This window comes from Ammoniphilus sp. CFH 90114, from assembly GCF_004123195.1.
GTDB lineage: Bacteria > Bacillota > Bacilli > Aneurinibacillales > RAOX-1 > YIM-78166.
In genome coordinates this window covers 57672-173014 of the sequence record NZ_SDLI01000010.1, presented here as the reverse complement: position 1 = coordinate 173014, position 115343 = coordinate 57672, and the positions used below count along the sequence as shown (strand labels likewise).

At 41.9% G+C, this 115343-nt stretch carries 85 protein-coding genes and 2 riboswitches (1 of these 87 only partly in view); of the genes, 65 read left to right on the top strand and 20 right to left on the bottom strand.

The genetic code is table 11. The features are described 5' to 3' along the window. The first annotated feature begins 16 nt into the window (after nt 1–16). The 14 genes from EIZ39_RS20395 (at nt 17) to EIZ39_RS20330 (ending at nt 13001) form a co-directional block, all read left to right on the top strand. Nucleotides 17–1642, top strand: coding sequence for a helix-turn-helix domain-containing protein (locus tag EIZ39_RS20395; RefSeq protein ID WP_129202273.1), 1626 nt, complete (start codon nt 17–19; stop codon nt 1640–1642). Between the two features lie 91 nt (nt 1643–1733). Then, on the top strand, nt 1734–3185 hold the full coding sequence (locus EIZ39_RS20390; RefSeq protein ID WP_129202271.1) for an aldehyde dehydrogenase family protein: 1452 nt from the start codon (nt 1734–1736) through the stop codon (nt 3183–3185). A gap of 19 nt (nt 3186–3204) precedes the next feature. Beyond that, the gene (locus tag EIZ39_RS20385; RefSeq protein ID WP_129202269.1) at nt 3205–4104 is read left to right on the top strand and encodes an NAD(P)-dependent oxidoreductase; all 900 of its coding nucleotides are present in this window, start codon (nt 3205–3207) and stop codon (nt 4102–4104) included. 21 nt (nt 4105–4125) lie between these two features. Then, on the top strand, nt 4126–4938 hold the full coding sequence (locus EIZ39_RS20380; RefSeq protein ID WP_129202267.1) for a DUF3100 domain-containing protein: 813 nt from the start codon (nt 4126–4128) through the stop codon (nt 4936–4938). A 5-nt stretch (nt 4939–4943) separates the two neighbouring features. Continuing rightward, complete coding sequence (locus tag EIZ39_RS20375; RefSeq protein ID WP_129202265.1) at nt 4944–5396, top strand: hypothetical protein; 453 nt, start codon at nt 4944–4946, stop codon at nt 5394–5396. 683 nt (nt 5397–6079) lie between these two features. Continuing rightward, complete coding sequence (locus tag EIZ39_RS20370) at nt 6080–6340, top strand: hypothetical protein (RefSeq protein ID WP_129202263.1); 261 nt, start codon at nt 6080–6082, stop codon at nt 6338–6340. A gap of 65 nt (nt 6341–6405) precedes the next feature. Next, nucleotides 6406–7209: a LysM peptidoglycan-binding domain-containing protein gene (locus EIZ39_RS20365; protein ID WP_129202261.1), complete on the top strand. Its 804-nt coding sequence runs from the start codon at nt 6406–6408 to the stop codon at nt 7207–7209. Nucleotides 7210–7251: 42 nt separating this feature from the next. After that, the gene (locus EIZ39_RS20360) at nt 7252–8574 is read left to right on the top strand and encodes an aminotransferase class I/II-fold pyridoxal phosphate-dependent enzyme (RefSeq protein WP_240675888.1); all 1323 of its coding nucleotides are present in this window, start codon (nt 7252–7254) and stop codon (nt 8572–8574) included. A gap of 227 nt (nt 8575–8801) precedes the next feature. Beyond that, nucleotides 8802–9572, top strand: coding sequence for a YheC/YheD family protein (locus EIZ39_RS20355; protein ID WP_129202259.1), 771 nt, complete (start codon nt 8802–8804; stop codon nt 9570–9572). A gap of 144 nt (nt 9573–9716) precedes the next feature. Then, a riboswitch (cyclic di-GMP riboswitch) is annotated at nt 9717–9804 on the top strand. 31 nt (nt 9805–9835) lie between these two features. After that, nucleotides 9836–10021 (top strand): hypothetical protein, encoded by a 186-nt coding sequence (locus tag EIZ39_RS20350; protein ID WP_129202257.1) that lies wholly within the window; start codon nt 9836–9838, stop codon nt 10019–10021. 144 nt (nt 10022–10165) lie between these two features. Continuing rightward, on the top strand, nt 10166–10462 hold the full coding sequence (locus EIZ39_RS20345; RefSeq protein WP_129202256.1) for a hypothetical protein: 297 nt from the start codon (nt 10166–10168) through the stop codon (nt 10460–10462). Nucleotides 10463–10956: 494 nt separating this feature from the next. Further along, nucleotides 10957–12285, top strand: coding sequence for a sensor histidine kinase (locus tag EIZ39_RS20340; protein ID WP_164985202.1), 1329 nt, complete (start codon nt 10957–10959; stop codon nt 12283–12285). A gap of 27 nt (nt 12286–12312) precedes the next feature. Then, nucleotides 12313–12876: an accessory gene regulator ArgB-like protein gene (locus EIZ39_RS20335; RefSeq protein WP_129202252.1), complete on the top strand. Its 564-nt coding sequence runs from the start codon at nt 12313–12315 to the stop codon at nt 12874–12876. Further along, nucleotides 12870–13001, top strand: a complete 132-nt coding sequence (locus tag EIZ39_RS20330) for a cyclic lactone autoinducer peptide (protein WP_129202250.1) — start codon at nt 12870–12872, stop codon at nt 12999–13001. The genes EIZ39_RS20335 and EIZ39_RS20330 overlap by 7 nt, the downstream gene beginning before the upstream one ends. Nucleotides 13002–13190: 189 nt before the next feature. Here EIZ39_RS20330 and EIZ39_RS20325 read toward each other — a convergent pair whose 3' ends face one another. Continuing rightward, nucleotides 13191–13379 carry a hypothetical protein gene (locus EIZ39_RS20325; protein WP_129202248.1) on the bottom strand — a complete coding sequence of 63 codons (189 nt, stop codon included), beginning with the start codon at nt 13377–13379 and terminating at the stop codon, nt 13191–13193. Nucleotides 13380–13755: 376 nt separating this feature from the next. Between EIZ39_RS20325 and EIZ39_RS20320 the strand changes: the two genes are divergently transcribed. Next, nucleotides 13756–17697 carry an S-layer homology domain-containing protein gene (locus EIZ39_RS20320; protein ID WP_129202246.1) on the top strand — a complete coding sequence of 1314 codons (3942 nt, stop codon included), beginning with the start codon at nt 13756–13758 and terminating at the stop codon, nt 17695–17697. 249 nt (nt 17698–17946) lie between these two features. Next, nucleotides 17947–19266 carry a short-chain fatty acid transporter gene (locus EIZ39_RS20315; protein ID WP_129202244.1) on the top strand — a complete coding sequence of 440 codons (1320 nt, stop codon included), beginning with the start codon at nt 17947–17949 and terminating at the stop codon, nt 19264–19266. A 72-nt stretch (nt 19267–19338) separates the two neighbouring features. Here the strand turns inward: EIZ39_RS20315 and EIZ39_RS20310 are convergent, their stop codons facing one another. Continuing rightward, nucleotides 19339–20055, bottom strand: a complete 717-nt coding sequence (locus EIZ39_RS20310) for a Crp/Fnr family transcriptional regulator (RefSeq protein ID WP_129202242.1) — start codon at nt 20053–20055, stop codon at nt 19339–19341. A gap of 168 nt (nt 20056–20223) precedes the next feature. Between EIZ39_RS20310 and EIZ39_RS20305 the strand changes: the two genes are divergently transcribed. The 4 genes from EIZ39_RS20305 to EIZ39_RS20290 all read left to right on the top strand — a co-directional run bounded on the left by EIZ39_RS20305 (nt 20224) and on the right by EIZ39_RS20290 (nt 23548). Further along, nucleotides 20224–20994, top strand: coding sequence for an MBL fold metallo-hydrolase (locus EIZ39_RS20305; RefSeq protein WP_129202240.1), 771 nt, complete (start codon nt 20224–20226; stop codon nt 20992–20994). Nucleotides 20995–21064: 70 nt separating this feature from the next. Next, complete coding sequence (locus tag EIZ39_RS20300; protein ID WP_164985201.1) at nt 21065–22267, top strand: MFS transporter; 1203 nt, start codon at nt 21065–21067, stop codon at nt 22265–22267. 142 nt (nt 22268–22409) lie between these two features. Beyond that, nucleotides 22410–23153: an MBL fold metallo-hydrolase gene (locus EIZ39_RS20295; RefSeq protein ID WP_129202236.1), complete on the top strand. Its 744-nt coding sequence runs from the start codon at nt 22410–22412 to the stop codon at nt 23151–23153. 80 nt (nt 23154–23233) lie between these two features. Further along, nucleotides 23234–23548, top strand: coding sequence for an EthD family reductase (locus tag EIZ39_RS20290; RefSeq protein WP_129202234.1), 315 nt, complete (start codon nt 23234–23236; stop codon nt 23546–23548). Nucleotides 23549–24100: 552 nt separating this feature from the next. Here the strand turns inward: EIZ39_RS20290 and EIZ39_RS20285 are convergent. The 7 genes from EIZ39_RS20285 to EIZ39_RS27785 all read right to left on the bottom strand — a co-directional run bounded on the left by EIZ39_RS20285 (nt 24101) and on the right by EIZ39_RS27785 (nt 30426). Beyond that, entirely contained in the window at nt 24101–24247 is a 147-nt protein-coding gene (locus EIZ39_RS20285; protein ID WP_129202232.1) for a LysR family transcriptional regulator, read from the bottom strand. Between the two features lie 170 nt (nt 24248–24417). Then, nucleotides 24418–24939: a GGDEF domain-containing protein gene (locus EIZ39_RS20280; RefSeq protein ID WP_164985200.1), complete on the bottom strand. Its 522-nt coding sequence runs from the start codon at nt 24937–24939 to the stop codon at nt 24418–24420. 279 nt (nt 24940–25218) lie between these two features. After that, the gene (locus tag EIZ39_RS20275; protein ID WP_164985199.1) at nt 25219–26001 is read right to left on the bottom strand and encodes a sugar phosphate isomerase/epimerase family protein; all 783 of its coding nucleotides are present in this window, start codon (nt 25999–26001) and stop codon (nt 25219–25221) included. Nucleotides 26002–26014: 13 nt separating this feature from the next. Further along, entirely contained in the window at nt 26015–26785 is a 771-nt protein-coding gene (locus tag EIZ39_RS20270; protein WP_129202226.1) for an SDR family NAD(P)-dependent oxidoreductase, read from the bottom strand. 21 nt (nt 26786–26806) lie between these two features. Then, nucleotides 26807–27517, bottom strand: coding sequence for an SDR family oxidoreductase (locus EIZ39_RS20265; RefSeq protein WP_129202224.1), 711 nt, complete (start codon nt 27515–27517; stop codon nt 26807–26809). A gap of 18 nt (nt 27518–27535) precedes the next feature. Continuing rightward, nucleotides 27536–30049, bottom strand: coding sequence for an EAL domain-containing protein (locus EIZ39_RS20260; RefSeq protein ID WP_129202222.1), 2514 nt, complete (start codon nt 30047–30049; stop codon nt 27536–27538). A 296-nt stretch (nt 30050–30345) separates the two neighbouring features. Then, nucleotides 30346–30426: a helix-turn-helix domain-containing protein gene (locus EIZ39_RS27785; RefSeq protein ID WP_368666341.1), complete on the bottom strand. Its 81-nt coding sequence runs from the start codon at nt 30424–30426 to the stop codon at nt 30346–30348. A gap of 263 nt (nt 30427–30689) precedes the next feature. Between EIZ39_RS27785 and EIZ39_RS20250 the strand changes: the two genes are divergently transcribed. From EIZ39_RS20250 to EIZ39_RS20240, 3 genes are all read left to right on the top strand, one after another. Further along, nucleotides 30690–31274: a DUF1641 domain-containing protein gene (locus EIZ39_RS20250; protein WP_129202218.1), complete on the top strand. Its 585-nt coding sequence runs from the start codon at nt 30690–30692 to the stop codon at nt 31272–31274. 233 nt (nt 31275–31507) lie between these two features. After that, a complete protein-coding gene (locus EIZ39_RS20245; RefSeq protein ID WP_129202216.1) occupies nt 31508–31762 on the top strand; it encodes a stalk domain-containing protein in 255 nt (84 codons plus the stop codon). A gap of 54 nt (nt 31763–31816) precedes the next feature. Continuing rightward, on the top strand, nt 31817–32212 hold the full coding sequence (locus tag EIZ39_RS20240; RefSeq protein WP_129202214.1) for an NPCBM/NEW2 domain-containing protein: 396 nt from the start codon (nt 31817–31819) through the stop codon (nt 32210–32212). Between the two features lie 188 nt (nt 32213–32400). On the opposite strand, the gene EIZ39_RS20235 is transcribed toward EIZ39_RS20240, so the two are convergent. Then, a complete protein-coding gene (locus EIZ39_RS20235) occupies nt 32401–33300 on the bottom strand; it encodes a LysR family transcriptional regulator (protein WP_129202212.1) in 900 nt (299 codons plus the stop codon). Nucleotides 33301–33467: 167 nt separating this feature from the next. Between EIZ39_RS20235 and EIZ39_RS20230 the strand changes: the two genes are divergently transcribed. Then, entirely contained in the window at nt 33468–34742 is a 1275-nt protein-coding gene (locus tag EIZ39_RS20230; RefSeq protein WP_205668603.1) for an MFS transporter, read from the top strand. A gap of 54 nt (nt 34743–34796) precedes the next feature. On the opposite strand, the gene EIZ39_RS26790 is transcribed toward EIZ39_RS20230, so the two are convergent. From EIZ39_RS26790 to EIZ39_RS20200, 6 genes are all read right to left on the bottom strand, one after another. After that, the gene (locus EIZ39_RS26790) at nt 34797–36359 is read right to left on the bottom strand and encodes an ATP-binding protein (RefSeq protein WP_164985198.1); all 1563 of its coding nucleotides are present in this window, start codon (nt 36357–36359) and stop codon (nt 34797–34799) included. Continuing rightward, the gene (locus EIZ39_RS20220; RefSeq protein WP_129202208.1) at nt 36331–36726 is read right to left on the bottom strand and encodes an ATP-binding protein; all 396 of its coding nucleotides are present in this window, start codon (nt 36724–36726) and stop codon (nt 36331–36333) included. The genes EIZ39_RS26790 and EIZ39_RS20220 overlap by 29 nt, the downstream gene beginning before the upstream one ends. A 271-nt stretch (nt 36727–36997) precedes the next feature. Beyond that, on the bottom strand, nt 36998–38686 hold the full coding sequence (locus EIZ39_RS20215) for a methyl-accepting chemotaxis protein (protein ID WP_129202206.1): 1689 nt from the start codon (nt 38684–38686) through the stop codon (nt 36998–37000). Nucleotides 38687–38704: 18 nt separating this feature from the next. Then, on the bottom strand, nt 38705–39991 hold the full coding sequence (locus tag EIZ39_RS20210; protein WP_129202204.1) for a putative bifunctional diguanylate cyclase/phosphodiesterase: 1287 nt from the start codon (nt 39989–39991) through the stop codon (nt 38705–38707). A 165-nt stretch (nt 39992–40156) separates the two neighbouring features. Next, nucleotides 40157–42076: a PAS domain S-box protein gene (locus EIZ39_RS20205; protein WP_129202202.1), complete on the bottom strand. Its 1920-nt coding sequence runs from the start codon at nt 42074–42076 to the stop codon at nt 40157–40159. Between the two features lie 26 nt (nt 42077–42102). Continuing rightward, the gene (locus EIZ39_RS20200) at nt 42103–42732 is read right to left on the bottom strand and encodes a response regulator transcription factor (protein WP_129202200.1); all 630 of its coding nucleotides are present in this window, start codon (nt 42730–42732) and stop codon (nt 42103–42105) included. 263 nt (nt 42733–42995) lie between these two features. Between EIZ39_RS20200 and EIZ39_RS20195 the strand changes: the two genes are divergently transcribed. The 3 genes from EIZ39_RS20195 (at nt 42996) to EIZ39_RS20185 (ending at nt 47901) form a co-directional block, all read left to right on the top strand. Beyond that, nucleotides 42996–44216 carry a stalk domain-containing protein gene (locus tag EIZ39_RS20195; protein WP_205668602.1) on the top strand — a complete coding sequence of 407 codons (1221 nt, stop codon included), beginning with the start codon at nt 42996–42998 and terminating at the stop codon, nt 44214–44216. Between the two features lie 26 nt (nt 44217–44242). Then, nucleotides 44243–45886 (top strand): WG repeat-containing protein, encoded by a 1644-nt coding sequence (locus tag EIZ39_RS20190; protein ID WP_129202198.1) that lies wholly within the window; start codon nt 44243–44245, stop codon nt 45884–45886. A gap of 251 nt (nt 45887–46137) precedes the next feature. Further along, complete coding sequence (locus EIZ39_RS20185; RefSeq protein ID WP_129202196.1) at nt 46138–47901, top strand: methyl-accepting chemotaxis protein; 1764 nt, start codon at nt 46138–46140, stop codon at nt 47899–47901. Between the two features lie 55 nt (nt 47902–47956). Here EIZ39_RS20185 and EIZ39_RS20180 read toward each other — a convergent pair whose 3' ends face one another. Continuing rightward, nucleotides 47957–48643, bottom strand: coding sequence for a protein kinase family protein (locus EIZ39_RS20180; RefSeq protein ID WP_129202194.1), 687 nt, complete (start codon nt 48641–48643; stop codon nt 47957–47959). A gap of 184 nt (nt 48644–48827) precedes the next feature. Between EIZ39_RS20180 and EIZ39_RS20175 the strand changes: the two genes are divergently transcribed. The 4 genes from EIZ39_RS20175 (at nt 48828) to EIZ39_RS20160 (ending at nt 52370) form a co-directional block, all read left to right on the top strand. Further along, a complete protein-coding gene (locus EIZ39_RS20175; protein WP_129202192.1) occupies nt 48828–49967 on the top strand; it encodes a glycerate kinase in 1140 nt (379 codons plus the stop codon). A 4-nt stretch (nt 49968–49971) separates the two neighbouring features. Further along, complete coding sequence (locus EIZ39_RS20170) at nt 49972–50934, top strand: 2-hydroxyacid dehydrogenase (protein ID WP_129202190.1); 963 nt, start codon at nt 49972–49974, stop codon at nt 50932–50934. 116 nt (nt 50935–51050) lie between these two features. Then, nucleotides 51051–51806, top strand: a complete 756-nt coding sequence (locus EIZ39_RS20165) for an aromatic acid exporter family protein (RefSeq protein ID WP_129202188.1) — start codon at nt 51051–51053, stop codon at nt 51804–51806. Between the two features lie 90 nt (nt 51807–51896). After that, complete coding sequence (locus tag EIZ39_RS20160; RefSeq protein WP_240675887.1) at nt 51897–52370, top strand: Lrp/AsnC family transcriptional regulator; 474 nt, start codon at nt 51897–51899, stop codon at nt 52368–52370. Here the strand turns inward: EIZ39_RS20160 and EIZ39_RS20155 are convergent. Further along, nucleotides 52354–53319, bottom strand: coding sequence for an NERD domain-containing protein kinase family protein (locus EIZ39_RS20155; protein ID WP_164985197.1), 966 nt, complete (start codon nt 53317–53319; stop codon nt 52354–52356). The genes EIZ39_RS20160 and EIZ39_RS20155 overlap by 17 nt on opposite strands. Nucleotides 53320–53493: 174 nt before the next feature. Here EIZ39_RS20155 and EIZ39_RS20150 point away from each other — a divergent pair, with 174 nt between their 5' ends. Together EIZ39_RS20150 and EIZ39_RS20145 are read left to right on the top strand one after the other, a co-directional pair. After that, nucleotides 53494–54753, top strand: a complete 1260-nt coding sequence (locus EIZ39_RS20150; RefSeq protein WP_129202184.1) for a copper amine oxidase N-terminal domain-containing protein — start codon at nt 53494–53496, stop codon at nt 54751–54753. Nucleotides 54754–55447: 694 nt separating this feature from the next. Beyond that, nucleotides 55448–57790 (top strand): YcdB/YcdC domain-containing protein, encoded by a 2343-nt coding sequence (locus EIZ39_RS20145; protein WP_129202182.1) that lies wholly within the window; start codon nt 55448–55450, stop codon nt 57788–57790. Between the two features lie 132 nt (nt 57791–57922). Here EIZ39_RS20145 and EIZ39_RS26785 read toward each other — a convergent pair whose 3' ends face one another. Then, nucleotides 57923–58072, bottom strand: a complete 150-nt coding sequence (locus EIZ39_RS26785) for a hypothetical protein (RefSeq protein WP_164985196.1) — start codon at nt 58070–58072, stop codon at nt 57923–57925. Between the two features lie 59 nt (nt 58073–58131). Then, nucleotides 58132–58222, bottom strand: a riboswitch (cyclic di-GMP riboswitch). A gap of 431 nt (nt 58223–58653) precedes the next feature. On the opposite strand from EIZ39_RS26785, the gene EIZ39_RS20140 reads away from it, so the two are divergent. The 11 genes from EIZ39_RS20140 (at nt 58654) to EIZ39_RS20080 (ending at nt 86851) form a co-directional block, all read left to right on the top strand. Continuing rightward, on the top strand, nt 58654–68178 hold the full coding sequence (locus EIZ39_RS20140; protein ID WP_129202180.1) for a CFI-box-CTERM domain-containing protein: 9525 nt from the start codon (nt 58654–58656) through the stop codon (nt 68176–68178). A 414-nt stretch (nt 68179–68592) separates the two neighbouring features. Continuing rightward, nucleotides 68593–71100, top strand: a complete 2508-nt coding sequence (locus tag EIZ39_RS20135; protein WP_129202178.1) for an S-layer homology domain-containing protein — start codon at nt 68593–68595, stop codon at nt 71098–71100. Between the two features lie 115 nt (nt 71101–71215). After that, nucleotides 71216–78955 carry a chitobiase/beta-hexosaminidase C-terminal domain-containing protein gene (locus tag EIZ39_RS27380; protein ID WP_240675886.1) on the top strand — a complete coding sequence of 2580 codons (7740 nt, stop codon included), beginning with the start codon at nt 71216–71218 and terminating at the stop codon, nt 78953–78955. An 87-nt stretch (nt 78956–79042) separates the two neighbouring features. Then, entirely contained in the window at nt 79043–79975 is a 933-nt protein-coding gene (locus EIZ39_RS20115) for an SLAP domain-containing protein (protein ID WP_129202176.1), read from the top strand. A 108-nt stretch (nt 79976–80083) separates the two neighbouring features. Beyond that, a complete protein-coding gene (locus EIZ39_RS20110; RefSeq protein ID WP_164985195.1) occupies nt 80084–81910 on the top strand; it encodes an S-layer homology domain-containing protein in 1827 nt (608 codons plus the stop codon). Between the two features lie 81 nt (nt 81911–81991). Continuing rightward, nucleotides 81992–82879: a decaprenyl-phosphate phosphoribosyltransferase gene (locus EIZ39_RS20105; protein ID WP_129202172.1), complete on the top strand. Its 888-nt coding sequence runs from the start codon at nt 81992–81994 to the stop codon at nt 82877–82879. Nucleotides 82880–82890: 11 nt separating this feature from the next. Further along, nucleotides 82891–83847: a lysylphosphatidylglycerol synthase transmembrane domain-containing protein gene (locus EIZ39_RS20100; RefSeq protein WP_129202170.1), complete on the top strand. Its 957-nt coding sequence runs from the start codon at nt 82891–82893 to the stop codon at nt 83845–83847. Then, nucleotides 83844–84248: a divergent PAP2 family protein gene (locus EIZ39_RS20095; RefSeq protein WP_129202168.1), complete on the top strand. Its 405-nt coding sequence runs from the start codon at nt 83844–83846 to the stop codon at nt 84246–84248. The genes EIZ39_RS20100 and EIZ39_RS20095 overlap by 4 nt, the downstream gene beginning before the upstream one ends. Then, nucleotides 84245–85612 (top strand): FAD-binding oxidoreductase, encoded by a 1368-nt coding sequence (locus EIZ39_RS20090; RefSeq protein ID WP_129202166.1) that lies wholly within the window; start codon nt 84245–84247, stop codon nt 85610–85612. Before EIZ39_RS20095 ends, EIZ39_RS20090 begins: the two co-directional genes overlap by 4 nt. After that, nucleotides 85613–86347: an SDR family oxidoreductase gene (locus EIZ39_RS20085; RefSeq protein ID WP_129202164.1), complete on the top strand. Its 735-nt coding sequence runs from the start codon at nt 85613–85615 to the stop codon at nt 86345–86347. Between the two features lie 72 nt (nt 86348–86419). Further along, nucleotides 86420–86851: a hypothetical protein gene (locus EIZ39_RS20080; RefSeq protein WP_129202162.1), complete on the top strand. Its 432-nt coding sequence runs from the start codon at nt 86420–86422 to the stop codon at nt 86849–86851. A gap of 636 nt (nt 86852–87487) precedes the next feature. Here the strand turns inward: EIZ39_RS20080 and EIZ39_RS20075 are convergent. After that, nucleotides 87488–88840, bottom strand: coding sequence for a hypothetical protein (locus EIZ39_RS20075; protein ID WP_164985194.1), 1353 nt, complete (start codon nt 88838–88840; stop codon nt 87488–87490). A gap of 121 nt (nt 88841–88961) precedes the next feature. Between EIZ39_RS20075 and hfq the strand changes: the two genes are divergently transcribed. The 21 genes from hfq to EIZ39_RS19970 form a co-directional block, all read left to right on the top strand. Then, nucleotides 88962–89195 (top strand): RNA chaperone Hfq, encoded by a 234-nt coding sequence (hfq, locus tag EIZ39_RS20070; RefSeq protein ID WP_164985193.1) that lies wholly within the window; start codon nt 88962–88964, stop codon nt 89193–89195. A gap of 245 nt (nt 89196–89440) precedes the next feature. Beyond that, nucleotides 89441–89938: an Lrp/AsnC family transcriptional regulator gene (locus tag EIZ39_RS20065; protein WP_129202156.1), complete on the top strand. Its 498-nt coding sequence runs from the start codon at nt 89441–89443 to the stop codon at nt 89936–89938. Continuing rightward, entirely contained in the window at nt 89935–91095 is a 1161-nt protein-coding gene (locus tag EIZ39_RS20060; RefSeq protein ID WP_129202154.1) for an aminotransferase class I/II-fold pyridoxal phosphate-dependent enzyme, read from the top strand. Before EIZ39_RS20065 ends, EIZ39_RS20060 begins: the two co-directional genes overlap by 4 nt. Before the next feature lie 202 nt (nt 91096–91297). Continuing rightward, nucleotides 91298–92032 (top strand): WecB/TagA/CpsF family glycosyltransferase, encoded by a 735-nt coding sequence (locus EIZ39_RS20055; protein WP_129202152.1) that lies wholly within the window; start codon nt 91298–91300, stop codon nt 92030–92032. An 82-nt stretch (nt 92033–92114) separates the two neighbouring features. Further along, nucleotides 92115–93185 carry a glycosyltransferase family 4 protein gene (locus EIZ39_RS20050; RefSeq protein WP_129202305.1) on the top strand — a complete coding sequence of 357 codons (1071 nt, stop codon included), beginning with the start codon at nt 92115–92117 and terminating at the stop codon, nt 93183–93185. A gap of 216 nt (nt 93186–93401) precedes the next feature. Further along, a complete protein-coding gene (gene galU, locus EIZ39_RS20045) occupies nt 93402–94292 on the top strand; it encodes a UTP--glucose-1-phosphate uridylyltransferase GalU (protein ID WP_129202150.1) in 891 nt (296 codons plus the stop codon). Nucleotides 94293–94404: 112 nt separating this feature from the next. Further along, the gene (locus tag EIZ39_RS20040) at nt 94405–95202 is read left to right on the top strand and encodes an ABC transporter permease (protein WP_129202148.1); all 798 of its coding nucleotides are present in this window, start codon (nt 94405–94407) and stop codon (nt 95200–95202) included. 11 nt (nt 95203–95213) lie between these two features. Further along, complete coding sequence (locus EIZ39_RS20035) at nt 95214–95957, top strand: ABC transporter ATP-binding protein (protein ID WP_129202146.1); 744 nt, start codon at nt 95214–95216, stop codon at nt 95955–95957. 21 nt (nt 95958–95978) lie between these two features. Next, nucleotides 95979–99749, top strand: a complete 3771-nt coding sequence (locus EIZ39_RS20030; RefSeq protein WP_129202144.1) for a glycosyltransferase — start codon at nt 95979–95981, stop codon at nt 99747–99749. A 163-nt stretch (nt 99750–99912) separates the two neighbouring features. Then, a complete protein-coding gene (locus EIZ39_RS20025; protein ID WP_164985192.1) occupies nt 99913–101565 on the top strand; it encodes a polysaccharide pyruvyl transferase family protein in 1653 nt (550 codons plus the stop codon). A gap of 217 nt (nt 101566–101782) precedes the next feature. After that, nucleotides 101783–102736, top strand: coding sequence for a glycosyltransferase family 2 protein (locus EIZ39_RS20020; RefSeq protein WP_129202140.1), 954 nt, complete (start codon nt 101783–101785; stop codon nt 102734–102736). A gap of 24 nt (nt 102737–102760) precedes the next feature. Next, nucleotides 102761–103654, top strand: coding sequence for a glucose-1-phosphate thymidylyltransferase RfbA (rfbA, locus tag EIZ39_RS20015; RefSeq protein WP_129202138.1), 894 nt, complete (start codon nt 102761–102763; stop codon nt 103652–103654). Between the two features lie 8 nt (nt 103655–103662). Further along, nucleotides 103663–104208, top strand: a complete 546-nt coding sequence (gene rfbC, locus EIZ39_RS20010; protein WP_129202136.1) for a dTDP-4-dehydrorhamnose 3,5-epimerase — start codon at nt 103663–103665, stop codon at nt 104206–104208. A gap of 13 nt (nt 104209–104221) precedes the next feature. Further along, the gene (gene rfbB, locus EIZ39_RS20005; RefSeq protein WP_129202134.1) at nt 104222–105241 is read left to right on the top strand and encodes a dTDP-glucose 4,6-dehydratase; all 1020 of its coding nucleotides are present in this window, start codon (nt 104222–104224) and stop codon (nt 105239–105241) included. Further along, a complete protein-coding gene (gene rfbD, locus EIZ39_RS20000) occupies nt 105234–106100 on the top strand; it encodes a dTDP-4-dehydrorhamnose reductase (protein ID WP_129202132.1) in 867 nt (288 codons plus the stop codon). The genes rfbB and rfbD overlap by 8 nt, the downstream gene beginning before the upstream one ends. Before the next feature lie 97 nt (nt 106101–106197). Then, nucleotides 106198–107070: a glycosyltransferase family 2 protein gene (locus tag EIZ39_RS19995; protein WP_129202303.1), complete on the top strand. Its 873-nt coding sequence runs from the start codon at nt 106198–106200 to the stop codon at nt 107068–107070. Next, nucleotides 107064–108476, top strand: a complete 1413-nt coding sequence (locus tag EIZ39_RS19990) for an undecaprenyl-phosphate glucose phosphotransferase (protein WP_129202130.1) — start codon at nt 107064–107066, stop codon at nt 108474–108476. The genes EIZ39_RS19995 and EIZ39_RS19990 overlap by 7 nt, the downstream gene beginning before the upstream one ends. A gap of 486 nt (nt 108477–108962) precedes the next feature. Continuing rightward, on the top strand, nt 108963–111182 hold the full coding sequence (locus EIZ39_RS19985; RefSeq protein WP_129202128.1) for a copper amine oxidase N-terminal domain-containing protein: 2220 nt from the start codon (nt 108963–108965) through the stop codon (nt 111180–111182). A gap of 63 nt (nt 111183–111245) precedes the next feature. Continuing rightward, nucleotides 111246–112742: a stalk domain-containing protein gene (locus EIZ39_RS19980; RefSeq protein WP_129202126.1), complete on the top strand. Its 1497-nt coding sequence runs from the start codon at nt 111246–111248 to the stop codon at nt 112740–112742. Nucleotides 112743–113192: 450 nt separating this feature from the next. Further along, nucleotides 113193–115112: an O-antigen ligase family protein gene (locus EIZ39_RS19975; protein WP_164985191.1), complete on the top strand. Its 1920-nt coding sequence runs from the start codon at nt 113193–113195 to the stop codon at nt 115110–115112. Between the two features lie 113 nt (nt 115113–115225). Beyond that, nucleotides 115226–115343: the start of a hypothetical protein gene (locus EIZ39_RS19970; RefSeq protein WP_129202122.1), read on the top strand. 548 nt of this gene lie beyond the right edge of the window; only the first 118 of its 666 coding nucleotides appear in the window; its start codon is at nt 115226–115228; its stop codon lies beyond the right edge, outside the window.

The following is a 115343-nucleotide window of genomic DNA, read 5'->3' as shown; positions in this document are numbered from 1 at the left end:
GAGGAGGTTGACTCGATTGGCCATCCGAGCATTTACCAGTGATGAAAAAATACATAAACTCATGGAGATTAATAAGTTGTTGACCAAGTCTTTAGATTTAGAGGTTGTCCTGGAAACACTGGTGAAAGCGGCGGTTGATCTCATTGAGGTTTCTGACACGATCATTCTGTACCTGTATGATCCGGAGGATCAGGTTCTAAGAATGGCGGAAGGAGTAGGGATTGATAAGTCGATGATGCACCACATTGCCTTTCGTCCTGGGGAATCTCTGACTGGATACACCTTTACGGAGAAAAGGCCGATGCTCTATCCGATTCAGGAAGATATCCAAAAGAGGATGGCAACGATGGCCGAGCAAAATTATGCCCATTACTTGAAAGGCGTCTACGGGCGGCAGGTGAGAAGTGCTTTTTGTGTACCACTACTCTATCAGGAGAGATGCCTTGGCGTGCTGGCTGTAGATAACTTTGAGAATGAGGGCATCTTCACGGAAGACGATATGCGTATTATTGAAGTGGTTGCTGATCAGAGCGCCATTGCAATTGTGAATTCCAGGCTGGTGCAAGGTCTGAAGGAAAAGAATGCCCAGTTGACCAGCTCGCTGGAGACCCATCAGAAATTTACTCAGATTATTTTGGAAGGGGGCGGGATCGAACCGATTTTAACTCTGTTAGGCCGCATCTTGCAAGGCAAAGTGAGTTATATGGATGCAACGGAATTAGACGACCCTTATTTATTTCCTATTATTAGAGAAAAAGAACACTTTGGCTCCATCCGATTGCAAAGGCCAGTTGCATCCCTGTCTTCCATTGAACGAAGTGCCGTTGAACATGCGGGGACGGCTTTGACCCTCGATCGGTTGAAACAGAATGCGTTATATGAGAAGGAATTGCATCTAAGAGGGGAGTTATTTCATCAGTTAACGAAGGGTTCTTCCATTGGGCAGCTCAAGCAGATGGCTAGACAGCTGAAGTGGGACCCCAATGGGGAGCTTCAATGCATGGTTGTGGAAGGTCGGAAGGAATCTTTATGGAAGCCGGAAAATATTCGGGATAAAGAAACCTTTATCAGATCCATTGAGGCGATTAGTCGAGGAATCCATCCGAATAGTATGGTCTTTTCATTAGGCTATCAAATTGTCGTACTTGTCCCTTATGTAAAGGAAGATACCATGTATCAATTATATCAATCGGTTGATCGGAAATGGGGAAAGGCAAAGGACATCGTCTATGGCTTAGGAAGAAAAAGTTCACTTAGCCAAGTAGGGAACTCGTTTGAGGAAGCGTTGGAAGCTGCTCGGTACGCGAAAGTAAGAAATGACCACCATTTTGTTAGTTATTCGAAGCTTGGAGCGGAGCGCCTGTGGCAGAACCTGGATCCTACCTTACTAGAGCATTATATTGAAGACAAATTAGGGCCCTTGTTGACGGTCGGCGAGGAGTGCTACGAAACGCTAGCCATGTTAATGGAATGTAATAAAAACCACAAAGTCACGGCTCAGCGCCTGCATATCCATCAAAATACCCTTTATTACCGTTTGAAGAAAATAGAGCAGATCTTAGGCGTCTCGATTGACAACGAAGTAGAATGGTTGAATCTTGTTCTTGCCTACCAGATTTTCGTGTCTACCCACAAGAAATAGATTTAAATTTGGTGGGTGTACACATTTAAATATTATGTTTAGAAAATTTATAATGATCAAAAATATATTATTTAAAAGGAGGAGAAACACCATGCATACGACCTATAAGAATTACATTGGAGGACAGTGGATTCCAAGCGAATCAGGCGAAATCTATCCGAGCCTTAATCCGGCTAATGTAGAAGAAATTGTCGGTTATTTTCAAAAATCAAATGTTGAAGACGTCAAGCATGCTATCGCTACGGCTCGAGAGGCCTTTCCTCAGTGGTCCAAGACATCGGCTCCAGAGCGTGGAGAAATTCTCTTCAACCTGATTTATCATTTGGAAAATGAAAAGGAAGAATTAGCCCAAATCATTACCAAAGAAGTAGGCAAATCCTTGCGTGAAGCTCGTGGGGAAGTGAATAAGACGATTCAAGCGATGAAGCAGTTCAGTGGAGAAGCAACACGCTTAGCAGGGGAAACGGTGCCTTCGTATGATGCGGACATCTTCGCTTATACCGTTCGGGAGCCGCTTGGGGTGGTAGGGGTTATCGCACCTTATAATTTCCCTTTAGGAATTGGAATATGGAAAATTGCCCCGGCTCTCATTGCAGGGAATACCGTGGTTTTTAAACCGGCGAGCAATACTTCCCTTATCAGTGTAAAAATCGTAGAGCTGTTCGAAAAGTCGGGAGTTCCCGCCGGCGTTCTGAATATGATAACCGGTCCAGGTTCTGTTGTTGGTCGGGAATTCGGAATGAACCCGGAACTGAAGGCGGTTTCTTTCACTGGATCGACGGATGTTGGTGTAGAACTGGGTAAAGCCGTAACAGCACGCGGTGGAAGAATGCAGGCGGAGATGGGAGGGAAGAACCCAGCGATTATCTTGGAGGATGCGGATATCGATCAAGCAATAGAGAGCATTGTGGTTAGCGGATTTTTAGATAATGGCCAGCGCTGTACCGGAACCAGCCGTCTAATTGTGCTTAAGTCGATTGCTTCGGATGTCACTCGCAAGCTAGTAGCGAAAGCTCGAGCCCTCAAGATCGGAAACGGCTTGGAATCTGGAGTGGATAACGGTCCAGTCATTGATGAGAGCCAATTAAACACGTACTTGCATTATGTGAAAACAGCGATTGAAGAAGGAGCTTTGCTTGAATGCGGCGGGGAGCGTCTTGTGGATGGGGATAAAGCCAACGGTTATTTTGTCTCACCTACGGTATTTAGCAAGGTGACTCCGAATATGACTATATTTAAGGAAGAAATCTTTGGTCCGGTCATTGGCATTTTGGAAGTGGAGACCTACGAGGAAGCCATTGCACTCGCCAACGAAAATGAGTTTGGTCTATCCTCCACCATCTATACGAATGACTTGAAGAAGGCTTTCCACTTTGTCCGCAACATTCAATCTGGGGTCACGCATGTTAACCTGCCTTCTACGTATTTTGAGAACCAGTTCCCATTCGGCGGGAAGAAGGAATCGAGCATCGGCCCGCGGGAGCAAGGCAGCACGGCGCTTGATTTTTGGACAGAGATAAAGACGGTTTATATGAAGCCATAAGGGAAGGGAGGGAGCAGGATTGAAGAAAGTTGGGGTTATTGGCTGCGGGGCTATGGGCAGAGGAATGGTAAAAAACCTGATCCAACATGGCTATAAGGTTTATGTGTATGATGTGGATCCGTTGGGGGTCGAGTCGGCTGTTTCCTATGGTGCCTTGGCAGGTCATAGCGTTCCGTCCGTGGCAGAAGGGGTAGAGGTGCTGCTCACCTCACTTCCGACTCCATCTATTTTGGAAGAGACGATTCTTGGGGGATCGGGAGCTCTTCACGTGATGGGGAAGGGGAGCCTGATTCTGGATATGGGGACGACGGATGTGGAAACGACGCGTAAGCTCCATAAGGTGGCTGCTATGAATGATGTGGGCTTTTACGACTGTCCTGTCAGCGGGGGGCCTCAAGGGGCTGATCAGGGGACCCTTACCATTATGGTTGGGGGTGATAGGGAACGTTTTGACCAGGTAGATTCCGTCTTGCAAGCGATTGGTCAGGAGATTCTTTATATCGGAGAATCTGGTTCCGGCCAGGTGGTGAAGCTATGCAACAATATGGTTGTAGCCGGAATTAATTTGCTGTTAAGTGAAGCCTTCTTGACTGGGGTGAAGGCGGGGGTATCTGTCGACAGAATCGCGAATGTGATGGAAAAAGGATCGGGACAAAGCAAGGTGCTCTCCGTCTTTGGGCCTAATCTCATTCAAGGTTCGTATGACAATGTCATCTTTTTGCTGAGCCACATGGCAAAGGATGTTGACTTATATAGGCAACTGGCAAGACAAGGGGGGATCCCGAGCTTCATGAGTTCCGTCATCTCCCAGCTTTATGAATTAGCCAAGGTGCAGGGGAAAGGGGGCATGGATACGACAGCTGTAGGTCAGCTGCTTGAAGAGTTAGCCAAGCAGAAAATCGTTTCAAGGAATGAATGAAATCAGTAAGGAGGGATTTAAATGACGGAGCAACAAAAGAATCTTTGGAAAGATTGGCGTTTACATGGCATTGTTCTCATTATTGTTTTGTTTACCGAATGGATTGGCACGCATAAGTTTTCCTTGGGTCCTGGTGTCATTTTGCTACTTCCAATGCTCTATGCGATTCTGATCGGATTAGCCCTCTTCTTCACGCCGCTGATTAAGGAGAAGCAATCCGTTAATGCCGAGCCGCTGATTGTTTTGGGGGTAACCCTGCTCATCGCTAAAATTGGGGTGATCATTGGACCGTCTCTGCCTAAGGTCATTGCGGCTGGACCCGCATTGCTTTTGCAGGAATTCGGCAATCTGGGCACCATTCTATTGGCCCTCCCTGTCGCGGTCGCCTTGGGGCTCAAGCGCGAAGCTATCGGGATGACGCACTCCATTGCCCGTGAACCGAATGTGGGGTTGATCGTGGAGAAATATGGGTTTAACTCACCTGAAGGACGAGGGGTGATGGCGATCTATATTTTTGGTACGGTATTTGGAGCCGTGTTTATGGGATTGATTTCAGGGTTGCTCGCTACGATTACTCCTCTACATCCATTGTCTTTCGCCATGGCATCCGGTGTTGGAAGCGGAAGTATGATGGCAGCGGCCAGCGGCTCTCTCATTGCGGCTTTTCCAGATATGGAGAAGGATATTGTGGCTTTTGCAGGGGCAAGTAATCTCTTGTCTTTAACGACTGGCTTATACATGAGTATTTTTATAGGTCTACCTTTAACCGAGAAAATGTATCAATGGTTAACTAGAAATCGCAAGACGGATAGCAGCGAAAACTTGGAGGTGTAGGCCCAATGCTAAAAAATATTCAAGAATGGACTCTTGTGCTGATCATCTTTGGCATCACGGCGACATTAGGGAATTGGCTTGGCTATGACGTCCTGCCGTTAGAAGCATTACCCGGAATCATTGTCCTCATTCTGATCTGCCTTGCTGGACTTATCATCCAAAAGCTTCTTCCTTTTCAGGTGCCGAGCGTAGCGTATATAGGGATCATAGGAATTATCGTATCGATGCCATGGATGCCGGGTTCTGTACTAATTGATCAATGGACGACCAAGGTGAACATCCTGGCTCTTGCCACCCCGATCCTCGCTTACGCCGGGATTGCTATCGGGCGCTCTTGGGCCGATTTCAGGAAGTTAGGCTGGAAAAGCCTAGTGGTCGCCGTATGCGTATTTTTTGGTACTTTTCTTGGTTCCGCTATCATCGCTGAGATTATCTTGAGAATGCAGGGAATAATTTAGTTCTTCGGAACAGAGTTACCGGGCGCCCCTTTGGGGCGTTTTTTAGTGTGAAACCTTTCCAATAGCAGTCTCGTCTAAAGTTTAAAAGCATTACCGCATCAAATTGGAAAGGAGTTATTATGTTTGTTCGATGGAAGTCCAAAAAAGCAATTGATGATCGCCTAAGGTACGTACAGCTTAGGCTGGAAAAGCCTAGTGGTCGCCGTATGCGTATTTTTTGGTACTTTTCTTGGTTCCGCTATCATCGCTGAGATTATCTTGAGAATGCAGGGAATAATTTAGTTCTTCGGAACAGAGTTACCGGGCGCCCCTTTGGGGCGTTTTTTAGTGTGAAACCTTTCCAATAGCAGTCTCGTCTAAAGTTTAAAAGCATTACCGCATCAAATTGGAAAGGAGTTATTATGTTTGTTCGATGGAAGTCCAAAAAAGCAATTGATGATCGCCTAAGGTACGTACAGCTTAGGCTGGAAAAGCCTAGTGGTCGCCGTATGCGTATTTTTTGGTACTTTTCTTGGTTCCGCTATCATCGCTGAGATTATCTTGAGAATGCAGGGAATAATTTAGTTCTTCGGAACAGAGTTACCGGGCGCCCCTTTGGGGCGTTTTTTAGTGTGAAACCTTTCCAATAGCAGTCTCGTCTAAAGTTTAAAAGCATTACCGCATCAAATTGGAAAGGAGTTATTATGTTTGTTCGATGGAAGTCCAAAAAAGCAATTGATGATCGCCTAAGGTACGTACAGCTGGTGAGGACAACTTGGGAAACGGGCAAACCGCGTCAGAAGGTAGTAAAGCATTTAGGCAGTATTCGAGAAAGCAACATGGGGGACAAGCGTAGTCAACAAGAGTTTTGGTACAAGGTAAAGAGAAATCTTAGGGAGCTTGGCTTGGCTCAAGGTCAGAAGGAACAGTTTGAGGAGAAAATCTCAGAGACTGTTCCATACTAGAATCTCACTCCTCCTGCCTGGGTGCATATCATGATGGCAAAGACCCAAGGGAGAGTGGAAGTCACATGCCTATAGTGAAAGAAACCCATGTCTACTACACGGTTCAGCCTGGGGATACGTTATACTCCATTGCGGCGAGGTTGGGGAGTACGGTAGCAAGCATCCAAAGCGTGAACGTCCTGTATCCGCCCTTTACTGACCCGTATCTTATTTATCCTGGCTGGAAACTACTTGTTCCCGTTCCGGGGGAGCAACCTGTACGGACGATTTATATAACCGCTCCTGGAGATACGCTTTATCGGATTGCCCAGCGTTTCTCCGCCCATCCAGATCTGCTGTTGGGGATGAATCCGCAAATTCAGAATCCCAATCTGATCTTCGCTGGTCAGTCTCTATGGGTTCCGGGGTTTGTTTATCAAGTCGAATCAGGGGATACGTTGGCCAATATCGCAGGTAAATTTGGAATCCCTTTAAATCAATTATTGTATGCCAATGAAGGCCGCCCTGGATTCTCTCTTGATTTGCTTTATGCCGGTTACAGTCTAATCCTTCCTCTTCCGTCTTCACGAAATATTGTGGTAATACGTCCACTTCCGGAGGAAATTCTTCGCAGTGGGGAATCGATTGAGGGCTTGGCTCGTGTGTTTGAAGCGAACGTGCTCATGCAAGTGGAGGATGACAGCGGCGTCATCGTATCAAATGAAAGGTTCACGACAGCTTCAGCTGGGGCGCCGGCTTATGGGTACTTTAGCAGGAGCATTCCCTTCGACCGAACACCTAGTGTTGAATCCGGTAAGCTCTGGGTATACGCTCGCAGTGCCAATGACGGCAGCATCATCGATCTGGTGCAGGTGAAAGTGAGATTTTAAGTAAGGAAGGAAATAAGGTCTGCAGGGAGCAGACCTTTTATTGTGTTTGCTTGGATCAACAGTCTGGCAGTTGTGATCAACGGTTATTTGCAGTTTTGGTTCATATATTTGCAACCTTGGAAGGGATATTTGCAATCCATCGGCAATTGGTTGATTCCGGATCCTTCCAATTGGCTGGGGACAAATGGACACTTTCCTTCTACAATAGAACTAGAATCAAACTTAAGTGAGGAAGGTGGATGTGATATGAAGCTAAATGATTTTAAGTTAGAGGTTTACTTCAACAAGTATGAGTTTTCCGCACCTTATTTGCTAACCCAATCCGATTGTGAGTCGATGTCAATTCAAGAATTGCTGCATTTTGAGCCCGGTGTGGAAGAAAAGTTCTTGAACAGTTGGTTAGGGTACACCGAAGTTCAAGGGAATCCGGAGCTGCGTGCGGAAATTTCCAAGCTGTATACGAACGTGAAGGAAGATGGCATTTTAGTGCATGCGGGGGCACAAGAAGCGATTTTCAATTATATGAATGTGGTCCTGAATCCCGGAGATCATGTCGTTTGTCAATTTCCTGTCTACCAGTCTCTCTATGAGGTTGCGCCATCTATCGGATGTGAAGTGTCGACATGGGAGCTAAAGCAAGGGGAAAACGGCTGGGTCCTGGATATGGAGGAACTCAAACGTCTCATTCGGCCGAATACCAAGCTCATTGCTATCAATACGCCGAACAATCCAACCGGCTATGTCCTTAGCCTAGATGAAATGAAGGCCATTGTGGAAATTGCGAGGGAGAAGAATATCCATGTCTTCTGTGATGAGGTCTATAAGGGCCTTGAATATGATGGCAACCGTTTACCCTGGTTCTCTGACCTTTATGAAAATGCGGTATCGCTTGGTGTAATGTCCAAGGCCTACGGGCTCTCAGGCTTGCGGATTGGCTGGATTGCCACTCAAAATAAGGAAATTTACGACAAAATGACGCGGTTTAAGCATTACACTTCGATCTGCAGCAGTGCTCCGAGCGAATTTTTAACGATCGTGGCCCTGCGGCATGGGGACAAGATCCTCCAGCGGAATCTGGAGATTATAAAGGATAATCTAGCAGTAGCCGACCGTTTTTTTCAAAAGTACGATTCTTTATTTACCAATAACAAGCCGAGCGCGGGACCGATTGCTTTTCATAGAATCCATATTGATCAACCTACGGAAGGTTTTTGTGAGGATTTGATAGCGAAGAAAGGGGTCCTGCTATTGCCAGCAAACATCTACGACTATCCTGCAAGCTATATTCGAATGGGGTACGGCAGGAGGAACTTCCCCGAGTGCTTGGCTAAGTTTGAAGAATATCTCGTAGAGAATTTTGCCTAATGAAAACATTGGTGTTGAGTCGAAAGGCCGCATTGCCGACGGGACTAGCTCTGATCACGCTGTACGATGGAAAAAGAGAAGTTTACTCGTTATATTTGCAATTTTGGGAGTTATATTTGCAACCCGTCAGGATTTTCACCTTGTTATTTATGCCTACCGCCCACTCACCTTTGACCCGTTTTGAATAGGATGTGGGAAAGGCATGAACAAGGAGAGGATCAGGTCTAATGCCAACCAGAAGAGAAGTCTACATCCTCGATAAATGGGAAAAACAACGTGTCTTGTTAGAGGAACCTAAGATAAGTCATCATAGTCCGCAAACTTGTCTCTTCGATTGGAAGAAGCTTAAACAGTATTTAAACCAATATCAAGTTGTCTACATCAAGCCCGTCGTTGGAAGCGGAGGCCGCGGGATTATACGAATCAGCACGATAGGAGAAGAGCAATATCGGCTACAGGCGGGTACGCGCCAGAAGCATCTTCGGAGCTGGAAGCAGTTGAAAAGGAAACTAAAGGAGCGACTTAAGGATAAAGGGTCTTATATGATCCAACAGGGAGTTGATCTGCTCACCGTAGAAGGCCACCCAGTGGATTTCCGGATTCTACTTCTTAAGCCTAGAAGTAAGTGGAAGTACATGGGGGTAATGGGGAAACAAGCGGCGCCAGATAAAATGGTCACGAACCATGTACAGGGAGGCAAGGCCTTAACTCTAAGAAAGAGCCTTAAGAAAAGCAGCATGGACCAGAGATTGAATCACAAGCAGATGAAAAAGGGCATGAGGCGTTTGGCTCGAAATGTTTCGCAAGCCGTAAGCAGGCGATATCCGCATGTACGGGAACTCGGCCTTGATGTGGCCTTAGATAAGGAAGGGAAGCTCTGGGTGATCGAGGCGAATACGAAGCCAGCATTTAGGTTATTCCGTAAGCATCATGACAGAACTCTATATCCAAGAATCTCCCGGGAGATGCGATCGATACGAAGTCGGTATCGTTTTTGAATGAGCAGGCGTATTGCCTGCCTTTTCTTATTTTTGATCTAATTGACCTACTTTTAATAGGAAAAAATAGATCAAATTTACCACTAAGGAAAATGGTACCATATACGTATTGTTTAAGTTGCTAGTTTATCTTAAAATCAAAATATAGAGACAAGGCAAAACCATTGAAAAATGGTGACGCAAAACTACAGGGACTAAATTGATCCTATCAATATGTCAGCCAGTTGCCTCCTATTTCTTTAACAAATAGGGAGGAATATGAAATGTCTATAGACTTGGCCAATCAACCATTAAATTTTTTGCAGGCATTACAAACTTCAGACCCCGAGAAAATATTCTCTGCATTAATTAGTGTGATCCAATTGGATGAATACATAGAGGAACATACCAAGACTCAACGGGTTGAACAATTACGTAAAGCCTACGAAATGGCAAAAAATATTGCCTAAATACGTTTCTTCAAGATGGATCATGCTGCTGCATGTCCTTTTTTTTGAAGAAATTTGGGGTCATAATTATTTAAAACTTTTGACATAGAATGATTACATTTTTGCGGTATTTTAAATGAAAAGGCTCTCTAGCAGGAGGAAACCATGATTATAACCGGCCGCTCCAAAAAATTTGAGGAGGGAATACAAGGATTCAGGGAAAATCTTCATCTGGTCGCCAAACTATTGGGGGATAAAGCAGATTTAAATGAAACTTCAGTGATTACCATCCTTCTGCAAAAAGTTTATGAAGAACGGAAGCTCTTTCAAAGTGGGAAGGAACCAAGACAGTGTGAGATCAAAGTGAAGCCGAATGAAATTGGTTTTTACTCCGGCGGTGTCAACTTTGGATGGATTATCACGGTTGAAGGGGAGTATGAATTTTATTTAATGAGAAGTTAGGGTGTTCAAAACGAAAGGCCTGGTCCGTATCCATTTTGGGATATGGTTCAGGTCTTTTTACATACGTGGACACATCAGCTTTAGGGAGATGTGTAAAAGGGGGCGGGAGCAGAGCAAGCTATTAGAATTAAACATGGTATGGATTGGAAGCTGCTAATCTAGTCCAGCAGAATTGTTAGCTTCTTTTCGGCGCAAGGCTATTATTGTAGGGAGTATGGTATTCAACTTTTTGAAGCTCAAAGATGGAACTAGGTCCGTTCAATTAACATACTTTGGACGACATTGTTGAGCCATAGCGTGAGCTTACCAGATCATGTTGTTGATGCAAGCAAGGCCGTGGCTGTACCGGTTCAGGATGAAAGTTAATTACAGTTCCTGTGTCTAGTAAAAAAAAAGGGATTTTTGTCGACTTGTCGAATAATAAATTTTGGAAGAGGCAACTAAGAGAGGGTAAATTCCCTAATTTATTCCCTCACGGAATGGAGGACATACATTTGACGTTAACAACCTTAGTTGTGTATTCAATACCTGAGGCATTCGCCCTAGCTTGCTTGGGGCTGTTTACGACGAGAACGAAGTTGACTGAACGCCTCAAGTCAATTTTTATCTTTGCCGTTCTCTGGGCGCTGCAATGCTATTTTTGGTGGCATATTGACGAATTGGATGCTGTATTTCGCATGCTTATCCAACTCCCGATTCTCATTATTTTAGCGAAATTGGTTTTCAAAGAATTATCCTGGCTCATGTCTATCCTTTACTTTTTACTAGCGTACTTCATTATCGTACTCTCTGAGATTATAGGTTTGCACATATTGGGTATGTTGAACATTCCACTTGACGTCTTTTTTTCTACCGAATTCAATAAAGCGTTGTTTGGGCTGAAGAACTTCCTTATTATAGGGATCTGTTTCGTATTGAATCGAATGAATGTGCGGATGTTTACATCGATAGAATTGCTAGGTTTGCCTAACCAAGTGAAGCATCACATTATCTTCTTAACCATCGTGATTGCTCAATTGCTTCTTTTGTCCTTTCTCAATGTTTCCTTGGCACGATGGAATTTTATAGACGGTCAAGCCTTGATTACGATGATTTCAATATCTTCTGCTGTTCTTTTATTTTTATCTTTTTATTACGTTCATGTGGTCAGGAAGTCGATTAATCAAGAGTGGGAGAACCAGGCTTCTCAATTGCTTCAATCCAATATTACTCATCTATTTCTGGAACTTCGAACACAACGGCACGACTTCCAGAATCACCTTCAAACCATCCATGGCCTTCTATACCTCGATAAGTATAAAGAGGCGAAGAACTATATTAAAGAAATGGGCAGCGAGCTTCAAGCAGTGAATTCTTATATGTGCCGAAACCCGATCCTGACCAGTATTTTGTTTTCGAAAGGAAATCAATTCCGAGAGCAAGGAGTGGAATTGAAGGCTGTCCTCGAGAGTCATTTAGAAGAGACCTCTGTCTCTTCCGTTCACCTCATTCATATCATTGGCAATCTATTGGATAATGCCAAGGATGCCGTGTTATCGGTTGACGGTAGAAGTTCGCGTACCGTTGAGTTGGTAACGAAGAAGATGGGGAATGAAGTGCTTATCCAGGTGAAGAACCAGTATCCTGCGATTTCAAGCTCATTATTGGATAAAGTATTCGAAAAAGGATTCTCTACAAAAGGGACAGATGGTCTTGGTTTAACGATCGTGAAACAATATGTTGAACAAAACCAAGGCCGCATTCTAGTCCATAGCGACAACGAGAGAGGAACGGTATTTTCCGTGTATCTCCCGGTCGTGCAAGAAAGAGAGATGATCGTTTAACCTTATTTAGAAGGGAAGTCTGCCAGGATGATAGAAAAGTGGTCTTATCGTATTGCTGCTCACATTCATCAAAGGGTTCCGGAATCTTCTATACAAGTTTTGCAATTTTCTATCCTAGCTCTGACGAATATGCTGATTACTTTTGCCATTCTAGGAGCGGTTGGTATCGCGTTACAACACCTTCCGCTCTTATGGTTTTCCATAGCCTTTATCATTCTTCGCTTTCTCACAGGGGGGAGGCATCTCCATTCACATTGGGCCTGTACGGCTTTCACCTGTCTATTTTTTACTGTCCTGTCGTATATTGAGATTCCGGTCGCCTTCTGGTGGGTCGTGATCCTTATATCCTGTACCTGGATTCTTCGATATTCCCCCGTATTAGAGGACCATCAACCAAGAAAAACGGAATCGGTTTACAGAAAACTGAAGGTTATGGCCGTTTTATTCGTATGGCTCTGCATTCCACTAGCGTATTATATCCATCCATCCTTTCTTACAGGGGTCATGTTTCAATCCTTTCTTCTTACTCCGATAGGCGTTTTCATAATCAATCGCTTAAATCAACGACTGAAGGGAGGTGATGCATGGTGATTAGTTTTATTTATACTTATCTTGCTAGTTTCCTAGTGACGTTTGCTGAATTCGTTGTTTCCCCATTAAGTACAGCAACCATCTACTATCCCGAAGTTCCTGAAGAATTAAAGAAATCATCGTAAAGATGAAAAGAGGCTGTCGCAAAACTACTTTAGAAGTAGTTAGCGGCACCTCTTTTTTTAAGTAATTTTTTCAATTCACCGGTATTTCTTGCAACCTCAGAGTTCCGGCTAAGAATATATTCTTCCTTTGGTGCTTCCTTATAAGGGAGGTTTATAGAGGAGAGGAGCCGACTGGCAGTAAAGGAAGAATCAATTTGGCATCCTGGAAGTTGAAGACTTTGAATGATAGTCTAATTCCTTCTCACCGTGATAACCAGACGGATATTTTCTGAGGTCATCCTCCTCCCTCTGACGCTTGGGGTGATGGGGGAGGAGTAAGCGGAGAAGAGCTTCCAACTTTTTGATACGGATGGGTTCTTCTCTTTCCCTCTTTATCATAGAACAGACCTCCTATTTGGGGGATGATTAGGATTTCAATAAAGTGGGGAGAAATCCTTTTAAATAAGAGGGTGATCCATCCATAATCTTGCAAGTTCCACTCACAATCTTGCATCTACCACAAATATTAATAGGAGTTTGTCTGTGGTTATAGTATTGGAACGAATGTTTGTGATATATAACACAAAAAAATTGCAAACTGTTACATAGAAGTTAATACCATATACCTATATTCTATAAATTAGAGTTAAAGTTGGCAGCTTGATTGTGACAGAGAGTCTTTCATTCTCTATTACAATAGATTTTTCCATGTAGGAGGGGGAGAAGATTTACTAGAAAGGAAACTAGTTAATAAAAAAAAGAAAAGGAGCAACCCATGATTAGGTCATTAAAAAAGATTGTGTCACTTCTTCTTATTTTCTGTCTTATGTTAACCAACCAGCTTGTACCCGCTTCTGCGCAAACTGCAGAAGGATTTGTTGACACTCAACTGCACTGGGCTAAATCATCCATTCAGAAGTGGAATGAATTTGGTGTGGTGAGCGGTCATGGTGGGAAGTTTAGACCTAACGATCCAGTTACGCGGGCTGAATTCTCTGTTATGATCAACAATATTATGAAGTACGTGGAGAGAGGAACAAACTCCTTTACTGATCTAGATTCTTCTCAGTGGTATGCGGACGCCATGCTCAAGCTTAACCAAGCAGGAATCATGACGGGAGCACAAGGAAAGTTGCTTCCAAACCAATCGATTACCCGCCAGGAAGCTGCTGTTTTGTTGGCGAAGGCATTTAAGGTAGGGAAAGGAACGGCGGTCAGCGCTTTTCAAGATGAAGCAGAGATCGCGAATTGGGCAAAGAGTCCTGTTCACGCTCTTGCCGCCAAGAAGATCTTAACTGGCTTGCAAGATGGAAGCTTTAAACCGCGTTCTCCTTTAACTAGAGCAGAAGCGGTCACCCTCTTCAACAATGTTAGCCAGGAGCTCATCTCTAAGGCGGGTACATTTTCTAGGGATGTAACAGGAAATGTTGTAGTGAACACCAGAGATGCAGTTCTGAGGGATATGTCCATTTCTGGGGATCTCTACATCGCACAAGGGGTGGGAACGGGTGAAGTTACACTAGATAACGTAAAGATTGATGGGGATGTCTTTGTTTTTGGTGGAGGACAAAATTCCATTATCTTTAATAGTGTTACGGTTAGTGGAGCGCTTGTCGTCAACCACTATAATGGGAAGGTTCGCGTTCTTGCAACGGGGAACACCTCGGTATCCGTCACCCGATTGGAAACAGGAGCGTTATTGGTCACCAAGGAGCTTACCGGTGGAGGATTTGAAGTCGTCGAGATTCCGGCTAATGTCGTAGCGGGTCAGGAAATCATTCTTGATGGTAAATTTAATAAGGTCGTGAATCAATCTGCTGATCTTCAACTCACAGTAAATGGGGAAATTAATCAACTCGTTGCTGAAGGCAACACCAGCATTAAAGGCAATGCTAAAGTAAACCAAGTGACTGGGGCTAACAGCTCGAATGTCAAAGTTAATGATCAGGCTTTTCAGCCCTCTACTCCAGCCCCATCGGGAAGTAGCGGAAGTAGCGGCGGAAGTGGCGGTGGCGATGGTGGAGGCGAAACGACGGTCTCTGTAACGGGCGTCTCAATCTCGGAGAAGAGCATATCCCTGCAAGTGGGGGCAACAAAGCAACTTACAGCTGCAATTCAGCCGAATAATGCCACGAATAAGAACGTAACGTGGAAGGTGACAGATGGCAGCACGAATGTGGTCACGATAGATCAAAACGGCCTTGTCACTGCTGTTGCAGAAGGGACCAAAACAATTGAGGTTGTCACTGTAGACGGCAAGAAGTCCGACCAGGCTGTGGTGACGGTCACGAAGGCGGTGAGGCCTGCTCTGACAGTGTCTCTTTCCAAATTCGAAGGGGAAAAGATAGACCAATCCGTTGCTATTCCTGAGTCCATTATCTCAAACAGCAGCAAGGTAAACATTCAAGCCCTTCAGCCATCCTTGCTAAAGAAGAATCATAGCGATACGAAGATCATTGCGAGTGAGCCTTTGCAAGGATCTAAAGTTAATATTATTGTTACCTTAAAGGGGCAGGACGGTTTGCCGTTAGCAGATGCAACAGGCTTATCAGCAACCGTTACTGGTGCAACCTATGATACGGTGACAGAAGCCACTTATTCCTTTGTGCCGGATTTGGGCAAATATTTATCAGCTGATTATAAGTCAGGCAGCTTCGTCTATAGCCTAGACTTGATCGATCCAGAGAGCATCCAGCAGATGAATGTAACCTTGTCACATCCTCAGTATGCAGATACAAGCTTCTCTATCCAATATGTTCCAGCAGGAGTGGCCTATATCACAGGGATAGCAGAGATCAGCAGGGATTCTGCAGATGCTCTAAGCCTAAGAGCAGGGACAGTTATTTACGAAGGAACAGCAATGAACGACGTGCTGAACTATAGATGGTTAAGAGCTCCGAGCGAAAGTGGACCTTATACTTTCATTGAAGGCGCAACCAGCTCTGCTTACGAATTAACTTCACAGGATACAGGAAAATACATTCGAGTAATAGCAATCGCCGATCAAATTCATGTAGCAGGCTCAGTTGTAAGTGCGCCATTCGGACCTGCACAAGGACCTGTTGATGCCAATGATGTGTTCGCAGCCATTGAAGCGTCATTCTTAGGCAGCAATAAGGATAAAAACAATATTATTTCGAATCTAAATTTGATGACAAACTTGGCAGCTTTCCCGAACGTGACTATCTCCTGGACATCTAACAAACCGGAGTCTGTTACGCAAGAGGGGGTTGTCACTAGAAGCCAAGGGAATGACCAATTTGCTGATCTGACAGCTACGCTTTCTGGAGGGATAACAGGGACGAAGACCTATTCGCTCATTATTAGAGCGCAGGGTACAGATCATGTGGATATTGAAGGGTTTGTTGATCCTTACTTTTTAGAGGGATATCCAAAGGCTTATGTAAAAGATGGAAACATATGGGTTCAATTTAAGCTGCAGGAAGCAGCAGAAGTCTTCATGGTCGTCAACTCGATGAATGGTCGTAGAGAGTCGAGTGTGAAGTCCGTTATGCAAGGACATGCAGGAAAAGATGATGGTGTAGTCTGGGTAGACGAATGGCCTTACTTTAAGGTAGACGATGCCTCGCAGTTATACGAATTCGATACCCAAGTTCATTTAAGGAACTATAATCCTAGCAGAGTCGAGTTTGTTATCCGGGATACGAGCAAGGATTATCTGTCACCGAATGTAACCACTGTTGTATTTGATCAAGAAACGGCAGAGGCTCTTGACACCCATCCGCCCTATATTCAAGGGGCGTTCATAAACAAAGCTTTAGACACCATTTATATGTACTATGATGAGAATCTTGATGTAGATAGTGTGCCTAGTACAACTGACTTCCGGTTGAATGTGGGAACGATCGAGAATGTGGCTTTATTCAACTACGAGGGATCGGGTCATTCTGATTCTTATGTCAAGCTCGGAGTCAGCGGTATAGCGGATGGACAGCAGAATAATTTAAGTCTTTCCTACACGGGAACGGCTATCCGGGACACTTCGGATGCCAGAAATCCATCGGGGAGCTTGTCCTCACAAGGTGTGAATCTGAGCCAAACTACGATTAAGAGTGCCACCATCAGTTCGGATCGGAAGTCCATGATCGTTCAATTAGATGGCTGGAACCCTAGGGATAACCAGGTGAAGACATCGGAACTAATCACGGTGCAGGTGGATGGACAAGGAGAGTACACTCCTGAGTCCGTTAAATACAGCTATAGTACAAGATCGATGGGATTCACCTTGCTATTTGATTCCGCATTGCCTGCTGGAAAAGTAACAGCTAAAGCGAAAACGACGGGTATTAGGAACTGGGCAATGGATCCTTACCCGGATGAACTGGTGTCAGGTGAAGCAGTTGCCATCCCAGCTCCCGGTACGCCTGTGGCCGCTTACTCGCAAAGCACAGGACAACTTACGTTAACCTTCGCACAAGGGTTTAAGTTTTACTCTTCCAACAGTGCGGCAGGTCTCGTATTGAAGGTAGACGGTGTCAGTTACGCTCTTAGAGGGTTCATTACTCAGTCGCATAACAATATTCTAACCATTAATTTGAATGAGACCTACACTAGGCACGTTAAACAGGCGGCAGATGCAGGTTCTTCACTTGAGATCATGTATGAAAAGGTTAATGGAGATGATCGCCACCAGCTGTCGGATACAGCCGGTGCCTTGCTTCCAGATTTCGATTATCTAACTGTAACGAAGCAATGATAAGAAAGAGCCCGATTCACTCCCTGTCAGCGGAGTGGGTCAGGTTCTTTTTTTGCGTTTAGTTTGTTTTAAAAGAGAAATTGGCACAATATTTGCTTTAAAAGAAGTGGGGACAAATATAAATAAAAGAAGGACCTGGAAATAGAAAGATTGAGTCCCCTAGTTGATATCAGAGAGGAGGGAAGGTGCAAAAAATTCTTTAAACTGTGCCAAAAAATGGGCAAATAAGTCAGTGAGGAGGAGAAAATAATGTTATCAAGAGCCGCTGATGTTTTATCGAACGGTGTACGAAGATATTTGCCGGATGCCTTTGTCATTGCGGTAGCTATGACATTGTTTGTCATGGTCATAGGGTTGATCATGAACATCAATCAGCCTATGATGATTTTTAAGTCATGGGGAGATGGATTCTGGAAGTACTTAGCTTTTACGATGCAAATGGTTTTGGTCTTGATGACTGGGATGGTGCTTGCAGCAGTTCCTTTTATTAAGAGAGGATTAGAAGCGCTTGCCTCTTGGCCGAAGACTCCAAGACAGGCGTATGTGATGACGTTCCTGGTTTCTGCTTTAGCCTACTATATCAACTGGGGATTAGCGGTTGTAGTAGGGGCCATCTTTGCGAAAGAAGTGGGGAAGAGGAACAAGAATGTTCATTTTCCTTTGTTAGTGGCTGCGGCGTATGCACCAACGACGCTTTATACAGCAGGGTTCTCGAGCTCAATCGGTTTGACGATTGCCACTCCGGATCATTTCTTGGCAAAGGAAATTGGGGTTATTCCAACGTCGGAAACGATTTTTAGTACCGGTACGATTCTTATTTTCCTAGTTCTATTAGTGACGATGCCTATATTTATTGCTCTTATGTCTCCTAATCGGGATATTAAATCCTATCGTCCACTAGGGGAGTTCACCAACAATGAAACCGCGGCAACAGCAGAAGTCGCTTCAACACCCGCAGAAAAGTTCGAGAACAGTCCGATCCTAGGAATTTTAATGGGTGGCGTAGGCCTTATTTATATTATTTACGAGTTTGCGAATGGTAAGGATTTAGATCTTAATATTATCAATATCACTTTCTTGAGTGCAGGCCTGTTCTTCCACCGTTCCTTAGCTAACTTTGCGAAGGCATTTAAAGAATCAGCGTCCGCGATATCGCCGATTATTTTGCAGTTTCCGTTTTATGCGGGAATCATTGCGATCCTCGGAAGCTCCGGAATGGGGAAAGCCATCATCGATACCATGTCGTCTATTGCAAGCGCAGAATCTTTCTCTGTCTTTACCTATTGGACGGCGGGACTAGTGAACATTCTCGCTCCATCGGGTGGTGGACAGTGGGCGCTACAAGGACCTTTGCAAATTCCAGCAGGAATGCAGTTAGGGGTTAACCCTGCTTCCATCGCCATGGCCGTCGGATGGGGAGACGCATGGACCAATTTGATTCAGCCGTTTTGGGCTTTGCCGATTCTCAGTGTGGTCGGTTTAACAATTCGGGATATTATGGGGTATTGTGCTTTATTGAGTGTTTGGGTAGGGGTTGTGACGAGTATATTGATTTATTTCTTATATTAAATAGAGAGAAGGCCTGGTCGATTGGCGATCAGGCCTTTTATATTTGCAACTCTATTACATATATTTGCAGGTTCAAAACGTTGGGTGCCATAGTCGAAACTCTGGCAGGTTCTCCCGGTTGCCCGCCACATGTTGAATTGCGGGAAGAGAGCGAATTATAATTTGTTTATTTCTTAGATCAATCCAACCCTTGGCTTGGAACTCCTGCAAAGTTCGGGCGGCAGATTCTCTGCTTACACCAATCATATTGGCAAAGTGTTGCTGAGTAATTCTCCAACAAATTAGATGTTCCTTTTCATATTCCATTCCAAAGTTTGCTTGTAGATCAAGTAGTAGATTAGCGACCCGTATACGGCTATCACCAAAGGCTAAATATTCAATCTTACGATTGGCTTGTTTAAGCCTATCGCAAATAACAGAGTAGAGATTTAGGAGTATTGTCGGATATTCCCGTATGAGCTCTTGTAGATCTTGTTTTTTTATCATCCATAGAACGGAAGACTCTATTGCAGCTACGCTTGCTACTCGGTGGATGTCCCCATGGATGACTTCAACTTCTCCAAAGAACTCTCCTGAGAACTGATGACCAAGAATAATTTCTTTGCAATCATCCTCACGGTAGATTTTCATGCATCCAGATTTAACAACATACATCTCATTGGCTAGATCATCTTCATAGAAAACAACTTGGTTCTTAGGATATCTTCTTTCTGAGAACTTCGAGCAAACAAATTCCTCATCTTTGATTTCAATGTTTCTGAAAAGTAGAGTAGAAAGAATAGTCTCCATGTTCCCCTCGCTCACTAGTTTTTTATTTTTATTTTAGGTCTAAAGTCCTGATAATGGAAGTGTCTTGTAAAAAATATTTTAATAAAAAACCTTAGTAAGTTGCAAAAAACAAGTTAGTAGTATATATTAATCTACAGCTGTTAATATTAATTTTAGAGGAGTGGGCACATGTTATTGCAAAAACTGTCTTGGGCAGGAGTTTTAATTCAATCAGAAGATACCGTGATATTAATTGATCCGTTAGGAAGAACTCCAGAAGGGCAAGAGAAACCCTTAGCGGGGAGAGTAGGTGAGCCGTTGGAGCCGTTACTTACTTTTGACCAACTACCAAAACCCACTGCTATTTTAATTTCTCACATCCATCCGGATCATTTTGACCCCATTTCCATTACTCAGTCATTTGGGACTGATTTACCTGTTCTTGTGCCCATAGAGTCTGTGGAGATGGTTAAGCAAACGGGATTAACAAATGTTATTGGCGTAACTGTGGGTTATACAGAAACCTACAACACCGTTACGGTGAAAGCTGCTCAATCTGTTGATGGATATGGAACCCCACAGGTATCGTGGATTGTAGAAGGTAAGGGGGGGAAAGTTATTCATTTTAGTGATACCTTGTTCCATGGATATTGGTGGAGAATTGCCCGTGAACATGGACCGTTTGAAGCAGCTTGTTTACCCGTAAATGGTCCTGTATTAGAAGTGTATGGGTTACCACAACAAAGTGTATTACCAGCATGTATGACTCCAGAAGAAGCAGTAGAAGCTGCTAAAATTTTAGGCGCAAAAAGATTAGTCCCTATTCATTTTGGAACGTTTCATAATCCACCTTATTACATTGAAACTCCAAACTTAATTGAGAGACTCGAGAGACGTGCAGCGGAAAGGGATGTCCCGTTAACGATCTTACAAGCGGGTGAATCCGTTCAATTTTCTTGATTTTCATCACTTCCGTGGGTAACGCGGAAGTGATGCTCTTATTTTCTATTTAATGAATGGATGTGATAAAATGACTGCTTTTGATGAAAAGCGAAATAAGAATCTAATTATTATCGCACTGGCATTATGTTCGTTTTGGGTAGGATTAGATTTATTAATTGTCTCCCCTTTAATCCCGATTATGTCTTCTTCACTAGACTTTTCCATCGATAAAGGTGGGCTGCTTATTACGTTCTATGCTCTGTTCTATGGAATTACTGCCCCTATTTTTGGTCCGTTTTCAGATCGATGGGGAAGAAAGAAAATGATCACATTAGGATTAGTCATTTTTTCCGTTGGTACTTTTCTTACTGCATTAGGAGATTCATTATGGATAACACTTGTGTTCAGAGCGCTATCTGGATTAGGAGCAGCACTAATTATGCCCAATGTCTATGCTCTTGTAGGAGATTACTTTGATTATTCACAGAGAGGCAAGATTATGGGGTTAATAACTGGGGCAATGGGAGGAGCTAGCGTACTGGGTATACCAGTGGGTTCATTTTTAGCAAATGGTTCAAGTTGGCAGATGCCTTTTATTATTATCTCCGTATTTTCTACTGTTACCTTGCTTCTTATATTAAGGGTACTCCCTAGACCTCAAGTAAAAGGGTCCAATGTTCGGCCATCGTTTACAAAAAATATACAAATGGCTTTTTCAAATCGTTCCATACTCTTTGCGTTGTTTTGTACGTTCCTATTCTGGGCCGGTTTCCAAGGGATGTTTGCAAACATGGGTAACTTCTATTATAAAAACTATCTTTTAGAAACCAATCTTCTTGGTTTAATTTTCTCCCTAACGGGTTTAGGTAATATTATTGGTAACGTTGTAGGAGGGAGAATATCTGACAAGATTGGGAAGAAGAGATCGATTCTTATATGCTGTGGACTCTCCTCTGTATGTGTTGTATTCATCCCTATGATTCATAGCTACTTCTGGTTTGTTATAACTACTCATTTTCTGTGGTCTATGTCTACTGGTTTTGGTCAGGCTTCTCTAACTTCTTTTATGTCGGAGCTAAATCCTCAGATTCGCGGAACCGTACTATCGCTAAACAGTTCAGCTACATACCTAGGAATGACCTTTACCACATTGATTTCTACCTTCGTACTCGAGAGTCAAGGATTTCTATTATTAGGTATCATTTGTTCTCTTTGTTTTCTAGTGATTGTACCCATTATCTCAAATTTGGTTTCAGAGAAAATGCCTTCAGTGGAAACAAAAGCAGGATAGGAGGATATAACGGAAAGATAAATTAATAATGGAGACATCTTTAACTGGTAAAAATTTGTTTGACAGGTTAAATTTATAAGTTTATATTTAACTGTATAAAGTTAATTTAAACGGTTATATACTTTGGGAGAGGGTTGGTAAGATGCATATTCAAAAGCTTCAGTGGGCAGGTATTATTGTAAAGAGTGGGGATTATTCAATCGTTATTGATCCTCTTTATCATGTAAACACAGGATTCTTTGGGGAACCGCTTGAGAAGTTCTATCCACTAAATGAATTTGAACGACCTAATGCGGTTTTTGTTACACACGCACACTCTGATCACTTTGATTACAGGGCAATTGGAGAATTCTATGGCGAATCCATTCCTGTTTATCTTCCAATTGAAGCTTTAGAAAATGCTAAGAAGACAAATTTGACCAATGTAATGGGTGTGAACGTAAAGGATACAATTGAAATTGGTGACTTGAAAGTTACAGCTACTTATTCAGTAGATGGTTTAGGGGACCCTCAGGTTGCGTGGGTTGTTAGTACAGCGGACAAGAAAATTATTCACTGTGGGGATACGCTTTGGCATGGGTATTGGTGGAATATTTCAAATGAATACGGGCCGTTTGATGTAGCGTTTTTACCGATTAATGCTCCGGTGATCAACGATTCAGATCTCATTCCTAGTCATCAGCCTATTTGTATGAATGCTGAACAAGCTGTCTCTGCAGCAGTGGTATTGAGAGCTACTACCCTGATACCAATCCATTTTGGAGCTTTTCATTTCCCTCCTAATTACATTTCATCAGAAGATTCACTACCAAGATTATTGGATGCTGCAAGTAAAAACAATGTAAAAACTAAGTTATTAAATACAAAAGAATGGTATCAAGTATAATTCCTTTGAACTTAGCCTTCATAACAGAGGAAGTTAAATGATGTATCGATTTATATTATCCCATATTTAGGAGAGTAGCTATGATTAGGATAACAGTAACCTTACCTGAACCAAAAGACCGAGAAGGATTTGATAATCATTACTTTGGAACACATCTTCCACTTATAAAGGCTCTCCCATTTGTTGAAGAGGTTACCGTAAATAAAGTGTTTGAAAGTAACAATCTTGAATTTACTCCTTACTTAATAGCACAGTTTAGTTTTAAAAGTAAGAGTATGATGGAAGAATCGCTAGCTTCTAGTCATGGAGGCCAATTATATAGTGATGTAGAAAATTTAATGAACTTTTTATCTGGACCTCCTCGTATTGTTTTCTCTGAGACCCTAGGAAACTAATGATATGTTTGGCAACAGGTTTATTTTTCACCATCGCTACACGCTTTGTTCAAATTAGATATTTTGGACATATGATAATCCCTTGTTTCTCGGGTTGGAATTTGCTCTACACGTTTGCTATACCTTGGATAGCGTACAAACATACTCACTAGTCGGGTCAGGTGGAAAAGATTGTATCATAAAAAGAAGTTGTAAGGAGGAATATTAAATCATAATTAATAGCTACTTCAATGTAATTAACAAGTTGAAAGTAGCCTTTTTATATTTAGGACCTTAAATCAGTGCAGGATAAGGAGCCATTTCCCATATTGAGAGTTATAATAACAAGGTCAACAACATTAATTCATACCCCATACACGGAATGATACATAGGGGTAGTGACCGTACCGGATTGCAATCTCACGTTGAAATAAGGTCATACGCTCAATGGTGCGATTATTCTTCAATGAACCAGCGTCAATAATTCGAAATGGAGTTGGTTTAAGCATGTTTATTACTATTTGCTTTGCGTCTTCATTTTCACTTGTTACGTAGACATCACTTGGTGATCCATTATGACAGGGCAATATTAAGTGAATCTTCAAGCTTTTTAATCTGTTGGCTCACGGCTGGTTGGGTTAGATTTAATTTCTCGCTTGCTTTAGATATACTCTTGTTCTCGACAACTTCAATAAAGCATCTAATCCAATCAATGTTCATATTGTATCACCTACTTTGTTACCATTTAGTGAAGAAGAATAACTAGTTATTATAAGCAAATAAAGAATATAACAAAATAGAACATAAAAATTTCTAGGCAATTTGAATCAGTTTGCACCGTCGGAGATCAAAAAGATGAGATGACTAAAAGATTAGGTCATCTCATCTCTTTATTGAACAATGATTTGCATTTCCGTACGATCAAGGGTTTGTTTTTGATTATAAAGCTCTTTATCAGTATCTTGGATCATATGCTGAAGGGATCTTAGTTGGCCCTTTGAGACAGATACTCCAATAGAGACACTAATCTCCAACTTCATGACATGAGAAAGCTTGGCTATCTCATGATGAAGACGATTCTGGAAGGAGTTGATCGCGGATTCTGTTGGCATTGTAGTTAGAATGAGAAACTCATCTCCACCCCAACGGGCGACAATATCTTGAGTTCTTGTATTTTCCATCAGAACCTTTGACACGTGATAGAGAACCTTGTCGCCGATCTTGTGCCCATAGTTGTCATTAATTGCTTTAAAATTATTGCAATCTAGGATAAATAAACAGAAATGGCTGCCCTCCTTATTCACTTTCTTTACTAACTTAGGGAAGACCCTTAGCACGAATCTTCTATTATAGGCTTGTGTCAACGGATCCTTAAAAGAGAAGTAGATGGCTTGATCATAGTGAAAGCCCAAGAACCAACCTATTAATGTGAACAAGCAAGCAGTAGAATCAAGAGGATGGGATATTCAGTAATGGATAGGTCTGAGAATACGTAAATGCATAAGGAGTAAATGAGTACGAATGAGGAACCAATCATTCTGCCTTTTGCCTGCATGGAGTCACCGCCATCTTTAATAACATACTAATAGTGTAAATGAAAAAAGGATTTTTTTCCATAATTTGTCTAAAATAAAAAGAGTCTACATCACATGAAAGGTGATAAGACTCAAGTTTAGGAAAATTACATGATCTCAGATTAATCCTCTGACATAGTCCCTAGCCTGTACCAATTCTTTCTCCTCCTGAATGAAGCACTCTAATGACATAAAGCCACTATAACTTATTGCGTGCAACCCTTGAAGTATACTAGAAAAATCCATATGACCTAAACCAGGAGCACGTCTATTGGTATCAGCTAAATGAACATAGCCGATGGAGGACTGGAATTGATTAATAGAGTCAGTAGGCGATGATTCTTCTATACTCATATGAAAGGTATCAGCTAGTAAAGCAAGAGATGGAGATGAGACAAGTTCAAATGCAGCTACGATGTCTCTGAGTTGGTTAAAGCAAACACTTTCGTACCGGTTGATAGCTTCAACGTATAGTTTAATATGATAATGTTGTGCTACTTGAGCAAGGTCCAAAAGAGTCGTTGAAAAAGATTCCACTTGGCTTCTTGTTATAGAAGGAAGAGGTTGAAGCACCCCAAGGGACCGAGAGGTGCCAAACGAGGGAACGACAATGACCCCTGGACACCCGATGTCGCTAGAAATTTGGATAAGTTCTTTTACACCAGCTATGGCTGTTTGTGTGGACTCCGTAGAATCGCCGAATAATTGACCTTCATACCCACCGCAAAGAGCACTCATTTGAATGGAGGTGTGGTTGAATACTTGTTTTATTTCCTCTACTCGGTCCTTGATCTGAAATGCCCATAACTCGATACCTTGAAATTCATGTTCTTCTAACCACTTTACCTTTTCAATCAATGTGTCACCAGGAACGAGATGCTCTTGACAGGATAACTTCACTTTTAACAACACCTCACTCTGTTAAATTAGAAGTGATGCCGACATGAGCGGAGATTCCTCCGTCAATGGTATAGGAGGCGCCATTGATGTATCCGCCAAACTCCCCGACTAAATGAGCAATTAACGAAGCAACCTCGATCGGGTCAGCTACTCGCTGCACGGGTGATTTATCCATTACGCGCTGATAGTAATCCGAGATGTCTTCAGGACGAATGCCTAACTGACTATTTACATACCCAGGACATATCGCATTGCAAGTAATGCCGTATCGGCCCCACTCTGCGGCAATTGTTTTGGTGTATCCAATCATTCCGTGCTTACTGGCAACATAGGTAGAGGAGTGGGCGGAACCAAGGAGTCCCTGAATGGAAGCAACGTTAACGATACGACCAAAACCAGCCTCTTTCATCTTGGGAAGAAGATTTCGAGTAAACAAGAAGACGCTTTTTAAATTGGTATTGATGATCCAATCCCATTCGTCATCAGAAACCTGGTCAACCCGATGAAAAGGTCCGCCAACTCCGGCGTTATTAATTAGAACGAGGGGAGTGTCCCAATTTTTTTCGGTAATGGAGATGGCTTGCTCGACATCTTCCTTTTTACCGACATCACAGCGAAGGGCGAAGGCTCGCCCTCCTTCCCATTCAATTTGTTCTGCGATTTGCATTGCGCTTTGTTCATTTAAGTCAAGTACAGCAACGGCCATGTTCTGTTTGGCTAATAGTTTTGCTGTGGCGGCGCCAATACCGCTTCCGGCTCCTGTTACAATAGCTACTTTTTCCATCCTATTAACCTCTCGTTTTCATTAAAGTATGCCTTTTGGAGGTAGAATTTTGACTTCATCGATGCGTACGTGCAATGGTCGCTTTGAAATATCTAGGACCGTCTCTGCCACGTCCTCTGGTTGTAGCATATCTTCACTGCAAAAGGAAGTTCGATCTTTACTCATATCGGTTTGAATAGCACCAGGACTTACAATAGATACGCGAATGTTATAAGGTTTTCCTTCTTCATTCAAAATCGCAGAGAGGCCCCGCACACCAAATTTAGAGGACCCATAAGCCCCATTTTCAGGGATGGGAAGATAACCGGCTACAGAGCTTATATTAATAATCCTTCCGCCGTTTTGCTTCTTCATAGTTTTGAAAGCCTCTCGTGAGCATAAGAAAACACCTGTAAGATTCGTTTGAATCACTTCATTCCATTCGGTCAGAGTGGTTTCCTCAATCGATTTAAAGATGCCTACCCCTGCATTGTTGATTAAGATGTCTAATCGTCCTTGAACGGAAGCAAGGTGCTCAAACACTTGTTTTACTTCTTCTTCGTTCGTTACATCCAGGTGTAGATCTTGAATTTCCCCCGATTTCACGGGGGTCTTCCATAAGGTTGGTTCTGCATTTCTAGAAGTTACAAGGACGGAAGCTCCTTCCTTAGCTAAGAGCGTTGAGATGCTTTTCCCAAGGCCGCGAGTTCCACCAGTAATTAATACGGTCTTTCCATATAAGACACCATTCAACTTTTTTGCTCCCCTTTTCTATGATTGATAGCCTGCTGCAACTTCTTGTAGGTTCTGGAAATTTCTTTCGAAATCTTGCACGGATAGAGGTCTAGCAATGAGAAAGCCTTGAATCTCGTGACAATTTTGTTGTCTTAGGAAGGAAAGTTGATGCTCCTCTTCCACACCCTCGGCTACAATGTTTAGTTTCAGGTGGTGAGCCATAACAATGATGGTTGTGATAATGGTCTCATTATCAATGTCTTTAGAAATATCACGTATAAAGGAACGATCAATCTTTAATGTATCAATAGGAAACTTTTTAAGATAACTTAGTGAAGAGTATCCTGTTCCAAAGTCATCAATGGCAAGGTGAATACCTAATGATTTTAATTTATTCAGCTTTTCAATGACAAAGTCGGCATTGCTCATGGCTACGTTTTCTGTAATTTCAATCTCTAAATATTTAGCTTCCAATTTCGTTTGTTCTAGTACATCCATAATCGTGTGGATGAGATTAGATTGCTGAAATTGCTGGGCTGATAGATTTACAGCAACACGCATAGGAGGGTATCCTTGTTCTTGCCAGAGCTTATTTTGAGCACATGCTGTTCGGAGTACCCAGTCCCCAATGGATTTAATTAACCCTGTCTCTTCAGCAATAGGTATAAATTCTCCAGGTGAAACTAAGCCCATTTCCGGATGGAACCAGCGGATCAGCGCTTCTACCCCTGTGATTTGTCCCGTCTTCATATTGACTTTAGGTTGGTAATAGAGCTGAAATTCATTACGCTGCAGTGCTTTACGTAATTCTCTTTCCAGAGTAGTTCGTTTAAGAAGCTGTTCATTAAGTTCCGAGTTGAAGAAATGATAGGTGTTTTTACCTTCTTCCTTTGCTCGGTACATGGCTATGTCCGCATTCTTAACAAGATGCTCAACACTTTCTCCATCAGTTGGGAACAAACTGATCCCAATACTTGTGGTTACGAAAACTTCATGTTCATCCAAGGTGAAAGGCTGATTAAGCATAGTAAGGATCTTCTGGGCCATTTTGCCGACTTCTTCTCTTGAAGTATCCGTTAAGATGATAGTAAATTCATCTCCACCGATCCGGTAGGCTTGTCCAAGAGAATCGAGCATTCTATTCGCAACGGCTATCAACAACTGATCTCCGAAGGTATGACCTAATCCATCGTTGACGGATTTAAAACGGTCTAAATCAAGGAACATCACAGCTATCGTATCTTTATTCATATCGGCTTTTTCGATATGTTTCTGAAGTTGAGTAGTGAAAGCACGTCGATTAGGAAGATTCGTTAAAGAGTCATGCTCTGCTTGATATCGAATTTGCTTCGTATAACTCTCCAAGTTCTGCGACATCGTATTAATCCCGTCACTTAGTAAACCTATTTCGTCTTTTGAATTTCTTTCCACTCTAACGGAGAAATCTCCTTTTGAAATTTCTTCTACTTTTTGAAGGATGTACTGAACGGGTCTGACTAAATAACCGGCAAGGGAGTAGCTAACCATAAAGACAATGAGTAGAATAACAATGGAGATGATCGCATTGTTGTATAGTTGCTCACTAAGCACATCTTCGATGAGCTTATAGTCATTTACTAGTCCAATAACGTAAGGCTTATCCGCGAGTACAGGATAGAAGCTTTTGATTACCTTTTTGCCATTAATCTCTGCTTCAAGACTTTGTATTTTCCCTGTTGTAATGGCCTGGTTCACCAGAGCAACATCGGTGGATTCAAGCTTAAAGCTGTAGTTACCAAATAGGATGGGTTCGTCATCTTTGCGTACATAAGATATGCCGTTAGATTGAGTAATAATGGGTTCTTTCCCAAAGGCCTTCGGGTTAAAGCCAGTTATCTCTAGGGTGAATTCGTTATTTTGTAGTGTTTTGTCTAGAAAGGATTTTATCCCAGTAATCTCATCAAATTGTTGGATCTGAGTATCTCGTACATAAGGATCTATAATATAGTCGGTTGTACCATCATAGAAATATCCCCATTTATCGTAATGGTCCGGATTAGAGCTAGAGACATCAATCGGTCCTGCCCAATAGTTCGGGAGTTTTTGCCCTTGGGGAACCGTTACTTCTTCCCCTCTTAATAATTGATGAAAGGCGTCAAACCAATATCCCCATTCCTTTGAACCAATACCGACTTCTTTAACATCAGATGATTTTACAGCAATGATATCTTCCTCTGTTTCTTGAAATAACGTGATATGAGAGACCCCAATTTCCTTACTAAGTCTCTGTAATTCCTCATTCGTTACCTGATCTGCTTGGGGGGAAAGGGCATACTTAGCTACAAGGGAAGCCACTCGTAGCTTCTCTCCAATGAGATCCTCAATGTATTTTGAACCTTCTCTTGAATTTTCAATTGCAATGCTGATCTCTTTAGCGGTAATCTCCATGAGCTTCTTCTGGTTTTCTACCAATATATTCTTAGTAGAATAGTAGTGTAACGCGTTATTCGATATTAGAACCACGGTTACAAGCAACAAAAATACAGTCGCTACTTTTGCCTTAATCGACACATTGTTTCCCCCTGTATGTGAAATGGTGATCGCTGTCAACCTCAAAGTCGTAATGGGTACAACTATAATTATTAAGATTATAAATTATGTCGAATGGACTATAAAGCGCAAAACATGTAATTAGTTACATTTACCTATTTAGTTGAAGGAAGATTAGGAAAAATTATTCACTTCGTAGTGAATGGGGAGTGGTTTTTGGTGGGGGTGGTCTCGCCGAAGATGGAAGAGAAAATGAGAGGGAACCAAGAGTTTGACCCGCGCAACTTGTATCCGTTGCAACGCAGCGGGTCAAGAGCTTATTTTATGTATCCGTTTTCTCGTAGCTTTTTTATCCAAACTCTTATGGTTCTAGGATGTCGACCAAAGTGTTTTGTCATTTCGTTTATAGGTGGAAGAACAAAATTTCTCTCCTTTAAGTAGATCCACATGATGTATTCACTTGTACCTAAGTTCTTGATGATTTCAGTTCCCATAAGTTCCTCCATAGAATAAATCAATTCGTATTAGAAGTATTTTACAATAAAACCTATTTTGTTGGAAGTGAAAGTGAATAGAAAGGGAAAAATGAACTACCTTTGAATTATCGAGTCGGTCCTCTGGAATAATAAAACAATAAAAGTGGAGAGAAGAGGAGAAGAACATGTCCGCTATAATTACAGAGAAGTCATTGCAATGGGTAAATGAATTATCGAATCCCGAGGTACAGGAAGCGTTAACTACACTGGTCCAGAAGCTTCCGCAGATTAAAGATGCCGTCGTCAAAATGGAGCAAGGTTTAGGTATGGTTACGGCCCTTGCTGAGGATAGCCAAACGATCAACAATATTGCTGAGCCATTGTCTCACATTTCTAAGATTGCCTTGAATAAGGACAATCTAGATGCTCTTCTGTCTCTCGTGGAGAAGCTGCCAAGAATCACTCAGGCGGTTGAAATGCTGGAAAAAGTGACTCCTTTGTTTGACCTTGTCACCAAAAAGGAAAACATCGTTTCAGCGGTTGAGGTTGCTGGGATTATCGCAGCGCCTGTAACCGAGCGTGTGCAAGAAGGCCTGTCTATGGCCAAGGAGGCCAAAGCAAGAGCGGAGCAGAACCGGCAGGATGTTGGATTATTTGGTCTTCTGCGAATCTTGAAGGATCCAACCGTTCAAGACAGTTTGAAGTTCGTCCAGGCTTTTCTAGAGGTACTTTCGGAGAAGAAGCCCTATGAGCCGTATGCAAAGAAATAAGGAATACATGATTGAGGGTGAGTCCAAATGAAGTGCCAGGCACTAATTGGTCACTCTTTTTTTTTGGCTCTAAAGAACTACTTTTGTAACACAAAGGCAAATAGAACGATAGACAGGGTGGGGCTTTGTATTGAATAATAAGAATCAATGTTATATTTAGATTATTGGTCATAAGTCTAGAGTAGGTTTTCTATACTTACAGAGATTAGAGAGAAAGGTGAGGAGGATTAGATATGTCTAAAGGATTAAGAGTAAGGGATTTCGTAAGTGGAGTCATGGTGGGGGCAATTTTATTTTCAGGAGTCGCCTATGCAGCATCGACTAAGATTGATGTGAGCTTTAAACCGATTAAGTTTTTTTTCGAGGGAGAAGAAAAAATAGCAGGTTCTGGTGAGCAAGGATTTGTCTATAATGGTAGAACCTATGTGCCTCTTCGCTTCATGGGAGAATCCCTAGGCAAAGAAGTGACTTATTATCAGGGCATTTAGAACAGCATCTACATAGGCGGCCGTAAGCCGAGCAATCAGACCAACATAAATCAAATGTCTACTACTTCTAAAAATTTGTCTTCAGAGACCAAAGAGCTGACTTCTTCTTTCAAGGCAAGCAATGGCGATTCGATTAATGGGAATGGTTTTATTATAGGACAGGGAGCTAAGACGATACCGGGATCGCTAAAGGTGGAATATAACTTAAACAAAGACTATAAAATCTTCGAAGCGGTGATTGCTCCTAGCGAGCAGTGGACGGGAAAAGAGGACAAAAACATTGGAATGGTTAAGATTTACCAAAACGGACATCTGATTTACGACAGTGGAAATATTGCTTCAAATAGGGATCCTATACCTGTAAGGCTAAGTTTAGTGGATGTGAATCAATTCCGAATTGAAGCTTATGGACGGGAATTAGGTTTATTAAATGCTAAATTCATAAAATAGATATTAAATGCTCATCTTCTATTGAAGATGGGCATTTTAATATCTCGAAAAAATCTTATAATCGCCCATTCTATTCGGGATTCTTCTTAGGTAGGATTGCTTAGGCGATGGATTGTGGGACCAGGCGTTTATTTGCAGATATCTGTTGGATATTTGCAGGTTCGGTGTGGATATTTGCAAGTTTGGGTTTAAACGAGATGCCTCTCCACAAAATCCAAGAAAACTTTGGTGCACGGTGAGAGATAGCGTCCCTCAATGTAAAAGACAGAAACCCACCGTGAAAGAGGAGGGTCCAAGGGTAAAATAGAAATGGTTGGCCCCGGAGATTCCGCCATCAAACGCGGGAGTATCGAAACGCCTAGTCCTTTTGCCACTAGGGTTCGCGGAGAGGCGCACTCATAGGCAATAAGCGGCTCGAAACCTTCACGAAGACACGTTGCAAGTAGTTGTGAACGAATTCCGGACCCCTCCTTAAAGGATACAAATGATTCTTCCCTAAGCTCTCCGATAGAAATGATTTTTCTCCTCTCCAGTGGATGTCCTTTTGCGACAGCCAAGACCAATTCATCTTGATAAAGAGGTTTGGAGCTAATCCCCGTCTGCGCGGCTAACCTTACCAAATGCGGTGAATAGGTCACATCCAAGGAGTGGCCCAGTGCGAGATCTAATTCCCCCTTCTGGAGATCCTCTAGCAACGGTTCAGTCGTATTTTCTCTAATAAACACTTTGATCCCAGGATACTCTTTCCCGAACGCGACCAACAAGCTCGGCAATCTAGTTTGCACTAGAGACTCTAAAGCTCCTATCCTAATCTTCCCGTTTGGATAGTTTATGAACTCTTTAACGGAGTCTTTTGCTCTTTGCGCCTCTGCTAGGGTCCTTTCAGCACCAATATAGAATTGTTCTCCAGGCTCTGTTAGCGTTACCCCTCTCCCGGTTCGTTTAAAGAGCTTAACGCCGAGCTCCTGTTCCAAATTCCCGATCTGTTGCGAGAGCGCCGGTTGGGCTATCTTTAGCCGCTCAGCTGCTCTTGTATAATTTTTAAGTCTAGCTACTTCGACGAAGTAAAATAGCTGTCTAAGCTCCATACATTCTTAACCACCTAGTTATCAGATATAAGCGATTCTTATAATAACCATATCATATATATATTTTTTATATCAATTAAGCTATATTATAATCCTTTATACATAGTGAAAAGGGAATAGTTGGTTGTTGTTTTCATCATGAGAAAATGGAGAAAGAAGGAGAGAAATTGGGTAGCAATCAATTACAAGGAAGATGGTACTTTGGCTGGAACATTGTAGCCGCTTGTTCCATACTCACACTCATAACGGTAGGGACTCGGTTAGGCATTGGGCCGTTTGTCAAACCAATCTTAGATGACTTAGGAATGGATAGAACCGAACTCTCGGTCATTATCGCCATTGGCATGTTGGTTTATGGACTAGGCATGCCGTTGGCAGGGAGACTGTTGGATTCATTGGGGACACGCAACGTTCTGCTGATTGGCGTGGGGTTGGTCGTGTTATCTATTATTTGGACGTATTTTTCTCATGACATGCTGAGTTTTGCCCTTGCTTACGGCGTGCTGCTCTCGTTGGGCTTGTCTTTTACCAGTCCGGTGACCGTGACTCCCGTAGTGAGTAGATGGTTTACAAAGCAAAGAGGAAAGGCGCTGTTTTACCTGTCAACCGGCTCCATGGCAGGAATTGCGATTATGACTCCCATTTTTACCCTATTGATTGATCTTGTCGGGTGGCGCAACACCTTGCTGTTGCTCGCCGTCATCTTTATCGTGATCGCTGTGCCTTCCGCTATTTTTATCATTCGCGATGAAGTGCCTGAGGGAGGAGATGCCTTGTCAGGAAAATCGGGGGGCTCATCCTCTAACAAAGGACAAGAACCACGGATACTGTCCTCTTGGACGGAGGCGCTTAAGACACGTCCGTTTTGGCAAGTGGCTTTTGGTTTGTTTGTCTGCGGCTTCAGTATGAATCTGCTTGGCTCGCATGGCGTGCCCATGCTGACAGATCATCATTTTTCTAATGTCACCGCTTCATTCGGGGTCGGGATCATTGGTATTGTAGCCATGGTCAGTACGGTGTTCTTGGGTTCTGTTTCAGATCGCATTCCTCGTCGAAGTATGCTGAGTTTGATTTATTTTATACGTGGATTGGGTTTCTTAGGACTCGTGTTGGTGATGACTCCATGGCAGTTATACTTGGTGGCTACGATCGGAGGGTTGGTTTGGGCAGGCAGCGCGGCACTGTCTTCTGCGATTCTTGGAGATGTCTACGGTGTGAGATGGGTGGGTATCTTATATGGTTGGGCCTATTTCATCCATCAGATCGGGGGGGCAATGGGTTCTTTTCTAGGGGGATGGAGCTATGAACAGTTCGGTACACACCTAGTTTCCTATAGTATCACCACCTTCTTATTAGTTTTGGCGAGTGTGGTATCTTTCCAGATACCCTCTCAGCTTCATTTGCCAAAACAGCAGGATTTGCCTCTAAAGGCTACATTATAAAAATCATAAGATGTGCATAAAGAAGGGTTGCGACGGATTCGCAACCCTTCTTTGTTATCCCAAATACTCTTTATACGCTTCCAATGCTTGCTGTAGAGTACCCCTTGTTTCTACCTTTTGGTCTAATTCTATCCCTAACTCAACAATGGTATTTGTGATTTCAGGACGGATCCCCGTGATAATGGCTTTACATCCTTGAATATTGATTCCATTTACAATTTTGAATAAATGCCCGACAACAGCCGTATCCATATAAGCAGTTCCAGATAAGTCTATAATGATATGTTTTAATCTTAACTTGTGAACTTGAACCAAGACATTTTCTTGGATTTTCTTTGCCCTAAACGTATCCACTGTCCCTATGATGGGGAGGATCGCCATTGAATCGGACAATGGAATAACCGGAACAGATAATTCATCGATTACTTCCCGTTGGGATCGCAAAAGCTCGTCTTTATATTCGCTAAAACTGGTGGAAAAGTGTCTAATATAGGAATCAAAATTAAAGTTTACCTTTTTCTCTAGCTCGAAGGTCTCATCTTGACCTAAATCAAGATGCCTGTGGAAGTTATATAGGAAATCCCAATAAGTTTCGCGTAACAAATGGTGCCATTCAAGCTTCAAGATTAATTCCAAATTATTTTTCGCCCAATTTCTACCATGTTCTTTTGCATGCATGATCAGCCCATGCTCGTTAAATTCATTAAGTGCATCTACGATTTCACTTGCGGATTGAAGCAAATATTCTTGATTGATATTTTGGGTTAGGCTTTCAACCGTATCAATCATGCTTTTGCCTTTCGTAATGAGCAAATTTTGAAACTCATTTTTATTCTGACTGTAAAACTCCTCAAAACATTGTTTTTCCTCATATAGTAAATTCAATTTAATCACCTCTAAGTTTGTGTATTGATTAATAGGAAACTGAATCGTGAAGGTGGTTCCTTTCCCAACCTCACTTTTAACTGAGATTTTTCCTCCATGCTCATAGATCGTTGAGAACACCTGAGTTAGACCCATTCCGGTTCCTTCTGCCTTAGAAGTAAAAAAGGGCGTTCCAAGCAAATCAATCTTCTCTTTTGGGATCCCTATTCCGGTATCCGATAAGATAATCTTTAAGACATTCTTAGACTTGTAGTGTTTTATTTTAATAGTCCCTTTATTATCCTGCATCGCTTCAAAAGCATTTTTTATAAGATTAAAAAAGGCCTTTTTTAATTGGTTCTTTTTCCCATAAATTCTTTCATTACAATCTGAAAAATGGGTATCTATGACAATATCGTAGGACTGATCTTTAAAAAGATAGAGAAGAGATTCTATTTCACTACAAAGATTAATCGATGTGAATGGTTCAACCTGTAAATCGGGCTTGGACACATGCAATAAATTTTGGAGAGTCTGAAGAGCATCTTCTAATTGCGAATAGGCTAAATCCACATAGGTATGTGGAGATTCCTCTTTTAATAACTGGAGAAACCCTTTAACAGCGGTCAAAGGGTTTTTAACTTCATGTGCAATGCCAGCGGCGATTTGCCCAACTGAAGCTAATCTGTTAATGGTTAAATCTGCTTCATTATTGTTTTGTAGCTTATTTTGATTTCCATTTGATACAGACAACTTTTGTCCCTTCTTTCGAGGTTTCTATCGTAAATTCATCCATCATTCTTTTTGCCCCGGTTAATCCTAACCCCAATCCGCGCCTGTTAGGGCTACCTTTTCCATTTAGAATATCATCTAAATGATCAATGCCTTTCCCTTGGTCTTGAATGATAAACTGGATCCCTTTCTCGCCAATGAGCTCACAAGAAAAACTTCCTGCAGACTGTGCATGGTCTAGAACATTTCGTGTCAGTTCAGAGACAGCAACCACTACTTTCTGTTGCTCCATTTCTGTAAAACGGAGTTGCTGCATCAATAAACGCACGTTATGAAGAATGAGATAGATATCATTTTCATTTCTAAATTTAATATAGTATTCATTCATAGAACAATAATCCTCACGCGATACAAATTATTAAACAAAAATTCATCTATTCTTTATCTATGATAATTATAATCTTGTTAAATCAATTTTAGAATCACTTTTAAAGGGATTTAGAGTATTACTGAATGCAATTACCTTTATGAACAAATGACTAAATTTCAAGTTGTTTAGGTCTATTGGCTCAAATGAATACCGGTAGGGGCGAGGAGCAAACTAAAATTAAAAAAAGGCACCTACAATGAAGTGCCTTGAGTATAGTAATTACATTTCATTAGATCTTAAACTTGCTTATCGCTTGTTGTAACTCTTCAGCCATGTCACTTAATGCTTCTGCAGAGGCAGAGATTTCTTCCATAGAAGCATTTTGCTCTTCGACTGCGGCTGCTACATGTTGGGTATTCCCTGCGGATTGCTCAGAAATTTGTGCTACGCCTTCCATCATATTCACCATACCCTGTGAACTAGCGTTTACTTGTTCAACCACGGCAGCTACCTCTTGACTTTGTACCGAAATTTCTTCAATCATTCCCCTGATATCTTTAAAGGAAGCTCCTGTTTGGTAGACGAGCTCCATTCCTTTTTTAACCGCTTCGGTTCCGTCATTCATAGAATGGACTGCTTTGTCGGCTTCCGTTTGAATTTCTAGAATGAGTGTACTGATTTGTCCAGCAGCTTGACCAGACTGTTCTGCTAGCTTACGAACTTCGTCCGCTACGACGGCAAACCCACGTCCTTGTTCTCCTGCTCTAGCTGCTTCAATGGCGGCATTCAGAGCTAGTAAATTCGTTTGACTAGCAATTTGGGTAATCAAGCTAACAATTTGACCGATTTCCTTAGATTTTGAACCGAGCGTATTGACCACTTCGGCTGAGTTTCCAACCGTTACTTGAACATCATTCATTTGATTGATGGTTTGATCAACCACTTCTGAACCTGAGCTGGCTTTTTGAGTAGCACTAACGGATACATCCGCTACAGATTGAATGGAAGAGGCTACTTGATCCATTCCTTTAGAAATCTCAATGACTACATTCGTAGCTTGATTAGAACTTTCTACTTGTTTCTCTGAGCCTAAAGCTACTTCTTGAATTGAGCTAGCAATTTGTTCGGTCGCTTTACTGGTTTCTATCGAACTTGCGCTTAGTTCCTCTGAAGTTGCTGCTACTTGCTCTGCATTGGATCTTACCTGATGAATGATATCTCTTAAATTAGCAGTCATCTCATTGAAGGAGTCTGCTAGGCTGCCAATTTCATCCCGATTTTTAACCTGAATCTTCTCAGCCGTAAGGTCACCGGATGCGATGAGCTCAGCGGCTTTGGCGACCAGAAGGACGGGTTTACTAATCATTCGACTCATCACGTAGGCAATGACACATCCAACGATGAGGGCCAAGACACTCAACCATAACAACCCTTGCTTCGTAGTGGCAACAAGAAGTGTTGTTTCTTGACTACCTTGATTCACAAGTTCTTGTTGCGTCTTAATCATTTGATCTAATATTTCGTCCATCCTTTGGGTAACTGGGCCAATTTCTTGAACCCTCTTGGTCACTTGAGCCATGTTATCTTCATCTTTAAATTGGATAACTTCGTTTGCAGCCGCCCCATATTGCTGATGTAGAGTATCAAGTTCGGATAATAAATCTTTCATCTCTTGAATATTTAAAATGGAAGAAAGCTCCTGGCTCGTTTTTGTAAACTCCTCCCTGGATTCGTTAAAAGAGGCTAAGGTTTGCTCTGATGGAGATAATAAATAGCCGCGCGCTTGATATTGCTCATCCTTCAAATCTGCCGCCATGTCTTTCAATAAATTAATCTTGTATACTCGATCATCAATCAAAGTAGAGTACGTTTGATCAACATCGGAAATTTGAACATAAGCCAATCCAGAAATTCCACCCATAAGGATAAGGATAGATAAAAAAGCCACGTACATTTTCTTCATAACTGTCATTTTCATGGTGTTTTCCCCCTAGGTTTAGCGGTTAATCAGCTTTTCGATTTCATCAATATGTAGAGGCTTATAAAAATAATATCCTTGCGCTTCATGACAATCTTGTTCTGCAAGAAATTGATATTGTTCTTCTGTTTCAACACCTTCTGCTATGACTTTGAGCTTTAGGGTTTGTGCTAATTGGATAATGGTCTTTATAATCGCTTTATCCTCTTCAAGTTGAAAGCTAGAAAAAAAAGATTGGTCAATTTTAAGATGATCAATAGGAAACTTCTTTAGATACCCTAATGAGCTATATCCAGTGCCAAAATCATCGATAGACAGGCTGATACCTAACTCTTTTAGCTCTTGGAGCTTGGGGAATGCCTTGTCTATATCCATCGTCATGCTCTCCGTTATTTCTAGGTTTAGAAAAGCAGGATTATATCCCGTTTGCTCTAAAATCCTTGAAATCACTTGGGTGAAAGAAGGCGAATTCAATTGTACAGGAGAAAGATTCACCCCAATTCGAATGTTATTTCCTTGTTGATGGAGTTTCTTCCCGTGTTCACAAGCGGTTCGTATAACCCATTCTCCTAGCGAATGGATTATGCCCGTTTTCTCTGCAAGAGGAATGAATTCGGCAGGAGGAATCAGGCCGCGTTCTTTGTGGTTCCAACGAATTAATGCTTCAATCCCAACGATTTCACCCGTCTCTATGTGGACTTGAGGCTGATAGACGAGATGGAATTCTTGGGTATAAAGAGCCCTATTTAGATCATTCATTAGAAGAAGTTCATTCCAATCTTGGCGATCCTCCATTTCTGGAGAATATATATAACAAGAGACTTGACCCTTATCTTCCTTAGCTTTTAACATGGCTTTGTTTGACTTGCGGGTAAACTCGTCTACGGTTTCACTATGCTCAGGATATAGACTCACTCCTATGCTTGCTGTTATCAATAATTCATGGTTCTTCAAGCGATAGGGTCTTTTAAATACATCAAGGATCCAATTACACTTACTTTGCAATTGACTTTCATCTTGATACGGAGTAATGACAATAAACTCATCTCTACCCACACGAAAAAGGTAAGAGTCATTGCTAAAATGTTTTTTTATCCGTTGAGAGATTTTGTATATTAATTGATCTCCCGTTACATATCCTAAGGACTGATTAATCACGCTTAAATAGTCTAAGCCAATAGATATCATGGCCAATTTCTGAGTTGTTGCTATTCTTTCACAGTAGGCATGTATTTTCTCCATTGAACACAAATCAGTTTCTAGCATGTGGGTTAACGATTCTACACGTATATCCTTTGTGTCCATTTCCTCATCCCCCTCAACAGTTCTAATAACCTACAAAATTATTTATAAATCAACATTTATTAAGTCTATTTTACTATTCTTCGTTGTGGGGATATCCGCAAAACTGTTTCGTTCTTCCGCAAAAGTTTAAGCAAATTAAAAAGAGAGTAGGGAAGTCCTGCTCTCTTAATGAGGGATATAGATAAAAACATTTACTCCACGTCCAAGGACGGAATGAATTTCAAATTCTCCTTCAAGCATTTCAACTCTTCTCTTCATACCCGATATGCCCATATACGTAAAATTGTCAATTGAACAGGAAACTTTCATTCCAACTCCATTATCAAGATAAATCAAATATATTCCAGTAGGTTCACAATTGATCTCAATTTTTACTTCTGAAGCATTGGAATGCTTGGTAGCGTTATTAAGTAGTTCTTGTACAATTCGGTATAACTGAATCGTAATCTCTTCTCTTAATTCATAGTGATCTAAGCTTGTTTTCAAAAAAACTTGATAATTTCTATCCGGTTGGGTTTGTTTAATGAGCCTTTCTAATATTCTTTTCAGTCCCATCTCTTTGATAAAAGGTGGACGAAGTTCATGACACGTTCGTCGTATCTGATAGATGACTTCTAACAGTCCTTCCTTGAATTCGATTAAATCTTCAGTGCTTGGTGGATGATCTTTCCGTTCAAGAAGCTCATTTAGTCTGCGGTAGTAGAGTAATTGCTTTTGAAGGGCTGAGTCATGTAAGTCTGCAGATAAACGAATTCGCTCTTTCTCGGATAAGTTAAACAGTAATTTTAATACCCATCTTGGCGGACTAGGATTTTCTGCAACGGCTTCTAATTGTCTCATTAGATCTTCAATGGTTCCAAAATTATCAAATAAGGTTTGAACATATCGGATTACGATATGCAACCAGTCAAGCTTGGTATCTAATTCTAGTAATAAATTCTTATCCCTGAGAATTAAGATCTGCAATTTGTTATTTTTATTACCAAGGACGAACGCGATTTCATCTTTAAGTTCGAATTGGTTTATTAATAAGGACTGCTTGATAAAGGCATGATAATGGGGGAGATTCAGTTTTGTTAAATCAAGTGATCCGTTAATGAGTTTTATTTCTTTCTCTTCATTCATCTCAATAATCCCTATATCATTGATCTTTAGGACATCTCGAATTTCTTGAATCAAACGATTCTCCACCTCATTGGACTTAGGTAAATGGTGGATGTCTTGTAAAAATCTGTTAATACTTTGATGTAGAGACCTGTACCGTTCTTCACTTTGGATTAGGGCAATCTCAGCCCTCTTCTGTTCCGTTATATCTTTAGCCACCCCATGAACCCCAATAATCTGATGGTTGACCGTGATCGGGATACAACAGAAGCTAATTTGTTTAATAGAGTTGTCTTTACAGATCAATTTCACTTCAGCATTTTGCGGTAATCCTTGCTCAATGACACTCTTAAAGATGCAGGTTGTTTGTTCTAAATCATCCTCCATGATGACGGAATGATAGGTCATTTGCAGAAGTTCTTCTCTAGAAAAGCTAGTCAGCTTTTCACTTTGCTGATTGACTTCTACAAAACGCCCCGTGAGGTCCAATGAATAAGCGGCATCGGCATGATTGTAAAAAAAGGAACGATACCGTTGTTCACTTTCTATCAATCGCTGTTCCATCTTTTTACGATCGGTAATATCTGTAGTCACACCGTCTAACCCTGCGAAATGACCATCCTGATCTAGTATGGGGGTTGCGCGAACTTGTATCCAATGATAGATATTCGTCTGATAATTTCTAATTCTATATTCAGCCACGACTTGTTCGCCTTTTTGGAGCGTTTTTATTCCTTCCTCCACGATAACCAAGTCATCAGGATGAATGTGCGACTTCCAGACTGATGGATTTTCTTGTATAAAGCTGGTGGATACTCCAAAAATATTCTCATATCCTTTTGAACAAAAAATAAACTCGAATTTTTCGTTCATAGACCATATGGCTACATCAACCGTATCTAGTATTTGTTGAAGTTTTCTCTTAGTCCATGAATATTGTTGCTCTAGTGTGTTCTCTGGGATCTGCAGCCATGAATCCAATCCAATTCCTCCTCATTCTAGATGTTCTATCTCGTACGGATACCTAGTTCGTTTGCCCGTGCAATGGCTTCAATTTTGGTGCTTACCTCCAGCTTTTTGAATAACTGACTAAGACGGTATTCGAAGGTCCTTTGCCCTAACAATAATGACTTGGATATCTCACGGTTGCTTCTGCCCGTACAAAGTTCCTTTAAAATGATAATTTCAAATTCCTCTAAAATCCCATTGTTCTCTTGTTGAATAGAATCTTGTTGTTGAAATAGCTTTCTTAAAGTTGTAACCGGCAACACGGTTTCATTACGTATAGCACAGCGAATCGCTGTAACCAGCTGATCAGGATGTGCGGTTTTCGAGACAAAACCAGTCACACCTGATTCTAACAAGATAGGTAATTCAGGCTCAAGATCAAACCCTGTATAGATTACGATCACGATATCTGACTTTATCTTCCGTGCTTCCTTAGATAAAGTGATACCGTTAGGATCCGGCATATTCAAATCCAACAGAAGGACGTCAAACTCCTGTTGGCCAACTAATTTCACTGCTTTCTCTCCACAAGTCTCTGAAACGATTTCAAAATCATGCTCTTTTTCCAACATTGTTTTAGTCCCATGGATAATCGCTGGGTGGTCGTCTACTAGGAGAATACGAATCATGTTGTTCACCCCTTTTTATTGTTCAACATACTATCATTATATTACCTTAAAACATTTACTAGATTTAATAAGAGATTAGTGGGAATTAATAACAAAGGAAAAAGGGAATAGCCGGTTTGGCTACTCTCTTGAGCTGGATCTGGTTGCAAGCAGATCAGGCCTTATTTCCTAGTTAAATAGTCGGAAGGGAAGGATAAAAGTAGAATAATGTCGAAAATGTTACTTAGTTAGAAAGTATAGACATTTTTAAGGAGGACATGGTGTTGAAAAAGTTATGGACTCGGATCGGACTATCAATCATGAGTGTGATGATGGTTCAGTCCCTATGGGCTTCTCCCATTCTTGCGGAAAATGTGGAAGAGGTAGAAACACTAGAAGAAGAGATCAAACTCCCTTTGCTTCTTAACGATGGAAGAATTGTTAAAGGCCGTACGCTTGTACCTGCGAAAAGTATATTGGAAGCGCTAGGCGCTGAGGTCGAGTGGGATGGAGCCACTCGTACGGTTACGATTACGGGGGATAAAAGCATGGTTTTACAAATTGATTCCAAGATCGTAACGGTAGACGGAGTTGAATATACCTTGGATGTGCCTGCTCAAATTATCAACGGTAAAACGATGGTGCCTATCCGTTTTATAGGTGAGAGCTTTGGAGCTGAGGTTCAATGGGATCAAGAAAATCAAATGGCTACTATTCTTACGCCGGAAATAACGATCATGGTGGGAATCGACCAAATCGTGAAGGTATGGGACATGGGGCCGAATGGTTTTGATATCAACGAACATCGAGACTTGAATGGAGATGGAAAGCCAGATACGCTTCGAATCACAGGCGGAAAGGGCAACAAGCTCTCTATTTTTGTAGAAAGCAACGACCAATCGGTTGAGTACACTTCCGAACCGGATTCCATTGTAAGTCAAAAAATGATGCTCACAGACCTTCATAACAACGGGAAGCTGCAGCTTTTAGAAGTTCAGAAGAACGTAAATGATGGCGATTATTACCTTGATGCTTACACTTTTGTGCAAGGTGAATTTGATCTGGTTGCCGGACTTCTTCCGCTTAACGAGGAGTACTATATCTCTAGGAATAAGGTGATTTCTGGAGATATAGAATATGTATTTACGGGTACAGGCTTCGTGGATCGTGGTGGAAGCAAGGTTGGGGAGGTAACGACAGTAACGGAGGATGAGCAGAATAGCTCAAACCAACCATCCCAAAAGCCAAAGAAACAACAAGGCACTTTTAATGGAAAGACCGTGACTGAGGGAATGTCGAGGGACCAAGTGTATCAGATCCTAGGCAAGCCGACTGAAATCAAGCCAGATTTAGAATCCCAAGCCATGTTCAAAAAGATGTTCGGATTCGAATCGCCGATGATTCAATGGAACTATATTAAGAGAAGCGGTGGGATGACAGTAGAAATTTTGGCTGTTGTCTTTATGAATGGGAAGGCAGAGAGTTTTGTTTATTACGGAAACTAAGACATGCACACCAAGGGAGACAGAAGATGAAAAAACAATGGGTAGTAAGTTTACTAACATTTAGTTTGATAGGGTCCACTTTTCCTGTACAAGCTAGCAGCAGTCCAACCGATATAAACGGGCATTGGGGCTCATCCACCATTCAATGGGCGATAGATAAGGAAGTCGTGAAAGGGTATTCGGATGGAACGTTTCGTCCCAATAAACAAGTTTCGGAAGCTGAGTTCCTCGCGATGTTAATCAAGCTGTTCCCGAACTCCAAGTCCGAGTTAGAAAAGCAGGAGAGTGCCTCGAATTGGACGGAACCTTTTTATCATGTTGCTAAACAGTTTAACTTGCCGGTCAGTTCAAGTGGTTCATCACAGTCTATATCTAGAGGGCGAGTAGCGCAAATTCTAGCAGCATCCCTTGGGAAAAATTACGATATCGATCATGCTATTGTCTATCTATTTGAAGAGGGAGTGTCTAAGGGGTCGTCCAATAAAGGCCGGATTACAATAGATAGCTATAATCCGGAAGGGTGGCTAACCAGGGCGGAAGCTGTACAATTTTTAAAGAATCTTCAAGTAGAGGAAATGAAAACTCGCCCCGCTCAAGTCGAAAAACACCCACAGTATGACAAGTATGTGGATCCTAATTCCCAGGCGTTGTTTTTAATTCAGAGTCAAAAGGGAACGTTCGGATTCATGGATAAGAACGGAAAAGTGGTTGTTCCTACGGATTACGTAGCTGCGACCGCGTTTCAAGATGGGTTGGGGATACTCGGATACAAAAATGAGAGCATCGCCGCCTTTGGCGATCATTACCTGTTTGGCTTTATTGATCATCATGGACAGTGGGTACTGAAGCCTCAATATGGACAAGTGTCCAAGTTTTCGGAAGGGCTAGCTTTTTACAGCACATATGGGATTAACTCTAAGGATAATTCCTATGGGATTATCGATAAACAAGGAAATGTGATTAAAAATGAAGAGGACTATTTGGGCCAGCCTTACAGGGTAAATCAAGTGTACGGTTTTTCCGAAGGCATGGCGGCTTTCATGGATTATACGGTGGAAAAATGGGGCTATGTGAATCGAAAAGGTGATATCGTTGTTCCTCCTCAGTATGATCGTGTGCATAACTTTTCCCATGGCTTAGCTCTCGTTGAAAAAGACTATAATCTCTCATTTATTGATAAAAACGGGAAGGTCGTTGTAAGTCTGCCTCCCCACTCATGGGCAGAGCCTTTTTCAGACGGGGTAGCGCTTGTACAAATCGGTGGGACAGTCAAATATATCGATCCTACAGGGAAAGCGGTCCTCACATTGCCGAATAACGGCAATACCTATTCATCTTTTTCGGAAGGCCTAGAGGTTGTGGGCTTGAGTGAAGGTGAACAGTATGGCTACATGAATAAATCGGGGAAGATCGTCATTCCCGCTAAGTTTTCCAATGCAAGTCCTTTTGTTGAGGGGTTAGCCGTCGTTTCGCTGCCAGATAAAGACGGAGAAGGATTAATTGATGCCACAGGCAAACTCGTCATCCAGCCTAAGTATTATTTCGAAGGTGATGTAAAAAATGGGCTCATTCAATTTGTCATTGACAACGAGAATCTGCCCGATACTGAAATAGGATGGATGAACAAGCAGGGGAAAATATTGTGGAAGGATAAAGTTCCAGCGGACTAGAGGGCAATATGCAAATCATCAGCAACAAAATACGCTAAAGAAGGTTTCTGTTTTATCTTCTGTTTAATGGATTATTGTATTTCAATCGCTTGTAGTTTAAGCCCTACTTTGTGAGGGTTTTTTTTATTTATTATTTAAAAATAAAAAATGTTGTAAAGACAACTAATTCATGGTAAAACTGTATTACTGTAGGTCATTGGTCATGGTTCTTATAGGGTGACAACTAGATAGTAAAGAGAGGGGAACTTATTTTGAAAACGCTTTCTATACGCACTAAATTTATCGGACTCTGCTTGTGTCTGCTTGCGATTCCAAGCTTGATTATTGGAATCATTGGTTATCAAGTGTCTTTAGCTGAATTAAATAACAGCGGTCAGGTTCTCCTCAAGAGCCATGTGAAGTCCATCGTAGGGATGATAGAGGCGTTGGACCAGGAGGTAAAGAAAGGCACGCTTTCTCTAGAAGAAGCCCAGGAGCGGGTAAAGATCTATATGCTAGGCGAAAAGACTAGCGAAGGGAAGCGGCCGATTAACAAAGAGATTGACATGGGAGAGCATGGCTACTTCTTTGTTACTGATGATAAGGGCACTCAGCTAGCACATCCTAATATCGAGGGCCAAAGTATTGTTGGATTAAAAGACAAAGAGGGAAATCTTGTTGTGGATGTGGTTGGTGTTCCGCTGTTTGATGCTCTTCTAGCGAAAGGCAAGCAGGGAGGCGGCTACATTTACTATGATTGGACGCTGCCGAACAATCCAGATAAGATGGCTCCCAAAATTTCATATTCCGAAATCGACCCTAACTGGGGTTGGGTAATCAATGCGGGCTCGTACATGATGGACTACAACCAAGGTGCCCAAAAAGTTCTCTATATGCTGTTGATCACACTGGGCGTGTCTTTATTACTAGGTGGAGTGATTGTCTTCTACTTTACCAATCATCTGATTAAGCCTTTGCTATTGATGATTCATAAGGTAAAGCAAATCGCCGAAGGTGATCTTACTGGTGAGCCTATACGTATTACGAATCATGATGAAATTGGTCAATTGGCACAGCACCTTGAAGCTATGCGTTCTAATTTGAAAACGCTAATTCTCAAAGTGAACGAAGGAATCACGCATGTCTCTGCATCATCGGAAGAATTTTCAGCGAGTGCTTCAAGCTCGACTCAAGCCATTACGACGATTTCTCAAGCGATGCAGGAGGTGGCGTCAGGGGCAGAGCTGCAATGCTCGCACTCTGATGAAACGGCGAGGTCGATGCAAGAGATCTCCGTTGGTGTTCAGCGAATCGCGATGTCAGCCTCAGAAGTGGCCGATTCGGTCGGTGAGGCGAAGAAGCAAGCAGAGGTAGGCAATCAAGATTTGCAAAATGTAATCTTAGCGATGGATACGATTCAAACTAGTGTGGATAATTCCGCTGAAGTAATCAGAGGTTTAGGTGAACGTTCGAACGAGATTGGCAAAATTGTCGAAGTGATTACAGGCATCGCAGCTCAAACCAACCTGTTAGCACTTAATGCAGCCATCGAAGCGGCAAGAGCCGGTGAGCATGGAAGAGGATTTGCCGTTGTGGCTGATGAGGTGAGGAAGCTAGCGGAGCAGTCGAAGCTTTCTGCTGATCAGATCACCCAATTAATCCATGAAATTCAAGAGGATACCCAACAAGCTGTCCGCAAGATGGACCAAGGGACAAGAGACGTACAGGTAGGTACGCAGGTCGCTAAGCAAACGGAAGTGGCGTTCCAGCGAATCTTGTCTTCGATTAATCGGGTAACAGATCAAATGCAGGATGTATCTGCAACCTCCCAGCAGATGGCAGCAGGCTCAGAGCAAGTGGTGGCTTCTGTGGATGAGTTGACAGACATTGCGAAGAACTCTTCGGCGACCTCCCAGCAGGTAGCTTCCGCATCCCAGGAGCAGCTCGCTACGATGCAGGAAATAGCCGCTTCCGCGGAGATGTTATCGCAAATGTCGCAAGACCTATGTGAAGCGATTAGCAGATTTAAAGTGTAAGTTTGAGGCTGTTCCCTATGAGTCGGTTTTATTAACCTTAGGGACAGCCTCTTTATCAGGATTTTCGATTTCCTAGAAAGATTCGGATCGCTTGCTGGGAAAACTCCTCTAGCGCAAAGTTGGCTTGATCCATACGTTTGTACCATTGTTTGATGGTATCGAGAACCCAAGATGGGATACTAACCCCCTCGATCATAGGATAAATATGATCATATGCCCATAAGAGATGCTCCCAGCGATTATCGTTGCCTTCTTTGGCATACTCGGAAACATCAATGACCTTGGCATGGCCGTCATCCTGCAGGAGGATATTTTTTAGGTGGATATCGCGCGGATTCAACCCTTGTAACCGAACGAATTCCCGTGCAACCTCGACTTCTTCAATGGCTTGTTTGGGGATCGGGATCCCTTGGATGAGGCAATCATATAAGGTTATCCCCTTCTCAAGGCTAAGGACAATATAGTTGTCACCTTTTCCATAATACTGAGGAAAGAAGGTGGATTCCTTTATACGAAGGTATACGCTTTCCTCGATCTCTTTCTTATCTAATGCCTCAGATGAGTAGACTTTAAACGCATAAGCTGGAGTTTGGTCATACTGAAACACGGCTGCGTCTGTTCCGATGCCTATGCAACGCAACTGCTCCGAACAACTGGTAATCGAGACGAGGTCATTCATGTTATTCCCGATAATCTGTACTCGCTTAAGAGCATCTTCTGCTAACTTCCAATCCCCTGACATTGCTTCCCCTCCAAAAAAATCTTACTTCTTTCCTATAGTTAGGATTATATTCAGTTATTGACTAAGAATAAATAAGTCATTCTACATACATCATTTTTCACTCTAATGGAGGATATTTGCAAGTTGGGTTTATATATTTGCAATCTTGGTGTTATGATCAGGGTAAACGGTTGGGAGGAACGATATGAAGATTGTAGCTGCTCCAGATTCCTTCAAGGGATCCATTTCCGCTAGGGAGTTATGCCAGGCGATTCGCAAGGGAATAGAGAACGTAAGGTCGGATGCTGAGGTCATCGAATTGCCTTTAGCTGATGGTGGAGAAGGTACGATGGAGAATATGGTCTATTCCACTCAGGGTAAGACCGTGGAGTGTGAGGCCACAGATCCCCTCCGTAGAAGGATTAGAGCCTCTTATGGGGTATTGGGAGATGGACAGACGGTAGTGGTTGAAGTAGCTCAGGCTTCCGGTTTGACTCTCCTTCGCGAGGGAGAACGAGACCCCTTAAGAGCGACAAGCTATGGGACGGGAGAATTGATCCGCCATGCGCTCGATGCGGGTTATCGCCGATTTATCATCGGACTTGGAGGGAGTGCGACGAATGATGGTGGGGCGGGTCTTCTGAGATCTCTTGGGTTGAAGTTTTACCATCATGACGGTTCTTTATTGGCTGATGGAGGTGCTCCACTAAGGGATCTGGCTTTTATCGATACATCAGAGTTCGATCCTCGGATTAAGGATTCTCATTTTACCATCGCGAGTGATGTGACGAACCCTTTATGTGGAGGGAATGGGGCATCTGCCGTATTTGGTCCGCAAAAAGGAGCTACACCAGAGAACGTTGTAGAATTGGATCAGGCACTTGAGCGCTACGCCCTTGTGATTTTCGAACAAACAGGATTCGATGTTCGAGAGCTTCCAGGCAGCGGAGCAGCAGGGGGAATCGGAGCGGCCCTCCTTTCTTTTTTTCATGCGGAATGTAGATCGGGTATTGAGATTGTCATGGAAGCGATCGGTTTCAACTCTCAGATTCAGGACGCTGACTTCATCATCACGGGAGAGGGGAGACTCGACACTCAAACCCTGTCGGGGAAGGTCATTGCAGGAGTATGTAAGGAGGCTAAAGTCTATCAAGTTCCTGTCATCGCGCTATGTGGGGGAATGCAGCTTACGAGGGAGCAGATGGATCAGATGGGTCTTCTTGCTGGTTTTTCCATTATTCCAAGGCCTTGCAGCCTCGATGTGGCGATGGAGAATGCAAGCCGTTGGGCAGAGAGTCAAGTCGAACAGATCATGCGTCTTCTTAGTAGGAAGGAAAAGGAGTAGTCAGATGAGACCTAAAGTATACATAACGAGACGAATTCCGAGTGCAGTTGTTGCTAAGATTCAGGAAGTTTGTGAGGTGGAGATGTGGCAGGAGGAAGATATTCCGGTGCCGCGTGAGGTTTTGGAAGACAAAGTAAAAGACATTGATGGACTATACTGCTTATTAACGGAAAGCATAGACGAATCTCTGCTGCAGCGGGCCAACAAACTCAAAGTGATAAGCAATATGGCGGTGGGCTTTAACAACATTGATGTGGAAGCAGCCACTCAAAGGGGCATCATCGTCACCAATACCCCAGGCGTCTTGACAGAAACGACAGCTGATCTTACCTTTGCACTCTTGATGGCAACAGCTAGAAGACTAGTGGAGGCTTCAGATTATCTCCGAGAAGGAAGCTGGAAAACCTGGTCTCCCATGCTGTTAACGGGACAGGATGTCTATGGGGCTACCTTAGGGATTATCGGTTTAGGGCGAATTGGAGAATCACTGGCCAAGCGGGCGAAGGGATTTGATATGCGCGTTCTTTACCACAATCGGAGTCGAAAGGAACAAGCGGAACAGGTGCTTGGCTTAGAGTATAAAGAATTAGATGCATTATTAAAGCAATCGGACTTCGTCTGTGTGCTGACGCCGTATTCACCGGAAACGAGAAATTTAATTGGTGAGCGTGAACTCTCCTTGATGAAAAGCACGGCTATCCTCATTAATACAGCTCGTGGAGGGATCGTAGACGAAGCGGCCTTGTACCAGGCTTTGTCTAATGGAGCGATTTGGGCTGCAGGCTTAGATGTGTTCGAGGAAGAGCCGGTCAAGCCGGATCATCCCCTCCTCACTTTGCCGAATGTGGTCACTCTTCCACACATCGGTAGTGCCTCCATTCAGACACGGACCAAGATGGCCGAGTTGGCTGCCCTCAATTTATTACAAGCGTTAAGAGGAGAAGGGCCTGCTCATAGGGTAAATTAAAACCTGAGTAAACCTCGGAGAGTATCCTTTCTTCGAGGTTTTTATGATTTGCCTAAAAAAGGGAATCTCTGATATATTAAGAACAAAGTGAAAATTACGTCTTAGGTGGGTTTAGCATGAATAAATGGTTTGGGAAGCGCATTATAAAAACAGCCATCGCCGTTTTTATCACTGCTTGGGTTTGTGAAGCTTTAGGTTGGCCTGTGATTTTTGCTGTGATTACGGCTATTGTTACCATCGAACCAACATTATCTTCTTCCATAAAAAAGGGACTCGTTCGACTTCCGGCAGCTGCGATCGGTGCGGCTTTCGCCATGTTTTTCGACTACCTCTTCGGGCAAACTCCTCTCACTTATGCCTTATCGGCCTCGCTTACGATTTATATCTGCCATCTCTTGCGGTGGAATGATGCCATGATTGTCGCTACGTTGACGGCTGTGGCTATGATTCCTATGACGTCTGATCATTTTTTGGTCTCCTTTTTCACGCGGATCGGCACAACCTCCATTGGCATTATTATCTCCTCCATGGTCAATTTTGCGGTGATGCCACCGAATTACTTAAAGAGAATTGGTGTCATGTATGGGCAATTGATTGAGCAGACTGAAGCTTTGGCCCGACAGATCGCGGTAGACCAAGCGGATAAAAAACGGTTAAAACTACAACTTTCTGCTCTCATGAGAGAGCTCCATAAAACGAATGAACTCATCCAATATCAACAAGAGGGGTATAAGTACTATAAAGCTCCGGAGGAACAGGGTAAGGAGTTAAGAGAGTATCAAGACAAACTAGACCGGCTCGAGGCGAGATTGTTTGAGCTCGGTCATGTATTGAGTTCGAGTAACCGGTTGGGCTTGCAGAAGGTGGAGTAGTGGAGGATATTTGCAATCTTTTTGTAACGGATAACCAACTCCATTCGTCAGAAGGGGTAGAGAAAAAAGTAAGAGGAGGAGAGAAGGCTGATGAAGATGACCGAACTAGATTACAAGATTCTAGACTTGCTGAGAGAAGATTGCCGCCGCCCCAATACGGACATGGCGAAGATCTTGGGTGTAAGTGAAGGGACGGTTCGTGCGCATGTTGCTAAATTGCTAGAAGATGGGATATTTAGTTACGGGATCTATATTGACCCCAAACGTGTAGGATCGAGAGTGCGGACGATGATGGGGATCACCACCAAGCTAGGGTACCAGGAGCAGGTAGCTGAAACCGTATCTTCCTTTCCTTTTGTAAAATATGTGGGGGCCATCTCCGGAAACCACGACGTTATAATTCAGGCCGACTTCCGGGATAATGAAGAGTTGTTTAGATTCGTAAATCACGTGTTACCTGGTATAGATGGGATCCTTACAACGGACATATCTATCGAATTAAAGGAGTTTAAAAATCCCGTTCAGTCTTTAGGGTCTAATCCTGAGGTCAAATGGGTGGTGTAAGGGGCGTGTAGTATACACGTCCTTTTGTTTTGCCTTCAAGAGGAAGTCTCATTGCCTTTAGCAATCGGGTAGCGGTGTGGATGCTAGATAGATTTAGCAGTTCTCGGCACTGTTCATTTGTAATGAATCCATGGATGAGCAAGTGGTCTTTAATGACTCGGACATGGGCTTTTTTTCTCTTTGTTTTACATTGAGGGCACTTCCAATTCGCGAAGATCCGGGTAAGTTGGTGGTTTGGGCAGTGGGGACAGGCGATACCTTTTAAAAGTTCAGATGAAGAGAGCCGGTATCGTTTTAAGATATCGAGTTTGAGTGGGATATGATTTTGGAGTAGATGTTCACTGAGTTTTTTAAGCTGATAGGAGGAGAGAAGTTTGGGCTCGGTTGGAAATTCGAGAATCTTATTAGGGATGTGTTCAGCGTGAAGGATCTGCGTGAAAATGGCTTCGTTCCCAGGGGCGGTTTCGACAATCGTACTTGGAGAGCCAATCGAAATTAATTTGTAGACAGGACAAGATTTGATAGATTCGGCTTCCATCCACTTTTGCAGCTGTATCTGCTGTCGCTTAGCCTGCATAAGAGGATCGGGGAAGCCTTCTTTATTATCTTGAAAAGTACGGATGACTTGTTTGGAGACGGGGTTAAAGAAGAGGTGACCGTAGATGTTTTTCGACTCGATGATAAGCGCATAGGCGGGAGTAAGCACGAGAGTATCAATTTGAAAAAAACGATCCTGGAGGGGAAGCCGAAGATCTTGGAAGATGAGGAAGTCTTTTTCTGGTAGAAACTGCAGATGATAGTCTAATTCGACTTCCCCGCGATAACCAGCTCGTAGATTCCTTAAACTCTGGGTAATGTCTTGACGTTTTTTGTGATTAAGAGGGAGTCGGCGGAGTAAAGCTTCTTCTTGTTTTATCCTGAGTGGAAATGGACGGCGTTTTTTTATCAAGAGCATACCTCCTTTATGATTTCTCCTATTTGATTCGCCGGAGGGAAGGAGAATCCTGCTGATTTTCTCGAAAAAGCGGATAATCTCTCGATTCCGGTCGATATTTTCGCGCAAATCTCTCGACTTATACGTTTATAATAAAGAGAAAAAATGATGCCAAGGAGGTAAAGATGAATGAATAGAAAGTTAGCAGTACCTGTTTCTCTTTTATGTTTTTGGCTTGGGCTTGCAGGGGGAACAAAGGCAGAGAGTCTAAATGTCGTTGATCGAATTCCTTCGGTTATGAGCAACTATCAGGGAAGCTTATCAACCTTGTACATTAAAGAAAATCATACACCGTTTGTAAACGGAGAGAGCTTTCGAGTAACTCTACCCGAAGGAGTAAAATGGAACTTGTCAAGCTCGGGGAAATTAGAAGGGACAGCGGATGGTGTTGAGCGAGAAGACGCAGCGAGGTATGAGAGGGTTTCGGATCGAACGCTGGAAGTTCGGATACAGAATATTGGTTCTGGGGGGCTTGAAGACTTAGATGAAATAAGAATTCCTTTAGACATAACGGTTGAAGGGGCAACGGGAGATTTACTTCTCACCGTTGAGGGGAGAGATAGCGTGATTACTTCCGGGCAATATCAGTTTGCTACAGTACCTGTCCAGAAGGAGATAAAACTGTCCACCGAAGATCTAATTCAAGCCGAGGGAATATATACTTTTCATTTACGAATCCAAGAATCTAGTAAAAATACATTCGAGAGGAATAAACCTATTACGCTCAGTCTTCCTCATGGATTTGTTTTTATGGAACATGGGGAAACAGAAACGCTGAAGGGAAACAAGAAAGGACTAGAAATGGAGGGGATAGGGACCTCTGAGCTGAAAATCAAAATGAATGACACCCCTACAGAAGAAGCCTCGGAATGGAAAATACCGATCTCCTATAAGTTTCAAGGGGAAGCTCTTTTAGAAGAAGGAACAGTTTATCTATTAGTTAACGGAAATCGGACAGATCTTGCAGTAGGGAGTTATAAAAAAGATCAGTTCAAAAAAATAATTTACCAAATTGGAAATGAAACCTATCACATCGGTGAGGTAGAGAAAAAGATGGATGTAGCGCCTTATATCAAAGGTGGCCGAACCTTCCTGCCCGTCCGTTATGTAGCGGAAGCGCTTGGTTTGAGAGATGACCAGATTTTATGGAATGGCACAACCAAGACGGTCTACATGACAAAAGACGGAAGAAGCATCCAAATCCCTCTTAACGAAGACTACTTAATCCTCAATAATGGAAAAATACCCGCTGATGGCTTGGCAGCCGAGATGATGGATAACCGAGTGATGGTATCGATACGCAACATTATGGAGTTGTTCGAAGTGGAAATCACTTGGGAAGCGGATACTCAATCGGTCATTGTACGTACAGAGAGAACCACACCTTAGGGTGTGGTTCTTTGGGGTCTTTAGCTTATGGGTTCCCAGTAATTTGTTTGCGAGGGCGGTTCCACGCCTTCAAAAACAAAGAGCCGGAATGCGTTTCTCTAAATAAGCGAATACCGAAGATAGCAAATGGGGTCCATATTTCTCGAAAGTGGTAATAGGGCATACAGATCTACCTCCTGTTAATTGCGTAAACAATGTGAATATGATGTTAATAGGGTGAATGATAGGGTAAAAATTTAACGAGCAATATATAATTTTAACTATAGCATATAAATTACCAAAAATCACCATATAGATAACAAAAAATTTAGAATTAACAATATCTTAATATTAAAAGTCCAAAATTTTACATTTATTTTATTGTGATTTTTATATAAATAACTCATAATAGAATTTCCAAAATAATGAAATGGTGAAAATGAGAGATGGATACATTAGAGAAGAGAAGAATCTACAATACATCGTGGAATTTGGAGTGGGCAGAGTGAGAAAAGCGTGAAGAAATTGTGGATATGCTAAAGGAGATCTTGAAAGAACAGAACAAGAAGAGCTGATTGTGTCATAGGGTGACAGAATCAGCTTTTTTTATTTCAACAAAAGTTTCTGAAAAGCTGTAACTTTTTCCCACTCTACTTCGTCTATATATATGTTTGGACTTTTTTGATTTCATTTAAGGTATGGAAAAGGAGGAATTATGAAGAAAAATCGAAGTTGGTCTCGTCTATTATATTCCACATTGGCAGCATCCTTAATGGCGACTGCAATCCCTATGTCTGTTGGAGCTCAGGGGGTATCCGTTCGCATGGAGCAGGCTGTGCCTGTTCAAGCGGTTGAGGAATCTAGCGAAGTTCAACAAGAAGCAAAGGTTTCTCGTGAAAAAGCGATGGAGATTGCAAAGGGGATCGCGGGTAGCCTGGACGGGTTTGATGAGCCCCATGCATCCCGTCGGACCGGGATGATGGGTCCTTACAATAATGAGGATGTCTGGGAAATCAACTGGTCAAAGAGAGGTCCTCAGTATGCTCATGTTAGTGTCACTGTGGATGCCCAAACCGGGGTGATTCGCAATTATAACCGCCATGTAGAAAGTGAGCAAGAGGTGAAGCTGCCTCCGAATGTGAAGTATACAGACGCAATCAAGATCGCGGAAGAGTTTGTGAAGAAGCATTACGGCGAGAAAATGGCGAATTTCGAATTGCAGCAGCGTGAGGGCGATGAATGGGGAAAGGTCATCCGCACCCCGCATGATAACTATGAAGTGAGATTCGTGGAGAAGGTCAATGGAGTCCCATTTGGCACCAATCAATTGAGCGTTCAATTGAATGGAGACGGTAAGATTAGGCATGTCTATTACCATTCCATGGACAATGTAAAATTTGCTCCGGTACAGGGTGTCCTTAACAAAGAGGAAATCCTCAAGAAGCTAAGTGAGGCTCTTGATATGAAGCTGGCCTATCAAGTAGAGGGCTATTATCCTCAACCAGGGCAGCAGGGACAGGAGCCGAAGGTCTTCTTAGGCTATCAGCCCACCCCTTATTTGCATATGATCGATGCTAAGACAGGGGAAGGGATTGACCATCGTGGGAAGGGTTTGCCAAAGGATGGAGACTTGATCAAGGTCGCTGAAACGAAGCAAGCCGAACCCGCGAAGAAGCTGGCTCAACCTCTTACGCAAGAAGAGGCGATGAATCGGATTAAAGAGTTTATTGACCTTCCAAAAGAAGTTTCCATCTCGACGGTTCGCTTAGAGGAACAGATGGGTCGTAAGATCTGGCAGTTCCACTTTGAGTATCGTACCCCTCGTTATGGTTCAGGTTGGCAAGGTGGATCCATCGATGCGGAAACAGGAGAGCTTCTGCAGATCGATATCGCTCACTATACTAGGGAAAAGGCTGCTCAGGCAGCTGAGGCGGAAAACAAGGAACCTGAGCAAAAAGAGTATAAGATTTCTCCAGAACAAGCTAAAGAAAAGGCTCTTGCCTTCGTCAAGGAACAAAGCAAGGATAAGCTGCATCAGCTCTATTTGTCGCCACAGCCTTCAGAGGAGCCTAACGCCTTTTCTCCTTTCTATCGATTCCACCTGGAGAGACGAGTTGGCGGCATTCTTTTCCCTTTCCACCATGTATCCGTCACCGTTTCTGCGGAAACAGGAGAGATTGTGGAGTATCGCCAGAATTGGGATTGGAGCTTAAAGTTGCCTGAGGTTGGCCAGGTCGTCGAACCTGATCAAGCGAAGGAAGCCTTTTTGAAGGATGTTGACGTGGTTCTCGAGTATCAAGTTATTCAGGAGAAAGACTATCATCGTTATGGATACGCTACGAAATCTGATGAGCCAGCAGAAGCTCGATTGGTTTATCGTGTTCAGAGAGACTACGGCGGCGAACCATCCTATTTAGATGCTCATACTGGCAAATGGTTGAGCCTGAAGACGGGAGAAGAGGTCGTTGCGAAGGAAGAGAAGCCTTCGATCCAGGATCTTAAGGGACATTGGGCGGAAGAAGAACTGAAGTATCTTCTCGAAACCGGTGTACTTGAGGCAAAAGACGGAAAGGTAGCACCCGAAACGGAGATCACCCGTGGTGACTTTATCGATATGCTGCTAGGAGTCATTGATGGCAACCACCGCCGACACTATTATCCTGGCCAACAGCCTAGTCAGCCTTCCTTTAAGGACGTTCCGACAGATCATAAGTATTCTTTAGCTGTGGAATGGGCCGTTGAACGGGGAGTTCTTGAGAAAGGTTCAGAATTCCGCCCGGATGATCAGATCACCCGTGAAGAAGCAGCGTCATTCTTGGTTCGCGCTTTAGGCTATAACAAACTTGCTCAACATGAGAGCATGTTTACCATGAACTATGAAGATACGGGTGAGATCAAGGCAAAAGGGGAAGTCGCTATCGTAACCGGTATTGGTATAATGAACGGCTATGAAGGTAAGTTCCATCCTGATCAAGCTCTAACCCGAGCAAGTGCGGCCGTCACGCTCTTTAAATTTTTAGAGAAGCGTATGGAGTACAGACCGACAATTCGATATTAATAAAAAAGGAGACCTGCTACTGTTGAGCGGGTCTCCTTTTTAGTTATTCTTCAGAGAATTTACATATTCTCTCGACTATGCTTCATAATCTCTCGACTATGCTTCATAATTTCTCGAGAATCTCTCGAGTATCTATACCCAAAACATCTTATTTCTATGATAAATAATCTTATTGTGAATAATAACTTTCTCCTGATAATCCTCGCAATCCTTCAACAGCTGTTCGTTGAAGCAATACCAGAAACAGTGCCAATTGTATTTCCATCTTTGTAATAAATTCATCGTGTACATCTCCTCCTGTTTAATCACATAAAACGACGGAGGGCTTATCTTTCAGACGTTTCGGTAGCTGGCTAGCATATCGGAAGTTTCTCCGATGAAGCCCCTATAGCTTTGCGTCACCCCTTTTCAGAGGTTTTGCCATTATCGTACGTTTATGTGATTGTCGAATATAGTCATATTTTACCGATACAGAATAATTAAATATATCATCCTTTCGAACCTTTCTTTAAATATGGAGGTGGGTCTAAAGTAACTATTTATAGTGGCGGAGTAAGATATTTGCAACTTAGGCGTGGATATTTGCAGGTGTAAGTACTCGCACCGTATGATCAACCTGAATATTTGCGAGAGCAACAGTTTTAGAATTGTTGCTGAGTTGTCGAAATATATCAATATTTTTTAAAGGGAGGCCTGCAGGAAAATCTTTATTTTTTGTAGAACTATTGTCCTATTGGTAGATACTTGTAATCGCAGGTAAATGCAGACAAGGTTCTCCATTACAATCCGAGTGAAAGGGGATGGAAGAGAGAAACTCATAATAGGACAAAGAAAGTAGAGCAAAAAGAAAAGGGAGAGATGCTATGTTATCACATGCTTGGAAAGGGGGGGGCGGCCAGCGGATAACCAGACATTCTTCCTATGGTTTTTGGCTCAATTGTGCTTTAGTACTGCTTCTGGTCTTATCGGCCGGGCTCTCCCTCGGAGTGAGGTTGGCTGAAGCAGCGGATGAAACAGGAAATGCAGAGATTGAAGAGTTCTCGTGGGTGAGTAGAAGCGAGGACAAAGTTTCATCATCGAGCCTAACACCCGATAGTGAACTGGATGGAAGGTTTAGTCTAACTGTCAACCTTCCTGAGGATACGGAGATTGAGTCGATCGACATTCAATCCTCCGATGCGAATGGCAATCCAACAGGACAATGGTGGACCACGAGGGAATCGTGGTATTGGATTGTAGGGGTGTTTCAGCAGGACAAACCCCTTCACACGGATTACGTATCAACTGTAGGCACTTTTTCTGGACAACAACAGTTTGACCTGTACGTAAGTGATTCAGGTTATTTTAGACCTGGAAATCACTTTCTCGTGGAAGTTGTTCTTGGGGACGGAAGTAGACTTCAGCAGGTTGTTGGCATTGCCGGTATCCAGCATAACTATTGGGGTAACGACAATGAGGGAAAAGTGAATAAAGCGAATCAAGGCTATTATGGCTTGAATTCTTATTTCTTTTCGGATGAAACGATCACGGATATCGAGTACCGATATTCAGTTGATCAGGAAGAGTGGCAACCGTTTGACCTGATCCTATCGAAGGGTCAGATTTACCACAACTGGTATGATGGTTCCTCAAGACAGATCTATGTTGATCTCATGGATCTTCCCGAAGGAACTATTTATCTTCAAGCTACTGCGACAAATGAAAGTGGTGAATCCTTTAGTGTCGTCACGACGCTCACTAAGGATACGATAAGCCCGGAGAATGTGATGGATCTGACGGTTGAGCCTACTGAAGATCAATTGGGCTTTAACCTGAATTGGACAAATCCAACAGAAGACTTCAAGCATGTTTATGTGCAACGAAGAGAGATGGGAAGCACGTATTGGAGTACAATACGATATGATCTAACGGATGACAATTATATGGATAAGAACAGCTTGCAGAGTGGTGTGGATTATTCCTATCGGATTATGGTCGTAGACCCGGCCGGTAACGAATCAATTCATCCAATCGTCGCAACTAGCGTAATCCCTGTAGAAGCTCCGGTCTTCCAGTACATGTCACCCGCTCAAGATTATCATACGAATGAACAATCGATTCATATGCGGGCGGATGTGCGCGATGATCAGCCAGTTGAGACGATCCTCTTTGAGTTCTCGACAGACGGAGAGAACTGGACACGGATCAATCCTGTAGACAAGATCAAGCCGACCCTCAATAGTTATTATTATTGGCTCTATTTCGATTGGGATGCCTCTGCGCTAGAGGATGGAATCTATCAGATTAGAGCGACAGCGACAGATGCGGGAGGGCGTACAAGCACCAACACCAGCACGGTCACACTGAAGAGAGCTTTGCCAGAAACACCAAACAATTTTACGGCAACAATTGACTCTACGGGTATTGATTTAAATTGGGATGCAGTAGATGGGGCTAACTATTATCGGCTCGAACGTAGCTATGCAAATACCAAGGAACATGGTACGTATACGAGCACATGGTATATCTATTCACCCAACCATAGTTACAAAGATCAATACGCTGAAATAGGTAAACCTTACGTTTATACCCTGTATACCATCGATACATTTGGGAATATAGGAAAGCCAGTCTCTGTAAACGTGGAGCTGTACGAAGGACCAACTCTAAGCTTAGAAGGTGGATATGAAGTTGCATCTTCACAGTCCGAGTTCATCCTTCGCGGGAAGACTGAACCGGAAGCCTCCGTTACTGTTAACGGAACGGAAGTGGTGGTAGGTGCTGGTGGCGAATTCTCTTACAACGCAACGTTGGCGGATGGGGTTAATACTTTTACCGTAGAGGCCAGCAACGATACCGGGACAAATGTCAAGAAGCAACGTGCCATTCTTGATACACAAAAGCCGTACATTTACTCTTTTTCAATAAACAACAGTTCAAGCGATAATCTTACCATTGGTGGAAATCCTGAAAGTATTTACCTTGCCGTTCGGGATAGTGCCAGCTCTGGTATAGAGAGAGTGCAATTTCAAGTGTCCCAGGATGATGGGCTTAATTGGATCGATATCTTCGAGTTTAGTGAGAATGAGCTTTCTCAAAGCACTTACTGGGAGAATCCGCAATACTTGCCTTACTGGTACAAGAGTTTCAATTGGGATACGAAACAGGCCTTGGGAACAGGGGTTACACTCGCTGATGGCTCCTATAAGTTCCGCATGATCGCTCATGACAAAGCAGGAAATAGCTCAATTGGAACACCGGTGAGAATTTGGACTCTTGATAATACATCTCCATCGGTGCCAGGAAACATTATCGCAGAAGCTGGAGTCGAGCAAGTCAAAGTGAAGTGGGATGCTGTAACGGATGCAGATTTAAGCTATTACAGAGTATATCGTTCTACGACATCGGGTGAGGGCTATATCAAACTAGATGATGTTTATGCACGCGAGTATATAGACAATCAAGCCTATGCTGGAACGTTCTATTACGTTGTGTCAGCGGTGGACCAACGCGGAAATGAAAGTTTGATTTCGGAAGAAGTAATGGTGCAGCCAAGCGTAGATGATAAGACGCCAGTCATTGGTTCGGTCAATGTCAAGGATGGAGATACGGTAGGTGGCTCAACACCAACAATTTCTTTTTATACGACAGATGATTCACCTAGAGGTGTCGCTGAGTATGAATTCGAGTACTCCGCGGATGAAGGAACGAACTGGAAGGTGATGGAGGGTACTCGTTCAGGCCCTTACCGATGGTCCGGGAATTCATTTTATGGATACGTCCATTGGTCAACTGCTGGCTTGAATAGTGGAGACTATCTGCTTCAATTGACAGCAAAGGATCATTCCGGGAATATCTCCATGGAACAGCGGAGTGTGACCTTGGATGTCTATGCTGCTGCCCCAACAGGAGTCGTTGCCGAGACGGAAGACGGCATGATCATGCTGAATTGGGAGCAAACGTCAGATACGGACTTCCAGTATTATCAAGTTCTACGTTCAGACCGTAGAGATGGTAGTTACTACTCGCGAGGAGAGATTTATAATGCGGAAGTAACAACTTTCACGGATAAGAGTGTAAATCTTGATCAGATTTATTATTACAAGCTTCGTTTTGTAGACAAGTTTGGAAATTATGCAGATTCCAGCACTATGATTATCAAGGTTGCTAATGATACATCATCACCGGAAGTAACAGCTATTGAACCAGTAGAAGGATCAACGGTAGGTGGTCCTACCATCTCTTTCTCCGCTAATGCGATCGACAACAAGGCCGTTACAAGCTATGAGGCTTTTTACTCCTCTGATAACGGTCAGACATGGAGCCCAGCCAATCGGCACTGGTGGTACTCCAATCATTTCTACTTCGAAACGGCAGGACTAAGCTCAGGATCCTACAAGATCTTGGTGAAGGCCTACGATGAGGCTGGAAATATGGGGTCAAAAGAGGTGAATTGGACACTTGATCTGTCGATATCGGTAACTCAAAATGTGCAAACCGCTTCTGAAGAGAATCATGTGATAATCTCTTGGGATGCCAATGCGGATGAGGATATCAACGATTACCCTTATCATGTGAAGCGCAGCACTCAGCCGGATGGACCTTATGAATATCGAGGAAGCTGGCTAAACAAAAATACATTATCTTTTAAAGATACGGGATTGCTACCTGGCACTACATATTATTATGTAGTGGAAACGCGAGATAGGTTCGATAACAGGTCCGTATCTACAGAAGCTACAGGTGCTTTATTAAGAGATGAAAGACCGCCAACCATTAGTTCATTCAGTCCGAAAGATGGAGTGACGATTGGTGGTGCTAAATCGGAAACGATGTATCTCTATTTCCAAGACAATGCAGGAGTGACCGGCTCATCCGCCCAGTTTGAATATAGTAAAGACGGAACAAATTGGATTTCTATAACGGGGTCGAGTGGTGGTCCAAATCATTCGAGTGGTGATACGTATTATTTCTACCGAAACTGGGATTTGACGGCTTTATCGACGGATACGTATAGTGTGCGCTACAGCGTATACGATGGTGCAGGGAACTTGGCTCGTGAAACGGCATCGTATCAAGTAGATCGCACTCCGCCGGCGAATCCGCAGAATCTAATCGGTACTTATGGCTCGCAAAAAGTTACCTTAAATTGGGAACCGCCAGCTGACGCTGATGTAGACCGATATCATATTCATCGAGCTACCTCGCCAAATGGACCGTTCAGTCATTTGTACACCGTTTATGGTCGTAATACACTATCCTATACGGATGCGGGTGTTGTACCGGAACTGACTTACTACTATAAGGTTACTGCTGTAGATAAATTCTCTCAGGAAGGCGAAGCCTCCAACATGGCAGCCGTTGCAGCCAAAACGGATGTGAACCCACCTGTAGTATTAGGCATTGAACCGTTAGATGGAACAGTATTAGGGCCGAAGGCCAATATTACAGTACGCGCTGAGGATGATTTAGCTCTATCTAGTATCAAGCTTCAATACTCAATTGACGGGGGAAGCGACTGGATTACTATTTCACAGCAAGGAACGCGTGATCAAGCCACTTTCGCATGGGATACTGGTACTCTTAGCGGTGAAGTGAAGTTGCGGGCGATTGCTTATGATTCAGTGGGCAATTCAAGTGACGGCACTCCAATTCGTACCTATACGATCGATAAAGAAGCTCCTGAAAAAGTGGAAGGATTGCGTGCCACGCCATACATGACGAGTGTTCTCATCAATTGGAAGGATGTTGCAGCTGAAGATTTTGCTTATTTCCAAGTAGAGCGCAAGGATCAGGCAGATGGTACGTTTACATCCGTCGGGACGACTTCGACTCAATTAGGTTTACATGTCCAAGGACTTGGGCCTAATCAGACGTATTGGTTCCGTGTTGTTGCTTATGACAAGCTAGGCAACAGAGGGATTCCATCAGATGAACTGCAAGTGACAACGGAGGTGGATACACAAAAGCCGGTCGTCACCAGTATTCAGCCGAATCCTGGATATTTCGATCAACAAATAGAGCTTCGCGCTACGGCTACAGACAATGTTGGTTTAGACTCAATTACGTTCCAGTATTCAGTAGATAAGGCAGTGTGGAATAACTTAGCTGCTGTGCCTGTTAACAACGGTTCAACCGTTACGACGGTTACTTATAACTGGGATGTTTCCGCTTTAGCAGAAGGCGTATACTTCGTACGCGGCATAGCTAAAGATACATCTGGAAATGAGAGCACGGTCACTCCTATCGTGGAATACCGAATTGACCACAGTGCTCCGCAGCAACCAATGAATTTTGCCGCTGTCGCCACTTCCGGCTACATCGCAGTAAGTTGGGAGAAAGGAACAGAAAATGATTTGGCAGGCTACCGCTTGTACCGATCCACAGTGGAATCGGGAGAATATGCGGTTCTTGCAGAAGACAATTCAGCCTTCACTATGCAAGACGGCATCGTTTCCTATCGAGATCGTGCAGTGGATGCTAATGTCACCTATTATTACAAGGTGGCGGCTAAAGATCTAACAGGAAGCGTTGGCGAAGCAGCAGGTCCGATCGCTGCTCAGCTTGAGCCAGATCATCAAAAACCAGAGGTGGTTCGCATTTCACCAACGGGTGGAATCTTGCCGCTTGACAAGAAGATTCATGTATTGGCTGAGGATAATTTCAGAATTTCTAATTTGACTTTGGAATATAAAGCCAAGGATGCAAACAATCAAGATTGGACGCTGATCGGTACTCGTGAACTAGACGTCTATGGAGATTGGGTCACGTTCGATTGGAACACTTCTGGTCTAGCGAATGGAGCCTATACGGTCCGAGCAATCGCCACCGATAAAGCGGGCAACGTCAGCGACCCGCACCTGGCCGAGTTCAGCCTGAAGGTGGAGCCGCCAGTTGCACCTGTGCTCACGGCCACACCAGGAGGATGGAAGATGAGCCTTAGCTGGACAGCAGCTGATGATGCTGAGTTGGCAGGCTTCTATCTGAAACGCGGCACGCAGCCAGAAGGTCCTTATACAGAAATCCACCGCAGAGCGGCAGCTGATTTCACAAGCGTGGAAGGGTCGCAGAGAACGTACACGTTTGAGGATGAAGTGCTAAGACCAGGAAGAGCTTACTCCTATGTGGTCGAAGCTGTGGACATCTATGGAAATATGAGCCAAAGCGCTGTCGTTTCCAAGGAGCCTTTGACCCATGATCCTTATAAGCCAACGGCAATAGCAGGCGATGAGCAGGTGGTTACCTTTGGCATGGAAGTCGCCTTTGACGGTACTCAATCCTTCGATAATAATCGAATTTCCCGCTACCTGTGGGATTTCGGAGATGGAACAACAGCGGAAGGGGCACAGCCGAAGCACATCTACCAAGTGACAGGAAGCGATTCGGTTAGTTATCCAGTCACCTTAGCGGTATACGACCCGGCAGGCAATAGTGCTCAAACCACGACTCGAGTCACCCTGAAGCCAGTCCAAAAAGTGGGCGAGCTAGAAGTCAAGGTGGTTACGGAGGGTGGAAGTCCGATTAGCTCCGCTAGCGTCGTCATTGAGTTCCCAGATGGAACATCCCTGAAGAAGGATACCGATTCGCAGGGAATTGTGCGACTTGTAGCAGAGCCAGGAAATTATAAGGTGTATGCTTACAAGCCGAACGAAGAGTATTTGCCGGCAGCCATTGACGCTACCGTTGCGCTTAATGAACTGCGCAAGGTCACGCTTCAGCTGAAGCAGGGCAAGCTTGTGATCGGTGATCTGAACCATCGCCGTTTAGGCCTTGAAGAAATCCGCGAGCTAGGCATCGATGAGACCGCACCGGAAAATCAATGGGTATACAAGTTTGAGGTCCATTTAGCCTTTAATAATCAGCAGTACACAAGCTCTGTCGTAACCAATCAAACTCGGGTCATCAGCAATCCAGGTCCGATTGTAATCCAGACTGGTTTCAATAATGACGGAGGCAATGGAGATGGAGGATGGAACACGCCGTCTGCCCTTCATGCTTACCCAGTAGTTATTCCAGCACCGGCCAATCGTCCGGAAGTGAAGCCGACTGTTGCCTATATGGTGGTTCCTGGAGAAGCACGCTGGCTGAAGGAATTCTTCGAGGTATCGCTGTCCTTGGAGAATAAGGCGGATCCGATTTTCGTCATCGACCAAGCGAAGGCCAAGTTAATCTTGCCGGAAGGGTTGTCGCTAGCACCAACGAAGGTACCGCAAACGCTCGAAGTTGATGTTGAAGACATTGCGGGCCAAGAAAAGAAAACGACGAAATGGATTATTCGCGGGGACAAGAAAGGGGAATACGAGCTTAAGGCTGAGTTTAACGGCCGCTTGCAGCCTTTCGATGATCCAGTGCACGCCATTTTTAAAACTGACGAGAATAACAAGCTTCGCGTATGGGGCGAGGATGCCTTAAAGATGTTCATTGAAGCGCAGGATCGGGCCGATGAAGGTCATCCTTACGTCTTGCGAGTCGGACTAAAGAATGTCTCGGATACGAATGTTTACAACCCGGCTATTGAGCTGAAGGAAGAAAATAAGCAGAATTACATCTATGCACCGAACCAGGAGCTCGTGAAGACCATTGCTACGCTCGAAAGCGGGCAGACTTTCTGGACAGATTACTATCTGGTTCCTTCAATTAAAGGAAACTTAGATGTTTCTCAATCCTTCGTCTTAAAGACGGGAGGAAACGCTACGGTACCAACAGCTGAAATTACTCCGATCAGCAGACCGGAGAACATCAAAGGCGTGGCGCCAGTAGTTGAACAGGTCGTTAATGCAGGTAAGGTCAGCTTAACTTGGCCTACTCTGGAAGCAGAAGGGGCAACAGGTTACCGAATCTACAAAGCGCGCCCTGATCAATTAATGTCAGGTGCGGAAGAACGAGTCGCTGAAGTCGGAGCAGGAGTGTCCTCTTATGCTGATTTGCCAGCGGGTAATTACTTTGTTACCACGATGTTTGGCAACCATGAAGTGCTGCGCCATGCGGTGGAGTGGTACGGGGGACCAAGCACGTCGGTTGCGATCACGGTTGATCCGATGGAGATTTATGCAAACCGAGATACTGAACTGACGATCACGGCGAACAAAGGTGGATACGTTGTAGCCGGGGGCAAGGTTAGCGTAGGTTCTTATGTCTATGATGCTCTCTTAGACAGCTACGGGCAGGCGAGCATCACGATCCATCCAACCGAACCGGGAGATATCCTCGTTACGGTGAAAGATACGGACGATCAAGTCTTAGGCACAAAGACCATTAAGGCAATTGAAGCACCGCCTGCACCAACAGCACCAGCCGCTCCAACCGGTCTGCGGACTCTAATGGAAGAAGAGCATCGCGCGGTATTAGGTTGGAATGAGAATACCGAAGACAATCTTGCGGGCTACTATCTCTATCAATTGAACGCAGGCACTTGGTCTAGGTACACGCAGGAAACAGTCACATCTGTCACTTATGAAGTCTATGGGTTAGACAGCGGTACATCTTATACCTTTGCTGTGAGCGCTATTAATACGCTAGGATTGGAATCTGACCGATCTGTTCCGTACACCTTTGTCACACCGGGCGGCATCTACGAGCCAACGCTCGCGTACTTAAGTGACCTTAGAGTAAATGGTATGACGGTAACTGGATTTGTCTATGACCAATTCAATTACAGTGTAACGCTGCCTCATGGAGCTTCGTTGCCAATGGTTGAAGCTGCGCCGCTTGATGTGAACGCCGATGTAACCGTCACGCAGGCTAGTGAACTGCCAGGTACAGCGATTGTTGAAGTTACAGCAGCCGATGGAAGTGTAAGGAATACGTATACTGTGAACTTCACGGTTGAGCAATCAACTGAGCCAATCCTCATTGGCATCACCGTTGATATGCTCAAGTATCCTCTGGCAAAGGGGGAAACCCATCAAACGGTTGTCCATGCCAATTACTCGGATGGAAGTACAAAGGATATTACAGGGGAAGCAACCTATCAATCTTCCAATGAAGATTGGGCGACTGTAGACTCGAACGGTTTAGTCACGGCTACAGGCTGGGGTCATCCGAAAATCACGGTCAGCTACGGTGGATTTGAGAAGCATGTAGAAGTAACCATGGTTCAAGATGAATGTTTCATTGCCACAGCGGCATTTGGCAGCAAATTCATGCCTGCGGTTACGCTGCTGAGAGCGTTCAGGGATGAATTCCTGTTAACCAACCCTGCTGGCCAGGCGTTTGTAAAGACGTACTATACCTATTCTCCTCCGATTGCTCAGTTTATCGCAGAGAGTGAGTTCTTGAAGGGACTAGTTCGTGTACTCTTGTCGCCGATCGTGGCTGTGGTTTACCTGATGTTCCATCCTATACTCTTCATTGCTTTACTTGGTATGATTGCAGTCGTGGTGGTTTTTAGAAGAATGAGATTTGTATAGTAGAAAGATATTGAGCCAACTCTACGGAGTTGGTTTTTTTTTGTTTTGTGAAGAAGAAAAAATGTTTATTTACTATATAACAACATATGTGATAGCCAGTTAGGTTGTCGCTTTATGATGCGAGGTGGAAAGGGGCCTATCTTCGGAGGGTTGTTGTTTAGAATTAGTTAATGTCAGATATCTTTAGAATTTAGCGTAATAAAGAGAAGAATTCGGAAGAAAATGTCGAATAAAATAGACGAATCTTGTCCTTTTTAGAAAGAAGTGTTTGATATGTAAATAGGAACCATTTATTATAGTGATATAGGTACAAAGTTTGATAGAGCGGGAAATGAGGAGGGGGAGAGTAATTTAGATAAAGAGGTATTATTAAGAGGTTAGTATTTTAATAAGACGGGAGTGAGATTTATAGACATGAGGAAATGGAATAAGAGAGCGCAATTCTCTATCATATTTTCATTGATGTTTTTGTTCCACATGGTTTTTCCTTATTCAATCATTGGTGCTGAAGGAAAACTATCATTTAATGATTTGAGAGGCCACTGGGCGGAAAGTCAAATTAATGACTGGATCGACCAAGGGCTAGTGAATGGTTATCCTGATGGAACGTTCAAGCCTAATCATTTGATAACTCGCGCTGAGTTTATGGTACTTGTTAATCGCGCATTTGATTATGAGAAGAAAGGCAATATCCAATATTCTGATGTATTGCCGAGTGACTGGTATGCTTCAGAAGTGGCGATAGCTCAAGAAGCAGGATACATATCTGGTTACAACGACGGCACCATGAGACCGAAGAATCCTATTAGCCGTCAGGAAGCTGCTGTGGTATTAGCGAAAATCGGGAAATTGGATATGGAGGCTAATCTTCAAGCTATTGAACAGTTTGCAGATAGAGCGTCTATTCCAGCTTGGAGCAAGGGTGCAGTTGCTGCCGTTGTTTCTAAGAGCTATATGAAGGGCTACCCAGACAACACGTATCAACCAGCTAAACCTATTACTCGTGCCGAAGCCATCGTTACTTTAAATTATGCCATGAAGGACCAGCCTAAGGTTGTCAGTCAAACTTATGACAAATCGGGCACATATGGGCCAGCAGAAGGCGCAGAAACAATCGAAGGAAATGTACAAGTAACAGCGAAAGACATTACTTTGCAGAACATTGTTATTACTGGAAATCTAGTTTTAACAGAAGGGATTGGCGAAGGAGATGTAACGCTTAAGCAAGTGGCCGTGAAGGGAACTACGACGATCCTTGGCGGTGGGCCAAACAGCATTAAGATTGAAAATAGTGAACTTAATCAAGTTACAGTGGATAAAAAGAATGGAAATGTAAGAATCCTTGCTAGCGGTAAGACTAGTGTAGGAGAAGTAACGTTGCAGTCTGGTGCTAAATTAGAAGAAAAGGATCTTAAGGATTCAACCGGATTTGCAAAGGTTATATTATCCGAGACTATTAAAGCCGATTCTCTCGTCACTCTTGTGGGTAACTTCGATAGAGTGGAAATTAATTCTAACAAAACGAAGGTAAAAGTAGAGAGTGGAACAATCACTGAATTGTTGGTTACTGATAAAGCGAAGGAAATGACGATTGATGTGGCTGAAGCTGCCATCATCAAAACCTTGACACTGGATGCAGCAACCAAGATGACCGGTAAAGGGAAAATCGAGCTAGCCAACATTAATGTAAATGGAACGACATTAGAACAAGAGCCTGTGAAGGTTGTAAAGCCAGACGGGGTTACTTACGAGATTAAAAAGCCTGCTCTAGGCGGCGGTGGAGGTGGTGGAGGAATCTCTATCGATTATAACGCCCAACGAATTGCTGACCTAAATGCCGGTAAGAATGTCGTAGGAGATATTGTCTTAAGTGGAGACGGTAAAACTTACGGTCCAGCAGGTGCTCTACCAACCGTAAAAGGGAAAATCACCATTAAAGGGGAAGGTATTACCCTTCAAAACGTTGTAATTGACGGTGATTTAGTTGTTGAGAAAAAGACTGCGTCTGGTCAGGATTTAGAAGAATTTACTGCTTTAAATGTAGAGGTCAAAGGCAATACACAAGTCAATGGGGGATCTTCCAATACAGTTGGCTTTAAGGGTAAGTCTAAAATGAATACTGTGGTTGTTAACCATGCGGGAGTAGGTTTGGCCCTTGAGGGAGAAACTTCTGTAGCTACATTGGATCTTGAATCGGATGTTAAGCTGAAGCTAAACACCAGCAGCGGTATAGGAACAGTTAATATTCTTCAAGAGATCTCCTTTTTCGTTGAAGGGATTGACGGGGCAGCTGGCGGAACAATCGGCAGTCTTAACGTAACGAGGGCTTCCAACCTGACATTTAATATCCCAAGTGGATCAGGTTCCGTCGGCATTGAGAATATGGATATTAAGATTGAATCCAGCAGCAGCCAATCTTTCACCATTGGGGGAACAGGTGGTACTCTAAATAAGATTACTGTAAACTCTGCGGTATCCATTAGTATCCTAAATGATACTGTGGTGGTCACGCAAACCATTGAAGTGAAGGTTAATGGAGTTGTTGTTGAGAGTGTGAACAGCAGTATCACGCAAAAAATTGTACCAGCTAGTGATGATATCAAAGTAGAAAAGAAACTAGTATCATCCTGGAAGGTACTTGACGCCTTCCCTGGAGATCGATATACCTACCAATTCAGTGTTACATTGAATGCAGAAGATACTGAGTTGAAAAATGCGGCATATTACCAAGTCTATCCTGCATCTGGAGATTACCATGTGGGTACAATCAAGTCGAAAAATCAAAGTCTTAGCACACTGAAGGAAGTCTTTAAGAATCCACAGGATTTGAAGATCAGATTCTTCGATATGAATCAATATCCTTTAGGAGAATGGAAACTTAAAGGGCAAACGAATGGAACATCAGGGAAAATCGAAAAGTAATAAGAAAAATCTATGAAAACAATAGCTAAGCGAAAGACGATTATCGCTTAGCTATTTACTAGATTTTGTTCTATTGTATATTAATTTGATTCTCCACAATTTAGGAGGTTGTTCAATGGGGAGATTGCAAAAACGAAAAAGGGATAAAAAATCACCACTAGTTAAAAATGTATTGTCTAATGTGGCAGTTGGGACGGTCATCGCTGGAATAGCCCCTGTGGCTCTAGCTGCAAGCGTTGATGAAATCGATCATTTGGTGAAGCCTAACTCACTGCTTATTGGTGATGAATTATTTCAATTAGATGATACTTCCGGTTATAAGAAAGAAAACGTACAGAACGGTAAGAAGGCTTATTTTAAATCCTTTAATGGCAGCTGGGTTGAACTTGAAGGAAATATTAAGAGCTTAAATGATCTTATGAAGGCAACGCCACTGACAGGTCAAGAGCTGAAAGCAATTGAAGTGAAGAAGTGGCATGTTGAAGGAAGCAATGTCATCGATTTGACTAAAACTCAAGCAGATCTCATCGTTGAAGCTACGAAGGCTGTTCAAGCTTATGAGACGGCACCTATCGCCACGGATGCAGATATTCTACAGGCAGAGAAGCTTGAGGCTTTGGCAAGGGTAAAAGTTGGACTTATTTCAACCGGCCCCGAGAAACAAGCTCTCATCGATCGGATTGAAGCGCGTAAGAAAGCTGTAGAAGGAGCAAAGCAAGAATTAGTTCATATCAAAGCTGCTGAAGTCGCTGTTATTAACTATGAGAAAGCTCCTTTAACGACGGTGGAGGAGATTGCTGAAGCTGAGGCTCTTGAGGTAGTAGCGAGAGCGAAGGTCGACCTGATCCATAATGAAACAATAAAAGCTAAGCTAATACATCGAATCGAAGAGCAGAAGAAATTAGTTGAAGAAGCAAAAACGAAGTTTGATTATGTGAAGCTAGCAGAAGCAGCTGTGACTGCATTAGAAGAAGCGGCTTCTAAGTATTTGGGCGTGGAGGCCAACCTCTTAGCGGCAGAAGCAAAGATTCCTCCGGCAAGGGAAGCTGTATCCCGCGTGAATGATCAGGCGAAACGAGAAGAACTGGAAGCTCGAATCAATGTAGCGGCACAAACGATACACCATGCGAGAATAGCTTTTGATGAAGCCAAAAATATTGCCGTTGCTGAAGCAGCTGTTGATGCTTATGAATCGGCACCCCTGACGACGTTATCGGAAATCTCTCTAGCGGAACAGCTAGAAAGTAACGCTAGAACCAAAATTGAATTGGTTCAGAACGAAAGCAAGAAAACGGAGCTTCTAGCAAGAGTAAACGCACATAAAGTGGTTGTTGAAACTGCTAAAGCTGAACTTGCTTTGGGAAATGTGGCCCCAACTGTAAGCAACGCGAAGTTAGCTGGTATTAATTTCTCTCCTATTGGTGAAAAACACCTGAAGGTATTCATTCCTGGTTCAATGATTATCAAAAACATGGACCTGAATGTAGATCTGAATGTTGGCTCTAAGGTCTTCCTCACGGATATTTTGAATGCAGCGGGCGAGTCACCATTTAAAGATATGGATCCTCCTGTCTTTCCGAGAAATATGGGGGAGTATGGAGATGGAGAACAAAGCATCAATTTAGCTAAGATGCTCCCTAACTCACTAAAAACGTTGGAAAACTCACCAATTAGTGTCTTGAGGGATGCGGTTAATGGAGGGTTGGGCAGCCCCACACCAGGAAAGATTTCTTTTGAGGTAAAGCTGCAAAACTCTAAAAATAGCAGTAAGACATCGACTTATGTTTTGGATCTTCATGTGGGCGAGACAGGTGGTTCGGTAACTGTTCATCCTAACCGTAAGGTAACGGTAGACGGTGCCGCTGAGAGTCTAAACAAAGTTACCGTAAAAATCTTTAATAAGCTAGATTCTAACACTCCGGTATACAATGAGGAAATAGATGTAGTGGACAAGATGTTCACATACACAACCCCTCAGGCTTTACAACCAGGGTCTTATACTGTCAAGGTCTATGATCCAAAAGGCAATGAAATCGAAATCCAAAATGCAAGTACGGTAGTCGTTGAACCCGTAAAGCCGGTTAGTTTCAGTGTTCCAGGGGGAGAGTATTCACAGCCTAAAGTGGTAACCTTGTCTTCCGAGCCAGAAGCTGTTATCTACTATACATTGGACGGTACAACGCCTACGATTGATCCTAAAAATAAGTATTCTGGTCCGATCACAATTGGTCAGTCGGCAACTCTTAAGGCTATCGCCGTAGATGTTAACGGATTTATCAGTGAAGTAAGAACGGCAGAGTATATCATTAAGGATATCGTTCTTCCACCGAACCCAGTTGTTTTCAAGACACCGGGGGGCGCATATAAAAACGCTCTTGATGTCGTCCTAGAAGCTCAATCAGGAACCACCATCTATTATACAACGGATGGACTTGATCCTGTACCAGGTCAACCGAATACGAGAGTGTACAGCGGACCAATTCATGTAAGCTACAGCACTACGATTAAGGCCATTGCCGTTAATGATGTTTGGAAACAAAGTTCTGTACAAGAAGCACGCTACGTTATCACAGGGGATTGGACATCCTTATATACGACCTTGCAACAATTTGCGACCAAGTTAAGCAGGGATTTAACCGAGGCGGAGAAAACACAAATTCGTGAGCTCAACCAGATCTTTACTCAGGACGCAACCTTGCGTAATGCAGTTGTTGAAATTGTTAGGAGTCGAGTTGATCTATCAGAAGGTCCGGTCAGAAGTGATGATGCAATTGACTTGACAACGGAATTAATCTTGCTTGCTGGCGAAATCATGACGGTACAAGATTTAGAAAATCTTCAGGCAAGGATCTTCAATCACTATATTCCTATGCTAGATGCTCACGGCGTGAATTCTACGGATGCCTTAGAGTTCATTAGTGCTTATTACTCGCATCTACAGCACGAGGTTAAGAGTCAGCCGCTTGCTTCACAAGCTATGCAATCAGCATTTGACAAAACGCTTGGAACGAGTAGTCATTTCTATGGTCTGGATCGCCATGATATGGAAGGTGTGGTAGATGGGCTGAAATCCTGGCTTCATGATTCTACACAAGATGCGACCGTTAAAGAAAAGATCAAGGGAAGCTGGGAAGTTGCCAAGCGGGAATTCCAAGATTTTGTTCGCGGTGGAGCAGCGAAGTTAAGTGTAGAAAACTTAGAAGCAGCAGCCGATAAGGATTTATCCGTAGAGTCAAATCTACTTGCGGCAGAATCTGCTCTAGTAACGGCCAAGCACGCTGTTGAACAGTTGCTAGATAGTCCAGATAAACAAGCCTTGCTCGTGAAAGTTGAGGAAGCTGAGCAAAAGATTAAAGCAGCGAGAGAAGCATTCAATCTCCTTCAATATGCATACGCCATGGTTGCTCAGTTAGAGCAAGCTGTAGCCAAGGACCTGAAAGAATATCAAAACTTAATAGAAGCTATAAATGCTTACGAGTTGGCAGTTGAAGCAGTAAACCAACTTGCAGATAGTCCAACGAAGATAGAGCTCAGCGAGATCATTGCTATAGCCAAAGCTAAGCTTAGTGTTGCATGGAATGACATGGAGGCTGTCGAGCAGGCAGCAGAGCATGCAGTTGTTGCCTATGAAGAGGCGGCATTGGTGACTGTTGCTGATCTGAAGGTTGCAATGCTGCTTGGATTGGATGCCCACAGCGCAGTGACCAAAGTAACTAACCCAACGAAGTATGAATTCTTGATGCAAAGAATTGTAGCACAAGATACAAGAGTGAAAGAGCGCGAAGCGCAATTGCCAGCACTTGATATTGCGACAGTTAAGGTAGAGGCCCTTGAAGAAGCGATTGCACTAGATTTATGGGATGAAGAAAATCGCAGCAGAGCATTATTGCTATTCAATCAAGCAGAAGTGGATGTAGCTAGGATTGCTGATAACGTACCTGAAAAAGCCGACCTTCTTACTCGTTTAGCTACAGCAAAACAAGCTATCGATGTTGTGTTGAAAGATATTGAGCGATATGATGTGGCCAATCAAGCAGTTGAAACATATGTAGCCTTGCCATTGCATACTTTAGCTGATATTCAATCGGCTAAGCAGTTAGTAAAAATAGTAATTGAAAAGACGTATCTAGTGAATCATGAGGGCAAGCGTAATGAGTTACTAGCTAAAATTGAACAGAAGAAAGCACAAGTGGAAGAGGCTGAGAAGGAGTTTACCAGCAACCCTACTATTAATAATGTGAAGCTTGGTAGTGTTCCGTTTAGCCTAACAGGTAATCAACTTGTCGGTTACGTACCGGGCGCTGCAAAAATCAAGTTCATTGATTTGAACTTAAGTGCGAAGTCTGATGTTTATCTTAAAGGAATCTATGACAAGCATGGGAATTTATATACAAGTTCCTTGCTTACCTTACCGGTTTACATGGGGGAATATGACAAGGGATCGCAATCGATTGATCTGTTAAGCTTCCTGCCAATCACGATGGATAATGTTTCGGCTCGTTTCTTCTCCAGCATTATCAATAATGGGGAATCAGGTAAGGTCACATTCGAAATTGAGTTACGCAATGCTCGTACACCGTCTGCGACTTCTACTTACCAGATGCATGCCTTTATTGATCAAATGGGAGCACAAGTCGAAGTGCGACCGGATAAGAGCCTTGCGATTACGGGTACAGCTCAAAATACGGATAAAGTGACAATTAAAGTATTTGAACTATCCGCGGATTCATTGGTTGTAGATAAAGAGGTTACAGTAACGGATGACCAATTCTCTTATCAAACCCAACCATTGGTACCAGGCAGTTATGTGGTAAAGATTTATACAGCGGACGGAGAGCTATTTAAGGAGATGGAGGTTGTCATTCCTGAAGTCGTTCCTGTTAGCTTTGGTTTGGCTGAGGGTGTGTATGAGTCAGCTCAAGAAGTATCCTTGATAGCCGCTGAAGGAGCAACTATTTACTACACGCTTGACGGTACTGATCCAGTACCTGAAACGGCAACACTCTATACAGGACCGATTAGAGTCGATCGAAGCTTAACTATCAAGGCCATTGCCGTGGATGCTCAAGGCAATATGAGTGAGATGGTTGAAGCACAATACATTATTACGGGTGACTGGTCAGAACTTTTTGCTGATTTAAAGAACTTTGTAGCCAAGATGAATGGCTTGACTCCAGAGCAAAAGCAGAGAATTGCAGACCTGAATGAAACTTTTAAGTCTGATCCTATCCTTAGGGCAGAGCTACTGCAATTGGTGAAAGACAGTGTTGACCTGAGCGAAAGTGAAGACACGCAGGTTAACCTAGAGAACCGTGAAGCCATGGCGACAGAACTCGTTCTTCTCATCGGCGAGATCATGACAGTACAGAATGTGGATGAGTTAAAGGGTAGAATCAACCATCATTACATTCCGATGCTAGAACAGCAGGGCGTGAATGCATTGGATGCCCTGGTTCTAATCACGAGATTATATGAGCAAATTCAACAAGAAGTGATTGCTGATAGTTTAACCATTGATGCTATCTCTCGTGCTTATTCTGCGGCGCTTGGAGGCGCTCAGCATTTCCACGGATTAGGTGCTGATGATGTTCATAACCTTGCTCTCAGTTTGCGGACATGGGCTGAAGATGAGTCGGAGCACCAGGAACTTAAGCAGGATATTCGCTTGACTTGGGTGATTGTAAAATCCGTGTTTGAGGAATTTGTTAAGGGTGGGGATATCTATCCGCCTGACTATGTAACCTTCAGTGTTGGAGGGGGATATTTCTCCAAGCCATTCTCTGTTAAATTATTTGCAGAGCCAGGAGCTACCATTTACTATACGTTAGACGGAACGGTGCCAACGAAGAGCTCCATGGTTTATACAGATGCTATTATGATTTCAGATAGCACAATAATTAATGCGATTGCCGTAGACGCTGCAGGAAACAGCAGTGAAGTAGCTGAAGCTAGATATGTCATGTTGCATAATTGGGATGGACTATATACCGATTTAGAGCATTATGCTATGAAGCTCCAGCAGGACTTAACCAGTGAGGAAAAGTCTCAAGTTCGTGAATTGAACGAGATGTTCCGGACCGATTCTATTTTACGTCAGGCTATTACGAAGATCGTTTGGGAGCGTGTAGATCTAACGGATGGTCCAGTCGAGCCGAATGCAGCGGTTGATGTAACGGCAGCATTAGTCCAGCTGGCAGGTGAGATTTTAACTGTTGAGGATGTCCCAGCATTGCAAGCTAGAGTCATGAATTATTACTTGCCAATCTTTGACCAGCATGGCGTCAATCCGGCTGAAGCGGTTCAATTTGCTGCTGATTTCTATAGTAATCTAAAGAGTTTAGTCCAGGTTGACGAGCTTTCTTCTATAGTTTTTGAAGAGGCATTTATTAAGTCACTTGGGGAAGACGAGAACTTCTATGGCTTAGATAGAAATGACGTTTCCGGCTTGATAGCAGGCCTTAAGGATTGGGTGTACGATAGTTCTCAAGACAGTGAAATTAAAACTGAGATATTAACCAGCTGGGCGGTAGTTAAGCGTGCTATATATGACTACATGAGTGGTGAGGATACAACTCCACCGCATGGCGTAGAGTTTAGTAAGCCAGGGGCGACTTATACGGGCTCAGTTACCGTGGAACTTAGCACTGAACCAGGAGCAGCAATTTATTACACGCTAGATGGTTCGGAACCAACTATGGAGTCCTTAGTTTACAGCCATCCAATTATAATAGAACGCAATACGTTGCTTCGGGCCATTGCTGTCGATGCAGCTGGAAATGTAAGCAGAGTAATGCAAGAGAAGTATACTATAATGGCTGACTGGAACGGTCTTTACCAGGACCTTGTTGAATTTGCAGAGATGCTGAAGTCAGACTTGTCATCTGAGGAGAAACAACAAATTCGGGATCTCAATGACATCTTCCGTAATGATACCGCCCTTCGTGAAGAATTAATTCAGATTGTTAGGGATAAGGTAGACCTTTCTGATGGACCGATTAGAGCGGATGATCAAGTGAATCTGACAGCAGAGCTTCTTCTATTGGCCGGTCAGATTATGACGATTCAAGATGTGGTAGACTTGCAAACCACCATTATAGATAAGTATGTTCCAATGCTAGAAGCCCACAATTTAAATGCTACCGATGCTCTTTATTTCTTGACTGATTTTGTGAAGAACGTTAAGAATCAAGGGACATTCGATGCTCAGAGCTTCGAGGCTGCGTTCTCTGCAACGTTAGGGACAGCCGATAGCTTCTATGGTCTTGATCGAAACGACCTCAATCAATTAATAAATGGACTTCAACAATGGTTGTATGATGATTCTGAGCAGATGGAGCTTAAAGATAAAATCGAATCGAGCTTGAAGGTTCTTAAGAGGGCTATTACCGGATACATTGAACCTGAAGAACAGCCGTTAGATCCGCTTCATGGACTTGATGGAACAATCGGAACGGCTCCAGCAACAGGGGAAGTACAACAACCTGAAGCAGACCAAGAGGGTGCTCCACAGGACCAGACGCCTACTGAAGAGGGGACGGAAACTCCTGCTGAAGGAGAGGTGCTGCCTGAGCCTGTAGACGAGGGAACGGAAGCCCCTGCTGAAGGTGAGGTAGAACCTGAGCCTACTGAAGAGGGGACGGAAACTCCTGCTGAAGGAGAGGTGCTGCCTGAGCCTGTAGAAGAGGGAACAGAAGTACCTACCGAGGGTGAGTCCCAACCTGAAACAACAGGAGAACCTTTACAGGAACCTATCCAATCGGAAGAACAGCTTGATCCATCCTTAATCGCAGTTCCTGAAGATGATGCGGATTCTGAAGAGGTACTTGTGATAAGTGAAGAGGAAGTAGTTGAATAATTGTATTCAGAGCCAACCGAGAGGTTGGCTCTTCTCTTAACCAAGGGGATAAGGTATGCTAGAGAAAACCCTGAAAGGAGAAAAAGCGTGCTTTTAAGGCTCAAGAAGCTTTTTAATTTCATTCCAAAGGACACATCAGAAGAGTCAATGCTTTCTGAAGGGGAAGTTCAACAACTAAACATGGTTATCATGAACGAGGAAAAGAAAGAGGTATGTTCTCAGACGGGAAAGCTTTCTCTTCACGAAACTTGGGAAAAGGCAATGGACGATGAACAGAGATACATACTAAGCTATACACATGTTTCACTACCCGAAGTCCAACCTGGAAATGTCGCTATTGCAGGCTATCAGTTGGAGGCCCATCCCAATGGTCTTGCTGTTCATGGATTTATTCGCAACCGTCTTAAGCGTCCAGTACGATTCGAAAAGATTACCTTAGCTATTGTCGGGGCGGATGATACGATCGTTGCTAAGCAAGCTTTTCTACTAGGTGATCTTGGGGAGATTCCTCCTTTTTCGGATCGCCCGTGGCGCTTTGTATTCCTAGAAGAAAATGTGATTAATTATCATGCCTCTTTAGAACGCTGGAGAATAATCTTCTATGACGAACCTGCTCACAAATTAAAATTGCAAATTGACGAAAGTTGGAAAGATCACCTTTCTGATAAAGCTAAGGAGGCTCTAAGTAAGCGTTTAATAGATTCTCCCCCTCTAATGAAGGGTAAGGTGGATATCGTAGGCATTGAACTGAAGAAAGTAAGTGATGATGCACTCAGTGTCTTGCTCTTTATCCGAAATCATAGAAAGAGTAGTCTTAGCTTGCAAGAAATGACCGTTGGCTTGAAGAATGAAAGTGGGCAAACGGTGGCTACAGGTTCCTTTCGTATAGATCCTCTTCGGGTTGACTCAGGTTGTGCAAAACCTTGGAGAGTAATTTTTCCTAAAAGCTTAATAAAAGGATCGACTGACGATGTCAGCCGTTGGGAAGTGTATCTAATAGGTTTTAATTGCATGGTTTAATTTGCCAATTAGAAAGAGTTTGATATAGTAGATTATTGCCATTATGATAGGATGAGAGAATAGGAGTAGCGTTCTGTTTTAATGAATACATACCAGGGGGATAATGTGATGAAGAAAAGAAGTTATAAGCATTTATCGTTAGCGAGCGGCTTCTTGTTGAGCTTGAGCCTGCTTGTTCCAGGATATTCTTCGTCAGTGTCAGCGGAGAGCAAGGCATTAACCGATATTCAAGGACACTGGGCACAAAGTACGATTGAACAATGGATAAATCAAGGATTAGCCAGCGGGTATAAGGATCAGACCTTCAAGCCGAATAACAGTATTACCCGGGCGGAATTCATGACGCTTGCCAATAAGGCCCTTGGATACTCGGAAAAGTCTACGCAATCATTTGGCGATGTCTCAGCCTCTGCATGGTTTAAGGATGAGGTAAGCAAGGCTCATGCTGCCGGGTATATTTCCGGATACAATGATGGGACTATTCGCCCGCAAAACCCTGTCACGCGTCAAGAAGTAGCTGCCATGATTGCTAAGATGGCGAAACTTGATACATCAGTAAGCCTCAATAATATAGATCGTTTTCAGGATGATTCCAAGACTCCAACTTGGAGTAAAAACGTAATTCAAGCTGTGGTTGCACAAGGATTTATGAAGGGATACCCGGATCAAACCTTCCAGCCAACAAGGTCTATTACCCGTGCAGAAGCCATTGCAACCCTTCAAGGATTAGTATTAGTAAAAACTAATACAAATGTCACCTATGATGAGGCGGGAACCTATGGACCGCAGACTGGCTCTGAAACAGTGAATGGCGATGTATCCGTTACTAAGGCAGGAGTAACCCTGCAAAACCTTGTGGTTAAAGGGGACCTTTATTTAGCTGAGGGTATAGGTGAAGGAGAAGTCGTGTTGCAAAACGTAACCGTTCAAGGAAATGTTCTTGTTCAGGGTGGCGGAGCTAACAGTATTACGCTGATAGATTCTCTCTTGGAGAACGTGACCGTTAACAAAAAGAATGGTGCCGTGCGTCTTCTTGCTAAGGGAAAAACGAATATCGAAAACGTTACCCTTGAGTCGGGTGCCAAACTAGAAGAGGCAGAGCTATCAGCAGGAGGGTTTACACAAGTAACCATCAGCGATAAGGTTGTCGCTCAATCTGTTGTCACGCTTAATGGGACATTCGAGGTGCTGGTTCTCAATGCATCTAATATCAGCCTAGATCTAGTAAAGGGTTCAGTGACGAATTTCACAGTGAATGAAGCAGCCAAAGGGTCGCTAATAAACCTTGCTGAACAGACTAATGTAGCAAACTTAACAATTAAAGCTCCTGTAAAAGTTACTGGGAAAGGGTCCATCGATAAAGCTAACATCGAGGTGAATGGCGTTACGGTGGAACAGCAGCCAGGCACCTTGAACCTTGCTGAAGCGATAACGGCATTCATTGCTGGAGTGGAAGCTAAGGCAACTCAAGCTCAGGTTCCTGCAGGCGGCGGTGGAGGAGGCGGTGGCGGAGCACCAGGCTCTGGAGTTGTGGAACAGGTCACTCCTTCTGCAACCTTCTCTGTCCCAGGAGCTTCTTCCGATGATGGTACCCATTTTGATGTAAGCAAGACCACCAAAATTGAATATCTAAATCTAAATTTGAATACCGAAAGTGAAGTAGAAATTGTAGATGTCTTAAGAAAAGACGGAACCACCAGTATTTTGGATTTGATCAGGATATATCGTCCTGAGTTAAAGGAAACGATGCCAGCTGGTTCTGAGCGTATCAACCTTTTAGAGATGTTTGGTTTGACTGGATTTGATGGCGGGGTAGCAGCCGGAAATTTTGCTCCATTCGTTGATGGAACAATGATCATTAAAGTGAAGTTAACCAATACAAAGGATGCTTCTAAGGTTACTGAGTATACGGTAAAAGTAAATATTGTAAACTAATTAATAGGGAGAAGCTCTTTTTGACAGAAGAGCTTCTTCTTTTCTTTTGCCGTATAGAAAAATTATGCTACAATCACAATAATGTCTACAAAACTGAAAGGAGTAAGAAACCTGAAAGCGATCATCCAACAACTAAGGCCAAAGCAATGGACGAAGAATCTGCTCGTTTTCGCCGCCCCTGTTTTTGCCGAAAAATTTATTGATATTCAAGCGGTAACTGTGACTCTGCTCGCCTTTATCTGCTTTTGTTTTACAGCAAGTACCGTATATATCCTAAACGACATTATGGATGTGGAGAAGGATCGGCTTCATCCCGAGAAATCGAAACGGCCGATCGCTTCGGGTGCTCTAAGTATAAGGACTGCGATATTCATCGGAGTGTTTCTTCTATTGTCTTCTCTCCTTATAGCTTACTTGGTCGAGCCGCTCTTTGCAGCAGTCCTCATCATTTATTTTGTTGTAAATGTTTTTTATTCTATATCCCTTAAGCATGTCGTCATCGTCGATGTGATGATTATTGCCTTGGGATTTGTGTTGCGCGGTTTTTCTGGAGCGATTGTCATCGAAGTACATATGACGGCTTGGTTTATTCTGTGCACGATGCTTCTGGCGTTATTCCTTGCCCTGAGCAAGAGAAGGCATGAGCTGGAGCTGTTTAGCGGGGACAAGCTCAAACAGCGGAGAGTGCTGGAGCATTATTCTACAGGCTTACTCGATCAGATGATCTCCATCGTGACATCTGCCACGATTATGAGCTATTCTTTATATGCGGCCACAACGGGTCCGAACACCTATATGATGTGGACAATTCCCTTTGTACTGTATGGAATTTTTCGTTATCTTTATTTAGTGCATATGAAGGAAGGCGGAGGCAGCCCGGAAAAAGTATTGCTCGATGACAAGCATATCTTGGGTACAGTCGTATTATTTGGTTTATCGGTCATGATTATTAAAATTTACTTTCAATAAAAGGAAGGCCCATGGATCTAGAACGGTTGATAAAAAGAGTATGGATTGGCTTTTTCTTTGGATTGCTCGTGATGATTGGGATTGCGGTCTGGGGAGATGTCAGCGCTTTGGGGAGCAGCTTCTCCAAGCTGGGCTGGCCTTATCTATTGCTTATTTTTTCGTTTACTTTTGTAGGATATCTTTTTCGCTTCGCGAAATGGCAATTATATATTCGAAGTATTGGCGTTTACCTCTCCTTAAAGGATAGTGTTCTCGTCTTTTTAAGTGGTTTTTCGATGTCCATTACGCCGGGAAAAGCGGGGGAAGTCCTGAAGTCCTTTTTGCTGAAAAGAATGCACCAAATCGACATCGCACGAACTGCTCCTATTGTGTTAGCTGAGCGATCGACGGACCTGTTGGCCATGGTCCTCCTGGCTTCGATTGGCGTGAGCCGATTTTCCTATGGATATTATGTGCTCGGAGGGACGCTTCTTTTCTTGCTGGCCCTCATATTGATCATTCAATCTAGGGGATTGACGTTGTGGATGCTCAGTAAGCTGAAACAGGTGAAGAAGCTTCTAAAACTAGCGGAAAAACTCGAGGTGTTCTACGAGAGCTCTTATACTTTATTTCATTGGCGGATCCTTAGTTTAGCAACCCTGATTAGTGTGGTGTCTTGGTTTTTGGAATGCATTTCCTTGTATTGGGTTTTTAAAGGATTGGGCATTTCCTTAGGACTGTTGGATGCCGTTTTCTCGTTCTCCTTTTCTTCCATTGCGGGAGCCATCTCCATGCTGCCAGGAGGATTAGGTGCCGCTGAAACGAGCATGGTAGGCATCTTAATGACCTTAGGAGTGGAAAAAGGCGATGCGGTTGCTGCTACCCTGCTAGGGAGATTTGGAACTTTATGGTTCGGCGTATTTTTAGGTGTAGCGACTCTGATCGTAAGCAGTCGAAAATTATTAAGAATAGAAGGGAAGAGCCTATGAGTACTATTTATCCTCTTATGCCTGTCATCGCCTGGCTCTGCTCGGGATGTTTGAAATTTGCGATTCATTATGTTCGTTTTGGGAAAGAAGCCAAAAGTCGCATCGGGAACGGAGGTTTTCCCAGCACGCATACCGCTGTGGTCAGCTCAGCCGTGATGTTAATCGGGTTTAAGGAAGGGTTCGACACCCCTCTTTTTTCTTTAGGAGTTGCTTTTCTCATGATTACCATTATCGATGCTACAGGCATTCGCAGAGCCCTTGGAGAGCACGCGAAGCACATCAATGTGCTGGCTGCGCCGGCGAAAGCGCTGCGTGAATCGCAAGGACATACGAAGATAGAGGTTTTAGGTGGACTTGTGTTAGGAACGTTATTAGGTTATGTAGGAGCGATCATAGGATGAAAGCATGGAAGAAAGACATCGCAGGGTGGGGCAATTATCCGAAGGAAAAGGCCTTTTTATACCGACCGGAAAAAACAACTGAACTTAAGAGTTTACTAGCGTCCGGTGCAAAAACCAACTATATCTCACGTGGACTCGGGCGCAGCTACGGTGACACGGCTTTGAATCGCAGAGAAGGAGTCATCCTTCATACGAAGTTTAATCGGTTCCTTTCCTTTGATCCCGATACGGGTGTTGTCGAGTGTGAAGCTGGCGTTTCCTTAGAGGAGATCATTGAGGTTTTTCTGCCGCGCGGCTATTTCCTCCCGGTTACACCAGGAACCAAGTATGTCACCCTGGGTGGAGCGATTGCCAACGATGTACATGGGAAAAACCACCATCAGGACGGAGCGATTTCTGATCATCTTCTGGACTTCACGCTGATGACCGCGTCCGGAGAATTGTGGACCTGTTCGCGTGAGGAAAATGCAGACTTGTTTTGGGCGACCGTTGGCGGAATTGGGTTAACGGGAATCATTTTGACAGCACGTTTGAGGCTTATTTCCGTGGAATCTGCTTATATTGAAGTCGATTACAAGAAGGCGGCGAACTTAGACGAGGCACTGGACAAGTTGGCTGAAACTGGCGACCAATATCCTTACTCCGTGGCTTGGATTGATTGCTTAGCAACAGGCAGGTCCATGGGACGCTCCGTCCTCATGCTGGGCAAGCACGCGGGAAGAGACTCCCTTCCTGCTACAGGTGGAGATCCGCTTTCTATCCGGAAAAAGAAGAAGCTGAACATGCCGTTCAACCTTCCATCCTTGGTTCTCAATCCTTTATCTATTGGGGCCTTCAATGCCTTATATTATGGAAAATTTAAAGATGACAGCCTCGTGACCGTCGATTATGACTCCTTCTTCTATCCGCTCGACGCGATCGACAATTGGAATCGAATGTATGGAGCGAAGGGGTTCATTCAATATCAGATGGTATTTCCCCCAGAGACCAGTCGGGAAGGCTTGACCGAGGTGCTAGAAAGGCTGAGCCAAGCGAAAAAGTCCTCTTTCCTGGCTGTTCTTAAGAGCTTCGGGGCTCGCGGCAACGGTTGGCTTTCTTTCCCCCGACCAGGCTATACGCTAGCGCTGGATATTCCTGTTCGCGGCGGGGCGGAGTTCATTTCCTTTATCCATGAACTAGACCAAATCGTCCTCCACTATGGCGGTGTCCTGTACCTGGCAAAGGATGCGCTTATGTCTCCGGACACCTTTCGGACCATGTATCCGGAGTGGGAAAGGTTTCGTGAGCTCAAGGAGAAAGTCGATCCTCATCACCTGTTCTCCTCCTCAATGGCCAGAAGACTACATTTAACGGAGGATAAGTAGATGAAGAAGATTCTTATCCTAGGAGCTACATCGGGCATAGCCCAGGCGATCGCTCATCATTTTGCAAAAGAAAAGACTAACCTCATCCTAGCTGGTCGCGACGTATCCGAGCTAGAAGCCATGGCCCAAGACCTTCAGATTCGTCATCAAGTTGAAGTGACACCAGCTTACTTTGATGCTTTGGACTATGAATCGCACGCGGACTTTATTGCCGCCTGTACGAAGAATGTAACCCTCGATGGCGTCGTTCTCGCCTACGGTTACATGACAAGCCAGGAGGAGGCTCAAGAGAACTTCGCTGAAGCGAGAAAGATGATGGAGATTAACTATGTCTCCACTGTCTCCCTGCTTGAGCGGGTGGCCGATTATATGGAGCAGCAGAAAAAAGGCTTTATCTGTGTCATCTCCTCTGTAGCTGGAGACCGCGGACGACAAAGCAACTATATCTACGGCTCTACCAAAGGAGCCCTTACGGTGTATCTGCAAGGACTTCGTAACCGCTTGTTTCCTTCAGGCGTTCAAGTTCTCACGGTCAAACCGGGATTTGTCGATACAAAAATGACCTTTGGCCAGCAAGGTATGTTCCTTGTTGCCCAGCCGCAAGCCATTGCCCGTGCGATCTCCAAATCCCTTGCTAAGGGCAAACATTCCCTCTATGCCCCTTCGTTTTGGGCGCTTATCATGTTAATCATCAAGATGATTCCGGAGAGCATCTTTAAGAGATTGAAGTTGTAGTAGCTTTATTTGCGAACAAACATTCGTGTCAAGGCCGTGTTTGTGCTATGATAAGGACAAGGGGGGATGAGGATGGATGAAACAAAAGTGATGCTGCAAAAGATTTTGGAGGGGATGCAGATCCTGGGTTCAGAGGTTAAATCTCTTAACTCGGGGATGGAGTCATTGAGTACGAGGATGGATTCTCTGAGTACAGAGGTTGATGGACTGCGCGCGGAAGTAGGTACATTGCGTACAGAAGTGGAAGGGCTGCGCACAGATGTAGGAACACTGCGTACAGAAGTGGATGGTTTGCACACAGAGGTGAAGTCTCTACGTTCAGAAATGAATGAGAGGTTTGATCAAACAGAAGCAAGATTGGATCAACTAGAAGAGAGAGTTACCCGCATTGAGACCAATATGGTTACGAAGGAAGAGTTTTATGCACTGAAGAAGGATGTTGAGTTCACCTACCTGAAGTCCGCACAGAACGAGTTGGAGATCAATCGGTTAAAGAATCAGTAGGAAGTTGATTTAGAAGAATGGGGTCAGAACCGGTATGATCTAGATCGGATAGAGGTCACAAGACTCCATTTTTTACATAGAGATAAAATGAAGCCAAGAGTTGTGCTCTCGGCTTTTTTTATGTTTGGCAGTTTTATGGTTCGTATTTAAGGCATTTATTCTAATATCAAGTGGAAAGACGGACTAGTTTGCCCGAATCCCCCTTAAACTGGCTAGTTTTTTTTGTGTGTAATTAAAATGATTGGCCTTCACTGATGGTTCTAGAGCAAACTAGCGTTTCGGGAAGCAGATTTTCTATTGATTCTCACGAATTTTTGTCAATACTCACGAACATCTTTGTTTTTGTCACGAAAAAACGATCGAAACTCACGATGCTGATGCTATTACAAATAACAAGACCATATTACTCCCGAAAACGGCCTTTTTTGTCACATGGCTGTAATGGCTCCGGATAAAACACAAGTATGACAGTGTTAACCCATCTTTATAGCGGCGAAACTCCCGAAAACGCCCACCTTTATCACGAACGATAGTTACAGAGTCACGAACCAATAATGATTACAAGTAAGTTAATCCCTAAAAATAAAATAAAGCCAAGAGTCACTCTCAGCTTTTTATGGGTGAAAAAAATAGGTACTAAACTCGCACACCATTCCTTACCGATCTCATGATCACCGCGACCAATAGCGCAAACGCAGGATGGCACAAGAAGGAGTAACGTGCATTCCCTTCAAATATCATCGTGATGATCGTAAACAACAGAGCGGGAAGGCAAAACAGGACGAGAAACAATCGCTGATTCCAGATTTCTGGATTGACTTCACTCCTTCTGCGAAGTTTTCTCCCTTTCCAAACAGCAGCCACAAACCCAATCAGCAGTGCAGGGTAAGCCAAGAAGAATGACGAGCTTACTATCCCATGGATACTAGGAATCGCGCGCATGAGAAAGGCCTTTATGCGATCAAGCTCCTCTGTACGATCCTCGTCCTCCACTTCGAAGGCCCAGCGCCAATCCAGGTTCGTATAGAAGGTCTCATTCAATCGATAGAACGTTAAGGCAAGGAATCTACCAGGATTCTCGCTGATCCAATTCTTCGCTTCCTCCTTCATTAGTCGATCCATCTCGACTTCAAATCGAGGGTCGCTCTCCGGATAAGTAATCTCATGAATGGGGCTTCCCGGTATCTTATAGGGGTCCATCCAAGCCCCCGTGGCATGGGGGTTGTTATTCACATACAACACATAGCCGCCGTTCGTGGTCATCGGCACGAACGCTCCGAAAAGCTCGTAATTTCGATAAGTCCAAGGGGCAATCACCATAATGGAGACGACCGCCACGATCGTGGTCCGGACAATCCCCTTCCCCCAACCACCTCGCGGAATAGCAATTTTTAACCAACCATGGCGCAGCATTTCGCCAAAAAACACCACAAGTCCAAATAACGGAGAAAGAGGCTTAACTAGACTCATATATCCTAAGATGACTCCTGCGATCACTAATAAAATCCATTTTCTACGCGTTTGCCCTTCTTTCGGCCAAGAAGCAAAGTAACAAGCTAAAAATCCAAGAAGTAACGTATTATATAAGATCTCTGTCGCTAACACATTCACATAGAGAATCTCTTTGGGAAGAAAGAGATAGACGAGCGTGGCTAGCATGGTCAGTTTCTCCGTCGTGAACCGTCGTACAATCCAGTAAAAAAGAAGCCCCGATAAAAGTCCAAGTGCCCAATTCAACAACTTGGCCAATAAGACGCTTGGCCCGAACCAATAAAAGAAAAAGGCGAGAAAAGCTGGATAGCCGACACCTTGGAAGGCGGTGTGGCGTCCGAACATCACAAACCCATTTCCTTCGGACAAACTAATCGCCGCTTGGTAATATCGCACGAAGTCCGAGATCGGCTGCGTATCTAGGTTATACACCAAAAAGCCCCGCAGCCCAAAGCAACCTATAAATAAAATCCAAAAGATCAGACGCCAAAAAATCATGTTATCACCTATCATATAGAATTACATCTTATTGATCGTATGCAAGTCACATAAAAAAGTCAATCGCGAAGACTAGATTTTGTAAAACCAGATGCAACATGTTAAAATAAGGATAAAGTTAATGGGGAAAGGAAATGGAACCAAAATGACCGAAAAAGAAAATATGAATATCCAGCAAGACGAAATTTTAGCGACATCCAAAAATAACAAGAAGAACGTGAAATTCATACTAAAGAATGGTGTACATATGGAAGGTTTTGTCGAAGCGTTTGATCGTTATGTGGTCGTGATCCGCCAACAAGGTGATAAGCAAGCGATGATTTATAAGTCAGCTTTTTCGACCATTGTGCCTTAGGGAAGTCGGTCAACATCCAAGTAAATCACCTTTAGCAGCAGAGTAGACAAGCCTTTTTATTTTAACAAACGAATACCCAGCCAAGTTAAGCGGCTGAATCAAGAGGGGTCTGACTTCCACGGCATCATGTGGAAAGTTAAACCCCCTTCTTTTTTGAGGGCCCACAGATTGAGGATTTTGGTTTTCTTTTTCTTTGAATGTGTTAAAATATTATGAAATAAAGACAAAAAAGGTGGAGTGAGAGAATGAAGAAGGAGAAAATGTTGGAGCTCCTTGTTCTATTAGAACAGGACGCTCGACAGAGCCACGATAAGCTAGCGATGATGCTAGATGTTCCTGTGCAAGAAGTGAGTTTAACGATTGAAAAATTAGAGAAGGAGAACGTCATTCTCCGATATCCGGCGCTCATTAACTGGGATAAGATTCAAGGGGACGATAAAGTAACTGCGATGATTGACGTAAAAGTAACCCCGCAGCGGGATAAAGGCTTCGATGAAATTGCTGAGAGAATCTACCGATTTCCCGAGGTCAAATCCGTCTATCTTATGTCGGGAGCTTATGATTTATCTGTGACGATTGAAGGAAAGACCATGAAGGAAGTGGCCTTCTTTGTCGCTCAGAAGCTTTCTACATTAGATAACGTGATTTCAACTGCCACACACTTTATATTAAAAACCTACAAGCATGATGGGGTCGTTTATGACCAGCAAGACGGAGATCGCAGGATGGTTGTCAGCCCATGAACCGTCGACTCTCCCAAACCATTCAGTCTATTCCGCCTTCGGGCATTCGAAAATATTTTGATCTCGCCAATACGATGGAAGACGTAATCTCCCTCGGGGTAGGCGAACCCGATTTTGTTACGCCATGGTCCATCCGCGAAGCCAGTATTTCCACCATGGAGCGAGGGTACACGACCTACACTTCTAATAGCGGATTACCTGAGCTAAGATACGAGATTGCCCAGTACCTCAGTGACTCCTTCAATCTTGCCTACCAAGATCAGAAGGAAATCCTGGTCACCGTGGGCGCAAGTGAAGCGATTGACATTGCTTTGCGCGCGATCCTTGATCCAGGCGATGAGGTGTTAATCATCGAGCCTTGCTATGTATCCTACGAGCCTGTAGTTAAGTTGGCTGGTGGAGTCCCAGTGAGTGTAACGACAAGCATGGATACCGGCTTTAAGCTGACGTCCCAAGCGTTAGAGGAGAAAATCACCTCACGTACAAAGGCGGTCATTTTCTGTTATCCGAATAACCCAACGGGAGCCACCATGAACGAAGAGGACTGGGGTTCCATTGTACAACTGATCAAAAAGCATGACCTACTCGTGTTATCGGATGAAATTTATGCAGAGCTTAGCTATGATACGCCACACTTTAGCTTTGCCTCGCTCCCTGGCATGAAGGACCGAACGATCTTGATTTCTGGATTCTCGAAGTCCTTTGCCATGACAGGCTGGCGGATCGGCTACGCAGCAGGACCAGAGGACTTAGTTGCCGCGATGACAAAGATCCATCAGTACACCATGCTGTGTGCCCCCATCATGGGGCAATGGGCAGCCGTTGAAGCCTTGAGAAACGGCTTGAAAATCAAAGATGATATGGTCATGAGCTATCGTCAACGAAGAAATTATATTAGCAAAGCATTCCAACAGATCGGATTAGATTGCCTAATACCGGAAGGAGCGTTTTACGCCTTCCCTTCGATCCGTTCTACCGGCCTCACATCCGATCAGTTCGCTGAACAGTTGATCACACACTCCCGCGTGGCCGCCGTACCAGGGCATGTATTCGGCCAGGGGGGAGAGGGACATATCCGCTGCTCTTATGCCACCTCGATGGATAATCTGGAGAGAGCGATTGAGCGCTTTGATCAATTTTTAAGACATATTGGCTAGACTTATAAGGGGTCTGACTTCCACATAACAAACGATATCTCAATTCGTAGATATTGTATCGTGGGGGTTGGATCCTTTAATCATTCTTCTACTTTCAGTTGCCTCACAATAATCCTCTTGGAGAAAAACGCCTACCTATGCTATAAATAGAAAGTGAAACCTTTTTGGTTCTAAAAACGTCTTAATAAAGGAAACGAAAAACATGAATAATAAAGTTAACATATTAGGCGTCCCTTTTTCCAAGCTCACCATGCAGGAGACGGTAGACCTTATCAAAGGGAAGGTTGCTTCCCCTGGTGACAGGCCTTTTCATGTCATCACCGCCAATCCTGAGTTCGTGATGGGAACGCTTGAGGATCCCGAGCTTAAAAAAATCTCCGAGGATACTGATTTGATCACGCCAGATGGCATTGGGATCGTCATGGCTTCTCGCTGGAATAACGATCCTGTAGCTGAACGAGTAGCTGGATATGATTTGCTTCTTCGTTTGTTGGAAGAAGGGAACCGACAACAATGGTCCTTTTATTTTCTGGGATCCAGTGAAGAAGTAAACCAACTCGCGACCGACAAGATTAAGGAACGTTATCCGAATCTAATAGTAGCGGGTCGTCACAATGGTTTTTTTATGGATAAAGAAGAGGAAGTCATCACCGAGATCAATGAGGCGAAGCCGAATTTCCTCATCGTCGCTTTAGGAGCTCCACGTCAGGAGAAGTGGATTTACCAAAACAAGCATCGTTTACATACGAACATCGCCGTGGGTGTGGGAGGAAGCTTAGATGTCATCGCGGGAAAAGTCAAACGAGCTCCTGTGATTTGGCAGAAACTCAACCTTGAATGGCTCTATCGCTTGATTTCGCAACCTACACGCTGGAAAAGACAGCTTGCCCTGCCTAAATTCGCTATGAAAGCGTATTTCTCAGCGAAAAAGAAATAGAATGCCATTTGACGGCAACACGAGAACACACTAAAATAATCGATTAGAGAGAAACAGAAGTGGGGAGAGGATTATATTGGCCATGTATTTCTTGTATTTTGCCCTGGCACTCCTATTAACGCTCATCGCAACTCCCTTAGTGAAAAAACTAGCGATTGCATGGGGAGTCGTGGACCAGCCAGATCATCGAAAAGTTCACACCCGCATCATGCCGAGATTAGGCGGCCTTGCCATCTATATCTCATTCGCTATATGTTTCTTCTTATTCGTACCAATAACGAAAGAAGCATTGGGTATTTTCATCGGTGGAACCATCATTGTCATCACCGGTGCCCTTGATGATAAATATCAGCTATCTCCGAAGGCGAAAATGTTCGGGCAGCTCATTGCCGCCATGATCGTCGTCTACATGGGACTTCGAGTCGAATTCATTAACCTGCCGTTCGAAGGTCAGGTTTACTTTAAATGGTTAAGCATCCCGATCACCATCTTCTGGCTGGTCGGCGTAACGAACGCCGTCAACCTGATCGATGGACTGGATGGCCTCGCAGCGGGAGTATCCGGGATCGCTATTGCCGCAACTATGGTTATGGCTTTCTTGATGGGAAACACGCTAGCGATTCTGCTCAGCGTCATCTTACTCGGCTCCGTTATCGGATTTCTATTCTACAACTTCCACCCCGCCAAGATCTTCATGGGCGACACGGGGGCGTTGTTCTTAGGATTCAACTTGGCTGCGTTATCCATACTCGGATTTAAACAATTAACGGTCATCGCCTTCTTGGTCCCGATCTTGATTCTAGGGGTTCCATTATCTGACACCTTCTTTGCGATCATCCGCCGCATCGTCAACAAGAAACCAATTTCGGAACCTGACAAGAACCACCTGCACCACTGCTTGCTTGGTATGGGACTTTCCCACCGGGGAGCCGTCCTCGTGATTTATATGATTAGTGCATTGTTTGCCTTATCTGCGGTATTGTTTTCGCAGTCCACGTTGTGGGGAGCGGCTATAATTATCGGTGCGGTGTTGATCTTGCTTGAGTTGGGCTCGGAAGTGATTGGACTAGTAGGGAAGAAGAATCGTCCGTTGCTAAGAATGGCGAGGATTATTCGCTGGAGATATCGATTGGTGAATAGATCGTGGAAGTGAGTTAGATTACTGAAGGAGCTTGGGCGCACTGCCCGGGCTTCTTTTGTCTGTGCTTGGATATAAGACCAAGAAAATGCTAAATTGCTTAATATAAGTGACTGCCTTACTAGAGTATATATGTTAAGATAGAATATAATACGACAAATTTTATCAAATTTTTACAATTGTATAGAATGTAATTGATATAATAGAGGTAAGAAGAAAAGGAGTGGAACTATGAAAGTACGTAAAGCAATTATTCCTGCAGCTGGATTAGGTACGAGATTTCTGCCAGCAACCAAGGCAATGCCAAAAGAAATGTTGCCCATTGTAGATAAGCCTACAATTCAATATATAGTTGAAGAGGCGGTTGAATCTGGGATTGAAGAAATTATTATTGTAACGGGTAAAGGAAAAAGAGCGATAGAGGATCACTTTGATTGTGCTTTTGAACTTGAGCAAAATCTGGTTGAAAAACAAAAATTTGATCTATTAGAAGAAGTGCGTCATTCTACAAATATTGCAGATATTCATTATATTCGCCAAAAAGAACCTCGTGGATTAGGTCATGCTATTTGGTGTGCTCGTAAATTTATTGGTGATGAACCGTTTGCAGTATTACTTGGTGATGACATTATACAAGCTGAAAAACCCTGTTTACAACAAATGATAGAAATATTCGATGAATATCAGTCATCTTTAATTGGTGTTAAAGAAGTAGCTCAAGATAAAGTTTCTAGGTACGGGATAGTAGACGCGTTTCCTCTTTCAGATAGAATTTATAACATAGTGAGTTTAATTGAAAAGCCATCTAAAGAAGAAGCTCCTTCTAACTTAGCAATTATGGGACGTTATGTCCTAACACCTGGTGTCTTTAAAATTCTAGAAGAACAAAAGCCGGGTGCTGGTGGTGAAATTCAATTAACTGATGCCATTCAGAAACTTACTAGTAGTGAAACTGTTATAGCGTATAACTTTTTAGGAGATAGATATGATGTTGGTCAGAAATTTGAATATATTAAAACTTCAATTGAATTTGCTTTAAAACATCCGGAAATAAAAGATGAACTATTGAAATATTTATATCAAATTGTAAATAAAGACAGTGATGCGATGATAGTGAATTAAATAGTCCATGCTGAAAGTAAGCTAAAACTAAAAAATACAATTTGATAGATAGCAACCCTTAAAATTGAGATTACGCCTGTTCTAATTATGGAAGAAGATAGGAAGGAGAATCATGGAAAATATTTTAGGAAGATATAAAACTTATATAAAAACATTCAATAAGTATACGTACTTACTTACGCTACTCGTAAAAAAAGAGTTAAAAAAGAAATACAAAGATTCATTTATGGGAATACTCTGGAGTTTTATAAATCCCCTTCTTAATATGATTATTCTTACTATTGTTTTTTCTACTTTGTTTGATAATAGTATTGATAATTTTCCAGTTTACTTATTAAGTGGAGTCTTACTGTTTAGTTTTTTTACAACAACAACTACTACCTCAATGAAATCAATAATCTCATCGGCTAGTTTAATAAAAAAAGTGTATATACCTAAATATATTTTTACAGTGTCGAATTTAATATCTAATTTCATATTTTTTATAATTTCGCTTTTGGTTTTAATAATGATTATGATTGTAACCAGTGCAGATATAACAATTAATATCATTTATGCACCAATATACCTTTTGTTATTAATGATTTTCACATGTGGAGTAAGCCTTATACTTGCAACTGTAACTGTCTTTTTTAGAGATATAGAACATTTATATGGAGTTTTTACAACTGCGTTAGGGTACTCATCTGCTATTTTTTATCCAGCAGAAATAATCCCTGAAAAGTATCAACTTATATTGAGCTTGAATCCTTTCTTTTATTTTATAAAGGGGTTTAGAGAGGCAGTGTATTATGGATTGCCCCTAGATCAAGTAAATATACTAGTATGTTCTATTTTAGCTATCGTTAGTTTAATTATTGGTATCTTAGTGTTTGAAAGGAACCAAGATAAATTTATTCAATATATATAGGAAGGTTCTATATGAAAAAAGTAGCAGTAAATATTGATAATGTGACTATGAAATTTAGACGTCCTAATGAAAAGGTAGATAGTCTAAAGGAATACTTATTTAATATCTTTAGGAAAAAGATTCGATATACAGAGTTCTACGCATTGAACAATGTAAGTTTTAAAATATCTAGTGGAGAGCGTGTTGGAATAATAGGACATAATGGTGCAGGTAAAAGTACACTATTGAAAATTATTTCTGGGGTTTTAAAACCTTCAGAAGGAAAAGTGTCGATTGATGGTAACATTGCTCCTCTTTTAGAATTGGGAGCCGGATTTGATCAAGAACTCTCAGGTGCAGAAAATATTTATCTCAACGGTGCTATTCTTGGTAAAACAAAAGAATTTTTAGATAATAAATACAAAGATATCGTAGAGTTTACGGATCTAGGGGATTTTATTTATACTCCAGTAAAAAACTATTCATCAGGTATGAGAGCTAGGCTTGGATTCTCGATTGCAGCTCAGGTTGACCCAGATATACTAATAATAGATGAAATTTTAGGTGTAGGAGACCAACAGTTCAAAAGAAAAAGCTCCGAAAAAATGATGGAGATAATGAAAAGTGGAAAAACAGTAATATTGGTTTCTCACAGTCTAAATCAAATAGAGGACTTAACAGATAGAGTTATTTGGTTGAATAAGGGTGAAATAAAAGAAATTGGGGATTCTAAATTAGTTTGTGAAAGATATAGAGAATATATGAATAAAAAATAAAATAGTGGGTGAAAGCTAAAAATGAATTATAAACAGTGGCAAAAAATAAATAAATCTAAAAAAAAAATAAATATTATTAAGTATTTTAAAAACTGGCATATATCTTATATTCTTTTTAAGAGTGGATTTTTCAATAGTAGTTATTATGTTAAAGAATACCCAGAGGTATTGATAGGCTTAAGATCAGGTTTCTTTTATCGTCTATCCGTCAGTAGTAACAGAATTCTTCAATTGATAGGTAAAGTGATGGTGCATCCTATTCGCCACTATGTATGGAATGGTGTATACGAGGGGAAAAAACCATCAAGATCTTTTGATACTGTTTTTTACATTGAAAATAATCATGATGTAGCACACAGTGGAGTAAATCCTTTATTTCATTATATAAAACATGGAGCAATTGAAGGTAGGCAACCACTTCCAAAACTAAAAGATCTAGCTCTTGATTCGATTCCTATCAAAATGCAAATTAAAACTATAAAAAATAGTGGATTGTTTGATGAGGCATATTATTTGGAAAATAATTTGGATGTAGCAAATGCTAAGATGGATCCGGTTGAACATTATTGTTATTTTGGTTGGAGAGAAAGTAGAAATCCATCAGATATCTTCAATACTAAGTTTTATTTAAGTAACAATGAAGATGTATTAGAAGCAGGAATTAACCCATTGTATCATTATATTCTTTTGGGGATGGAGGAAGGTCGCAGGCCATTTGAAAACGAAACATTATTGCCTTGTAAGAGAGATATAACCATTTTGTTTATAGGTCATGAAGCTGAACAAACAGGAGCACCAATAATATTATTAGATATTATTAAATGGTTTAATAAATTTACCTCATATAAAGTAAAAGTGATCCTCTTAAGAGGAGGACAAATACAAGAGGAATATAAAAAAAGTGCAGAAACTTTAGTTTTGAACGAACAAGTTAATAAAAATACTTTTAAGGCAACTATTTCAGATTTTATTGGGGACGATAACTGTATAATTTTTTTAAATACTGTGGTAAGTGCTCGTTTTATAGAACTTATGGATTTGTCAAAGTATCCAAGCATTGCATTTATCCATGAATTAGAAAAAACTCTTAGGATCTTTCCAAAAGAAACTAATTTATTAAAGAAAAACATAAGATCTTTAATAGCTGCATCAGATGCGGTTACAGATAACCTTATTTATAATCATGGATATAGAGAAGAAGAAGTAGAAACAGTTTTTGCCTTTATCGACCCCCAACATCAATTCCTAGATGATAACAAACGGAAGGAGAGAAGAAAGAAACTCAACCTTCCCGCTGATAAATTAATTATTTTTGGATGTGGTGTTTTATATTGGCGTAAAAACCCTAAAGGCTTTATAGAAATTGCTGAAAAAGTCTTAACTAAAACAGATAAGGAATGTGAATTTATCTGGATAGGCGATGGAGAAGAAAAGGACATTTGTGAAAGGTTGATAAAGAAAAAAAATCTTGAAAACCATATTAAGTTTATTGGTTCCGTTGATAATCCAAGAGATTATTTTGCTGCTGGGGATATATTCTTACTACCAGCAGTAGAAGACCCCTTTCCATTGGTCTGTCTTGAAGCTGCAGACAGCGGATTGCCAATCATATGTTATGATGAGGCAGGCGGAATGCCGAGGTTTGTTGAAGATGATGCAGGGATAGTAGTGCCTTTTAATGATATAAACAAAATGGCGGGAGCTACGTGTATTTTAATAGAGGATAAGGTTTTAAGAGAAAAGCTAGGAAGGACTGCCAGAGAAAAGGTTTTGGAACGACATGTTATTAACAAATCTGCTATGCAAATTAAGAAAATTATTGATGATAAGCTCGGAGTTAAGCCCTTTGTATCTGTGGTAGTACCAAATTATAACCATAGCAAATACCTTCAACAAAGACTTGATTCTATATATAATCAGTCATATAGAGATTTAGAAATCATCCTTCTAGATGATGTTAGCACGGATAATAGTAGGGAAATACTTGATAGCTATGCTGATCGTTATCCAGAAATCACACGGAAATTATATAATAAAGAAAATTCAGGTAGTGTTTTTTTACAGTGGTTAAGAGGGATTGAAGCTGCAAGGGGTGACGTAGTATGGGTTGCCGAAAGTGATGATTACTGTGAACAAAATTTTATTGAAATGCTATTGCCACCTTTTAAGGATACGGATGCAGTATTATCATATTCTAATTCTAACATAGTTGGACCAAGTGGACAGTTTTATAACACTTATGATAATGTTCCGTGGTTAACCGATGTTGATGAGCTAAAATGGAAAAATAATTATTATAATAAAGGTGCTGAAGAATTTTTAGAAGCTTTGTCTATTAAATGTACAATTCCAAATGTATCGTCAGTACTCTTTAGAAGGGAACCAGCATTAGAAGCAATTAAGTATACTTTTAATTATAAAAAGGCAGGGGATTGGATATTCTACGCTCATCTCAGTAGATTCGGAAACATCGCATATTGTTCTTCTCCCTTAAACTATCACCGAAGACATGAAGGTTCGGTAACATCTAGAGAAAGTGATGATAAAGGTGTTGAAGAAATATATTTAATTCATAAACACTTTGTAAATAACTTTCATGTACCTGATATGGTACGTCACTCGATGATTAGTTTTATTGAGAATGAGTACAATATTTATAACATGAGAAAAAGTGTAAGTAAATCATTGTCCGAGTTGTATGATAAACAACAGATCCTTGATCATTCTAGAAAACCAAAAGTTGCACTCTATCAACATGGCCTTAATTTCGGAAAAGGCGGGGCTGAAAAAATGCTCATTGAGATAGCCAACCAATTGTTCTTTAAAGGCTATAATGTTTCTATTTATAATAGAACCTATTCAGATGCTCCTTTACCATATAAACTTAACCCCAACATTCCTATATATAATATCGCACTTAAAGATGATCTTGGAAGTGTATTACAAGAAAATAAACCTGATATATGTTTGGTTAATTCCATCGGTCATTCGGATGTATTGAGTATAGACCAAATTCATAGTTTTGATATTCCTGTAATATTAACGATGCATAATCAGCCTGGATTTTTTGACCAATCTCCTGGTAAAAAGGATCATACCCTTTCATTACAAAAATCTGATTGTGTCGTAACATTAATACCATCTTTTAAGGAAGAATACTTAAAAAGAGGGGTATCTACACAAATTGAAGTAATTCCTAACTTCGTCCTTAAACCAAGAGTTTATGGTAAATTTAAGGGCCTTAATAATAGAAAATTTATTTTTACTGCTGGGCGATTAGTTGAACAGAAACAACAAAGTATTTTGATAGATGCTTTTGCTAAGATATCAACTGATTTTCCATCATGGGACTTATTAATTGCCGGAGAAGGTCATTTGCGACCATTTTTAGAACAACAAATAAACCACTTAGGTTTAAACAATAGAGTTGTATTACTTGGAGAAGTTGATAATATAGGTGACTACTACAAAAACTGTGATTTATTTGTATTACCTTCCAAGTTTGAAGGGTTTAGTCTTGTCATTTTAGAGATTGCTTCCTTTGGTAAACCCGTAATATTATTCAAAGATTGCCCACCATATGGGGAAATAATTAACGATGAGGATGGTATAGTCTTAGTATCTGAAATGACAAGTAATGCACTTAGTAATGCTCTGCGTGAAAATATGAATCAAAATCAACAAAATATAGAAGAAGCCATGTACAAGTTTTATAGTCAGTACTCACCTGATACTTTGATACCTATGTGGGAAGAGCTAATTAATAAATATACTAGTGTGATAAAAAGATAGTAAAGGCAAGAGAGTACTATTATGATAAATGATCCATTAATTCAGCAGTACTCTTTCTTCAATAAGGTTTGGAGATGTCAGAGGTTTTGATTTTTATTTGTTCTGAAAACCTATTTTTGCAAAAAAGTACTTACTAGTAAAGACTATTATGGAGGAATCTGTCATGCTAAAAAATAGTAGAAGATATATCCAGTGCGGTGCAGAATATCGAATAAATCCATCAAGTGATCCATATCAAAATTATGTAGCTACTGGTTTAAATACTGGAAACCTCTACATTGGTTATGCAGTAAATAATTTGTTTAATACAAAAAAGTCATTTAGTATTTGGAATTCTCTATCCGAGAGTGATGTGGAAGAAATACGGGCTTCTTCAGATATTATTGTAATGGGGGCATCTAATTTTATAAATCAAAGTACTAATTTTCAAATTCCTGCAGAAAATCTACAGAAGCTTAAGTTACCGATAATTGTTCTTGGTATTGGAGCCCAAGCTCCTAGTGATTCTGTGAAAGAAATTAATTTGACTAGTGGTACGAGGAATTTCTTACATCAAATAAGCGAGCATTCAGTGTCAATTGGTGTTAGAGGTGAATATACTGCTGAGTTACTTAATAATATGGGGATAAAAAATACTACAATAATCGGGTGTCCTACTTATTATTTGAATAGGGATATAAACTTTACGGTTAAAATGTCTAGTATTAAAAATATTGAAGATTTACGTCCTTTGTTAAACTATACGGATGTAAAACAAAAGTGTGATGAGAAGATATTTAAATATGCTTTCAATAATAAAATAGATGTAGTTGGGCAAACTGAATATGTTGAAGAGTATTGGATGCGAGGGATGGATATTAATGCAGATAATTTGCTAGTTTCCTCAAAAGAAAGTGTTAAGGAAAATCAATATAAAAAGATAATCGGCACAAGCGTTGAAACAATTAAGGATTATTTTAAAAAACATTTTTATCAGTTTTATGATATTGACCAATGGACTGAACAAATTAAAGAGTATAATTTTCTTTTTGGTACCAGATTTCATGGGAATATGATTGCAGTACAAAATGGGATTCCTGCCCTATTAGTTGCTCATGATTCCAGAACTAAAGAGTTGGCTGAATATTGTAATATACCTTTTGTAGAGGCAAGAAATTTATTAGGAGATATTGATCTTGTAAAATTATATTCAGAAACTAATTATAGCAAATTTAATTTTGAGTACTCGAGAAAATTTAGAAATTACGTGGATTTCCTAAAAACAAACAACGTTACTGATGTTGATTTATTATTAAATAACGAGCTAGAAAGTCTTGATCAAGCTATAAACGAGGAATTAGAAATAATTGATCTAACTTCTTGTAAAACTGTCTCAGTAATGAGTAGTCGTATAGCTGAATTGTTTCATACACACCAATTGCTCTATAGATGCCCTCTTGAGAATATTGCAAAATTAAAGAACGGACCTAGTGTTGAACAATATGTTATCGAAAATGATGAGCTGCATATAGAGGTAGTCGGGAAGGATCCACATGTCGTCTTACCAAATTTTATTAATTTTGATAAAGATAAACTCTATCTAAAAATAGTGTTAACAACATCTGTTGATACAGTACTAGAAGTTTTCTATGAAGAAGCCAATACCTCAACTGATTATCCGTATTCTGAACAGTGTAAGGTATCCCATAAATTAAAACAGGGAAAAAATGAGTTGTATTTAGCAATTGAAGGTAATAGCCATATAAATAGTTTGCGTCTAGATATTGGTTCAGAGATTGGAAAATATGTACTTCATGAGCTTATAATAAGAGCTTAAAACTCGGTTTAAACTTTTTAATAATATATCAAGCTAGTAAACTAAGAGGTTATCAGTAAAGAGGCTTGCATTCGTCTTTAAAAGAAGGTGTTTATTAATTCTGTAAGTTAGAATCTTGAATGCGAGTTTTTTGTTTTTATCAGATTGACTTTAGTGCACATTAAAAATTATACGACGGTATTTCTGGCCTAATTTAAAATTGAAAGTAGAAGTGTTTATGAGTGAAAAATACGAAAGTAGTCAGGTAGATATTTTACTCTCCACTTATAATGGCAGTAAATATCTAAATGAGCTATTATCATCAATCATTAACCAGACATATAAAGAATGGAGATTAATTATACGGGATGATGGATCTACTGATGATACAATGAACCTCATCCGGAATTATTCCGAAAAACACCCGAAAAAAATCTCCATTATATATGATCATAGAAATTTAGGTCCGAGCCTAAGTTTTTCTGAGCTGTTGAAATATTGCGACGCTAATTATATTATGTTTTGCGATCAAGATGATGTTTGGTTAAACAATAAGATTGAATTAACGATAGAGAAAATGCATCTACTTGAAAGAGAATTTCCTAGTAAACCCCTTTTGCTTCATACTGATCTTTTAGTCGTTGATGAACATCTTCAACTTATTTCAAAGTCCTTTTGGCATTATCAGAACCTGAATTCGACAAATAAAAATTTAAACCACCTTCTTGTACAAAATATTGTAACAGGTTGTACTATGATGATTAATAAACGTTTGAAGGAATTAGCGTGTCCAATCCCTAATCATGCTATTATGCATGATTGGTGGATTGGATTAGTTGCTAGTTTATATTCTGGAATTCATCATATGAATGTTCCACTAATATTATATCGTCAGCATAGTGAGAATAATACTGGTGCTAAAAAATACTCACTAAAATATCTCGCTTCTAAATATGGAAAAGTCAATGAATCTATAAAGCGAATTTTTAATCAAGGTGCTTCCTTTAAGATTAGATTTAATTCACAACTAAATATAGATCAAGCTAGGATGCTAGATTGCTTTATAGATCTTGTAAATAAAAATAGAATTTATAGGTTAATATCAATATTTAAGTATCGTTTTTGTATGTCAGGCGTATTAAGAAACATTGGATTTATTGCAACGATATTTTTTTGGAGGAAAAAGAGATGATTAAAAATTTAAGGGGTGATTGATATGAAAGGTATCATTTTAGCCGGAGGGAGTGGTACCCGCTTATATCCTTTAACAAGAGCTGTATCCAAACAGTTGTTGCCAATTTACGATAAGCCTATGATCTACTATCCACTTTCTGTTCTTATGTTATCGGGCATTCAGGAGATTCTCATAATCTCCACTCCGGAAGATACACCAAGATTTCAACAACTTCTGGGAGACGGCTCTGATTTAGGAATTAGTTTATCTTATGCAGTTCAACCCTCTCCAGATGGTTTGGCACAGGCTTTTATTATCGGAGAAGAGTTTATTGGAAATGATAGTGTGGCCCTTATTTTAGGAGATAATATCTACTATGGGCACGGTTTTACTCAGCTCCTTCAGAAGGCTGCGAGAAGAGAGTTCGGTGCTAGTGTGTTTGGATATTATGTTAGTGACCCGCATCGTTTTGGTGTGGTAGAGTTTGATGAACAAAAACGTGCTATTTCTATTGAAGAAAAGCCACTAGAACCAAAGTCCAACTATGCTGTAACTGGACTATACTTCTATGATAATCAAGTAGTGCAGATTGCCAAAAATATAAAACCTTCTGCTCGTGGAGAACTAGAAATTACTGATGTAAATAAGGTGTACCTTGAACGGGGCGAGCTTAACGTGGAAATTTTAGGTCGTGGTTATGCGTGGCTTGATTCCGGTACTCATGAGTCCTTGTTGGAGGCGTCACAATTCATTGAGACAATTGAAAAGCGTCAAAGCTTGAAGGTGGCTTGCTTAGAGGAGATTGCTTATAATATGGGCTACATTTCACGAGAGCAATTGCTAAATTTAGCCGAGCCGATGCTGAAGAATGAATATGGACAATACCTGCTTCGAGTAGCTCAATCTAATCACAGTCTATATTTACTAGAGAGGTAGAGTCATAGATGAATATTATTCAAACTAAATTTGAGGGTGTTGTGATTATTGAGCCGGCAGTCTTTGGTGATAATCGAGGCTTTTTTATGGAAAGCTACAATGGTGCCAAGTTCACACAGGCAGGGTTGGATTTTAACTTCATTCAAGATAATCAATCTTTATCTGTAGAAACGGGCACTATTAGAGGTCTCCACTATCAATTGAATCCAAAGGCCCAAACCAAACTAGTCCGTGTTTTAACTGGCGCTATCTACGACGTCGCTGTAGATATCCGAGAACATTCTCCCACTTTCGGCCAATGGGTAGGGGTTATCCTAAGTGAAGACAACAAAAGACAACTACTTGTACCAAAGGGATTTGCCCATGGATTTTGTACGCTTGTGCCTAATACACAAGTTTTTTACAAAGTCGATGAGTATTATTCTCCGGAAAACGATAGGGGTATCCTTTGGAATGATCCCGCGATTGGAATTGACTGGCCTAGTTCAAATCCTGTTTTATCAGATAAAGATTCTAAACTTCCTCTATTGAAGGATGCGGAGATCAACTTTTAAGGGAGAGAAACAGATGAATATACTAGTAACTGGTGGAGCTGGATTTATCGGAAGTAATTTTGTCCATTACATGTTAGAGAAATATAAGGATTACAAAATTATAAATCTGGATCTTCTAACCTATGCGGGAAATTTAGAAAATCTGACGGCTGTTCAGCAAAATCCTAACTACACATTTGTTAAAGGTGATATTGCAAATCGAGAATTAATAGACTACCTGGTTAAGACTCATAAGATTAATGTCATTGCCAACTTTGCTGCGGAATCCCATGTTGACCGTAGTATCACGGACCCAGACATTTTTATTAAGAATAATATTTTGGGTACTCAGGCTTTGTTAGATGTATCGAAAGCAAATCATATAGATAAATATGTTCAGATCTCCACAGATGAAGTTTATGGATCGCTAGGTGAGACAGGGTACTTTACGGAGGATACCCCTCTAGCACCTAATAGCCCATATTCTGCGAGTAAAGCAGGAGCCGATATGATTGTTCGTTCTTACTATGAGACCTTTGGAATGAACGTGAATATTACTCGTTGCTCCAATAACTACGGTCCGTTCCACTTCCCTGAAAAGTTGATCCCTTTAATGATTACAAACGCTCTAGAAGACAAGCCACTCCCGGTATACGGAAGAGGGGATAATGTTCGCGATTGGCTTCATGTTAAGGATCACTGTTTTGCTATCGACTTAGTTATTCACGAGGGTAAGCCAGGAGAAGTGTATAATATTGGTGGTCACAATGAACGCAAAAATATTGAGATCGTCGACCTAATTATTGACAGACTCGGAAAATCAAGAGATCTAATAAAGTATGTTGCTGATCGTTTAGGTCATGATAAACGGTATGCCATTGATCCGACTAAGATCATGAGTGAGTTGGGATGGAAACCTCAGTATACGTTTGATACCGGTATTGAAGAGACCATTCAGTGGTATCTTAATAATCAAGAGTGGTGGAAGAGGATTAAGTCGGGTGATTATATGAACTACTATTCCCGTCAGTATGGGGATAAAATTGATGGATAAGCTAAGGGTTCTTGTCACAGGAGCTAAGGGCCAGTTAGGTGTGGATCTTGTTCAGCAGTTTACAAACAGTGGATATGAGGTCTTTGGCTATAGTCGCCAAGAACTGGATATTACGAATTTTCAACAAGTCAAGGAAACCCTTCAAATGGTTTCACCCAATGTCGTTATCCATTCTGCTGCCCATACCAAAGTTGACCTAGCAGAATCCGAACCGGATGAAGCTTTTCGTGTTAATGCATTAGGAACGAGAAACATAGCCGTTGCTTCAGAGGAAATCGGGGCAAAGCTTGTATACATTAGTACGGACTACGTGTTTAATGGACAAGTTTCTCAGCCTTACGATGAATTTATGCCTACTAATCCATTAGGAGTATACGGCAGATCTAAATTAGCCGGTGAACAGTTTGTCCAGGCGTTGCATTCGAGGTTCTTTATCGTACGTACTTCATGGGTATACGGTCTACACGGAGCTAACTTTGTCAAGACGATGCTAAAGCTGGCAGAAGACAAAAGTGAATTAAATGTCGTGCATGATCAAATTGGTTCGCCTACTTTTACTATAGATCTTGCATGTTTTATTGGGGAACTCATGTTGTCTGATCTCTACGGAGTTTATCATGCATCGAATAAAGGTACTTGTTCCTGGTTTGAGTTTGCTAAAGCGATCTTTGAAGAAGCTCACTTAACTCATATGAAAGTAAATCCTGTAACAACAGCTGAATTTCCGAGACCTGCTCCAAGACCAGCATATTCTGTGATGGATCACATGGCCATTCGCTTAAACGGGTTAAATGATTTGCCTTTTTGGCGTGATTCGTTGAAACGGTTTATACAACAATATCAGAAAAGTACCTTATAGCAAGGTGCTTTATTCTTTGTTAATATTTTTATAACAAACTCTTGTGAAATCCATGATATACTAGGACTTATTCTAGATAAGAGGTCTTTGGATAATGATAGATTTGAGTATTATTATAGTCAACTATAATACAAAAGAATTAACCTTACAGGCCATTGAGTCTGTATATCGTTCCGAAACGAACTTCGAGTATGAACTGATCCTCGTGGATAACGCATCAACAGAGGCAGGACTTTTAGATACTATAATCGATCGTTTCCCAGATGTACATTTCATTCAAAATATAAGGAATGTCGGCTTTTCTAAAGCGAATAATCAAGGAATAAGTGAATCAAAAGGCAGATATATTTTACTATTGAATTCAGATACCATCATTGAGAAGGATACCCTTCAAGTCATGATGGATTATATGGAGCAACACCCGACAATAGGGGCTAGCGGTTGTAAAATTCTTCTGCCAGATGGAACATTGGATAAAGCGTGTAAAAGAGGCTACCCAACACCAGAAGCTTCTTTTTATTACATGCTTGGTTTTCATAAGAGATATCCGAACAACCCTAGGTTCAATCAATATCAGTTGGGTCATCTAGATCCGGATCAAGAACATGAGGTGGATAGCTTGGTAGGAGCCTTCATGTTGCTCCGCAGAGAAGTCATTGATCAAGTAGGTCCATTGGATGAGGACTTCTTTATGTATGGAGAAGATATAGACTGGTGTTATCGAATTAAACAAGCAGGGTGGAAGATTAGATATTATCCTAAAGCAATCATTCTTCACCTTAAGAGAGCAAGCAGTAAAAAAAAGCCAAATAAAATCATTTATGAGTTCTATCGGGCGATGTTTCTGTTTTATAATAAACATTATAGGAATAAATACCCAACCTGGGTTACTGGGTTGGTTTTTACAGGGATTTGGCTGAAGTTGATTTCATCCATCCTACTAAACATGACGAAGGTGAAACCATGGTAAGAGGGAAAGAGAAATTTTTGACTCAAACCTATGCCTTAACCGATTTCTTGATGATCCAAGTCTCTTTTGTCTTAGCTTGGGTAATAAAATTTGAATTAGACTTGTTTACCTATGAGCCTCATTTAGGCTTTCTAACTTATGGGTTTTGGGCAGGGGTATACGGAGCATTTGCCATTGCATCCGGATATTTGTTCTCGCTTTACGTGCCGAAGAGAAAGAAGAAGTTTGCATATGAAATTGGGAAGGCCATTCAGGTTCATTTTATTAGTATGCTCTTCCTATTAAGCTTCTTATTTCTTTATAAAGAAGTAGATATTTCGCGTGCATTTCTTGCTATCTTCCTAGGCTTGAATATTACTCTAATCCTAGGCTTGAGATTGGCATTAAAGCTATCCCTCAAGAAGTTTAGAGCAAAGGGCTATAATAAACAATTTATTCTTATATTAGGCGCTGGACATCTTGGGAGGAAGTTTCATGATAATGTTGGAGCTCATCCGGAGCTAGGTTTCGAAGTCATTGGTTTCTTGGATGACTATGTTGATAGACATCAGTGTAACTATAAGAACAAGTATAAACCTATTCTTGGCAAGGTAGATCAGCTAGCTGAAGTTTTGGCAGGCGAACGGCTTGTGGATGAAGTGGTGATCGCCCTTCCCTTACGTGCTCACGAAAAATACAAAACGATAATTGAAGTTTGTGAAAAAGCAGGAGTGAAAGCCCTGATTATTCCTGACTTTTATAGTTATTTGCCTGCTCAGCCGTCTTTTGACAGCTTTGCGGATATGCCGCTTATTAATGTCCGTGAGATCCCACTAGATGAGATATCGAATCGAGTCTGGAAGAGAACATTTGATATTGTCTTTTCTTTGGCAGCGATCATTTTGACTTTGCCATTTTTAATTATGATTGTTCTTGGGATAAAACTCACCTCTCCGGGTCCTATTATATTTAAGCAGGAACGGATTGGTCTCAACCGACGTCCTTTTATGATGTACAAATTTAGATCGATGCATGTATCCAATTCCAAGGTTTCTGACACGGTATGGACTACGGAAAATGATCCTCGGAAGACAAAATTTGGTTCATTCCTTCGTAAAACAAGCTTGGATGAGCTGCCTCAGTTTTTTAATGTGCTTAAAGGGGACATGAGTGTAGTAGGCCCTCGTCCAGAGCGCCCTTATTTTGTGGATCAGTTTAAAGAGGATATCCCAAAGTACATGATTAAGCATCATGTTCGCCCGGGGATTACGGGCTGGGCTCAAGCGAACGGACTAAGGGGAGATACGTCCATTGAGGATCGTATTGTCCACGATATCTTTTATATTGAGAATTGGACGCTACTGTTTGATATGAAGATTATCTGGAAGACGATTGTCAATGGTCTGATTAATAAGAATGCTTATTAGAGCCACCTGATCAGGTGGCTTTTCGCATTTCACTTACTCATTTAAAACCGTAAATATCCATTACGGGAAGGGGTGACCAAAACAGGAATTTTCTTTGACTTGGACTGAGTCTTAGAACCAAGTATACTAGGTCTTGTGAGAGGGACAAGATACTTAGAAAATCCAGATAAGGACAAAGATTACATAGTAAACGTCCAACGTCAGAATTTCTAAAAAATCTTTTGAACTCCCGCAACCTTTTCAGGAACCACGCGTTTAATTAATTGAGTATAACTTGAGAGCAAGTTTCAAACTAAAGAATAAAAAAGTTCTTTACAAGAAAGTGTGAAAGAGTTATACTAGTAAACGTGTGACTCTTCCAGAATTCTACAAAGTTCATAGAATTTTGTAGAATTAAGGAGAAAAGGCACATTAACACACAGACATATAAAAAGATAAAACAATAACTCTCAACCTAAACATAAACGAGGAGGAGAAACAAAGGTTATGAAAAAGATTAACAAAAAGATGATTAACGTAGTAACAACTGCTGCATTAGTAGCTTCTTTAGCAGCTCCATTTGCGGTGTCTGCTGACAGTGACAACGTAATCACAACTGTACCGAGCATCGCTGATGATTATGAGAGTGAGGAAACTTCCGAAGGGTCTAAAGACTACGGCAAGCCAGTTTCTCAAATTCTAATCAAGGAAGATAACGTTGAATTTACAAATGGACAAATCTTCCGTTTGACTCTTCCAGAAGGAGTTAAATTCGTTAAAGATGCATACGACAAAGATAAAAACACATCTTTATTGGCTACTTATCTAGTTGGTGCAAAGGTTGAAACTGTTACTAACCAAGTACTTGAATTGAGTGTTGATGTAGATGGTAAAAAATTAACTGATGAAATGAAAGTTCCTTTCTATGTAGAAGTAGATGGTGCAACTGGAGAGCTTAAGGCTACTCTTGAATCTATGGATACAACTTTGTCCCCTGGAACTTATACTTTTGCTAAAGTTGGAGACGGGAACACTACTACTACTGTTGAAGAAGTGAAAAAAGTAAGTGACTCTGCTTCATCTATCGCTACGATCCGTGTGGATGAAAACAGCGTAAATGCTATGGGGAGTGACAAACAAAGTATCACCTTCAAGTTGCCTTCTAAGTTTAAATGGGAAGAAGCTGATATCGAGTTCTCTAGTGCGTTCGGAGGCCTGACTGAAGTTGGAAGCACTGAAGATGCTGATGATGTAGGCGCTGGTGAATATCATCTTAAATTTAATGATAACAACCTAGTTCTAACTTTTGACCCAGCTGGTTCTAGAGATCAACGTGGCACAATTTATATCAAAAATGCTAAGATCTCCGCTAAAGATGGTGCTTCTTATGGTGACGTAGAACTTAACATTGATGGTGATGAAGTAACTGAATCAGATATCGTTATTGCGAAATATACTGATTTCAACACCAATGTTTCTGTTGATGGAGAACCAAAAGAGTTAGTAGCTGGACGTTATATTGATGATAAAGATGATATGAAACTTGCTAAATTAAAGATCAAGGAAGATATCGCAGGTTCTATCATTCCTGGACGTAAAGTTAAAGTAGAGCTACCTACATGGGTTAAAGCTTACGATGCAGAATTAAAGGATGCTTCTGAAGTTACTTTAACTAAAGCTGGAATCACTTATAACTCTGACCGAAATGAAATTGAATTCACAATTGAAAAACTTTCTGGCAAAGCAGACTTCTCCATTCAGTTCTATTCTTCTATCCAAGCTGATAAAACTGGAGATATCACAGCTAAGGTTACAAGTAAAGCTGGAATCGAAGGAGAGTTAGTACTTGGTAAAGCTGTTGCTCCAGTTACTGTTGAAGCAACTGCAGCTAAAGTTCAAATCGGTTTGAAAGAGCAAGATTTGAGCGATATCATCATCACTGAAACAGCAAAAGGAAACATCAAAGAAGGATGGTTAACTGTTGCACTTCCTGAGAACATGAAGTGGGCAGAAGAACCAAAAGTTGAGGTTCTCGAAGGAAACCTAGACATTGATGATGAAGTGGAATTAGACAAAACAGAAGATGGTAAGGATAACGTTGTTAAGATCAAAGTAGACAGTGAAAGCTCTAAAGCTTCTAAGATCAAGATCTCTGGCGGTAAGTTAACTCTTGACCGTACAGTTCCTTACGGTGCTATCGAAGCTAAGATTGGTGGAAGTCTTATCGAAAATAGCGTTGATGAAATCGATGAGGATAAAGCAGATGAACGTGCGATGTTTGAAGATAAAGATTACGTAGCAAAAGTTGTGTTAGCTGAAGTTATAACTCCAGCTCCAGCTGAAACAGCTGCTGTTGCAAACTTTGTAATTGATTCTACTACTTACAAAGTAGATGGTGTTGAGAAGACTGCTGACGTTGCACCTTACATCAACAATGGACGTACTTTCTTGCCTGTACGTTTCGTAGCTGAAGCTCTTGGTGTAACTGAGTCCAACATTATTTGGAATGCAAACACTAAGACTGTAACTCTTATTAAGGGTGACAGAATTGCACAAATGACTATTGGTAGCAATAAGTTGATTGTAAATGGCGTTGCTGTTCAAATGGACGCAGCTGCTGAAATTAAAGATGGACGTACTACTCTTCCGCTTCGTTATGCTGCTCAAGCTCTTGGCGCAGAAGTTGAGTGGGATGAAGCAACTAGAACTGTAACTATCAAAAACTAATGAATAACAAGTAAAAAGAGGGCTCCTAAGGAGTCCTCTTTTTCAAATTAAAGGAGTGCGGTTATGAGAAGAGTTTCTGCTGGTTTTATCATACTTAGCATGTTGACGATGGGAAACGTCACGATTAATCAAGTAAAAGCAGAAAGTATGGTTGCATCATACCAATCTAGTATAGGCATTGTAATTGATGATCAAGAAAAGTACTTTCAGCCGGCCCCTTATCTATATAGAGACATCACGATGGTGCCAATGAGAGGTATCTTTGAATCGTTAGGTGCTTTGGTCACATGGAATGCTGAAGATAGAAAAGTTAAAGCAGAGAAAGACGGTCAAACCTTAGAATTACAAATTGGTTCTGATATTGCCTACAAAAATGGTGTCCAAGTCAAATTAGGAGCTCCCGTTTCACTAAAGGAAGAGACGACGATGGTCCCTCTTCGACTAGTTAGTGAGTCTCTAGGTGCTGAAGTAGCATGGGTGAAAGAATCGCGTACGGTTATGGTCACGTCTAAAAAAGTGATTGTAGAAGATAGACCTTCTCTTACCATAGAAGAAGCCATATCATTAGCAACTAATCACAGTTATAACTTAAAGAACTCGTTAGCAGAAGTTGAAAGGTCAGAGGAAATACGTAATCATGCGGGTCAAGCCTTAGATTTCATTCCAGAAGAGAATGGAAATGGGCAAGCAGAAGGTATAGTAAGGAACGTTTTTGAGGGGATTCAACAAGCGGATATCGCAAGACAAGTGGCCCAAAGACAAGTGAAGGTTGACCAGGAAGTTCTGGAACACCAAGTTAGACAGGTTTACTATGAAATATTACAAAAACAGCGTGAATTAGACGTAGCGCAAAAAGGTCTTGAATATGCTAATTTGCAAAAACAGCTCACTGAAATTAAATTTAATAATGGGTTAGCTAGTCAATTCGAAAAAAACCAAGTCGAAAAGTCCTATAAAGAGAGAACAGACAGTATTGAAGTAGCAAAGAAAACGATCGACGAGTCTTATTTAAAGTTTAATAATTTGTTAGGGCTAGCGAAAGAAGAACGTCTTCTACTAACGGAAGTTCCTGTTTTTAAAAAGCTAGAGGACCTAAACATTGATTTTCATATTACAAAGCTACTGGAAGAAAGTCCAACGATCTGGAATCTACAACAAAGTGTCAAACTAAAGAAGCTAGGAGCCGATTTATATACCTTCAACAATCAAAGTAAAGAACCATATTCGGCAAAGAAGATTGATATTGAGAAAGCTGAGTACACTCTTTCTAATGCTAAACTAGAGCTAGATAAAAATGTACGTAGTATGTATCTATCTATTCGGAAGTTGGAAGACCAATACATGATTATGGAAACGAATCTAGCAAAAGCAGAAGAAGGGTTGAAGATAAGCCAGATTAATTATGATACTGGTTTAGGTATCCAAGCGGATGTAGTAAAGGCCAAACTGAGTGTCGTAGAACTTAAGCAAAAACAGTTTGATTTATTAGTAAGCATAGATTTACTAAAGCGTACCTTAGAGAAGCCCTGGATCGCTGGTGGGTCTAATTCAGCACAATGACTATAAAGTACTTAAAAAAGCAGGCTCTTATCCTGCTTTTTCTATTTTATGCAACAAAGGGATTTGTCTAATTCTATCGATTTATGTAAAATGAAGGAAGTGAATTTAAGTGGAGGGAATCTTACTATGAATTTAATTTTTGGCCTTGTCCTAGTGTTCATCTTTATATTTACCCCCTTTAGTAGAGGACTGTTTTTTGAAACTGAGTTTTATATCATCCATATTTTTATTTTTATTCTGTTTTGTATATGGAGCGCACGATCAATAGTAACCAAAAATACACCATCGGTGAAATATTTTTTGGTTTTTCTTATTCCTCTTTCTTTTTTATTATCCATTTTTGTAGCGGAGAGCCCACAGGGGGCAATTGATAACTTCCTTCGGTGGATGAACTATGCTTGCTTTTTTATTATCCTTGTATCACTTTTAGACAATGAAAGATATCGCCATATGTTGCCTTATATTTTTTCAGGTATGGGAGTGCTTCTTGCTATTTTTGCACTTCTTGCTTATTACAAGTTAGTTGACTATAGAGATGCTGTCCTAATTGATCACCTTGGTAATCAAAGATTTACTAGTGTTTTTCAATATGGAAATACTTATGCAGCCGTAATTGGCTCCTTCTGGTTATTTAATTTAAGTAAGTTAACGGATCGCGAAAATAAAGTGTGGCAAGTGATATTTTTTTCGTTTCCTCTAGCTTTATTTGCTTTAAACCTTATGCATACTTACTCAAGGGGCGCATTGCTCGTTTTCGCTAGTGTATGGATGATTACGCTTCTATGCATGCCTCTCAGTCGCCAAATTTCCTTTGTCTTTCATAGTTTCCTATCAACGTTTGGGGGATTAGTCCTTTTTAGAGGACTAAGTATCTATAGCCCAATCACTACTTTAATCTTGATGATTTTATTCATCATCTTGTCAAGTGTATTTGGAATCTTATACATGAGATATGGTTGGAAACTGCAAAAGTTAGATAAATGGAGACTATCGCGTTTTTATTTTATGGGCGTTGCAGTAATTTTAGCCGTTCTTTTGTTTCTAGATATGAAAAATGAAGGATTCGTCTATAAGCAGTTACCTGTGTCATTTCAAGAGAGAGTTAAAGACATAAGTCTAGAGACCTACAGTGTTCAAGGAAGAAGCCTGTTTATGGATGATGCATTAAAAATAAGCAGTGAAAACCCCATCCTAGGTGTTGGAGGTGAAGGCTGGCGGATCCTATTTACGCATGTACAAGAAGTTCCCTATTGGAGTAATGAGACTCATAATGGTTATTTGGAAATACTCCTAAGTACGGGCTGGCTAGGGATGTCTTTGTTTGTAGGTGTCTTTGGGTATCTATTCTTTCAACTAATTGTCCAGCTGAGATCATCCTCAAAACAAGAATCGACTCTAGTGGTTGGAACTCTTTCAGCTTTACTCATGCTGTTCTTACACAGCGCTATCGACTTTAACTTTTCTTATGGAACAGTTTGGTTTGTTATTATGGTGCTATTTGCAATGGGCATTACCACTAAAAACAAGAAAGAAAAGATTGAGAAAACAATCTTAATTAGGAGTGTCCTGTCTTTGTTAACCTTAGCAGTTGCGATTTCGGGGGTTTATTCCTTGAGGATGTATTCAGCAGAGAATACATTTAGCTCGATCCAGAAAGGTCAAGTAACAGAGTCCAAGGTTAAGGCACTCATAGACAAAAACCCGTATTCCGTTAGATATCAAGAAATAGCTATAGATGTTTATTTGCAACTTTATCAGCAAACCAAAAAAGCAAGTTACATGGAACTAGCTAAAGGGAGTCTTAACCGCATGATAGAGCTTGAACCAAGGAATGCTCGCGTCATGTTTAATGCAGGAATCTTCCACTATAAATTGGGTGATTTTGAACAAGCAACGATATATTTTGATAAGGTTTTGGAGTATGATCATTTTAACACTGGTTACTACGAAAACATTATTAAAATGAAAAATGATATGATGCAGAATACCTATCAACTAGACAAAGAAAAGGCTGAAATATATGCTAATTCTTTAACTAATGATTTCAAGCTCCTAAATGAATGGCACGAGAGAATGAAGGCTTATTCGTTTGAAATTAACGAACGCAATTTCCATATTCCGGTTGGTGCCCGAGTACCAGTAGCCCAAACTAAATTTTTCTTTAAACATTTTGAAGAGGTCATCCCTCTTTTACAAGGAGTAGAAGGAGGAGACCCTAATCTGATGACTCAAGCTCAAGCAATGTTAGCCGTATCTTATATGATGATCGGAGAAAAAGAAAAGTCCAAGAAAGTTTACGAAAACATGATGAAACAGGTACCAAACTTTAAAGAATATTACAATTCTTATTTAGAGTTAGCGAAGAGTTAATGAGTAAAAGGGTCCAGACAGTGATGTCTCGGAGCCTTTTATTTTTTAATTGATTGGAAAGTACTTAGAAAATAGAGTAAAATAACAAAAGAGAATCCGAATGGGGTGATAATATGCACTTGAAAAGGTATAAGCAACTAGGGCTTGGTATGATCTTGGGTGGTACGGTTGCAACTACAGGAACCGCCTTTGCTGACTCCTCGGTTTGGGTGAAGATGTTAGAAGCTGTTA

Bases quoted from the DNA above. Each gene is read 5' to 3' on its own strand.
- EIZ39_RS20390 (WP_129202271.1), top strand. From the start codon at position 1,734: ATGCATACGACCTATAAGAATTACATTGGAGGACAGTGGATTCCAAGC.
- EIZ39_RS20380 (WP_129202267.1), top strand. From the start codon at position 4,126: ATGACGGAGCAACAAAAGAATCTTTGGAAAGATTGGCGTTTACATGGC.
- EIZ39_RS20375 (WP_129202265.1), top strand. From the start codon at position 4,944: ATGCTAAAAAATATTCAAGAATGGACTCTTGTGCTGATCATCTTTGGC.
- EIZ39_RS20370 (WP_129202263.1), top strand. From the start codon at position 6,080: ATGTTTGTTCGATGGAAGTCCAAAAAAGCAATTGATGATCGCCTAAGG.
- EIZ39_RS20365 (WP_129202261.1), top strand. From the start codon at position 6,406: ATGCCTATAGTGAAAGAAACCCATGTCTACTACACGGTTCAGCCTGGG.
- EIZ39_RS20355 (WP_129202259.1), top strand. From the start codon at position 8,802: ATGCCAACCAGAAGAGAAGTCTACATCCTCGATAAATGGGAAAAACAA.
- EIZ39_RS20350 (WP_129202257.1), top strand. From the start codon at position 9,836: ATGTCTATAGACTTGGCCAATCAACCATTAAATTTTTTGCAGGCATTA.
- EIZ39_RS20345 (WP_129202256.1), top strand. From the start codon at position 10,166: ATGATTATAACCGGCCGCTCCAAAAAATTTGAGGAGGGAATACAAGGA.
- EIZ39_RS20335 (WP_129202252.1), top strand. From the start codon at position 12,313: ATGATAGAAAAGTGGTCTTATCGTATTGCTGCTCACATTCATCAAAGG.
- EIZ39_RS20330 (WP_129202250.1), top strand. From the start codon at position 12,870: ATGGTGATTAGTTTTATTTATACTTATCTTGCTAGTTTCCTAGTGACG.
- EIZ39_RS20325 (WP_129202248.1), bottom strand. From the start codon at position 13,379: ATGATAAAGAGGGAAAGAGAAGAACCCATCCGTATCAAAAAGTTGGAA.
- EIZ39_RS20320 (WP_129202246.1), top strand. From the start codon at position 13,756: ATGATTAGGTCATTAAAAAAGATTGTGTCACTTCTTCTTATTTTCTGT.
- EIZ39_RS20315 (WP_129202244.1), top strand. From the start codon at position 17,947: ATGTTATCAAGAGCCGCTGATGTTTTATCGAACGGTGTACGAAGATAT.
- EIZ39_RS20310 (WP_129202242.1), bottom strand. From the start codon at position 20,055: ATGGAGACTATTCTTTCTACTCTACTTTTCAGAAACATTGAAATCAAA.
- EIZ39_RS20305 (WP_129202240.1), top strand. From the start codon at position 20,224: ATGTTATTGCAAAAACTGTCTTGGGCAGGAGTTTTAATTCAATCAGAA.
- EIZ39_RS20300 (WP_164985201.1), top strand. From the start codon at position 21,065: ATGACTGCTTTTGATGAAAAGCGAAATAAGAATCTAATTATTATCGCA.
- EIZ39_RS20295 (WP_129202236.1), top strand. From the start codon at position 22,410: ATGCATATTCAAAAGCTTCAGTGGGCAGGTATTATTGTAAAGAGTGGG.
- EIZ39_RS20290 (WP_129202234.1), top strand. From the start codon at position 23,234: ATGATTAGGATAACAGTAACCTTACCTGAACCAAAAGACCGAGAAGGA.
- EIZ39_RS20285 (WP_129202232.1), bottom strand. From the start codon at position 24,247: ATGAACATTGATTGGATTAGATGCTTTATTGAAGTTGTCGAGAACAAG.
- EIZ39_RS20270 (WP_129202226.1), bottom strand. From the start codon at position 26,785: ATGGAAAAAGTAGCTATTGTAACAGGAGCCGGAAGCGGTATTGGCGCC.
- EIZ39_RS27785 (WP_368666341.1), bottom strand. From the start codon at position 30,426: ATGACAAAACACTTTGGTCGACATCCTAGAACCATAAGAGTTTGGATA.
- EIZ39_RS20250 (WP_129202218.1), top strand. From the start codon at position 30,690: ATGTCCGCTATAATTACAGAGAAGTCATTGCAATGGGTAAATGAATTA.
- EIZ39_RS20245 (WP_129202216.1), top strand. From the start codon at position 31,508: ATGTCTAAAGGATTAAGAGTAAGGGATTTCGTAAGTGGAGTCATGGTG.
- EIZ39_RS20240 (WP_129202214.1), top strand. From the start codon at position 31,817: ATGTCTACTACTTCTAAAAATTTGTCTTCAGAGACCAAAGAGCTGACT.
- EIZ39_RS20235 (WP_129202212.1), bottom strand. From the start codon at position 33,300: ATGGAGCTTAGACAGCTATTTTACTTCGTCGAAGTAGCTAGACTTAAA.
- EIZ39_RS20220 (WP_129202208.1), bottom strand. From the start codon at position 36,726: ATGAATGAATACTATATTAAATTTAGAAATGAAAATGATATCTATCTC.
- EIZ39_RS20215 (WP_129202206.1), bottom strand. From the start codon at position 38,686: ATGAAAATGACAGTTATGAAGAAAATGTACGTGGCTTTTTTATCTATC.
- EIZ39_RS20210 (WP_129202204.1), bottom strand. From the start codon at position 39,991: ATGGACACAAAGGATATACGTGTAGAATCGTTAACCCACATGCTAGAA.
- EIZ39_RS20200 (WP_129202200.1), bottom strand. From the start codon at position 42,732: ATGATTCGTATTCTCCTAGTAGACGACCACCCAGCGATTATCCATGGG.
- EIZ39_RS20190 (WP_129202198.1), top strand. From the start codon at position 44,243: ATGAAAAAACAATGGGTAGTAAGTTTACTAACATTTAGTTTGATAGGG.
- EIZ39_RS20180 (WP_129202194.1), bottom strand. From the start codon at position 48,643: ATGTCAGGGGATTGGAAGTTAGCAGAAGATGCTCTTAAGCGAGTACAG.
- EIZ39_RS20175 (WP_129202192.1), top strand. From the start codon at position 48,828: ATGAAGATTGTAGCTGCTCCAGATTCCTTCAAGGGATCCATTTCCGCT.
- EIZ39_RS20170 (WP_129202190.1), top strand. From the start codon at position 49,972: ATGAGACCTAAAGTATACATAACGAGACGAATTCCGAGTGCAGTTGTT.
- EIZ39_RS20165 (WP_129202188.1), top strand. From the start codon at position 51,051: ATGAATAAATGGTTTGGGAAGCGCATTATAAAAACAGCCATCGCCGTT.
- EIZ39_RS20160 (WP_240675887.1), top strand. From the start codon at position 51,897: ATGAAGATGACCGAACTAGATTACAAGATTCTAGACTTGCTGAGAGAA.
- EIZ39_RS20150 (WP_129202184.1), top strand. From the start codon at position 53,494: ATGAATAGAAAGTTAGCAGTACCTGTTTCTCTTTTATGTTTTTGGCTT.
- EIZ39_RS20145 (WP_129202182.1), top strand. From the start codon at position 55,448: ATGAAGAAAAATCGAAGTTGGTCTCGTCTATTATATTCCACATTGGCA.
- EIZ39_RS26785 (WP_164985196.1), bottom strand. From the start codon at position 58,072: ATGAATTTATTACAAAGATGGAAATACAATTGGCACTGTTTCTGGTAT.
- EIZ39_RS20140 (WP_129202180.1), top strand. From the start codon at position 58,654: ATGTTATCACATGCTTGGAAAGGGGGGGGCGGCCAGCGGATAACCAGA.
- EIZ39_RS20135 (WP_129202178.1), top strand. From the start codon at position 68,593: ATGAGGAAATGGAATAAGAGAGCGCAATTCTCTATCATATTTTCATTG.
- EIZ39_RS27380 (WP_240675886.1), top strand. From the start codon at position 71,216: ATGGGGAGATTGCAAAAACGAAAAAGGGATAAAAAATCACCACTAGTT.
- EIZ39_RS20110 (WP_164985195.1), top strand. From the start codon at position 80,084: ATGAAGAAAAGAAGTTATAAGCATTTATCGTTAGCGAGCGGCTTCTTG.
- EIZ39_RS20105 (WP_129202172.1), top strand. From the start codon at position 81,992: ATGTCTACAAAACTGAAAGGAGTAAGAAACCTGAAAGCGATCATCCAA.
- EIZ39_RS20100 (WP_129202170.1), top strand. From the start codon at position 82,891: ATGGATCTAGAACGGTTGATAAAAAGAGTATGGATTGGCTTTTTCTTT.
- EIZ39_RS20095 (WP_129202168.1), top strand. From the start codon at position 83,844: ATGAGTACTATTTATCCTCTTATGCCTGTCATCGCCTGGCTCTGCTCG.
- EIZ39_RS20090 (WP_129202166.1), top strand. From the start codon at position 84,245: ATGAAAGCATGGAAGAAAGACATCGCAGGGTGGGGCAATTATCCGAAG.
- EIZ39_RS20085 (WP_129202164.1), top strand. From the start codon at position 85,613: ATGAAGAAGATTCTTATCCTAGGAGCTACATCGGGCATAGCCCAGGCG.
- EIZ39_RS20080 (WP_129202162.1), top strand. From the start codon at position 86,420: ATGGATGAAACAAAAGTGATGCTGCAAAAGATTTTGGAGGGGATGCAG.
- EIZ39_RS20075 (WP_164985194.1), bottom strand. From the start codon at position 88,840: ATGATTTTTTGGCGTCTGATCTTTTGGATTTTATTTATAGGTTGCTTT.
- hfq (WP_164985193.1), top strand. From the start codon at position 88,962: ATGGGGAAAGGAAATGGAACCAAAATGACCGAAAAAGAAAATATGAAT.
- EIZ39_RS20065 (WP_129202156.1), top strand. From the start codon at position 89,441: ATGAAGAAGGAGAAAATGTTGGAGCTCCTTGTTCTATTAGAACAGGAC.
- EIZ39_RS20060 (WP_129202154.1), top strand. From the start codon at position 89,935: ATGAACCGTCGACTCTCCCAAACCATTCAGTCTATTCCGCCTTCGGGC.
- EIZ39_RS20055 (WP_129202152.1), top strand. From the start codon at position 91,298: ATGAATAATAAAGTTAACATATTAGGCGTCCCTTTTTCCAAGCTCACC.
- EIZ39_RS20050 (WP_129202305.1), top strand. From the start codon at position 92,115: ATGTATTTCTTGTATTTTGCCCTGGCACTCCTATTAACGCTCATCGCA.
- galU (WP_129202150.1), top strand. From the start codon at position 93,402: ATGAAAGTACGTAAAGCAATTATTCCTGCAGCTGGATTAGGTACGAGA.
- EIZ39_RS20040 (WP_129202148.1), top strand. From the start codon at position 94,405: ATGGAAAATATTTTAGGAAGATATAAAACTTATATAAAAACATTCAAT.
- EIZ39_RS20035 (WP_129202146.1), top strand. From the start codon at position 95,214: ATGAAAAAAGTAGCAGTAAATATTGATAATGTGACTATGAAATTTAGA.
- EIZ39_RS20030 (WP_129202144.1), top strand. From the start codon at position 95,979: ATGAATTATAAACAGTGGCAAAAAATAAATAAATCTAAAAAAAAAATA.
- EIZ39_RS20025 (WP_164985192.1), top strand. From the start codon at position 99,913: ATGCTAAAAAATAGTAGAAGATATATCCAGTGCGGTGCAGAATATCGA.
- EIZ39_RS20020 (WP_129202140.1), top strand. From the start codon at position 101,783: ATGAGTGAAAAATACGAAAGTAGTCAGGTAGATATTTTACTCTCCACT.
- rfbA (WP_129202138.1), top strand. From the start codon at position 102,761: ATGAAAGGTATCATTTTAGCCGGAGGGAGTGGTACCCGCTTATATCCT.
- rfbC (WP_129202136.1), top strand. From the start codon at position 103,663: ATGAATATTATTCAAACTAAATTTGAGGGTGTTGTGATTATTGAGCCG.
- rfbB (WP_129202134.1), top strand. From the start codon at position 104,222: ATGAATATACTAGTAACTGGTGGAGCTGGATTTATCGGAAGTAATTTT.
- rfbD (WP_129202132.1), top strand. From the start codon at position 105,234: ATGGATAAGCTAAGGGTTCTTGTCACAGGAGCTAAGGGCCAGTTAGGT.
- EIZ39_RS19990 (WP_129202130.1), top strand. From the start codon at position 107,064: ATGGTAAGAGGGAAAGAGAAATTTTTGACTCAAACCTATGCCTTAACC.
- EIZ39_RS19985 (WP_129202128.1), top strand. From the start codon at position 108,963: ATGAAAAAGATTAACAAAAAGATGATTAACGTAGTAACAACTGCTGCA.
- EIZ39_RS19980 (WP_129202126.1), top strand. From the start codon at position 111,246: ATGAGAAGAGTTTCTGCTGGTTTTATCATACTTAGCATGTTGACGATG.
- EIZ39_RS19975 (WP_164985191.1), top strand. From the start codon at position 113,193: ATGTTGCCTTATATTTTTTCAGGTATGGGAGTGCTTCTTGCTATTTTT.